The following is a 115,343-nucleotide window of genomic DNA, read 5'->3' as shown; positions in this document are numbered from 1 at the left end:
GCTTATGTTACATTTATCGTTGCTTCGCTCCTGGGTGTGGGGTGTGGGGTGTGGGGAAAGACTTGTAAAGAAATTATTGTAGGACTTACACACGAGTTACGAAAAAACAAGATTGTGAGATTGCTTCCTTACCTCGCAATGACACAACCACGTTTTTCTTGCGTAAGTCCTGTATTTATCACTACATTTGGCACAACGAAAACGATGTCTACAGCGCAAATAACAGATTATTTTAACTTCTTAACTCCTGGTGATATTCGGCTCAAGGGGTCAAGGATTGGTATTGAAACAATTCTTTATGAATACATGGATCTCGGTCGCACTCCAGAGGAAATTGCTCAGATACATCACTAACTTTAGAACAAGTTTATGCAACAATTCTTTATTACTTACAAAACAAAGAAGTTGTGAGTGCTTATATGAAAAACTGGATAGAACACGGTCACACAATGAGGGAAGAACAGCGACTTAATCCCCCACCAGTTTCCGAGAAACTTCGGCAACTCAGAGCAGAAAGAAAAGCCAAGAAACAAGCAAATGGCATTGAAATATCTGATTGATGAAAATGTGAATCCTATCTATCCCAACCAAATTAGATTGCGAGAACCTGATATCATTATCAAGGTAGTGGGAGAGCCAAAAACGCCTCCTTTAAAGCACACTCGATCCAGAAATTCTTTATTGGTGTGAAGATAATAACTTTGTGCTGGTGACAAATAACCGGACTTCCATGCGAGTACATTTGGCTGAACACATCGCAGCTAATCGTCACATACCAGAAATTTTTATCCTGAATCCAAATTTAAGCATTGGCGAAAACCTTGAAGAATTGATTTTAGTGGCTCTTGTTTCTGAGGATGATGAATATCAAGACCGCATTATTTATCTACCGTTACCATAGGGCTTCTTTAGATAGCACCAGGCTCCATAACCGCCTATCTATCCGTGAAGGATGGAAAGCACGTATGGAGCCTGTGGAATCAACTAAATAACTTGATGAAGAAATCTAGCATTAAACGTCACAACTTTTATGCTATCTCTAACAACGCACTTCTGCCTTCTCAAGCTAAGTTAAAAATTCCATTGAGAACAATTTGTTCCGGAGACATATTATAAGACTTGCGGAAAGATAATTGCTTCCATGTTTTAAGTCCAACAACACCATCTGCTGCGATATCAGTAGATTTTTGAAACTTGATAACAGCAGCTTTAGTATTTGGACCAAAAACACCGTCAACTTTAATTGTACCAAACTGACCTTTAGGAAGTTCGCCAGTGCCATTTAGCAACTCCTGAAGATTTTTAACTTCTTGACCTTGTGAACCTTCTTTTAAGGTTGGTTGCTTGGAGATCCAAACTTCACGTAGTATCGCAGCTTGGGTTTCATAACCAACGATACCATCAACTTTGACGGCGTGTGATTGTTGAAACTTGATAACAGCATCTTTTGTTTTGCTGCCAAAGTTACCATCGATACCACCTGTGTAATACTTTAATGTGGTCAAGTTTTTCTGCAATTCGCTAACACTAGCGCCAGTTGAACCTTCTTTGAGAACTGCAAATGTAGTAGCCATTATTTTTTCCTAAAAGTGTGAATTTTGACAATGCTTACTACAAGGGATGTTTCATAAGTTACGGAAAAAGTAAAAAAATTTTCTCAAGCTTATTTATCTAGCTTTGGCATACAGCTTTTTTGAACGCAAATACTTCTGAAACGCTTCAGTATCAACATTATCCATCTTGAGAGCCTAGTAGTTCTTGATAATACATATCCGATTCAGTAGGTAAATATGTCATCTGTTCAAACTCTTGCTCACTCAACTTGTAAGCTTGAGTGATATTAATCCGACTCAAGAAATCCAAATCGTGGGAAATGACCCAAAGCGCACCTTGGTAGTCATTGATACCCTCAATCATTTGGTCAACCGTTTCAAGATCCAGGTTATTCGTTGGCTCATCGAGAATCAGCAGGTCGATTTGTGAAATACTAATGATGGCGATCGCCAACCTTGCCAACTCACCTCCACTTAACACCGATGCGCTTTTGTGTACATCATCCTCTTTAAAAAGGAAGTGTCCCAACTGCTGACGCAAAAGCTGATAGTTGAGATTAGGATTAGCAGCTTGCATATTTTCCAGAATCGTCTGCTTTCGATTCACCAGTTCATAAGTTTGGTCGAGGTACACAGCTTTCATAGCAGGAGCAAGTAAAATCTCACCTGACTCCAAAATCGCTGTTGTATTCTCCATTTTCAAAATCGCTTTTGCCAGACTAGATTTACCTGAACCATTAGCACCAGCAATAACTATTCTGTCACCAGAGGACACATGAAGCTGGATATTTGAAATCAGCAGGTGTTCTCCTACCTTGAGATTTGCACCCTGAATATCAATAAGGTTTCTGCGTTTTTGGCTTCTTTCTTCTAGTTGAAGACTTGTTGCCTTCGTTGTTTTAACCTTAGTTTCTGCAACTCTTTGAGTCGCCTTTGCTACCGCCGCTTCATGTCTGTTTTTTGCAATTCCTGCTGAAACCTCGGCTTTTGTTTTAAGCAGTCCTGCAGCTGCTCTATCTACACTACCGTTGAGAAATTTGGCTCGACCATTTTTGCTAGATTGAGCTGCTCGTTGCTGTTCCTGTAACGCTGAAGCTTTGGTGCGTTTGAGTTCTTTTCTTGCGACTTCGTGCGATCGCACTCTCGCCTCCAATTCTATTTCCTTTTGTTCTCGATACAGCGAAAAATTTCCTCCGTAAACTTTCACACCCTCTGGTGTTAGTTCCCAAGTCATATCAGTCACTTGGTCTAGAAAAAATGGTTTGTGCGAGACAATAACAAATGCTCCATCAAAGTCATTAAGAAAATTTCTCAAACTTTCTAACGCCATCAAGTCCATATGATTCGTTGGCTCATCCAGCAGTAAAACCTTTGGTTCACTTGATAAACCAATAGCCATAAATAGTTTTGTGAGTTCCCCACCACTCAAATTAAAAAGTGGTAAGGATAAATCAAGTGTCGTGCTGAATCTTGCTTCTAAAATCTCTTCAATTTTCCACCATTCCTCAGAAATAGAACTCAGGTAATTGAAGACCGTATCTGCTTTGATGTCCTGTTTTATGGTACTGATTTGAGGCAAATAGTAAATTGTTTCATGACGTGTAACAGAACCTGTCGTGGGGTTGAGTTGACCTGCAAGAATCTTTAACAGGGTAGATTTACCAACACCATTGGAACCGACTAAAGCAATGCGCTCACCTTCTCCAATGCTTATTTGAACACCTTTAAATAAAGTCCTGGTTGAACTGAGTTCGTAAGCTAAATTCTCAGCTAAAACTATTGATTTTTTCTGCATACTCAAACCTCAATATGACTAAATCACGCCTACCTATCGAACGCGCACAATAGGGGCGAGCAAATAGAGCTAGCCATAGACATATCCGGCGGCTCTTTGTAGAGATAAGTTTTTAAAAACTATTTAGCGCATGGCTGTCTTTTACCAAACCTGCTGAGTTTTTGGTGGTTTTTTCTTCTTGACATCCGCTACCTTCGAGTAACGGTTATTGATGACTATTTTTTTCTACGACTACTTCATGTCAGCTATGTGAGGCGTGTTGAGGTTTGATATTAACTACATCATAGCAGTAAACAATTCCGGAATGTCTCGAAGCTTCTAGCTTGAAAAATGGGTGTAAGGGTATGAGGGTTTAGGGGAGCCAGTACTGTTCGCGTAGCGTGGCACTTTGTGCCATAGTCCTTGTTTCCCGACAGAGGATAAGAGCGTGTGTAGGGGGAAAGCTAAATTTTCATGGCAAGGTTTGTGAGATTTTCTTGTGAATGGCTGACTTGTAAAAGCAAATGCTGGAACGAAAGTTTTCGGCTTTGCGCTCTCTTCCAGGAAGCCATAGAAACTAGAGCGTGATGAGTGCGTTTACCCTTTTAACTTAACTTTTCGTTTGAAACTAACATATATAAAATTTTGTAAAGAAAGCTGCGAGAAATTGTATAAAATTCGTCAATAGAAACGTCAAAGCAGACAAACCGGGAGCATCTAATATTTTTTCAACGCAACAATACCAGCACCAATTCTAAGAAAAACAGAAAGAGTAAGCAGTCATGCATAGTAGGGTTGGTGTTGATGGTTGTAGCAAGTGAGTCACTCAAACTTTATTTATGAATAACCAGATACAGAAGCAACCGGAACGAAATCAACTCACTCCACGGCAAAAACAAGCCCTGCTAGCATTATGGACTTTTGAAACACCTTTATTAAATGCAGGACAGACTGTTTTTGCTCGCCGCATGAAACAATTGTTGCTGCGTGCATTTGTGATTCACAAGCGTCGTGATCAGCTATCACCCGACACTTTATACAAACATCATTGTGACATCAAGCGTCGGTTAAAGCAGTGTCTGGCATTACAGCAATACTTCAAGAAGGGTTGGGGGCTGAAAAAATGTTATCCTGAAATCCCTTATTACTTGTTTGTGTTTTTGGAAGATACAAAAAGCTCACCGACTCCTGTTGAGTGTGAGCAAACTTTAGAGGTAAAAAAAGTTTTTCAAAAAGTTCAACGTGTTGGTTTCGAGAAGAGACACAAAGTATTTTTGTTTTACTATTACACCGCTTGGACAGCCTTGGTAAGTTGGTTCATAGATACCTCTGCAAAAAACTCCAAGGTTGTCTGTTTCAAGAAAACACTAGGTTCTATCAGTCTAGTTCCAATCAAGATTGCCAATGAGCCGCTGAAAGTACGAGGTGTTTGCATTAACTATCACGACTTATACCACCTTGAAGTCGCTCAACTACAGAGAATCCAGATGGGAAAAAACTGGGTGAGTGGGATTGATGGGATTAACATCACGGTGTTCCATGATTCTCCGATTGTAGAGGAATATGAAGGTTTTCTAGATGAAGCGCGGATTGCGATTCATGAGGGGTTAACTCGACCTACAGCCTTCAGTCAACTCAAAGCACTTTGCTGGATGATATTGTTAATTTTAAAGGGCATCAATCCTTTGGCAGTTCTCGTTCGTCATATTAAAAGTATGAAGAAAAAACAGCAAGAATTATCGTGTCTATAAACGTTCAGTTGACACTCCCACGGCTGTGTGAATTTCGCGCCACGTGCTTATTTTCACAACTGAGGATAATGTTTCGCCAAAAACTCCTCAGCCTCATCCCTATTGCAAACAACTCCATCCAACGTAGCAGCAAGTAAATCATTAAGCATTTGCCGATACTGGGGTCCTGGTTTGTATCCCAGTTTCCTCAAATCATTTCCATTTAAAATGGGCTGAATGTTACGCCAAACAGTCAAATATTGCCAAATCTTACGCCTGACACCTCTTGAACTTTGCACAGCGATTAAAATCAGCATTGGTACATCGTACTGACGCAATAACTGTTCGATTTGACTGGGACGTACCTCATCCACTCCTCCCTCTGCTTCCAAAGAGGAGATATTTTTATTGACTTTTTGTTGATGTTGTGCAATGCAATATAACCGGTTGATGCTATCTTCGGGCAATTGCAGATTTTTTGCCACATGTCCTCGGTATTCTGCTGCTAAGTGGGCAATGAGAGCTTCCAAGCGCATTTGCCAGTGGATGAGGGTTTGCTGAGAGTCAAAGCGTCGTAAACAACGTTCTAACAAACGCAATTGCCCCAGAAGTTCCTCGTCTATCTTGAGGGTGGGATGAATACACTGCAAAGCTCCCAAGTCTCCCAGTAATTGCAAAGCTGGCTTCCAGTAGGGGGCTTCTAGGATATGTTTCAATTCCGTTTTCAGTCGAGTTTGCAGTGCTGGGGTTTTGCTATTTTCTCGGGTGGTGCGATCGTAAACGCCGCTGTTGATAGCATAGCGGATATATTCTTCTGTTTGAGGCTCTAAGTGAAATCCGAGCCGCATAGCAAAGCGTACACCGCGATAGATGCGGGTGGGATCTTCAATAAAGCTGTTAGCATGCAACACCCGAATTTGCTTTGCCTGTAAATCAAGCAACCCGCCAAAAAAATCGAGTAATGCACCAGCGCGGGGAGGCGTCAGTTGCAGTGCCATTGCGTTGATGGTAAAATCTCGGCGATACAAATCTTGACGAATCGAACTCGCCTCAACTTCAGGATTTGCTGCGGGGTAAGGATAGAATTCTGTTCTAGCAGTGGCAATGTCTACCCATAATGAATCTAATTCTGGATCTTTATGCCACAGCAAAGCTGCAGTTTGAAAAGCCCCATGAATTTCTAAACGTGCTGTTGGGTAAAGTTGCTGTAGTGCTTTTGCCAGTTCCACACCAGCACCCACTTCTGCTGTTTTGTGAAAACCATCAACGACTAAGTCAATATCTTTAATCAATAAAGTGCCAGAAGCTTCTTCAGCAAGTAGCAAGTCGCGTACTGCTCCCCCAACAAGGTAAAGATGCCAACCGCGTTTTTCTGCTTCTTGTGATGCTTTAGTTAACAATTGCCACAACTGCGGTGCAAGCCGTGAATGTAATTCCTCTAGAGTGGGAGATTTAATATTTTTTTGTCCCCCTCCTCCACTCTGTTCCTCTTTCCCTCTCCCCCTCTGTTGTTCCTGATGCAATTGCCGCAAAACATCAGTACGTGTAACAATTCCGACTAACTGCCCGTTTTCCAATACTGGCAAGCGTCCGATATCATATGTCACCATCACTGACTCGATTTCTGGCAGTGTCGTCTCTGGGGTAATTGTCCTCATGTTGACTGTCATGTAACCTTTAACGGGAGCATGACTAAAGCCGTGATGTAGGGCAATATCTAAGTCTCGTCGGGAAATAATACCTAGTAGTTGTCCTTGGGCATCAGCGACACACAAACCAGAGTGTCCGTAGCGTAATAAAGTGCGCTGCGCTTCCGCAATTGTGGTTTCTGGACGAATGGTGCGAACTGGGGAAGACATCAAGTCTCGGGTAATAGGAGGATAGGGAATTGTTGCTTTTATCCCCTCAAGGAGTTGGTTTAAAATTTCTTGTGAGTTTACGCCTCTTAAGTTCAGCGATGCTGCTTGGGAATGTCCACCGCCACCCAGGGGTTGGAATAACTCATTGAGATGAATTCCTTGAATTTGGGAACGCCCAATCACTGTCAAGCGTGATTCACCTTCTGCTAGAGCATACTCGTTGAAAAGCAGTAAGGCATCTATTTCTGTTAACTCTACCAACTGTGAGGCAAGACTTGACAATCCTGGTACGAAATTATCTGTTTTCAAATTGACCCAGGCAATTTTATTTCCCCTAATATATATATGTTGTATTTTTTCCAGCGACACCTTTAAGAGTTGTTGCAATTGGGGAGAAAGACCAGGATCAACATATTGACTCACGACTGATAAACTTGCCCCTTGTTGCATCAACCAAGCCAAGGCTAGGGCATCCCGTGGTGTAGTGTAGTCAAATGTCAGAGAGCCAGTATCCACATGGATACCTAATGCCATCACAGTTGCTTCTGCGGCTGTCAGGGAAATGTGTTGTTTTTGCAATTGCTCGACAATTAGAGTTGTTGTCGCTCCAACAGGGGAAATGTTTATTTCTGTAGCGGGAATATCCCCAAGTTGTTCTTGGTGATGGTCATAAATGATAATTTTCTTAATATGGGGTAGCTCTAACCACTCAGCAGCTTTGCCGATGCGATCGCGCTGTTGCGTATCCACCACAATTAAAGAACGAATTTCGTCGGGATTAACCGAACGTCGTTCCATCAGCTGATACTCATCCCGATGCAGTGCCAAAAAATCTCCTACGCTTGGATGAGAACCGCCACTCAACACAATCTTACTTCCAGGTAACAGGCGTGTCAGTCCTACTGCGGCTCCTAGTGAGTCAAAATCAGCTGTTGTATGGCACAGAATTAAATCCATAGTTATCAGTCATCGGTCATGAGTCATTAATCGTCAGCACAAAGGATCAAGGACAAATGACTAAAATGTGTCAATTTTCTGTTAGCTTAACAAATAAGGAAAAACTGTCGGTGTTCACCTGCACAATATTTTATCTTTTGTAACTCGTTTGCTGTTTCGGGAGAAGGGAAAATGACTTTTATATTCCAACTGGCTTTATTAGCTCTGGTTTCGCTGTCTTTTGTTCTGGTCATTGGCGTTCCTGTTGCCTATGCGACTCCACAGAACTGGAATGAATCTAGAAAACTGCTGTGGATTGGTTCAGGAGCTTGGATCATTTTAGTGCTTGTCGTTGGGGCGTTAAACTTTCTCGTCGTTTAACCAACTACTTTAAGAGTATCGCAGGCAAATCGCATAAAAACTGACAAATATTACAGACGCAGGTACGTTACAGAGAGTGAAGAGTATTTTCCCTCTGTGGTGTGGCTGCGTCTATTTTTGGTTGGATCTATCAAGAGGAATGTATATTGGCAAGAAGTATAGATGAATGAGAGGCGGTTATGGCAGTTTTTGAGGGAACTTTTACTCAGGCAGAACCTTTGCGGTTTGGAATTGTTATTGGTCGATTCAATGACCTTGTAACTAGCAAGCTGGTGGAAGGTTGTCAAGATTGCTTGAAACGCCACGGTATTGATGTCAATCCTAACGGCTCTCAGGTAGACTACATTTACGTACCAGGCAGTTTTGAAGTTCCAGTTGTGGCTCGCCAATTGGCAGTCTCTGGTCGTTATGATGCGGTTATTTGTCTGGGTGCTGTGATCCGAGGACAAACACCTCATTTTGATTACGTTTCTTCTGAGGTCGCTAAAGGAATTGCTGCTGCTGCGTTTCAAACTGGTGTTCCTGTGGTTTTTGGCATTTTAACAGTGGACTCCATGCAGCAAGCTTTAGAACGTGCTGGCATTAAAAGTAATCATGGTTGGGATTACGCCATGAGTGCTTTAGAAATGGCTAGTTTGATGCGGCAATTACGTTCAAACCTCACAGAGCCTTTTTCTGGTCATTCTCTCTCGTCAGCATCGCTGAAAAGTGCCAGCGTAGGACAGCTGTCTGCAGAATAGTCAGTGATTAGTAGTTAGTGGTTAGTGGCTAACTACTAACTACTAAACAAATAAAAGGTGTTGACAAAGAATGCATACTATGAGATAGTAGTAAGAGTGGAGTTTGCGGGTATAGCTCAGTGGTAGAGCGTCACCTTGCCAAGGTGAATGTCGCGCGTTCGAATCGCGTTACCCGCTTTGAAAATAAATATAAAGATAAAACTTTGGCAAATAACTGCAGTAAAATGCCAATATATATGACTTATAATTAAGAAAAAAAATTAAGTGTAGCGAAAAAAATGATGTAAGATGCGCTACTCTATAAAAAGATATGTACAGTGGTTAGTATCATACTATAAAAAATATTGAATTGATACTGATGTTAAGGCGATATTGAAGAATAAAGGTTGAAGTGAAAAGAAAATTCACTTTAGTCTTTATGCTTATTCAGTTATGATAGCTGGCTATTATCAGTGTAGTTCAGTGATATAATTGTACTACCACTGAATTTCAAGAAAATCTGTCCAGAAAAAAGAGTAAGCCAGACTGGCTAATGTTATAAAGAAAGTTCATGGGAAAATAGCTTGCCTGATAACGTAAATCAGGGAATGCTATTTTCACAGCTATTGGCAAACACGCTCAAGTAAAAAGTTCGCTTGTGCAACCTCAAAAAGCAGACAAAATTGACTTCAATAGTGAATACCCGTGTCCCTGTCGTCGGCGGGGGCAGTTGATTCCTATTACGCTGACGGAAGCATTTGGTTGCAATCGCTGTCAGCAGATATTCGTGGTGGAAGATAATGGTTATGTACTGGAGCAACTTTCCACTACCTATCCCTACAAGCGGGCTTGGCGCTGGAAAGGGAATAGTTGGCAAGTTGTCCATCCTCGATTAGGAGAAAGCTATTTGCCTGTAGCGCTTGGGATTATTTTCGTGCTAGTGATTATATGGTTACCATTGGCACTACGATTGGCAAATGGTTACGGCATTATTGCTTGGGCAATGGTGGCGGTGCTGTTGGCTATTTTGCCAGCACTGATGGTATGGCTCACCTACAGGCGATAATGGAATGACAGTGGATGCTTTTGATCTTAGCCCCGAACCAGTTGAGCGCACAAGACGCGCTCATCAAGCTGCTCTAAAGCTAGGAAGCACAAAAGGAGTAGACAGAAGTCGTGCTGTGTTAGCGATGGCACAGGCGATGGCAGCTTCATTTGACGACATTCTAGAAGCAAACACCTTGGATCTAGAAGCGAGTCGAGAAATGGCGGTGCCAGATTTAATTCTCGATTGGCTGAAGCTGACTCCCAAACGGTTGGAAATGGCGGTAGATATATTGCAGCGTTTGGGAGAATTATCAGATCCACTGCGGCGAGTCAGACATGCTGATTATCAACTAGATGACTCTCAGAGTTATACACAGTTAATGCCTTTGGGTGTGATTGCGTTTATTTATGAGGCGTTTCCAGAATTGGGAGCGATCGCAGCAGGATTGTGTATAAAAACAGGCAACAGTCTGATCCTCAGAGGGGGTACTGAAGCTAGTAATTCTAACGCGGCGATCGCCGACGCACTGGTGAGTGCTGTGACTGAAGTTGGTTTACCACTAGGTTGTTTACAGCTGATAACACCAGAAGAAGGAAGTTCCATACGGGATATAGTGACGCAAGACCAATGCTTGAATTTAGTGATTCCCTATGGACGTTCTAACTTGATACAGCAAGTGGTGCGCCACTCCACCGCCCCAGTTCTCAAATCAGCTATGGGCAACTGTTACCTTTACTGGTCGCCGAATGGTAGCTTAGAAATGGTGCGCTGGCTGATTATAGACAGCCATCAAAGTGAACCAGATCCGGTGAACGCAATTGAAAAAGTACTGATTCATCGACAAGCCTTGCCATCTTCTTTACTGACATTGTGGAATAGCTTAAAGGAGAAGGGGTTTGAAATTAAGGGAGATGCCGAATTGGTTGAATCCTTTCCTCAGTTACAGTTAGCTAAAGAACAAGAATGGGGAAACGCTTATTTAACCAAGACAATTGCTTTTAAATTGGTAGATAGTTTAGAGGCTGCGATCGCCTGGATTAATCAGTACAGCAGCGGTCATGCTGACTGTATTGTTACTGAATCTTACCAGGAAAGTCGGCAGTTTGCCTTGGGTGTGAATAGTGCCTCTAGCTACATCAACGCTTCTCCACGTTTTTCTAGAAACCCGTCGCGAGGAGATGCGGTGTTTCTCGGGATGTCCAACCAAAAAGGTCATCGACGCGGATTGATTAGCTTAGAAAGCCTGACGACTGTTAAGCATATTGTTCAGGGGAATGGACGATTTTAATCATACGCACAAGGTTTCGTCCTTATTTGGAAAATTTCTCTTTTTTTCTGGTAGATAGTTGGCATAATCTGCCACAATGAGATGATTTGGCTTGTGTGTTTCTATCTGAGCAACGTCACTTGGATTTTTGCCTGATAGCAAACTTTTTCAAGCCAACTCATAGCTCATTTGAACGATTAGTTTTTATGACACAGACACAAACGAGAGTGACGTTTGCCAAGAACGTTGGTTTTAGAAAGGAACTCAATAAACGAGTTGACGCTTATTTTGAATCACAGAACATTGCGAAGCGCGATAATCTCGCAATGTACCTCAAAAGTGCAATTATCTTGGGATGGGTCATTTCTGCTTGGACATTTACTCTTTTTGGTCCACCGATAATGTGGATGAAGGTATTTGGCTGTGTTCTTCTAGGATTAGGTATTGCTGGCGTTGGTTTTAGTGTAGGGCACGATGCCAATCATGGTGGTTATTCTAGTCGCAAATGGGTAAATTCTATTTTTGGTTTAACTTATGATGTGATTGGTTTATCCAGTTATTTGTGGCGATTTCGTCATAATTATCTGCATCATACATATACCAATATATTAGGACATGATGTAGAAATACATGGAGATGGATTATTGCGTATGTCTCCATATATGGAACAGAGATGGTATCATAAATTCCAACACTTATTCATTTTACTGGTCTATACAATTATTCCGTTTTATTGGTCTGCTGCTGATATCCATCTGGCTTTATTCAAGCGCAAATATCATGAGCATATCATTCCTACGCCCAAGCCTTTGGAAATGCTCATATTGTTAGGGGGTAAAGTCATTTGGCTGGGACTATTTTTAGGAATACCAATTGCCGTGGGATATACTCCCCTACAAGTAATTGTAGGATTTAGCATTGCTTACATGACCTATGGGCTGCTGATTTGCAATGTTTTCATGTTAGCTCATGTTCTCGCTCCAGTAGAGTTTCTTCAACCACATCCTGAGTCAAACGATATTGACGATGAATGGGCAATAGCTCAAGTCAAAACAACAGTTGATTTTGCACCAAAGAATACTTTTTTAAATTGGTATTTGGGTGGTCTTAACTATCAGGTTGTTCATCATTTGTTTCCCCAAATTTGTCATATTCACTATCCGAAAATAGCTCCAATCTTGGCAGAAGTTTGTGTTGATTTTGGCGTTCCATACAGTGTGTATCCAACATTTGGAGAAGCACTTGTTGCGAACTTTCGTTGGTTGAAATTAATGGGTACTTCGCCTCAGGAAAGCACTGCTTTATAAAATACACATCCTGCGTCTAATTAGAAACCCAGTTTCTTTGTAATTGAACGCAAATTTGGATAAGCATTAATAGCAAAGTTATGAAATGAAGAGTGGGGAGTTTTTCATGAACTTCTCACTCTTCAGTTTCTGTTAGCCTTTAGCTAATTTTTTCTTGGATATATAGTAAACTTTTCCTCCAGTCTCCGGAACAAAACCACAGCTACTGGACGAACGGCGTAATGCAGTCCAAATGGGTAGATCAGATTTGCGGAAATAGTCACCCATAATTGGTTTAATAGCCTCAGTTGCCTTTTTCAAATTGTAGTGAGGAATGTTCAGGAAGATGTGGTGAGCAACATGAGTACCGATATCATGATGGATGTGATTGATAAAACCGTAATCACGGTCAATGCTAGAAATAGCACCTTTGAGGAAAGTCCAATCCTCTCCACGATACCAGGGAATATCCGGGTCAGTATGGTGCAAATATGTGACTAAGTCTAGCCAAATGACAAAGACAAGATAAGGTCCAACGTAGTATTTCAACAACCACATCCAACCCCATTGATAGGTGAAGAACAACAGCAAACCTACCATTAAAGTCCAGAGTGTGGTGCTGGTGATGACATCCCATTTTTCTGAGGGTTTGAAAAATCGGCTGCTAGGTAAAAAGTGAGAGCCTCGTTTATCAGGATTACCAGTAAACAAATACACCGGATAAACTAATAAAAACAAGTAATCTCGACCTATATCATGTACCCAATTCAGCACTTTGTACTTTGACTCTGTTGGTGGGTACCAGCTTTCATCATTATCGAGGTTACCAGTATTTTTGTGGTGAGTTCTATGGCTAATTCGCCACCCGTGATATGGAACAAGTATCGGTGTATGGCAAAGATGTCCAATCAAATCATTAAGCCATTTCTTCTTAGAAAAAGATTGGTGTCCGCAGTCATGTCCAACGACAAACAAAGCCCAAAACATCGTTCCTTGCATCACCCAGAAAATTGGCCAGAAGAACCAAGAATTTAGATAATGAGCAACTGCATAAAGTAAACCGATAATCAGGATGTCACGAAAAAAGTAGAAGAGTGATTTCCCGACATTGGGCTGAAAACATTCAGATGGGATTGCAGCTTTCAAATCTTGAAGCGTGAAGGGCAGCTTGGTTGTATCCTCAAGAGATTCAACGTCATGAGGATTATTTAACTTGATAATATTTGATTGCACTTGATTTTTTTACTGGAGTCAAACAAGAAGTTGTTGAAGGAAAGTCATTTAAACTTTGCAATTGCATTACGTTGGGTTTGGGTATCCCGAAGTTTTGGAAGTGTAAAGCAGCTGAGTGATATCTGGCAATTTTCGTAACAAGATTTGTGTTTACAGAATTGCCAGAATCTATTTCTTAAAGCTATGAGGTTATCGTCCTGCAAAATAGTCTTTAAAAGACTGATAGCCACTATCGGCTCTATACAGGTGACACTGATCTGTAATTCGCTTCATTAAAGAAAAGGAAAACCGACACTCATCATGCAAATACGTTTGCCAATTTTCTTTGATACTGCCATAAGCCATCCGCAAATTATAAGAAGGAATAGCAGTTGAAATGTGATGGGGGACGTGGACATTAATATCGTGGCAGAGGATTTCTACCCAGGAGGGGTAATCGCAATGAACTGTGCCATTTAGCTGTGCTATGGCTTGGTTCCACTTAGATTCTGCCACAAAAGGAACGTCCGGGGCAGTATGGTGAACCAATGTAAAGGTACTCATCCAAAAATGGTAAACCAGCCACGGAAGCAGCCAGAATTTCACAAATCCCCAGATCCCGGTTGTGGCGATGAGGATGGGGAATGCGATCGCAGCAAAAAGCACGACGACAGCCACAGAAAACTTCACACTTGCTTGGTCTTTCTTCTGGAATAAAGACCAATTAAAGTGTAAAACTCCGCAGTGAATGATTGAGCCTATCCACCACAATCGATACCGTAGAAACGCCTTGAAACCCCACTGCTTAATTTTTCCACAACTTTCATAAAGTGTTGTGGAAATGGGCTGCCAAGCGTTATCCTCATCCAGCTTGTTAGTGTGAGCGTGATGATAATTGTGCTGAATACGCCAACTGTGGAACGGGTAAATCAACGGCATCATTATCAAATGTCCCACTAAATCGTTGACCCAGCGACGTTTAGCGAATGAACGATGAGCACAATCATGACCGATGACAAAAAAACCGGTTAAAGCAGTACCCGTAAAAATCCACGCTAGAGGTAAGAGAAACCAAGGAGCGATGATCAAGCTGAAATAGCCCAGGCAGACCATCGAAACACTGAGCAGAACTTTTGTCCAGGCTTTGCGGCGATTCTGCTCAAAACATTCTCGTGGCAAGCTTTTGATAATATCTTTTAGCTTAAGGTCGGAATTACCAAGCTCATGAGCTGACTCGTGGCTTTCGATTGTTGATGTAGTCATGAATACCTGAAAAGACAACAAACCTCACTACCAAATCACTAAACAAGTGGCTGTCGCAAAGTTTTCTTATATTTGCGTCTTGGATTATAGCAATCTAATGTACCCCACCGCACCTACAAGAAACCCCCGCTGATGCTTAAGTAGTCTTTGAGAAGCGGGGGAGCATAAGTCGTTCAAAATTCAAAATTCAAAATTCAAAATTGAACATTAAATAAGATAAGAATTGCTGACTATTGACTGCTGACTGCTTTTTGTGGTGCCAGCTTGACATTTGTAGCTAGACCCAGTAATTGTAGCAATTGAACAGTCATCCAGGTTAGGTCAATTTCCCACCATTTCAACCCGTGGCGAGCTGAATATTGATAGGCGTGGTGGTTATTGTGCCAGCCTTCACCATAGGTTAGTAAAGCAACCCACCAGCAGTTTGTGGAGCGATCGCTTGTATCATAAGTACGATAGCCGAATTTATGGGTAGCACTGTTGACAAACCAAGTACAGTGCCACACGAAGATCAAGCGAACAAATACTCCCCAAACGACAAACGACCAACCACCCAGGAGCAACAGGACTATACCCAGCGCGACCTGAATCAAAATCATATTCTTTTGCAGAAACTGATAAAATGGGTCGTCCTTAATATCTTTAGTAAAGCGAGGCACGTCCGCGAAAGCTGGTGAATGATAAAACATCCAAGCCATGTGACTCCACCAGAAGCCCTTATTGGAATCGTGGGGATCTAACTCCTCATCAGAGTGCAAATGGTGCATACGATGCATTCCTACCCAATCGATTGGTCCTCCTTGGCAAGCGAGTGTCCCACAAAAAGCCAAGAAATACTCCAGCCACTTGGGAGTTTGAAAACTACGGTGGGTGATCAAGCGGTGAAATCCTAGGGTAATACCCAAGCCACCAGTCACCCAGTAGAGAAACAAGAATACACCGAATGCTTTCCAGCTAAAGTTACTAGGAAACAGGGCAAACAAAATTCCGACATGCAAACCTGCGAAAAATGTGATATGCAGCCAATTAAGTTGGGATTTTGTGGATGTAGCAATTGTCATGCAGTAACCTGAATAGGAATTGTCAAGCCTAATCCGCGTGATCTAAAAATCCGCAAATTTTTTATGTTTTCTTAAAAGAGGAACTAATGAATAGCTCGGAACAGCTGCGTGAAGCACAAGAAGCACTCTTACAAATTTTTTCTGGAATTGACGCTCAGGTCAAGCAAAATCTTAAAGAAGTGTTAAATGCTTTTCGCCATAATCATGTTGGGGCACACCACTTCGCCGGTGTCTCTGGATACGGACACGATGATCTCGGCAGAGAAACTTTAGATCGAGTTTTTGCGGAGGTGGTGGGCGCTGAGGCGGCTGCTGTACGAGTACAGTTTGTTTCAGGAACCCACGCAATTGCTTGTGCTTTATTTGGTGTTCTCCGTCCTGGTGATGAAATGCTAGCGGTGGTTGGTGCACCCTACGATACTCTAGAAGAAGTCATTGGATTACGAGGTCAAGGTCAAGGTTCACTACTTGAGTTTGGCATTTGCTACCAACAATTAGATCTTACTCTAGAAGGAACTATAAATTGGCAAGCTTTAAGCCATGCGGTAAAGGATAACACTCGTTTAGTGTTGATTCAGCGTTCTTGTGGCTATTCTTGGCGTCCTAGCCTATCTATAGCGGAAATTGAAAAAATTATCCACTTAGTCAAGCAGCAAAATCCTAACACAATTTGCTTTGTCGATAACTGCTATGGCGAATTCATAGAAACTCAAGAACCTACCCATGTTGGTGCTGATTTAATCGCAGGGTCGTTGATTAAAAACCCCGGTGGTACAATTGTTGCTGCTGGTGGTTATGTTGCTGGTCGCGCTGACTTAGTAGAAGCTGCTGCTTGTCGCCTCACAGCACCAGGAATTGGCAGTTACGGAGGTGCCACTTTTGACCAAAATCGCCTGCTGTATCAAGGACTGTTTCTCGCCCCACAAATGGTAGGCGAAGCAATGAAAGGGACTCACCTCACGGGTTATGTATTTGACAAACTCGGTTACCCAGTCAATCCAGCACCGTTTGCCAAGCGTCGGGATGTTATTCAAGCAATTAAACTAGGTTCTGCCCAAAAACTCATTGCTTTTTGTCGAGCCATTCAACAAAATTCACCTATTGGTTCTTATCTTGACCCCATTCCAGATGAAATGCCTGGTTATGAAACTAAGGTGGTTATGGCTGGCGGGACCTTTATTGAGGGAAGCACCTCTGAATTTTCCGCTGATGGTCCATTGCGGGAACCGTATGTGGTGTATTGCCAGGGCGGAACCCATTGGACTCATGTAGCAATAGCTTTAGAAGCAGTCATAGAAGCTGTGGGAAAAGCGAATACGTAGGATTTTCCACCTTATACCTTTTGGGATTTTAGATTTTGGAGTCGCATTCTTTTTTCAAATTGGTATGAGTCTATCTTTAGTTTGTTGGTTCGAAACTCCAACACAAAAAAATCTCCTGCCCGAAAGCAGGAGATTTCTTACCTATCTACAAGTATTTGCTTAGTCTACTACATCAACCAAACTTACCAGCAGTAGAGGCAATCAGGAATGCTCCGTAGGTCAAGATGTAACCCACACTGAAGTGAGCTAAACCAATCAGACGACCTTGAACGATGGACATGGCAACGGGCTTGTCTTTCCAGCGAATCAAGTTCGCCAAAGGAGTACGCTCGTGTGCCCAAACCAAAGTTTCAATCAACTCTTGCCAGTAACCTCTCCAAGAGATTAGGAACATGAATCCTGTCGCCCAAACCAGGTGTCCGAACAGGAACATCCAAGCCCACACTGACAAGTTGTTCATGCCGTAGGGGTTATAACCGTTAATTAACTGAGCCGAGTTCGCCCACAGGTAATCACGGAACCAGCCCATCAGGTAAGTTGAAGATTCGTTGAATTGTGCGACGTTTCCTTGCCAAATACCCAGATGCTTCCAGTGCCAGTAGAACGTCACCCAACCTACAGTGTTGAGTGCCCAGAATGTGGCCATGTAGAAAGCGTCCCAAGCCGAGATGTCGCAAGTACCGCCACGACCGGGACCGTCGCAAGGGAACGAGTAACCGAAGTCCTTTTTATCGGGCATCAGTTTGGAACCACGCGCATCCAAAGCACCTTTTACCAGTACCAGAACTGTGGTGTGGATCGCCAGAGCAAACGCATGGTGAACCAAGAAGTCACCAGGACCAATAGTTAAGAACAGCGAGTTGGTCGTGTTATTGACTGCATCCAGCCAACCTGGTAACCAAACGTTCGCGTAGTTAGGCCAAGCAGTTGCTGCAACGCTATCTGGATTAGACAGCAAGGTGTTCAACCCGTACAGCACTTTTCCGTGAGAAGCCTGAATGAATTGTGCAAACACTGGCTCAATCAGGATCTGCTTTTCGGGTGTACCGAAAGCAACCACTACGTCATTGTGGACGTATAGACCCAAGGTATGGAAGCCCAAGAACAACGACACCCAGCTCAAGTGCGAGATGATTGCTTCTTTGTGCTTGAGTACCCGGTCTAGTACGTTGCCTTTGTTTTGCTCTGGGTCGTAGTCACGTACCCAGAAGATTGCTGCGTGAGCAAATGCACCCAGCATTATGAACACAGCTATGTATTGGTGATGAGTGTACAAAGCTGCTTGCGTTGTGTAGTCCTTACCGATGAATGCGTAAGGAGGCATCGCGTACATATGCTGCGCTACCAAGGACGTGATTGTTCCCAGTGCTGCCAGGTGGATCGACAACTGGAAGTGCAGCGAGTTGTTGTACGTGTCGTACAGTCCTTGGTGAGGCAAATTGAACTGACCTTCGGTTTTGCTGCCAAAGAAGTTTTTGGCGTTGAGCATTTCTTTGATGCTGTGACCAATTCCGAAGTTCGTCCGGTACATATGACCGGCGATGATGAAAATTACCGCGATCGCCAAGTGGTGGTGAGCCATATCCGTCAGCCACAGCGATTCGGTTTGAGGATGGAACCCACCCAAAAATGTCAGAATTGCTGTTCCTGCACCTTCGGACGTGCCAAACACATGGTTTGCTGTGTCAGGGTTGTTCGCGTAAGCTGCCCAATTTCCCGTAAAGAATGGTGCTAAACCCGCGAGATTCGGGTATTGCTACGTGAACTAAGTGACCTGTCCAAGCCAAAGAACTCACACCAAACAGACCTGCTAGGTGGTGGTTCAGACGTGGTTCTGCACTCTTAAACCAAGCCAAGCTCGGACGGTACTTCGGTTGCAAGTGCAACCAACCTGCAAACAGGAACAATGATGCTAACAGCAGCAGGAATACTGAACCTACATACAGTTCATTGTTCGTCCGCATACCAATGGTGTACCACCAGTGGTAAAGGCCTGAGTAGGTGATATTGACTGGATAGCTCGCCCCACCTTGGGTAAAGGCTTCTATTGCTGGTTTCCCGAAGTGCGGATCCCAGATTGCATGAGCGATTGGACGGATATGCAGAGGATCTTTTATCCACTGTTCAAAGTTACCTTGCCAGGCTACATGGAACAGCAGGCTCGATGCCCACAGGAAGATGATTGCCACATGACCGAAGTGAGTTGCGAATATCTTTTGGTAAAGATTTTCTTCTGTCATGCCATCGTGGCTTTCAAAGTCATTTCCTGTTGCGATCGCATACCACAGCCGACGCGTAGTCGGATCTTGTGCTAGATCCTGGCTAAATTTTGGAAATTTTGTTGCCATAGGTTTGATAAGTCCTCTGACCTTCAGCCATCAGGTTCTTAGAGCTTTGAGTTATGAGTAGTGAGTCTTGAGCGAACTCAAAACTCAAAACTCACTACTGTAATAAGAGCTGATTTTTAGCCCAGTGAAAGAATTCGTGCGTGGAAGAACGCCCAGGTAGTAGCAATTCCTCCCAAGAGGTAGTGAGCTACACCAACAGCCCGACCTTGAATGATGCTCAGAGCACGGGGCTGAATTGCTGGTGCTACTTTCAGTTTATTATGTGCCCAGACAATCGACTCAATCAGCTCTTGCCAGTAGCCACGACCGCTGAACAGGAACATTAAGCTGAATGCCCAGATAAAGTGAGCTCCCAAGAAGAGCAGACCATAAGCTGAGAGCGCACTACCGTAAGAGTTTATCACTTGTACAGCTTGTGCCCACAAGAAGTCACGCAGCCAACCATTAATGGTGAGAGCGCTTTGGGCAAAGTTACCACCAGTGATATGAGACACAGTACCGTCTGCGTCTACAACTCCCCAGACATCAGATTGCATCTTCCAGCTAAAGTGGAAAATCACAACCGAGATGCAGTTATACATCCAGAACAAACCAAGGAACACGTGGTCCCAACCAGATACCTGACATGTACCGCCACGACCTGGACCATCGCAGGGGAAGCGGAATCCCAGGTTCATCTTGTCTGGAATTAGACGAGAGCTACGGGCAAACAGGAAGCCCTTGAGCAGAATCAGAACGGTAACGTGAATCGTGAAGGCGTGAATATGGTGAACCAAGAAGTCCGCCGTACCTAGTGTGATGGGCATCATCGCCACTTTGCCGCCTACAGCCAGAACACCACCGCCAAAGGCGTAGCTTACTGGTTCTAGTGCATTGGGTGCTGTTGTACCTGGTGCTACAGTGTGTATGTTTTGTATCCACTGAGCAAACACTGGTTGCAGCTGAATTGCGGTATCAGAGAACATATCTTGGGGACGACCCAAGGCACGCATCGTGTCGTTGTGGATATACAGTCCAAAGCTGTGGAAGCCCAGGAACATAGATACCCAGTTCAGGTGAGAGATGATTGCATCTCTATGGCGAAGCACACGATCCAGCACGTTGTTCCGGTTTACCACTGGATCGTAATCCCGCACCATGAAGATTGTTGCGTGAGCCGCTCCACCAACGATCAGGAAGGCACCAATCCACATATGGTGAGTGAAGATGCAGAGTTGGGTTGCATAATCTGTCGCCAAGTACGGATACGGAGGCATCGCGTACATATGGTGGGCGATGATGATAGTCAAGGAACCCAAGAAAGCAAGGTTAGTTCCTAACTGAGCATGCCAGGAAGTGGTCAAGTTTTCGTAGAGACCTCTGTGACCATCACCAGTGAAGGGACCTTTATGGTTTTCAAGAATCTCTTTGATGCTGTGACCGATACCCCAGTTGGTACGGTACATATGACCAGCCACGATGAACAATACCGCGATCGCCAAGTGGTGATGGGCATTGTCTGTGAGCCACAACCCACCTGTGACTGAGTTCAGACCACCTTTGAAGGTGAGGAAGTCTGAATAAACACCCCAGTTCAAAGTGAAGAAAGGCGCTATACCGTTGGCAAAGCTGGGATACAGCTCAATCAACAAGTCTTTGTTCAAAATGAACTCGTGGGGCAACGGTATATCTTTTACTGCCACTCCCGCATCCAACAACTTATTAGTAGGTGAGGATACGTGGATGATGTGACCTGCCCAGCCCAATGAACCACAACCTAGCAATACTGCTAAGTGGTGATTGAGCATTGACTCGACATTTTGGAACCATTCCAACTTAGGAGCCCGCTTGTGATAGTGGAACCAGCCGGCAAACAAGAATAAGCCTGCTAATACCAAACCACCAATTGCAGTGCAGTACAGTTGGAATGAGTTCGTGATACCCCAACCACGCCATATTTGGAAAAAGCCGGACGTGATTTGAATACCGTGGAAACCGCCACCGACATCTCCATTCAAAATGTCTTGACCAACGATTGGCCAAACAACTTGAGCACTTGGCTTGATATTGAGGGGGTCGCTCAGCCAAGCTTCATAGTTTGAAAAGCGAGCGCCGTGGAATATCATCCCGCTCAGCCAAATGGTCACTACGGCTAAGTGACCGAAGTGTGCTGCGAATATCTTGCGGGATATGTCTTCTAAATCGCTTGTATGTGTATCAAAGTCGTGGGCGAGCGCGTGTAGATTCCAAATCCATGTTGTGGTTTTTGGACCTTTGGCTAGAACTCTGTCGAAATGCCCTGGTTTAGCCCATCGTTCAAATGAAGTGGGTACCGGGTCGTTATCGACTATGACTCTTGCCTTTTTCTCCTCTCGCTCTGGAGGACTAATTGTCATTCGACCTCCTCTCTTTATCTGGATTGAGGAATCATTGAACACCACCTAAGTATCTTTCGGGCTTTAGTTCACCTTAGTCGCCTCTTCCAGAAATAGATGACTGGAGCTGCGACGAAGACCTTTTTGTGGTTATTGGTTTCTCGTTGAATTATAAAGGCTTCTGTTGTACATGGTTACAGATCTTTTAACAATAATTCAAAATCGGGAAATCTATTGCCTCATCTGCTTTTTACCGCAAAAATATTGGACAAAAAGTCAATAGTCTATCCATTTTTTTTACAAATGGTTACAATTCTTGAAATGAATGCTTCTACCACAAAACTTTCTTTTTTAAGTATTTCATCCGAAAATTAATATGATTTAATACAATTAACCAAGAAAACGTCTACTATAAATGATGAAAAGTTCATGAAAAAAAGTTAAAAACTTAATGTAGTAAAAATGACATTTTTATATTTGGACACGATCTACGAAGAAATCTCCATTTGGGCTATAGTGTCCAGTGGACAGTTTGAGCCAAAATTATTCAGTCAGTCGTAATAGGAGTATCACTGGGTGAAACGCATGAACTTGTGGCAAAAGACCGCAACTGCTATGCTCAGATTGCTGATGGCATCAGTGCTGATATTAAGTTTGACCAGTTGTGGAGAGAAAGCCGTTAGCCAGGAACCGTATAACAGCTTGCAAGAAAAAGCCCAGCTTTCAAAGCAAATCTCAGAAGTTTCCCCTCCAGCAACAATCCAAGAACTGCGCTCAGCCTTGGAAATTTATCAGCCACAAGTAACAATAGTGACTCCTAAACAGGATGAAATCCTTCAAGACGACACAGTCACTGTTCGCTTTCAGGTAAAAGACTTACCCATATATAAAGATCCAAAACTAGAGCTTGGTCCTCATTTAGAGGTCATTCTCGATAATGAACCATTAATAGCTGTATATAACCTAAATAATCCCCTGGTTTTGCCAGACTTGCCACCAGGTACTCATACCCTGCGTGTTTTTGCTTCTCGTCCTTGGGACGAAAGCTTTAAAAATGAAGGTGCTTACGCTCAAACAAAATTTCACGTCGTCACCAAAACTGACGACAACAACCCCGAGCCAGCCAAGCCACTGTTAACATACACTCATCCCAAAGGCAGTTACGGCGCAGAACCAATTCTACTGGACTTTTACCTTACAAACGCTCCATTGCATCTAGTTGCCACAGAAAACCCTGATGACGACATAGCAGATTGGCGCATTCGCTGCACAATTAATGATGAAAGCTTTGTTTTAGATCGCTGGCAATCCGTTTACCTCAAAGGCTTTAAGCCAGGTAAAAATTGGGTAAAACTTGAGTTTCTCGATGAACAGGGAAACCCTGTAAAAAATGTCTTCAACAGTACAGTAAGACTGATTACCTATGAACCCAATGGGAAAGACACTTTATCTAAGATTGTCAGAGGAGAACTGTCAGCAGATCAAGTTCGCAGCATTGTAGACCAGAATTATACTACTGAAATTCCAACTGCTGAACCGACACCTACCCCAACCTTAACGCCCAGCGTTAAAGGAACACCTGAAACGCAACCCATCCCTGAACCGACACCTACCCCAACCTTAACGCCCAGCGTTAAAGGAACACCTGAAACGCAACCCATCCCTGAACCGACACCTACCCCAACCTTAACGCCCAGCGTTGAAGAAACACCTCAAACACAACTAAAGGAAGAAAAAACGCCTGTTCCTGAATCTGGATCAGTACCTCAAACACAGGAAAAACCGAAATCAGCAGGCTATTTTAATCGCTTCCAGCGTCGGACAGATAAAATACCTACTCCACAACCAACAGTTGAACCAACTCCCAGCTTGTCTCCTACTTTGCCAGAGGTTATTGAGACTCCACAACCAGAACCTGAGTTAACGCCCGTACCAAAAAAAGTTGTTCCTCACTCAGAAGGACTATCGAGATTCAGTCGCTACTTCAAGCGTCAGCCATACAAAACAGCAACTCCAGAAGCACCAGTTGAAACAACACCTGACTCACCTACAACCTTACCGGAGATTATTGAGTCCCCTGCACCAGAAACAATTGTGCCGCAACTACAAACCACACCCGAACCCAAATCAGAGGTGACGCCTACACCCGAAAAGCAAAGCGAGGAAATTCAGCAGGCACAATAATTTAAAGTTTTGGTTCAAGTTTTGGACTGCTACCCAAATATACTCAACTGTAAACCTTGGGATAAAGCTTGAACAAAGGCGATCGCCCCTACAGAATTACCTGTACTATCCAAAGCAGGACTGTAGCAAGCAACTGCTCCTTCACCTGGTACTATCGCCAACAGTGCGCCACTGATACCTGATTTGATTGGCAAACCAATCTGTAAAGCATACTGGGAAGAAGCTTTATACAACCCACAAGTTAACATCAGCGAGTTGACAATACGGCGATGCTGCGGTTTGATCCATTCGCTGTCACACGCTAAAAGCAAACCCAGACGGGCTAAATCTTTCACTTGACTAGAAAAACAGCATATTTGTTCATAAGTGTCAAGGGCAATGTCTTGATTCTTTACAGAACCTGCTTTTGTAAGATATTGCGTAATGGCTTGATTAGCTTGGGAGTTACTTGAGCGCACAGAAGCGAGCATAACTTCATCCAACTTGAGGTGACAACCAGCAACTTGGTTTAGCCAATGACACAATTCGTGAGTGCGAGCGATCGCATCTTTTCCTGGTAACTTATCGGCAAGGGTAATTGCGCCACTGTTAATCATAGGATTACGAGGTCGTCCATTGTCAGCGATTAGTTGCTCTAAAGAATTGAAGGGAGCATCCGATGGCTCAAATCCAACCCACTGAAAAACTGTTTCTGCTCCTACAACTTCAAGTAGATACAAAAGGGAAAACGGCTTTATCACGCTCATGAGAGGGAAAACACAATCCGTATTGCCTTGGCTGTAAGTTTCTCCCGAACTACAGCAAATGTGAACTGCAAATAAATCGGGATTAGCCAAAGCTAATTGAGGAATACGCTCAGCAACTTGTCCTTGATGTGCTAATAATTTGGCTTGTTGCACCCAAGCTGATAACTGAGTAGTCGTTAGTGTTTTTAATCCAACCATTACTGCTACTGTATTATGCAATTTAGAAATAAGTCGGTAGGCGTAATTAAATATAAGATAAAACCTCACCCTCAATCCCTCTCCTACCCTGCGGGAAGCCGCAAAGCGTCTATAGCAAGGAGAGGGAAGCCGGAGGCAGGGTGAGGTTTTATATTTAATTTCAGCCGTTTACTGTAAAACAGTCAATTTTGAATTTAAAATTTAAAATTTTTAATTGTTTATGATTCCGCGTGTCAGAGCACCAGAATTACCGCAAAATTATCCTTGGCTGAATGTTGACAAACCTTTGTCTCTTCGAGAACTCAGGGGTAGAGTTGTCATTTTAGATTTCTGGACATATTGTTGTATCAACTGCTTGCATATCTTGCCAACTTTGAAATATCTCGAACAAAAGTATAAAGATAGGCTGACAGTTATTGGCGTACACAGTGCCAAATTTGACAATGAAAAGGAAACAGAAAATATCCGCCAAGCTATCCTCCGCTACGACATCGAACATCCAGTTTTAGTAGATAGTGGATTTCGAGTTTGGCAAGAATATGCTGTGCGGGCTTGGCCCACTTTGATGATAATTGATCCACAAGGTTACGTAATTAGTTATGTGTCTGGTGAAGGCGATCGCAAAGTTTTAGACGAACTCATTCAAAAGTTAGTTAGCCAACACCAAGAAAAAGGCACGATTAATTTGCAAGAACTCAACCTGACTTTAGAAAAACAACGAGAACCATTAATCACACCTCTAGCTTTTCCTGGTAAAGTCCTGGCGACACAAGCAGGTTTGTTTATTGCTGACTCTGGACATCACCGCATTGTCATGAGTAGCTTTGATAGGGAAATTATAAATTTAATTGGGACTGGACAATCTGGGTTAACCGATGGTTCTTTTAGTGAAGCTCAGTTTTTCGCACCACAGGGAATGGTATTTGATCAACAAAATCAGATTTTGTATGTTGCGGATACAGAAAATCATGCTCTGCGGCGAGTTGACTTGAAAAACAAAGTGGTAGAAACGATCGCGGGAACAGGTGAACAAAGCCGTAATATTCGTCCTCACTCTGGTAGTGCACGAAAAACAGCACTGAATTCTCCTTGGGATTTACAGCTATGTGAAAATAGCTTGTATATTGCAATGGCTGGTTCTCATCAAATTTGGGAAATGGACTTAGAAACTAGCATGGTTCAAACTTATGCTGGTACTGGTGCAGAAGCTTGTGTAGATGGTGCACTGACTGAATCTACTTTTGCTCAACCTAGTGGTATCACCACTGATGGACAAGAATTATATATCGCCGACAGTGAAGTGAGTTCTATTCGTGGCGTGGGAGTGGTTGAACCACGACAAGTAAGAACCGTTTGCGGTAGTGGTGATTTGTTTGGCTTTGGTGACGTTGATGGACAAGGTTTCGATGTTAGGTTACAGCATTGTTTAGGAGTAGAATACACCCAGAATCAGTTATGGGTTGCTGATACTTACAACCACAAAATTAAACTCGTTAACCCCCACACTGGCGATTGTCAAACACTCTTAGGTGATGGTTCCGTTGGTTTACAAGATGGAGAAGGTAAAAACACTCGTTTTTCGGAACCTTCTGGACTGAGTGTGATGGGTTCTGATTTGTTTATTGCTGATACGAATAACCATGCTATCCGTCGCGTAAATTTGGATACCCTAACGGTGACAACATTAAAGTTTCCTAAGTTGTGCGCCCCAGATGTATGTGTTCCACATGAGTCATAAGTTGGTGGTGAGGACTTTAGTCATTACTACAAAGAAGTTTTTACAAGTAATTTTACTATCATGATCTAACTCAGATCTTGCACCTCCGGCTGAGTACGCCCAGAACTAAAGTTCGTGGCTCATAAACCAAGTCCGTTAAAACGGAACGGCACATGCTTCAAGTCGGGAAACCCGCCCAACGCAGTGCCTCCTGGAAAATTTACTCAGTCCGTTTTAACGGACTTAGACTTTCAGCTAAGAAATTTATTTATTGGCGGACGAAAAGTATGGTGCAAGATCTGAGCTAAGTCATTTTTTGAATAGAAAACCACATAAATACACAGAGAAATTAAAAGCAAGGACTAAAGTTTTGTTGATGTCATAAAATTGGCAGAATCTACTATGAAGTCAGGTTAAATTATGAGGTTAAATGACTGAGTTTACAACTGAAACTTGCGTTAATTATGAATGAAAATTTTACACCACTCGAATGTGAGGACGACGTTGTACTTATAGGAAAAGATTCTTTTAAAGTCTGTAGATTAAAAGAGGTGATTGAGGAAGAAATCAGAAATAAGTTACAGCAGCATATTTATGAATACACAAGTTTATATCCTGGTGTCTCAATGGTGGAAATTTTTAGGAAACTATCTATTGGGCAAAAGAAGATAAATTTAATGGAAATTCAACATAACTATGTTACAGATTGTCAGATTCTTAGAGTTGGTGGATATGGCTGGCAAAAAGGACAACTGAAAATGAAGATATGTATATCAGTTATCAACCATAATCAAAATGAATTAAGTTTAGAATTCTGCCCTGATGAACCGACTGAGCAAGAATCTTTAATGGATGAAATTTGTAAAATCATACAATCGGAAACATAATTAGTAGGATAGATAATGACCACTGTAGGAATTTGCTCTAAAAAGCGTAAGAGCTAGGGAGTGGGTTGAAAGCAAGTTGCGCCATAGTTTACAGGGACAAAGTAGTAGCCCGAACGAGGTGAACAATAAGGTAAAACTTTCACTAAGGCAATATTAGCGTTAGCGCGATCGCTCCCCTCAAACTTAATGTCTCCCGTTGCACCTTGAACTTGGAATTTTTTGCTGGATAATACTTGCTGAACACCCTTTCGGCTAGGCTGTCGCTGTTTTTTTATAGCTTCGATGAGTACATTAGTGGCATCATAGGCTGCAGCGGTACGCCAACTCACATCCTTTGTTTTCCATAAAGATTCCGCCGATTTGAGAACTGTTGAATTAGGGTTAGAGAGTCTGTGCCATGGAATCGCTACCACTAAGTGACGACTGACTGCGTTTTCTCCCGTTTCTATCTTTACTCGCTCTAGATAAAGGCTATCTCCTGCAACCATGATTAAGTCGGGGTATTTGTCAGATTTGATGACCTTTAGAGCGTTGTCAAATGCAGTCTTTTCCCTCCCACCAGGAATGAGAGTAATTGCTGTGGCTTTTTGCTTTTTAGCTTCTTCGAGAGCAGTTGATGGATAGAATTTCTGGCGGCTAGACAAATCAAAGTTCTTAGAGTCGCCCACAACATCTCCAGAATTCTTGAAAACATTCGATAATTCCTCCTTCAGAGATTTACTATACTCACTGTCACCACTCGACAAGATTGCTAGTTTCTTTTTTTTGGCTTTATCTTTCAGATATGTCGCCAACTTTTCGGCAGCTTTTTGATCACTAGGAACAGTACGAAAGAAGAAATCGCTCTTTAACTTTACTGACGTACTGGTAGGAGAAACTAACACCAACTTATTCTCTCCATAAGTTTGCAGAACCGCATTGGTGCTCTCACTGGAAAAGTGACCTACAACCGCCAGGATATCCTTTTCTTTGACCAGTTTTTCGGCGATTTCCTTTGCTTGCTCATCTTTATCTTCATCATTCGCTATCAAAACTTGGAGATAGAACTTGTCCTGATTTGTCGGGATCGGATTTATCGCCTCGTGTTGGGCTTGGGCAACTCCACGCAGTAACTCCCTGCCTTGGTCAGCAGTTTGTGAGTCATTAGAGCTCAGGGGAGCGGCCACAGCAATCGTGTAAATTTTGTTTTTCGGAATTTTTCCTTGATTAAGCTCATTAATCGTGGCGTTGTTGAAGTAAATCAAGGTTTCAGGGTCAGGAGGACCCTGGTTATCCCTCCAGGCATTTTTGAAAAACTCTACTGCTTCAGGGTAGTTACATCTTTTTACTTCCGAAGCGCCATCCCTTTTGTATTGCAGATCCTGCTTATCTAGAATTCTTTCGCCAAAGCTTAAATATTCTTCTGTGAATGAGTTGCAAGCTGTTTTGCTGTTGTAGAAGTTGTAGAAAGCGAACAGCAGTACTATCAACAACAACACCGGAAGCAAACCCTTAATCCGCCGCCATATCTGCAGCCTCCTACGACCATTAAACGAAGGTCTCGGCAGCGGCGGGTGAATGGAATCTAAATCTGTTAAAATCACTGTGGCATTGTTAGGACGACGACTACGCTCAAATGCCATTAGGCGATTAATCAAGTTCACAAGATAATCGGAAACAGGATACCGAGTACTTCTTTCCCAAACTGAGATATCCAGCTGTATGTCGCTGGGCTGGATACCGGTAAGCAAATACACGAAAGTCCGTCCGAGCGCATAGAAATCAGATTGCAGCACTGCTCGCCCGTCTATTTGTTCGGGAGGCGTATAGCCTGGTGAGTAAATCTGTGTGCTACGACCTCCACTGACAACGGTTCCAGTTATCTGCCTGATTGTACCAAAATCAATCAACACCAGCTGTCCATTCGGTCGTCGCATGATATTGGATGGCTTAATATCTCGATGAAACCAGTTTTGTTGATGGATGAAATCCAAAATTGTGGCAAGTTGTTTTAGCCACTCCAGCGCTTGTCTTTCGTTAATAGCTCCATGTTCACCCAACCACTGTTCCAGGTTCTGCCCCTCAATTTTTTCCATAACTAAGCAGTGCAGTTCCTGACCGTTGTTGAGCAATAATGAGAAATAGGCTTCTCCTCTAGGGATACCCGGATGTTCCAAGTGTACGAGAATTGATTGTTCTCGTCGGAAGAGTCTTGTTAAGTCTGTGAAAAATTCTCTACCATCAGTTAATCGTATACCATTGTTGTGTATGGCTTTGAGAATTTTTCGTGTTCCCAGATTCTGACTATCTTCAACTTCAAAAACCTGTGTACAAGTATAATAATTATTACTTAGTTGTTGAATCAAACTGTAGCGATTATTGATAAGTAAAAGATTTCCACAGTATTGGCAGGCATTGACATTATCTGGATTATCACGACTTTGACACTCAGGATTTATACAGTAGGGCATAGTTCGGTAAGATGCTAAAATTGTGTGGATTTTCTGGTTAATAACGCTACTGAAATTAGCCAGAAAATCGTCTGAATTATTACGATCTGAAAATAATACTTTATAAGTAGATCAACATTGAAAAATATAAAATACGATTCTTGCGATTGCTCAGGGCAATCATGCGGACGCTACGCGTATGCTTACAGGACGGTTTGCGCTTATGCAATAACATCTTACATTTAATTTGGTTAAGCTATTTAGCGATTTGCATTTGCATTCAATTTTTGTAAGGTGGGCACTGCTTACCGTTCCCTCAAAACCTTCTTTCTAGATTGTGAGCAGTGCCCACCGTACGGCTACTATGGCTATTAGCTCAAAGTTGCTGGCGACCATTAAAATAGCGCTGAACACACTTACTCACAACAGGCTGGAGGGTGAACAAGACTTTGCCATCTTGTTTGCATTTCTCTATGAACGATCGCTGGCATAAAGAATACAACTGTTGCAGAAATTCTCCAGTTGATATCTCAGATGACATCCGCGATCGCACCGTGTCAGAGTCAAGCCATATCGCTTCACTAGCAAGACAGCATAAAATTTCTTTTTCCCATTCAGGTAGTCTTTCGAGCCGTTGTCTAAGCAGCATTTCAATCGGCGGCGGTACCACAATTGTATTTATTCTTAAAAACTCGGTGACACTACCATCAAATAACTCTTGAATCATTTTAGAGATGTGGATCAACGCCAGAGGATTACCGCGATACATATTGATTAGCCTTGTTGCATCTTCGGCTGCAAACTTTAGATTCTCTGTCCTAAAGATTTCTGTAGCTGCTACCTCGTCTAAACCTTCCAGCTTCCGTAACTTCACCGTTGTTCCTTCACACGAGGTCAGTGTTTCTGGTCTTTCTTGGCTGGTGAGCACCAGACAACTTTTATGGTTTTGTTGTGCAATTCGCTGCAGCAATTCACCGTATTTTTCATATCCAGGTTGATAACGTCCCGCGCCATCACCCCCCAAAACTGTCTCCCAATTATCGAGAATTAATAAAACCCGATGCTGACGCAGAACTTTGAGCAACTTTGAGATCAGATCATCCACGTTGTTAGATGAATCGGTGCTTTGTTCATCAGACAGGAAACTAATGATATTTAGCAGAATTTCTGATAATGGTGGAGGCTTATCGGGTAGCGCTCGCCAAACTAGATACTCAAACTCATCCTGAATTTGCTCTGCAATTCTTACAGCTATCGTGGTTTTACCAATTCCTGCCATCCCTATTATTGCTACCACACGGCAGCGATCGCTCACAATCCATCGATTAAGCGTTTCTAGTTCTGTATTACGTCCATGAAAAACTGAAACTTCAGGCGCTTCACCCCAATCTACTATTTGCTGTGCTGGTGGTTCAGTCGTTTTATATCCTGCTGCTTCCAACCAGTTAGCAATATCTCCCCAGTGTCTGAGTGTCTTTTCTTCTCGATTTGTCAATTTTTCCGTATAGCGGTATAAAGTACGACTCAAGTCAACAACAATTCCACTTCTATCCTTATTGAGCCTGTTAGCAATGTCCTCTGGATGATAACGGCAGAGTAATCCCCGTAGGTGAGTTTTTTCGACTTCTGTCAGCCCTGGTTTTGCCCGTGGGGGTGCGACTTGTCGCTTTGCATCTGCCAGATCTATATACAACCTTTCTAAATCCCAGTTATTTGCCGCTTCGGAAAACGGCTCTTGAGTAGATACCATGACTGGAAATTGTCATTATTCTGTTCGTTAATTTTAACCTAACCAAAATCCCTAATCTTCCTTAGATGAATCCTAACTTTGACTCCACGTACTATCTTTTCAGATTCAATCAAGAGTCTACAAACTAACGAATTAGTTTTCTGTATCTACCATGAACAAAGATTTACAACAAGACAAAGCTATCAGACATCTAGCATGCAACCCATCACACACACAGGCTTGGGACGAAAATCACCAATCGACGACAGTTGCAGAAGAGTCCCAGAAATTACTGCTAAATAAAAAAGATGAGTATCTTAAAGAACTTGCGAAGATAGCTCAGCAGTATCCACCGTTAAGTCGTGAACGACAGCTAGCTCTGACAAGACTAGTAAATGGTATTATGCAATATGGTAAACTTTTCCATCCGCAAAGAAGTCAATTCTCAGCAGCTATTTATCAAGAGATTTATGAGGAAGCACACCAAGAACTCTTGCTGTATATCTGTCAAAATATTAACAAGTATGATCCTGAGCGTGGTTCAGTCATGACATGGGTCAATTTTCTTTTCTCGCGGCGATTTTTTCAGGAAGCTATCCGCAAAATATTCTATCAACAAAGAGTACCACAAATTCTTGTTACAGACTCATATAATTTTGTCGAACCTGAATCAGAACCAGACATCACAGAAAGACTTAAGGAATATATAAACTCTGATCCAGAAAACCTTTTTAAACGAAAACGTATGGCAAAATGTCCTGTCGTTAACTTTCAAGCCTTGGCGCAGCGACGAATTTCCGGAAAAACCTGGAAGAAGATTTCAGCAGAATTTGGTGTCAAGATTCCAACAATTAGTATTTTTTATTATCGATCCATAAAGAAGTTTTCTTCACAGTTAAAGGAGTATTGTATGAAAGATGTGATTTAAGCAAGAAACTCATGACTACGATCCTACACATTACTCAACGAGAACAATGGGAACAAGCCAAACTCGTTGGAACATATCAAGGTGATACCCTTGACTCTGAAGGCTTTATCCACTGTTCAACGCCAACACAAATTATAAAAGTCGCAAACACATTTTTTCCCAATAAAAAAGGATTGGTACTCCTTTTGATCAACTCTGATAAAGTTCACGCTGCAATTCGCTATGAAGGTGTCGAGGAAGAACTGTTTCCTCATATCTATGGTGCTTTGAATGTTGATGCTGTGTTCAAGGTGATCGATTTTGAACCAGGTGAAGATGGCTTGTTTAGATTGCCAAAAAATATTTGAATGGAATAAACCGCCAAGGACCCCAAGGAAGAGAGGAGGAGAGATGGAAGGTAAGGGGTTGAATGTAGGGGAGTATGTGGATTTGATGGCTTTGTTGTTAGATTTGGAATTAAGGGATGAGTATCGAGATGGGGTAATAGCGAATTTTGAGAGAATTATGGCGATCGCTCAAGTTGTAAATGAGTTTCCCTTACCTGAGACAATTGAAGCAGCTTCTATTTTTGAGCCATGAGTTTAGAACAAGCTGATGCTGTTGCGATCGCGGCTGCTGTGCGAGAAGGTAAAGTGAGTGCGGTGGAAGTTACCAAAGCTGCTTTACAAAGAATTGCCGCGCGGGATAATGAACTCAATTGTTTTACAACCATCACTGCTGATACTGCTTCGCGAGATGCAGAACGAATTGATAGAGAAATTGCCCAAGGTAAAAATCCTGGTTGTTTGGCTGGTGTGCCTTTCGCTGTCAAAAATCTTTTTGATATCGCTGGCTTAACGACTCTTGCTGGTGCAAAAATCAACGCGGAAAATCCTCCAGCAACTCAGGATGCAACAGCGATCGCCAGGTTGAAGCAAGCGGGTGCCGTACTTGTAGGCGCTTTGAATATGGATGAGTACGCCTATGGATTTGTGACGGAAAATTTCCATTATGGTACTACACATAATCCGCATGATTTAAAGCGGATAGCTGGTGGTTCATCGGGTGGATCGGCGGCGGCGATCGCAGCTAATTTAGTTCCACTGACATTGGGTTCTGATACGAATGGTTCCATCCGCGTTCCTGGAGCTTTGTGTGGTGTTTATGGTTTGAAGCCGACTTATGGACGGTTGTCACGTGCTGGAGTAGCATTATTTTCCAATAGTTTAGACCACATTGGACCATTTGCGCGTTCGGTGCGGGATATTACAACGGCGTTTGATGTGCTTCAGGGGGAAGATGAGAGAGATCCAGTTTGTACAAAGCGTCTTCAATCGCAGATGTTGGATGCAATGTCAAGACAAAGTATAGAAAATTTAAGAATTGCTATTGCAGGTGATTATTTTGAAAAAGGTGCAAGTCCTGAAGCATTAGAAGCAGTCCAAAATATTGCTGATGCTTTGGGTGTTACCCAGTATGTCACAATTCCTGAAGCGCATCGCGCCCGTGCAGCAGCGTTTGTGATCACAGCTTGTGAGGGGGCAAATTTGCATTTGGAGAAATTGCGATTGCGTCCTCAAGATTTTGATCCAGCAACACGCGATCGCTTTCTCGCAGGTGCTTTGATACCTAGTAGCTGGTACATTCAAGCGCAGCGCTTTCGTCGATGGTACAGAGATAAAGTTAGAGAAATCTTTCAAAAGGTAGATGTCATTCTTGCTCCAACTACACCTATTTCTGCACCGTTCATTGGTCAAGAAACCATGATTTTAGATGGAGAAGAAATTCTTGTCCGTCCTCATTTGGGATTGTTCACTCAACCATTATCTTTCATCGGCTTACCTGTTTTATCAGTTCCAATTGTGCGCCCAAATGCTCTACCTTTGGGTATACAATTGATAGCTGCACCTTATAATGAAGCGCTAATTTTACGAGTAGCATCCGTACTAGAAGCCAAGGGTGTACTATGTGTGTGATTCAATGGCATCATCAAAAGAGTTATTGTTTTCTAACTCTGCCTGTTCCCTTTTTCTGAGATACTCTCTACCTTGCTCTGTAATTTGTAAATAATCTTTCAAGTTCCCATTTTCTGGCATTGAGGAAATTGTTTTGTTGGGTAAATTTTCAATAAAACCTAATGCACGTAAATGCCGCAATTCCTGTACAAAAGGACGCTGCTTTTTATAAGAAAATGGTTCATCACTTCCTAACTTACGGAGATGTTTTAATTCATAGCTACCAAGCAGACTACTAACAAGGAGTTGGTTTTGATTTTTACTCTTAGCCATTTCCTGTTCTACGGAAGTGAGACGTTGGACTATATTTGTAGTTGCTTCAATATTTGCTTTATTGGTTTCAATCTTAACTTGTTGGCTGTCTTGCTCAGCTTTTATTTTGTCAAGATCTAATGTAATTCCATCTTTGGTGATAACTAACTTGACTAATCTTTCCAAAAGTTCTGAATTCACCAATAAGATAATAGCAAATATTACTACATCTGCCGTCTCTAACTTTTGCTTTACCCACCCAAGTGGAATCGCTATAAAATAAAGTAAACTAAGAAAACTAAGAATTTTTAAAAACCAAAAATTAAGTTTATTTTGATTGTTAGGTTTCTGGTTTGTCCCATTCATACACTGCTCACCTTAAATACTGTTCTCGCCAATGTTACTTTCTAATACAAAGGTTTGACTAGGGATTCCAGAATCAAAGGACTGATTGCTAATACGATAACTTTGCCAAGATACAAAAATTTTTAAGGTAAGCAATACAATATTTACTATTTCTGTACGCCTTGTGCTCCTAAAACGGTTTGATGGGTGGACAATACCCACCCTACAACTCATATAAATCTTTCAATTTATAGTTTCTGTTATAGCAGTTGCCAGGTAGATTAGGACATCAACTAATGAGAAAACACGGAAACCACGGGACAATTCCCAGCCTGCTCCCTGCTCCCTGCTATACTATTTGGGTGACAAGCTTAAACCTCCACCCAAATCACTCGAAGCTAGCAAACCAAGAAGTTAAGATAGTTGAGGTTATCAAGATAAAATCGCGGAATGATAGAAACTCAAGCGCCATTAGCTACTCCACCAAACCATGCTTAATCGCAAAACGTACCAGTTCTGCTCGGTTACTAGTGAAAGTTTTTCTTAATAAACTGCTGACGTACTTTTCCACAGTTCTTGAACTCAGATGCAATTCCTGGCCGATTTCAGCATTAGAAAGACCATGAGTCAATAGTTCCAGAACTTGTTGTTCTCTGGGAGTTAACTCAGAGAACATTTCGGGTTTTTGAATACCAGTCAGATCAGAGTTATTGGTGTCCGGCGATTTTGTGGGAGTATGAGTGACTAAATTTTCTTGATGATAAAAACCGTACTCTGATTGAATAATTTGCGATCGCTCTAAAAGATTGCGAATTGCTGCAGCCAACTCTTCTAGCTCAAAAGGTTTAGGCAAGTATAAATCGCATCCCGATTGATAGCCTAGAATTCTTTCCTGAGTCTTGGTTCTGGCTGTTAGTAATATTACAGGTAACAATCGGAAACCTGGTTGTTGACGCACTCGCCTCACTAAGTCATATCCATTCATTCGTGGCATGATGATGTCAGTGACAATCAAGTCAGGATGATGCTCCTCCACGATTGTCAAAGCCTCTTGACCATCATCGGCTGTCATTACTGAGTAGCCAGACAGTTCAAGGTAATCGCTGATAGATAGACGAGTGCCCAAGTCATCATCTACTATGAGGATCGTCAAGGGCATGGACAGTAGATCCCTAAGAATTTTTTGCCTTGAGTTTGTTTTTATAAGCACTATAAGTAAACACAGGTAATAATAGTACTCTTATTTCTCATACTATGACAGGATTACCAATAGATAACTACCATTAAGTTGATTTATAAAGTTAATATTAAATCCATCTTAAGGTTAACAAGTTAAAGTCATCATCTACTAACTACTTGAAATATTACATTTTGCTGTATTATTTGTTACATTTGGATGACAGAGTTGAAAAATTTAGACATGGTAAGGTTAATCAACTATTGAACCCGACAAGAACGTAAGAAAATCTATTTCTAAGTGCTTTGAATGTTGTAGATAAGAGGAAGTTCCATTTTTTGATTTATTCCTTGCGTGTAAACAAAGCAATGACTTATATCTCTCTACAATTTACTCACGACATCTATAATTGAATTTGATTTGTCATTCAAAGCACACTTGGACTAGAGATTATGACAGGAAAAGGACAGGGATTTGGCTTTGGCTTGGGAAAAATGAGAGAATTGGCTGATGCCTTTAAAAAAGCGCAGCAAGTTCAAGAAGGCGCAAAGCGACTCCAAGAAGAATTGGAACAAATGGAAATTCAAGGAGAAGCTGGCGGTGGTTTAGTCAAGGTTGTTGTTAGCGGTAACCAAGAACCGAAGCGAGTGGAAATCTCTCCAAACGCAGTACAGGAAGGAGCAGATGTCCTTTGCGATCTTGTAACAGCAGCAATGAAAGACGCTTACAACAAATCAACTGCAACAATGCGCGAACGTATGGAAGAATTAACTAGTGGGCTAGAACTTCCAGGATTGTAGTCATCAGTGAGCATAAGCTTTGCTGAGAACTTCCGAATAGAGGCGAGTAACCCCAGAGCGCAGCCTCTTGTGGAGGAGATAAGCGAAGGGTCATGAGTTATTTGTCATTAGCATAACACTAATGACAAAAACAAATAACAGTGAATATTTATGCCCTACAAGCTGCTGTTTGTCTGCTTAGGAAACATCTGCCGCTCGCCAGCGGCAGAAAATATAATGAACCATCTGATCGAGCAGGCTGGGTTGAGTGAGCGCATTGTTTGTGACTCTGCTGGAACATCAAGTTATCACACCGGTAGTCCACCTGATTCACGCATGAGTTTTGCTGCACGACAAAAGCTGCAAATTAAACTGCTCGGAAAAGCACGCCAATTTCAAAAGTCTGATTTTGAAAACTTTGATTTGATTTTGGCGATGGATCAAGATAACTATGAGGACATCCTTTCTCTTGACCCAGCTAGAAAATATCGCCACAAAGTACACTTAATATGTGACTTTTGCTCTAGGCACAACCTTAAAGAAGTTCCAGATCCATACTACGGTGGTCCAGAGGGATTTAATCGGGTAATTGACTTACTTGTCGATGCTTGTGAAGGTCTACTGAAGGATCTTCCTAGTCAAGATTCTGGCTTGTAATACAAATGTAGTTAAATAAAGAAGTCAGAATTCTGAATCTATCTCGTTGGGGGTTTGAATCCCGCGATCGTAAGTGATTCTGACCGGAGGCGGAGCTATCCAGCGCTCCGCTCCAGGATTCTTTTTCAATGACCCACTTATTCTCCAATACATACACGGAGGTAGGTGGGCTTACTAGTTATTGTTAAACAATTTTAATTACTTGCCTTTATAGCGTTAACTTTAGTACCTCTGGTCTAGTAAGGTAACTATAAAGGATATATTATACAGGCATGAACACGCAACTACCACTACAAAGTTATGATTTCATGATAAAAACATACAATTAGAAATGTTTAGTATAAATATATTTTTCTAAAAAAACTTATGTTTTAAAAACTAAGCAGAGTCATCGTAAATACTTTTGCTGTTCATATAATCTGTATAGTCATAGCAATAAAGAAAGATCAAGGAAAAAATGCTATGGAAATTTACTGTACTCGTCCACACTGTCCAAAATCGCTCAATTCTTTTCCCGATATAAATGAACCTCTAGACCTGAAAAACGTTCGACAAAAATATTGCATAACTTGCGGAATGCCACTCTTTTTAGATGGTCGATATGTGCCGTTGAACGAGTTAAGAAAGGGTGGGTTTGGAGCGGCATTTCTGGCATACGATCGCCGAACTCCAGCCATGCGAAAATGCGTCGTCAAACAGTTGCAACCATCTGCTAGCCTTAATGAAGAACAGATACAAAAGACGACACAGTTATTTCATCGTGAGGCAGAAGTTTTAGAAACATTAGGCACACATCCGCAAATTCCCGAGCTTTTTGCGTTTATTAATTTACGAGTTCCAAGTCGGGAAGGGCAAAAAACTCAGGAGTTGTTTTACTTAGTGCAGCAATATATCGACGGTGAGGATCTAGAGCAGGAACTCAACCGCAAGGGTATGTTTTCTGAAGCAGAAGTTTTAGAAGTTTTACAAAAAATCCTCCCGGTTTTAGAGTTTGTCCATAGTCATCACTCTATTCACCGGGATATTAAGCCTTCTAACATTATGCGTGCTCGTAATGGATCATTATATCTTATAGATTTCGGTGCAGTTAAGCAGGTAGTCAAAGCAACTCCTGAACAGCAAGGATCAAACTCGACAAACGGTATACATTCTGGCATGTTAACAGGTATTTATACAGCAGGCTTCGCACCATCAGAACAGACGGCTTGTCTTGCTGTGTATCCTTCAACAGATTTATATGCTCTAGGAGCTACCTGTGTGTGTTTGCTAACTGGTCAAAAGCAGGTCAAACATTTTATTGACCCTAACACGAAAACTTGGTTCTGGCGCTCACCTAAAGTTAAAGTTAGCGATCGCCTTGCCAATGTTTTAAATCGAATGCTCAAAGATAAGCCAAAAGAGCGGTATCAATCAGCAACGCAAGTTCTTAATACTTTGCAGCCAACCTCGAATATTACTTCAACATTTCTAAACAATTTGGAGTGGTTGGTAGAACCCTTTTTGATTGGGTTTGAAATTGCACTACTTGCAATAGCTTTTAATAAACTCCCAACATTCATGAATGGTGTTTTAGTAAGTATAACTTTGGCTAGCTTTATCTATGCTCAACATCGCCAAATTTTAACTAGACATCATTTATCAATTATTACTGGAAGTACACTCGTTGTTGTGCTTTTATTACTATCGGACTTGCCTGCTCGATTAGAAATTCCTTTTTTGAGTTTCATTTTGCAAAATACTCCAATATACGTCATATTATTTGCTACATTTTCTGGTATTTTTGCTATCACTTTATTAGGTTTATCTCAACTCATTTACCAGCTACTTGCCCGCAGGATATAAATATTTCAAGCCTGGTCGTTTTTTTATAGGGTGTGTATTCATGTTGGAAAGAAAAGATTCTCTGCGCCGCTTTGTTGCAGTCATTATTACTTTTATCATTTTAAGCTTATAGAGCATCAACCAAAAGATCACAAAGATGATTAATGACGGGTGTATTCACTACATAAGCTAAAATACATTAAGACTCTGTTTTATATGTTTAAATGTTGATTTAGTTAAAGGGGAATTAGCATCTACTCTCTTAATATAAATTAACAAAGCAAATGCAATGAAAAAGTGGAAGAATCAATTATTGCTATCCTTAACAGGAGCTTGTTTGGCAGTTGGATATTCAAGTTTATTAGCGACAGGAAATGATCAGCAGAGTCAACTAATCTTGAAAAAGAACTTGTTAGCACAATCAGAAATCAATCCAAATGTCAATGAGTATCTTGAAAAGAACAAACCGGAAAGTTATAAGACTCTTAAAAAGAAGCTAGATGAAGCGATTCAGGATGCAAAAAGACCAAGCCAGGATAAAGTGGTAAACAATCTTTGGAGATTGTCAATAAGCAATTCTAAAATCAAGACGAGGATAAAGAACGGTAAAACAGAATTTTTAATGGTGAGTTGGAAATATATAAAAAACCCAAACGAGGATTGGAAGCCTGGTTTGAAACAAATAGAAAACCAGACTTGGTTAACAGCATCTACTCAAGTCAAAGATTTTTGTCATACCTGTAAAGGTTTAGGTATGAAGATTTCTGGTGATATTATGCTTTCGCTAAGATTGCAGCAGTATTTGGGTTTAATTTTGAATAAAAACTCCAATAAGACGCATTTTGTAGAAATGTGGGTGAAAGCTGAAGATTTAAGTAGACCATGTCTTAATTCAAAAATTAATAATTCTAGTTGTCAAGTTTTTGCTGTACCTCCTATTAATAATCCTGTGTTGCAAAAAATATACAAAAATTCCTTTGAAGGTGAAGAACATTATCCTTGGACAGGTTTGGGTTACACATATGATTGGGGAAATCCTCAAAAACCTCATGTTGGGGCAAGCGAATTTATTATTAATGCAACTGTTACCAGCCCCATAACTGTAGAAGTTGTTTCTATAACAGCTACAAAAGAGTATTGTAAGAATAAATATTTAACTGCATCTCATTAACAGGACTTACGCAAAAATAATGTAGTTGTGTCATTGCGACGTAAGGAAGCAATCTCAGAGTCTTGTTCTTTCCTAAGTTGTGCCTAGGTGCTAATTAACAGAAAATACAGATTTTTCTAAATCCTTTGTAATACCACTAATCTATTTTGCAAGAGGTAGACAAATGCACACAGACGAATTACGTGTTTTTGTCTGCGTGCATCTGCGGTTCCAAATATCCTCAAATCACATTTTTGCAATAATGCAAGAAATCTGTTCCTTAAGCACCTTCGCGCAGTTTATCCAAAACCCCCCTATCCTCTAAAGTAGACGTATCACCCGAAACTTCTTGCCCAGCAGCCAGATTCCGCAACAAGCGGCGCATAATCTTACCAGAACGAGTTTTGGGCAAAGCATCGGTAAAGCGAATTTCTCCAGGGCGGGCGATCGCCCCAATTTCCTTTACAACGTGTTGCTTGAGTTCTTTACTCAGTTCTTCACTAGGATTGCGATCGCCTTCTAAAGTCACAAAAGCTACTATGTCTTCTCCTTTGAGGTCATCTGGCTTACCGACCACAGCAGCTTCAGCTACTGCTGGATGAGACACAAGGGCTGATTCTACTTCCATTGTACCGAGACGGTGACCTGATATATTAATAACATCATCAACACGCCCCATAACCCAGAAGTAACCGTCTTGATCGCGTCTTGCTCCATCTCCAGCAAAGTAGACATATTGCCCATCTTTCGGGGGGATGTGTTCCCAGTAAGTGCGGCGGAACCGGTCAGGATCACCGTATACTGTTCGCATCATACCAGGCCAAGGATGCCGCACGATAAGGTAACCGCCTTCATTGTCACCTACAGAATTACCTTCTAAATCCGCCACATCGGCTAGGATTCCAGGGAAAGGACGAGTTGCAGAACCGGGTTTTGTGGAAATTGCTCCTGGTAACGGTGTAATCATGATACCGCCAGTTTCCGTTTGCCACCAAGTATCAACAATCGGACAGCGTTCACCACCAATCACTTTGTGATACCACATCCAAGCTTCTGGGTTAATTGGTTCGCCTACGGTTCCTAGCAAACGTAAAGAAGACAGATTTCGCGCTTTCGGCAGGTGTTCGCCCATCTTGATAAAGGCACGAATTGCAGTTGGCGCAGTATAAAATATATTGACGCCGTATTTCTCAATAATGTCCCAGGTACAGCCTGGGTTAGAGGCACGAGCCGCACCTTCATACATCACCGTTGTTGCACCATTAGAAAGAGGACCATAAACAATGTAGCTATGTCCCGTAATCCAACCTACGTCAGCAGTACACCAATATACATCTGTGTCTTGTAGGTCAAAAATCCATTTGGTGGTCATGTGAGCGTATAAGTTATAACCAGCTGTTGTGTGTACAACACCTTTCGGTTTGCCAGTGCTGCCGGAAGTGTAGAGAATGAACAGCATATCTTCACTGTCCATTGGTTCGGCGGGACAATCAGCAGAGACATTCTTTTGCAAATCATGCCACCATTGATCACGTCCTGATTCCATGTGAATTTCTTGACGTGTACGCTGGACTACCACAACGTTTTCGACACTGGGAACAGCGCCATCAGCCAAAGCTTTGTCTACTTGTTCTTTGAGAGGGACGATCGCATCCTTACGCCAACCACCATCAGCAGTGACGACGAGTTTTGCTTGAGCATCTATAAGTCTGTCGCGCAAAGCTTCTGCACTAAAACCACCAAAAACAACACTGTGAGGTGCGCCGATTCTGGCACAGGCTAACATGGCGATCGCCGCTTCCGGAATCATTGGCATATAAATGCCAACCGTATCTCCTTTTTTGACTCCCAGTTGCTTGAGTGTATTCGCAAACTGACAAACTTCCCGATGAAGTTGAGCATAAGTGAGAGTACGCGAGTCACCTGGTTCTCCTTCCCAAATAATCGCAGCTTTATTTTTACGCCATGTGGTGAGGTGTCTGTCAAGACAGTTGTAAGAAATATTAATCTTACCATTGACAAACCACTTAGCAAACGGCGGTTGCCAGTCTAGAATTGTGTCCCACTTTTGGAACCAGTGCAACTCTTGTTCTGCTAACTCCGCCCAGAATTCTTGGGGATTAGCTTTTGCTTTGTCGTAAAGTTGCTGGTATTCTTCCAAGCTTTTGATTTGGGCTTTTTGGGAAAATTCAGGGCTGGGATGAAATAGACGCTTTTCTTGAAGGATTGATTCTATCGTTACTTGGGACATGATTGTTTTTGTAATTGGTGATGTGACTGAATACTACTGAAAACTATTGTGTACGCAGATTTACGAGAAAGTGTTTTGATTTTCGTTAAGATATGGGGCAATTGCAAAATAACTTTATATATAGCCACAAAAAGTGGGCGTTGAGAACCTATTTGACAACACGCTAAACAAAATTCATTACAAGCTTACAATAACCTTATGGAGGCACAACCCAAAGAAATTAAGAACTACATCACAGCAGACGGCAGAGAACCTTTTGCAGTGTGGTTAGATTCTATGCGGGATCTTAGAGCCAAAGTCAAAATAGAAAAGAGGCTTCAGCAGACGGCAGAGAACCTTTTGCAGTGTGGTTAGATTCTATGCGGGATCTTAGAGCCAAAGTCAAAATAGAAAAGAGGCTTCAGCAGACGGCAGAGAACCTTTTGCAGTGTGGTTAGATTCTATGCGGGATCTTAGAGCCAAAGTCAAAATAGAAAAGAGGCTTCAGCAGACGGCAGAGAACCTTTTGCAGTGTGGTTAGATTCTATGCGGGATCTTAGAGCCAAAGTCAAAATAGAAAAGAGGCTTCAGCAGACGGCAGAGAACCTTTTGCAGTGTGGTTAGATTCTATGCGGGATCTTAGAGCCAAAGTCAAAATAGAAAAGAGGCTTCAGCAGACGGCAGAGAACCTTTTGCAGTGTGGTTAGATTCTATGCGGGATCTTAGAGCCAAAGTCAAAATAGAAAAGAGGCTTCAGCAGACGGCAGAGAACCTTTTGCAGTGTGGTTAGATTCTATGCGGGATCTTAGAGCCAAAGTCAAAATAGAAAAGAGGCTTCAGCAGACGGCAGAGAACCTTTTGCAGTGTGGTTAGATTCTATGCGGGATCTTAGAGCCAAAGTCAAAATAGAAAAGAGGCTTCAGCAGACGGCAGAGAACCTTTTGCAGTGTGGTTAGATTCTATGCGGGATCTTAGAGCCAAAGTCAAAATAGAAAAGAGGCAACAGCCAGGTTGCATTAGGTAATTTGGGTAACTATCGCTCAGTGGGACAAGGTGTTTGTGAACTTAAAATTAACTATGGTCCAGGATATCGCGTTTATTTTGGTCAAATAGGTTTAACAATAATACTCCTTTTGTGTGGTGGCGACAAAAGTACTCAAGAACAAGACATTCTTATAGCTACAGAATACTGGAGAGATTATGAAAGAAGTGAAAACACCAACAAGTAGAAATTACAAAGAATATTTAATTTCATCTCTCAAAGACTCAGAACATGCTGCTGCATATATTGCGGTTATGTTGGAATTAGATGAAGAAGGTTATGACTCCGAACTGCTACGTTCAGCACTGAAAGATGTTGTGAATGCGCGTGTGCTATCTGATAATCTCTCCGAAGCAGCCAAACAGCACTATGAAAAATTAGACAAGATACTCGCAGAAACTGGAGGTACTGAAATTCACACTCTAATTGAGTTTCTTGATGCACTAGGTTTTCGGATTGCCATTTCCCTCAAAGATTAATATCCAGTAGCCATGCCAATTACAGTAGAACCCAGCAGCTTATCCCTCAACGATGTTCATCGTCTGCTGAAATTGCAAGAAGAGCCTATCGGCTTATTCACAGACTTCCTAACTTTAGATCCTCTCACGGATTTTGAACCGCAGGATTTATTGAAAATTAGGAATGACTTACGGCGTTATCTCGCCGCAGGCAAAATCTCTGAAGGTTTGGTTAAATTTTTGACGCTAGCACCTTTGATGCGAGCGGCTGGATTCTACGATATTCCAATCCGCTTGACGATGGAAGATGTGATAGCGATCGCCATTGAAGATGAGGATACAAGCATCCGAGGACGGATGGATATTTTAGCAGTCAACAACGCTCAAGCCTTGACTGCGCCACCTTTTTGGATTTTAGTGATTGAGACGAAAAATAGTTCGGTAGATGTATTTGAGGGCTTACCGCAATTACTTACCTATGCTTTCAAGAGTTTAGAGCAACAAACATCAGTGTGGGGGCTAGTAACCAATGGACGTAATTATCTGTTTGTCTATTTGAGACAAGGTAATCCCCCAGTTTATCAGCTGATGCCAGAAGTGAGCCTGATTAATACTGATGAATCAATTCAGTTGTTGCAGGTTATGAAAGCGATTTGTCAGTTAGAGAATTTTCAAGGTGGTAAAAATGAATAGAAATTAACCGAGAACTGCGTCTTACAATTTTGAATTTTATATTCTATATTTTAAATTCTAGATTAGAAAGCTTTATAGAAATGAGCTTATGTCATAAATTATAACGACAAAAGCATCTTTCTGTAGATTTGAAACGACAACAAAATTGTCTGTTTTGGAATTAAATGAGCAATCTATATGTAAGGTAATATTCCTATGAATTGCATACACTTAAATCTAGATATTCTTTATTATCTAGATATTTTTGGATGTTTTGTAAAATTTGGCGTAAATATTCTATAACCTCTTTCTTGATTTCTAAGAGATCGTCTATAGTCTTGTCACGTCCTACTTCCTCAAATGACTTAATCCCATGTGCTAAATCATTTCTGATTTCTCTCACAACTAAAAGATTTTGCCCGTTCTTGGTTTGAGAGCAATCAGTACAATGTGAAAAACCATATTTATCTGCTATGTCTCTAATCACCTTTGCATCCACATTCCCTGAAAAAATTTTTTCCCGTTCAAATGTAGCTGTGATTATGTCGATAGAGATTTGAGTGATTTTTGAATGAAGATTTTTAGCAGAATCATTTTTAAAAAAATTTTGCACACTTTGAAGTATAGTTATTCTGATCTTAGGTTTTATTTTATCAAAACAAACTCCTGTACTACGAAATTCATCGTAGATTGCTTCAATAGCGTTTCGCATAGTAGATTCAACTAAGTTATAAAGCAATAAAAAACCATTTGCTTTGAGAGTTTTTACTAATTCTGAATCAAGGTTTTTTAATTGGTATTCACCATCACTGTCGAAAAAAGCTAACTTAGCTTTTTCTTTAATCAAGCTTTCTAAAAAAATGAAGTAACCGTCCACTTCTTGGACGCGAGTCTTAAAGTCTAAGAGTACAGTATTCACGATTTTACTAGTAGTTGTTCACGTACATATTCTATACGCCGAATTACTTTATTTTTTGAGCTACTAGCATCAGAACTTGTATATTTTTTATACTCTTCGGAATTTATCCATTCTGTTGATTTTGGTATTAAGTCTTTTTTTTCTCTTAATGCTAGAGTACTACCAGCTGCTAAAGATTCAAATTTAATGCGAGTAGTAGTTTTATCCAGTTTTTTTCCCTGTCGAAATCCATTGGGAAAATATTTTTCCACAAAATGTATCATCAATTCAAATTCCGTTCGCATGTCATCTGTATTTAGTTCTTTATCTTTGTTATATCTTTCCAGAAATTCATTGAGAAAGGAATTCACCTCACTTCCATACTTTTGATAGTTATTCAAAAAAGCAAAGAAACGCAAAATATATTCTTGAGGCTCACGGCTGTTAATAGCTTTATTAGAGAATAAGCATAAATGACGGAACTTAGAATTTTTGGATAATTCCTCAATCAGATCCAAGAATGGTCCACGTAAGATTCCTCTGCGCTTTTCCATCTTGTTAAGTTCAACGCTACCTGTGTTAATTCTTTCAAACAAATCCCTTCGCACTTCTTCATCTGCTTCTTCACTGAGTTGGATCATGCGAAGTGTGCTTCGTTTAAAGCGTCTCTGACGGGCGAGTGGTAAATCCTCAAAGGTAAAGCCATTAAGCTTTTTTAATTTCTCTAATTTATCTAAAGTCAGTTGATTGTTCAAAAATCTTGCTAAAGTGCGAATGCGTTGTGAACCATCTATAATTTCTAAACGTGCTTCATCTTGTTCATCACCACGGACATCAGCTACAAAAATGTATGGTATCGGCAAGCCTAGAAGTACAGACTCAATAAACTTTGATTGCCTGTCTTCATCCCAAGCCATTTCTCGTTGGTAGTCTGGTATAAACAGTTCATTGACATCCTCGTCTATTCCATCCATGTACTTCTGAACCAGAATTTCGATAGGATACTCTTTTGTGTCGTAATCAACTGGTTTTTGCTTTTCCCGGAGTTCTACTTCCGCAGCTTCTTGCCTCTGCTGCGTTATTTCTGGCTTTGAGCGCATATTTTATTAACCTTGGGTCATGAGTTTTGCTCTATGCTAGAGGAGTTTAACGCTTGGTGTGACTGATTTAGAGCATGAAAAGCTCACACAAAGCCGCAAATAAAATCCTGGTATGATAGCGCCCTAGTGTAACATCACGCACCCTCTTTTGGAAAGCTGCTGAGTTCCAAAGCGACATGCTGCTTTGTGAGTCCCGAACGCGAGTGCGTGTGCGGAGGATATAGGAACACGCTTTAGATTTATTTAACAAAACCTCATTGACACTTTTGAGCTGATGACAAAGTTTTCAACCCCACCTTTGCCGTTCCATACAGCCGACTAAACTCTTGCTCGTAATGCGCTGCTACGATGGGATTTTGTATAGCTATTAAAGTTTCATCGTTCAAATAGTTCCCGGCATTAGACCAGTTGTGACTACCAGTGATCACCAATGTGTCATCTAAGATTGCCATTTTACTATGAACTGCGCGATCGCCCATTAAACCAGTCGGAAAACCAACAGTAGTAATTGGATGCTTCCAAGGTTTCACTGTAATTAAGCTACGTTTCTTACCTAAACGAGGACAAACACCCATTGCATCGTATGCTTTGGAGTAAGTTTGTCTAAAAAAATCCGGATCTATCAAAACTTTTATATCTTCAACACCTTGATCATGCACACTACCAAGAGTGTCACTAATCTTTTGATCGGAAAAAACAAATACCGCAATATGTACGCTCTTTTTAGCTTGCTCTAAATAAGAGGCAATCATTCCATTACTAGTTCTTGTTATATCATCTTTTTTGCTTCTAGCTGGCGAAAAATTGACGGTGATAGTTCCTAGCCCAACTGGAATTGTTACAGGAGATCTTTGTGGCTTATAGGATTTGAATAATCCCTGCCACATATAGTTAAATTCATCAGTAAAAGTTTTGGCAAGTTGAAAGTTATTAGGAACAACAACCATATTGTTGGGATTACCACGGCTGTCAAGATTTCCAAAATCTCCATGCATATCGGATGTTGTCAGATTACCGCTAGAAATAATAGTTGTCGTTCCATCTACAACGACAAATTTATGATGCATAAGTCCACTGCCTTTTTTGGCATTGTTAGATCTATCATCTTTGATTTCAATTCCAGATGAGTGCAATATAGCCAAAGGATCAGCAGGATATCGCTTTAATTCTTCATACGCTTGCTTATCATGCCGATTCATCCGGGGAATTTCTGCTTGTGTATATTTATCTAAACTTTTATTGTACTTATTATCTATTAATACTCTCACTTTTACTCCGCGTTTGCGAGCAACTGTTAGCGCTTCAGCAACTTTCGGAAGCCGAAACTCCATCACTGCTAAATCCACAGTTGAGTTTGCTTGGTTTATCGCCTCGATAATTTGCTGTTCTAAATTGTCTCCCTTGCGGTTAAAGTGACGGTATGGATCTTCATAGGAAGACGCTAAATTTTGATTGAAATAGACTTTTACAGCAGAGTCTTGAGGTAAAGGTTGAACAAGTTTTGTCTTTGGTGAAAATTTGAGGACGTTAACTAAAACAATCCCGATAAGAAAGATAGGTAATATAAAGCTCGTCCTTCTAACAACTTTAAAATTTTGTTTATCAGAAGTCATCAAATCTAATAGGAGTTTCATTAAATAATAAAAAAGTGTAGCGCGTCGTTTTTACTCAGTTTTAAGATTGAGTGATATCTTTTACCAGTATTCTTTTAAAAAAAAGCCATAACAATACGGCTCTTACGGAAGTTAATTTGTTTTTATCACAAAAATTGCACCAAATTTAAAATGAACTACCTACACCCCGACACCAGGAGTGTAACTTTTGCTGCAAAGGCGTTTGCATTTTGTCTAGTGTTTCATCCCAGATTAAAACCATTAGTCTTAGTAATACTTTCACATTTTTAGTAAAAATACTCAAATCAGACTTTAGTTAGGTTCCGAAAGCATATATACTTAATAAACAATTAATAAGAAAAGTAAAGAAAAGTTAAAGATGAAAAGACACTATGTTTGCGCTTATCGTTGTCACAAATAGAAGCTCTTTACGTCGAGTCGAATTTAACTTTGTTAAGAGAAAAGCAGAGATAATCCACTATTTGTGGTTAAAAAAGTTCTGCCCTCAGGTTGGTATTCATCGCCCCAAATGTCATAACTTAATTTGTTGAATCGGTTATAAGGGCAAAAAATCCAGTTTTTTGCCTGACAGGTAACAGCTAGTTATTCGAGGATTTCTGGGCTAATTGCAGGAGACATGAACGCTTTGGAACTGGTAAAACGTTATATCGCAGGGCAGAGAGATTTTAGTCAAACTTTTCTTAAAGGAGCAAATTTAAGTGAGGTTTGTTTAACTCAAGCAAATCTCCGCGAATCGGATTTTACAGGTGCTGATTTGAGTTGGGCAATTCTCCATCGAACAGACTTAACCTGTGCTGACTTCACAGAAGCTAACCTTAACGCGGCAAACCTGATTGCAGCAATGCTATCAATGGCTGTGTTGATTAGAGCCGACTTGAGTAGAGCCAATCTTAGTAGAGCGATTTTATATCAAAGTAATCTTCAAGACGCAAACTTTACTAGAAGTAATCTGAGTTGGGCTAGCTTGGTTGAAGCTGATTTATCCAGAGCTGTTCTTCTAAAGACAGATTTAACTGGCGCTAATTTAACCAGAGCTAACCTGAAAGAAGCGCTCATGTTCAAAGTCAATTTAACAGGAGCAATCCTAACCGGGGCAATCATGCCCGACGGTACTATTCACGACTAGACTTACAGCTGGAAATTCACATAAGGGAAATTGCAAGTACAATTCTGCTATATAAAACCTAGACAAGTCTAGACATTTACTTCTTTCTTCATAGGGAGCATGGGAGCGGTTATCCCTCAGAAAGCATTCACGCCAAAGCCCTGCGCGATACGCCACACGCTTTAAGCCGGGGGAACTCTAGTCGAGCAGTGGCTCAAGTTGATTGCGGCATTCAAATCCCTGTCCATTACGTGCCCACAATGTTCACATGAATAGACACGTTCACCCAACGATAAGGATTCTTTCTTGCAGCCGCAATTACTACAAGTTTTAGAAGATGGATACCACCTAGACGCCAAAACTAGCTTGCTTCCAAACTTCTTGCACTTGTATTCAAGCTGGCGCTTAAATTCGTAAAATCCACAATCGGCAATGGATTGAGCTAGTTTGTGATTAGACATCATACCGGAAACATTTAGGTCTTCCACCACTACAAGCGCGTGGTTTTTGCATAAGTAGTGGGTGACCTTGTCAAGTGAATCTTTGCGAATGTTTGCTACTCGGTTATGATGTTTCGCTAATTTGATTTTTGACTTATAACGGTTGTTACTGCCTTTCTTTTTCCGAGAATGAGCTTTAGACAATCGTTTGACAAATTCCTTTCTCCTTAATCCATTCCAGTTGAGTTTTTACCTCATTATTAAAGAACTTCTTAAGGAGGAATTTATTTGGCTTGAATCCATGATCATATAAGTTTTTCCAAGTCGCCAAGCCCCAATTAAAGGTAAATCTTGCAATACCTGCATGCTTGGCCATTATGGTTTTTTGGGCAGGCGTTAATTTTAACTTAGTCTTGATGGATAAAAGCACAGTTCGACTCCGCTCACTGTAAATTGTTCACCGGGGGAATGACTGGAGAAATAACGCTTGCTATGGTCTGTTAATTTGTCAGCACCCACGAGTATTCGTTGTAATAAGGCAAGCCTTATTTCTTTGTCCCAATGCGTCACCTCAACACTTGTGCCATATGTCAATATAAGAACATATACAAGGTTCCTATCTGCCATTCCAGAAAAATAATAAACTTGGTGCAAAATCTTTGAACGCCGAACCATTTGACAAGTCTCCGTTGTGTTTCGCGGTAAGAAGAGGTGTTAGAGAAAAGCTAAAAGCCATCCCCAACTGGCAAGAACGGCTTAGAGAACTTGTAGATGAGTTGTTAGAGGAGACGGGGGACAATTGTCAACAAATGACAATGATTGTCTAGTTTATTGACTACTTAGGACAAGCTCACGTGTCGGATTAATTGTTAATCTTTGCGCCTTCCTAAATAATAAACTTATAGGCTGCCCAGAGAATGGACAACCTTTTTTCTAATGGTGTCAACGGTAAACAACAACAAGGAAATTACAACTGGTTTACCTCGCTTCCATTAGGAGCAGCCTGAGGCAGTATGGAACGCTCATCGTCTGGAATCCGTGTAGGTACACCTAAATGCTTACGAGCATGTTCCTCTGCTAAGTTCCGGTCTTGTTCATTGTGAAACTGTTGCTGATCCAGAAGATATTGACTACGTGCCGCTTGATCGCGACTTGGCATAGAGCCATTTTTCCATTTGTACTTAAAGCCCATGAGCAAGCAATCCCTTAACGCTCATCTGCATTTAATCTGAATTACTGAACCGAACGACTCTAGCGCCGGGTAGAGTTAAAAACATAATATCATCCTAAAGATAGAGGAGATACATACATCGAATAGTAAAGTATTGTGTAGAAAGTTAATAATTTCTTAATATTTACAGGATTTTTTTAATGAATAGTTCCCAACCTTTGCCAAACTATACAGTAGGAACTACAGACTTCATTGAAGCTAAGTTCGTTTCGCTTTTCCCTTGCAACCGGATAAGCGAGGTGCAACAATGTTTGTCGAAAAACGAAAAAGTGTCTAGGTACATGGATGAGTTGGAATTCCTAAACGGTTTGCGAGTGCTGGTAGTAGATGACGATGTTGATAATCTGGATTTGATCAAGTTCATTCTTGAAGAATACAAGATAGAAGTAATTCTGGCAACATCAGTTACTGAAGCGCTTCAAGTCATGATGTGGTTCAACCCCGATATTTTGATCAGCGATATCGCTATGCCAAACTGTGACGGTTATTCGCTGATTCGTTCTGTTAGAAACCTCAGTGAACACGTAAGACATATTCCTGCCATAGCTTTGACAGGACAAGCCTCAGATGAAGCACGTAAACTGGCTCTGCAGCAAGGGTTTTCTATACACATCAAAAAGCCATTTGATCCAGATGAATTAATTATCCTTGTTTCAAAGCTTGCTGAAAAGGCTTCCCTCAAGAGCAGTTGCAGTAATAGTAAAGTTGAGCTAGAAAATTATGGAACAAAATTTAGTTTTAATGTTGCCTAGCTGCAATACCTGGCTTTGTTCTATATAATTCCTATTTGATTTTTACTCAGCCAGGTACACTTTTATCAGTTATCAGTTACCAGTTACCAGTTAAGTAGGTAGGCGTGAATAAACCGTACTATGTAACAGAATGTAAATAACGCACTGGCTCCCCTCCCGCAGCGTGCTTACTCACCAGATGCCGTGAGAGCGGAAACCCTCATCAAGCACTGGTCTCACCAAATAAAACCGGATTCCTATACCACTTAAAGCTGTAACCTTTGTCTGTCAAGCCTGAGGCTGTATAGTTGCACTAACTGTAATCTTGAATAATAAGTATAAATACTTGCATTTTGTCAAAATCCATTTTTCTGGTAAAATATAAAGAAATTATTAAAAATAATAGGTATTGATCATGGATAATAAAAAAGGCAAGGGCATTAATGTCTCAACCTTACGTCAGGTATGGTCTGTCGTTGAACAGACTCACACCAATGTTCTGCTCAGATTAAATGATGCGGATTTGGTTAAGCAATTGTTGGGGGAACTTGATAGGTTGATAGTGCTCAGCGGTGAGGAGACTAGCAGCGTAAGCGCCTACCTTTACTCCAGAACTGCGTTAATACGTGATTTAGCTCAAGCACGTTTAGCATAGTGGATGGCTTCTGTTATGGGAAATCAAAGCCTGTACCTAGAAGTAGAGCATTTAAGATTTCCTTAATGCTTAAAAAGATAAAGTATTGTGGGACACGCTACGCCTATCTCCTGCGCAGACGCGATCATCGCAAAGCGACACCCTCTTGCACCGCTAATGCCCTCTTGACGTGCGCTTGCGCTTACGTCAACAACAAGATTCCCGACTTCTCAAAGAAGTCGGGAATCTTAACCTTTTTATTTTCACAAATAAAATAGGATGACTATCATTTAAAAAGTTATAAGAATTTAGCAGACTAACTATTATATAGTCTGAAAATAGAAATAACCCGTTGCAAGAGCGTGTTTTCTCACCTTATAGGTTATGCAAATTTATTTAGATTACAGCGCAACTACTCCCACTCGCCCAGAAGCAATAGCCGCAATGCAAGCAGTCTTAACTCAAGATTGGGGTAACCCCTCTAGCTTGCATGAGTGGGGACAACGGGCAGCAACGGTTGTGGAACAAGCAAGAATGCAGGTGGCTGGTTTAATAAACGCACCTGATCCTGAATCTATTATCTTTACTTCTGGTGGTACTGAAGCAGACAATTTGGCGATTATGGGAGTTGCCCATTTGTATGCCAAGCCCCAACACATGATTATTTCCAATGTTGAACATTCTGCTGTGGCCGAACCAGTACGTTTGTTGGAGTTGTGGGGTTGGCAAGTGACTCGCTTAAGCGTGGATGCCAAAGCAAGAGTAAACCCCCTAGATTTGAAAGCAGCGTTACAAGATAATACCGTGTTGGTCTCGGTTATTTACGGTCAAAGTGAAGTTGGGACATTACAACCAATTGAAGAATTAGGAAATATAGCTCGTCGTGCAGGTGTTTTGTTCCATACAGATGCTGTACAAGTGGCAGGGCGCTTACCTATAGATGTGAAAAATCTGCCCGTAGATTTACTCAGCATTTCTAGTCACAAAATTTATGGTCCACAAGGTGTTGGGGCGTTGTATGTGCATCCTCGTGTAGAGTTGGTTCCTTTACTGGGTGGTGGGGGACAAGAAAGACGACTACGTTCTGGAACGCAAGCAGTACCCATTATCGCGGGGTTTGGGGTTGCAGCAGAATTGGCAGATCAAGAATTGCCAACAGAAACACCTCGGTTAATCAAGTTACGCGATCGCCTGTTTGCCCAGTTAGCTGACATTCCTGGTTTACTCCCCACTGGCGAACGCACGCACCGCTTACCTCACCATGTCAGTTTTTGCTTAGAACACGCTGATGGACAAAAACTCAGTGGCAAAACTTTAGTACGACAAATGAATTTAGCTGGCATTGGTATCAGTGCTGGTGCTGCTTGTCATAGTGGTAAACTCAGCCCTAGTCCCATATTATTAGCAATGGGCTATCCAGAAAACGTGGCATTGGGAGCTATCCGCATGACACTAGGGCGCGAAACAACAGAAGCTGATGTCGATTGGGTAGCAATGGTGTTAAGGCAAGTTTTGCAGCGACTATCACCTGTAGAATTGATTGTTAGTCGTTAGTTAAATCAGTGAACAGTAAACAGTGAACAGTGAACAGTGATAACTGATAACTGATAACTGGTAACTGATAACTGATAACTGATAACTGATAGTTTATCTGCGTCGAGGATGCGCTTAAAATCTAAAAATTCAAAATCAAAAATTATTTAGTATGACTCAACTTCCAAACTCTCTTGAAGATGCAATTGTTCAAGCCGGTGAAGCAACCAAAGCAGCACTTGCAGATGGATATAAGCGCTTACAAGTTGAAATACTGATTCCAGAACTCAAACCTATGCTTGTGGCAGAGCAATTTATGCCACTTTTTGAAGAATACGGTTCTGGCTTGAAAGTTTTCTTTCCAGATGCTGGTGGTGCAGCGCTTGCGAAGCGTGATTGGGCTGATGTGTCGTTTAAGATTTTTGATATTGGTACAGGAAAATTATCTATGGAGGACAAAATTGAACCAGAGGATGAAATTTTCTTTCTTATTGGTCCGACTGTGGTAGAAGTTTTAGAGGTGGAAAAGATCGCTCAATTGGCGGGCGATCGCCCAATAGTGATATTAAATCCTCGTTTAGAAGATTTAGGGGTAGTGGGCATTGGTTATACTGCGCGTCAAGTACGTGAGCGTTTCATCAAAACAATAGAATCTTGCTATTATCTCCGTCCCATTGATGACGAGAGTGCTGTATTTCGCTCTTACCCTGGGGTATGGGAAGTTTGGCTGCAAAAGAGCGATGAGTATCAAAAGATTTCCGAATCTCCGCAAAAGCCATCTGGTGACGAGTTGGATGCAATTTTAGCGAAGGCACAGTCTAAGTCAGCTACAGTAGATGCTTCATCTGCGAAAAAGCCCAATTTGTTTAAAGGTTTGCAACGTTTCTTACGAGCGTTGAGGAATTGATTTGTTCCTTATGCCTGCGGCACGGCTACGCTCCGCAGCGGGGCTAGCACTGCTGCCAAAGGCAGATCGCAATAACCCAAGGTTTTTTGTCCCAGGCAAACAGTGAACTGAAAATCAATAATTAGAACAAATAATAATTATTCTTATTATCATTGTAGCTTATTTAGCTCAAATACTTTATAACTTTAAACTAAATTTAACCTTTTCTTTGACTATTGTTTAAGTCTGAAATGATGAATCTATATTACGCTTAATTTGTATTGATTTATCTGTTTGAATGACATTCAAACAGGTAATGGAATGAGCAACTAGTTAATATAAATTCTCATGTAAAAATATTAAAAAGTATTGATTTTTCTGTGAAATATAAGGACTGATTTTCATCAATTACTTCAATAACTTGCAGACTAAATCAACAAATGTATAACAAGAAGCTCTGGCAATAAAATCTCTAAGCTTGTCATATAAATTTCTCATATTTCGTCTTATTTACTTTAGTACCGGAGTCATTTACATGGCAGATAATACTTTGGATGGGATCTCGAAAGGAGGTAGCGGTTCCCAAGGTAGGAACGCGATCATTAATCTAAAATATAAAATCTAAAATCCAAAATGGTATGAGAAATTTTGCGAGAACTTCTTGGACGAAGAAATATTTTTGGCGATTGTTCGCTGCATCGTTTTTTGTGATGCTGCTGGTATGGGGAAACTGGAACCAACATGGTACTCAAGGTCAGACTGCGAGCAAACCTCAAGTTCCCAAAGTCATTTTGATTTCCCTAGATGGTGCAACACCACAACTGATTAATCAATACCTTGCTGACGGAATACTTAGCTCAAGCCAGGGTTTAGGACTACTGCAAAGCCAAGGAATTGTTGCTCAGCAGAATATCACGATTACCCCATCCCTAACTGCCCCTGGACATATTGCGATCGCAACGGGTTCTTCTGCAGCAAAGAACGATATCAACGCCAACACATTTCATCTGGTTGCTAGTCCTTTCAAAGACAATATTAATGGTTTTAATGCTCCCATCGGCGGCTACTCAGCAGGTATTGATGGACCTGCCCAAAGCACAGAGTTGACAGCAAACCCACTTTGGTTATCCTTGCGAGAAAACGGTAAAAAGGTTGTTGCTGCCACATTTCCGGGAGCAGATGGGGTAGATATCACGGTACCAGGATTGCCCAATAGCCCGATTGTGCAACCAGCGAATAAGAGAACCGTAGACTATACAGTACCTTTTGGAACTTTTGCTGGAGTTGGGGCGCAAGGTTTTAACCTCACAGCAACAGACTTTTCTCCCGCTCCAAAGTCAGTGATTAACCAACTCAAAGCGGCTGAGAAAGTGTCTTATAGTCGGATATTAAAGACAAATAAATCCTTTGATAAGTTCACAGTTAATGGCGTCACTTACGACATCCAAGTCGTTGCGATCGACACAACTAAGGATCGTAAAGTTAATTACGACACGTTAGTCTTCTTTGATGCCAACCAAGGTATTCAGCCGGGTGCCTTCAATTTACCATCCACTGGACCGGCTTATGTGCGAGCAAGTGAGCAAAAGTCTAGCCTATTCTACTTGGAAGGTAGCTCCAGCAAAGCAGGAACGGCTTTTTACGTCAGTACCCTGGCTCCTGACTTATCTACTGTACGCTTTGCTCGTTACTCTGCCAATTACATTCCGCGCAACGCAGCAGTGCTAGCAAATGTGGATGATATCAACAATAATGTTGGTTTCTGGAGAAATCAGGCAGACTACCGCATCACTGAACGACTCAGCCCCGGATTTGAAAATTTTTCTGATGAAGAATTAGAAGCTATCTACGAGGACCAGGTTCGGAATTTTGTTGATTACCAAACCAATGTTGGTTTACGGGCAATCACTCAGAATCCCAATGTTGACCTGGCAATGATCTACATTGAGCAACCAGATGGATCAGAACACCAGTTCCTGCTTACCGACTCACGTCAAGCAACTAACCCTCGCGACCCCAACTCTATTGCAGCAAATCAGGATCAACAGAAGATTGCCCGTTACGACGCTTATGTAAAAGCAGCTTACCAAGCTGCTGACCGCGCAATTCAACGTGTTATTGATACCGTTGGTACTGATAGCCAAGGCAGACCTAATAGCAACATCATCGTCGTTTCAGACCACGGGTTTGCTGCTTTCCATACATCAGTTGATATTAATAACTTTCTCAAAAACAATAACTTCGATTCTAACAAGGTAAGAGCCGTAAGTTCTGGTCCTGCGGTCAATATCTACTTCAACCTACAGGGACGGGAACCTAATGGCATCGTTAGTCATGAAGAATACGTTACCTTGCAACAACAAGTAGCAAATGCACTCAAATCTTTTGTAGATAACAATCCCAACTACAGCTACGGTAACAGCGTCCATATATTTGATAAGGTTTACACCAGACCTATCCCTGAAGATCTGAATGACTCCTCGTTTGGTTTAAGCACGAATGAGTTGATTGGTCAAGATGCAGGTGATGTTTTTGCTCTACTAACACTGGGCTACAACTTCGATGGTATTCAAACGCCAGTTGTGCAGCGCTTGGGAGATGATCCTTCTAATAGTTCGGTGTTGTCTGTGCCCAATTTCTACGGCGCACACGGCTACGACCCCAATCTGCCGAATATGAGTGCGATTTTCTTTGCAGCTGGTCCAGATTTTGGACACAGCATGTTAAAACAGGTTCACAACATCGATATCGCGCCTACAATTGAGCATTTGTTGAATGTTCAACCTGCTTCAACTGTACAAGGTAAATCTATCGTCAATTAATCAAATATAGGACTTACGCAAAAACCTTTTTAAACCCTCTTACCTTCTGCTGGCGGTGTTAGCACTTATCTCAACTACCAACAAGTAGGTAATACTAGCTACTTTTATGCTGCTGGCTTTGGCGATCGCACTGTCGGCTTAACGACTTTTCCAGAGTCAGTCACTTCAGTAATTTAGGATTTTGACCATAGTGAAGAAAGCAAACTCAGCGTAGTGTAGGGTGGGCACTCTTGCCCACCTTCTTATTTGAGACTTTCACAGGACTTACGCACGAACAACGTAACCATAGTCATTAGACTTGGTACTCAAAGATTTAGAAGTTGTTGAGTTCAATTTCCAATTCAAAGCGTTCTAGTTCTAATTTCTCTAGATCGTCTTGGATGTCTTTGAACGTTTGGTAAGCTTGCGTCGTTAGAGTAGTTCCACTGCCAATCAAAATGTCAGCCCCTGGAATAGCATGGAAAAACAGCCAAGTACCTATACCAAAAGCTACAACCCCTAACGAACCGAATCCCCCAGAAAGAAGGAGCAAGTTTCGTTGCTTTTTGGCGATTTGACGGTTGATACCTTTGATACGGGCTTTTATAGCAAAGGTTTTATTCTTAACTTCTTGGGAAGACATAATACACCTGGGTTAAGGTAGTAAATTTTTGTTCAATTACTTATCTATGTGCCCCTAAAATCCTTATGCTATGGTCAGACAAGGATGTTGGACTTGTGTAAGATTTAAATAAAAGCTGCATTGAATCTATGGCAAGGTCACTCCGAGCATCAGAAGCAGGAATTAAAAAAGCTGAGGAGGCATTTAAACTTAAGGGGTGGACGCAGGATCATCTAGCAGGACGCGCTGACTGTACTCGTCAAGTTGTGATTAACTTCTTTGCCAAACGACCTGTTGAAAAGAAGTTGTTCCAAAATATTTGCAGTGAACTCAATTTGGAGTGGGGTGAAATTGCAGAACTGGAGCCAGGGGAAGAAGAAACAGGTAAGACTGTTGATATTAATGATTTAGTGAAGACAGCACGAGAAAATATTCGCGACAGCATTGATAAGCGATGCAGCACCATGCGAGTGCTAGATATGAATCAGCCAATCGGCTTGGATGATATCTACACGAGCGTCAACATTCTTGAAAAAATCACCGGACGCAGACGGCTAGAAATAGCTGAACTTCTCCAAGGTTTATCTATTGAGAATTTTGAGCGATTTAGTTTGGGTGATGTGCGTGAGAAAAGAGTTCCAGATCTAGATGCAGTGAACAAGCACTCAAAGTTAATGATTTTGGGTAAACCAGGTGCAGGTAAGACAACATTTCTCAAATATTTGGCACTCCAATGTATTGAAGGTAGGTTCCAAGCAAATCACATTCCTTTGTTTATTACACTCAAGGAATTTGCTGAACTACCTAATCAACCAAACTTATTAGAATATTTAATTCAACTGTTTGCAAGCTTAGGAATTGCACCCAATACAAAAATCAAAACAGGATTTTTGGCATCTTTTTTAAACAGGACCACTACTGACACAAATCAGTTAGTTGACTTGACCGCTGTGGAACAACTGCTCAATCAAGGCAAGCTGTTGATATTGCTAGATGGACTAGATGAGGTGAGAGAAGCAGATAATAAACGGGTTTTGTCACATATTCGAGATTTTACAATTCAATACCATAAAAACCAGTTTGTCATTAGTTGTCGAATTGCAGCACGGGAATACACTTTTGAGCAGTTTACTGAAGTTGAAGTTGCAGATTTTGATGAACAACAAATTCACAGCTTTGCTCAGAAATGGTTTAAAGCAAAAGACGATGTAATTAAAGCTGAACGATTTACTGAGAAGTTAAAAGATGATAAGCCAATTCAGGAGTTAGCAACAAATCCATTGTTGTTAACACTGTTGTGTTTAGTGTTTGAAGAATCGGGTAACTTTCCATCCAATCGCTCCGAATTGTATAAAGAGAGTTTAGATGTACTGCTCAAAAAGTGGGATGTGAAACGAAATATTGAACGAGACCAAGTGTATAAAGAGTTATCTCTAAAACGCAAAGAAGATTTGCTTAGTCGAATTGCCTTAGAAACTTTTAAGCGTGGTGACTACTTCTTCAAACAAAAAGAAATTGAAAGAGAAATTACTCAATACATCCAGAATTTACCAAATGCTAGTACAAATCCAGAGGCACTGCAACTAGACAGTGAAGCAGTGCTTAAATCAATTGAAGCTCAGCATGGATTATTTGTAGAACGAGCAAGAAGCATTTACTCTTTCTCACACCTGACATTTCACGAGTATTTCACTGCAAGAAAGCTTGTGACTAGTGCTAATCCATATGCAACAAATGATAAAGCATTGCAAGCCTTAACCACCCATCTTACTGAAAAGCGTTGGCGGGAAGTCTTTTTGTTAACAGTAGGGATGCTGGATAGTGCAGATGCTTTGTTGCAGTTAATGAAAAATACTATTGATGCACTCTTAGAAAAAGATGAGAAGCTACAGGAGTTCTTCGCTTGGGTTGAGCAAAAATCCAGTTCTGTAGAAACGTCCTATAAACCAGCAGCTGTTCGCAGCTTTTACGTTTACCTCGCCCGAGGTCGAGGGCGAGCCCAAGACCGAGCCCTCAACCGAGCCCTCAACCTTGCCCTCTACCTCAACCTCGCCCTCGACCTCGACCTCGCCCTCAACCTCGCCCTCAACCGAGCCCGAGCCCTCAATCGAGCCCTCAACCGAGCCCGAGCCCTCAACCTCGTCCGAGACCTCGCCCGAGCCCTCAACCTCGCCCGAGACCTCGCCCAAGCCCTCAACCTCGCCCGAGACCGTAATCTTAAATTGCAGCAGTTGCTTCAACAACTCGAAAACCAACTCCCCAAACACAAGAACGATTTAGAAGCATACGTATCTTGGTGGCAGGCAGAGAGTCAAGCTTGGACTCAACAGTTAAGAACTGTGATGATTGAGTATCGCAATATTGGTCATGACTGGCAGTTTAGCGACTCCCAAAAGAAACTGTTGATACAGTACTTAGACGCGAATAAGCTACTAGTTGATTGCCTCAACAGCGATTGTTACGTGAGCCGCAAAGTGCGGCAGGAGATTGAGGATACATTGCTATTGCCAGTAAAAAAATGACATTTACTAACAGCAGAAAAAGCGTTGTGTGGTGTTGTCGTAGCACAGAAACAAAAATTGCGCCTACAGGTGTAGGGGTAGTAATTGGTGGGGGCTTCGGGGTAGGGGTGTAGCACGCGCGAAAATTCTCCCTTTCCCCCCTACACCCTTACACCCCTATACCCCTACACCCCTTTCTTGGTCAATTAATCAAAAATATTGCTTGAGTATATACATAATCGCCGCAGAGAACGGCATGTATCTTCCATCTGCATCTGGCTTTTCATAACCCTGAGCAAGAAGCTGTACTTCTGTAGCTGTCAACCCGTCAGTAGCTAGCAGTGTAGCATCAATAGCTGCACGCCTCATCTTTCTCAACTTATCAATGCTAAGTGCTAGTTTTTGAATTGTGGTTTTAGCGGCGGCTTGTTTATCGTGATCATCTGTTGGCAAAATTTCTCCAAAACCAGAGTACTTAAAGTAATCTGCACATTTTGGATCTAACGGGGAAATCATCAGTTCCTCATCAAACCAAGCTTGTTTTTTGTGTCCACAATGCACTGGTACACGAGGTCTGTGTTCATCTTCGCCTTGGCATGAAGCTATCAGATTAGTGTACTCAAATGTTAGATCTTTATAAACACTCTTGGGTCTAAAATGTTCAATATGGCATTGCTTTCTGGCTATAGACATACCACAGTAGCAACAAATGAAACCTTGCTCTTGTAGTAGTGAGTGATAGACTTCATTTTTCACTGGTTGTGGGAAGGATTTCCAGTCGGGTGTTCGGCTACCCAGTTTCTGCTTCCATTTGGTTAAGCTATCTGGTTCTTTACTCTTTTGAATATACTTCATCGATTGAGAATTTCCTTGCGTCGAATAAGGACATCTGCTCTCACAAATTCCGGATCGTCTTCTCCAATTTCATCAGCTAAATTTTGGCGCAATTGCTTAGCGCGATCGAGATGTCCCTGGTCAATTAATCTAAACAAATTCTGGAGATTTTCTTTGATTTCTTGAGGTCTTTCTGATACCCCCATGAGATCTTCTAGAATTTGATTGCTATCTCTGCCAAACGAGTTTTCCGGACGTTCAGCAACGATACCATCAGGTGTTGCTTGCAGGAGGTAAATGCTGTTTGGTTTGACGTGACTCACCACTTGTGGTGAATGGGTGGTGATAATAAACTGACAATTGGGGAATGTTCTTATCAAAGCTGTAATCACTTGCCGTTGCCATTTGGGGTGCAGGTGTAGTTCAATTTCATCAATGAGAACAATACCTTCCCCTTCGAGTGGATTATCTAAACTTGGGTTGGCAATTGCCAAGCGCCTTGCCAAATCACCCACCATTGCTAACAAGCATTTTTCGCCATCAGATAATTGATTAACGATGAGTTCTTGACCTTGTTTTTTGATAGTCATTCGTAAGGGCGATCGCTCAACTCGTAAATCTGAGAAATCTGGTTGTAAAGATGATACCGCCCCTCTTATTGCTTCTAACTGCTTATCTCGATGATTCGGATTATCCCGTCGCAATTCATTTTCCAAATCTTCGCGGTTTCTAAACCATTCAAAGAAACTTTTGAAGTCAATCCTTCCACCAGTCAGTGCTTGGTCGTAGGCATTTCTTTGGGTAAATAAATGTTCTTCGGAAATTTCCAAAGGCATATCAAGAACGGCGCGATTGACTGGATAATAAACGGCCAAAGGAATACTAGCGTTATCATTATTTACTAACTGATTGTTTATGTCGTCAACCAGTGTTTGTAAATCTTTTAAAGGGTCTTGACTCACTTCATCAGCTTTTATCTGACTGAGCACTATTGAGGCTGCTTGTAAGGCGTTTGTAACTTCGTCTCCATATCCAAGCTTTTCTATGCGTTGCTGACTAATACCATCTATCAAAGATTTGATAGCCTCTAATCGGACTTCACCCGCACTTTTAACCGATTTGCCCTCTTTACGTTCCTCACTTAAAGACCAGGTAATTTCTTCTTTTGGCTGCGGAGAAATTATTATTGAAATCTCCATTTTTGGGCTTTCATTCGTGATATCTTGTTCACTTAATGAACGTGTGGAATGACCATGTTGAATTTGCCCGGTAAACTGGGATAAAAGAATAGCAATACAGTCCAAAATACTAGATTTTCCAACACCATTGATACCAATAAGTACAGCTGGCTCAGTTTCCGGCAAATCAAGCGTCAAATCACCGATTCCACGGAAAGAATTTATTTTTATACGCTTGACTTTCATAAGTTGTTACTCATTGAGGTTGCATAATATATTTTTTGTAGAAATTAGGGTTGGGACTATTTTGAAGCGCAGAGTTACACAGAGATACACAGATAACTTATTTGTGTATCCCTGTAGTTTTATATTCCCAAAAATTACTCAGACAAGAAATTTAATAATTAAGCTGATTTGAGTTGAATAACACCTTTATCAAAAACGCTATTGTCAGTACCGATTCCACTAATTTCTATTCTATCTGCATAAACCTCATAGGCAGCAAAACTTAACTTTTCTGCTGAATATTGTGTCCATTCAGAACGACCTACAGGACGAGTTCCCGCACCACCGCCGCATATTAAATAAGTAGTTCCATTAATGGAACGAGTGCGTTCATAATGATGTTCGTGACCATTTATATATAGTTGAACACCGTATTTTTGAAAGAGTGGAGTAAAGTTTTTAATAAATGTTGGATTGCTACCATACACACCCGATGCATAAACCGGATGATGACCATACACAATTTTCCAAGGTGCTTTAGAGGTGCTTAATTCTTGCTCCAACCATTTTAGCTGCTTTTGCCAATCAGCGTTGGTGTTCGTATCTAAAACAAAAAATTGCGCATGATCGCGTTGAAATGTGTAATATCGTCCCTTCATATTAAAATTGAGATACTTTAGTTGAAGGTCGCCGTTTGCGGTACGAATATCGTGATTTCCGAGAGCAGCCTGAAATTTAACACCTTGCTTTAATAATGGTGCATAGGGACGCTCAAATACCGCACCAATTTTTTCCATTTCACCATTGGTGTAGATATTATCACCAGCTAAAACCACTAAATCATAGGGATTTTTACTGTGATAGTTAGTCATTGCTTTAGCTACAGCATATTGTCCTTGATCTCCAGTACCTGTATCTGCAACAGAAACAAAACGTAGTAAGGAATTGTTTTTGGCTGGATTAGGGGGTGTAGCCGCTTTTGAGACATCAATTCCAGGAGTTTTGCCAGCTTGACGAGTGACACAACCTATAAATCCTAACCCTATGGTGCTGAGGCTACTGAGAAACAAAAATTGACGACGTTTGAACTTCATAAAATTACTAAATTCAATAAGTAGTAAAGTATAGCCGATGCGATGAAGTGATAAATTAAGGCTGAGGAAGCTGCAGTGCAAGAATAAAGTCTCTTGTCTTTGATTCGCAGCTGTCGGTTAAAGTTCCATGTCTCAAGATAATCAGAATTCACAACCACCATTTTCCCCTGAACCCGAAGCGAATCAGCCGCAACCGAGGGTTGAGTCAGCATCTCAACCTCCCCAAAAACGATACCAGAGAGTCCAGCCAATTTGGAAGGCAATAACTCTGCGAATTCTGAGAGGGACAATTGGGGTTCTAGAAACAACGGTAGACAAATTAGAGACACAACCCTCTATTAGGGATAAGAGAACCCCTGGTTTTTTCCAGAAACTCCAGTTGGCATGGAGTGCTGTTTTAGGCAAAATTCGCTCAATCTTACCAGAAAACTTATCGACAAAGTTGTCAGATACAGCAATAACCGGAATAATTGCTGGAATTGCAGTGATTCTTGTTTGGACAACTTCTACAGTGTTTGGTGGTAAGCCGACTGAAGTCGCAAGTGTTCCACCAGAAGTAGAAACACCTCCATCCGCAACGATAACGACTGCACCAGAGGTAGAAACACTTCCCACACCACCAGCAATCGAAGAAACGCCACCACCAGTAGAGGAAATCACACCGCCACCAACCGCAGAAACTCCACCACCATCAATAGCTGAGGAAACTCCGCCACCAGAACCAGAACTGGAACCAACTCCGACGCCAACCATTATTTTGACACCAGAGCAAACCTTGATTGCAGCTATCGAAAATCAAATAGCAGAGGTGAGCGATCGCTTTGCCTCGGGTTTAATACAGTCAATTAAAGCTAACTTTCGTACCAGTAGTCTTGCTATCACAATTCATGATGAATGGTATAACATAGAACAATCACAGCAAAATAAACTTTTGGCTCAGATGCTAGAACGTTCAAATGAATTGGATTTCATCCATTTAGATATTCTTGACTCACGGGGTAAGCTGGTGGCACGAAATCCTGTTGTTGGTACTGAGATGATTGTTTTTCAACGACGGATTTCACTCATTCCTCAGCGATGAAAACACATAAATCATCAAAATCAAATAACTCAAACTACTTATTTAAAGTAGTTTACAACTATTTTTTGAAACAGCCTCGTTGAAACTGATTTATAAAAAAAACATTAAATTCTGGAGTTGTCGAAACTATTAATTTTCAAATTTCTAACAAACTAATCAGAAATTGATAACACACTATCGTTACAGAGTTAGGTTTCTTTTTACTATTCTACTTGATTATGAAGGTAGAAAAAACAAGATATATGACAGCAAATATATGTAGTAAACATTACTAAAAAACAGTATTAATCTTTACAGAAAATTCACAACAAATGTCAAAGAGTTTACGGATTTTTGCTGATCAAAAATAGATTTATCGAGCTAATATGTATATACAGACACAGAATTATTCTTCTAAATCTTTCTAGTAAAACACTAATGCAAAAATTATAAAATTTTGTTAGATTGCAGTTTTGAGAGTATTGGTACATCTAATATTTTGTCTGTTTCATGTATCACACAATGACGAGATATGTATTGAGTTGTACACAATCTCATTCAATATTAGATCAGTCTTGCCCACAGTTAGAGGGTTAGTTGGAATGATAGACTCGGAGATTTAAAAGTGGACTTTTAAATCACAATTTATATTGAGTCAGCATAATAAAATAGGATTTTCGTGTAGAGGAAGTAGCTGGATTTGTACTACCATCCTAACTATGCAGTATATAAGTGTTACTAACGCAGAGGGTATTTTCACGGTCGCCTACACTTTCACGATATGTTCACTCACTGCAACCTGTTATAGTTTTGCGGACAGCTAAATGCTATTTCTTTCTTGTCTTTGCAAGAAGCAGTTAGTAACATCATGGAGGGAAATTTCTTTCTTACTAAACAGTAAATGATCGAGTATTTCACCGATAAGTACCGAATGCTATGACACAAAAAGTGGATTTATCAGCAAAAGTGCTCAGTCATTACACAGATTTGTGAGTCGTCTCTAAAAATACACAAAACTTTCGTGGTTTAAAAAACCACTTTGTATTTACTTGTGTCTTGTTGAATTTTTCCCAGTCAAAACGGAAGAGTTATACTGTGTTTCTACTTTTGTGGGGATGGTTTCACTGATTCTACCTTTGAAACAGGTTGTTATTCAAGGCGAATTGAGGTATATTATATGGTTTTTGTTAATCAGTAGAAAAAATTAAAAGAAAATTGCAAATTGTGAAAAATTGTTATAATTTTTGATCATACAGGCATGGTTGAATCATTTAATTCATAGTCCAAATCTTTGTGTGCTTAAGTAAAATGACTTAATCCTATACTTTTAATAGAACAAAATGTTACACAATAACCAAAATCTGTCATTATTTGGGAGAACAAATATTTCTGGGTTTAAAACAGATAAATATAGCGGCTCTCATTTAGATGAAGCTGTGCTTCATCTGGATGCATCTCCTAAAGCCTGCGGTTTATTAACTCTTTGATATATTACACCCAGTAAAAAACCGCTATTATTATGCTCATAAATGAGTTAGATAAGAAATTTTCATCAACTGTTTTAAGTGACAATAAAGTCTTTAAAAAGAGAGAATTAACACCCATAGAAAAACTCTCAACCAAAGCCAAAAAAGCATAATGCGCAAGATATTTTGCTGTTAGTATCGTCGAACAGTCTAGATTGACGATTTCAAAGAATATGATTGTTCTAATGAAAATAACAGCAAACACTTAGATATTGGTGCTTTTACAACGAAACCACAGTTTACCAAAAAAATGGAGTTGTTCAGGAAATGCAGTTAAATGACTTGGTATCGAGCAACAGTGTAGAAAAAGACGCGTGGACAGCAATTGAAAACTCAATTCTCTACTATAGAGGTCGTCCTATAGGAACACTAGCTGCTTCTGATGTAACAATAGAGGCGCTGAATTATGACCAATGTTTTGTCCGAGATTTTGTCTCTTCAGCTTTAATTTTTCTGAGCAAGGGTAGAACAGATATTGTCCGTAACTTTTTAGAAGAAACTTTAAGGTTACAGCCAAAAGAAAGACAGCTGAATGCTTATATGCCAGGTCGGGGTTTAATGCCAGCTAGCTTTAAAGTTGTATGTGACGGTGAAGAAGAATATTTAGAACCTGATTTTGGTGAACATGCGATCGCCCGAGTCACACCTGTTGATTCTTGCTTGTGGTGGGTTCTTTTATTACGTGCTTATGTGGTTGCTACGAGAGATTTTTCTCTAGCATATCAACCGGACTTCCAACACGGTCTAAGATTAATTATGGAACTGTGTTTGGCAACTCGGTTTGATATGTACCCGACGCTATTGGTTCCAGATGGTGCTTGTATGATTGACCGTCGTATGGGTATCTTTGGGCATCCATTGGAAATTCAAGCTCTATTTTTTGCTGCATTGCGTGCTGCTAGAGAACTGCTAGTTTGTCAGGGTAATGAAGATATTGTTACAGCTATTGATAATCGCTTACCGCTTTTACAGACTCATATTCGCCAGCATTATTGGATGGATCTTCATCGTTTAAATAAGATTTATCGTTTCAAGAGTGAAGAGTATGGCAAAGCAGCGGCTAATCCCTTCAACGTATATGCAGATTCACTACCTTATTATGAATTAGACAAGTGGCTGCCAAGAAAAGGGGGTTATCTAGTTGGTAATGTAGGACCTTCGCAGCTAGATACTCGCTTCTTTGCTTTAGCAAACATGATGGCTATTGTCTCAGACCTTACTAGTGAAGATCAATCACAAGCAATTATGAATCTCATCGAAGAAAGATGGGAGGATTTGGTGGGAGATATGCCCATGAAAATTTGTTTCCCAGCTTTGGAAAACGAAGAATATAAGATTGTCACTGGATGTGACCCCAAAAACATACCCTGGTCATATCATAATGGTGGAAGTTGGCCTGTTTTACTGTGGTTATTATCCGCAGCTGCTGTGAAAACAAATAGAATAGATCTTGCACACAGGGCTGTTGAAATTGCAGAAACACGCTTACATGAAGATGAATGGCCAGAGTATTACGATGGTAAGAAGGGGCGACTCACTGGCAAACAAGCCAGAAAATATCAAACTTGGACAATTGCTGGATTCTTATTAGCAAAAGAACTATTACGCAACCCTAGATTTTTACCTTTGGTCAGTTTTGGATCATTTAGTGTAGAACCTGCTTCTCGGGCTTGTGAGTTTGAAATCGTTGAGACTAACACTCTATATTTTGGTTAAGTTGTGTAACATAACTTAAAGTTTTTTCTCACACTAGGGTGCGTTATGCTCATGCAGACGCACCTCATGACTTCAACGTATTTCACCAATATCGTCAAAACTGCTAACAGACTTGCTACCATCAGCTTGTCCAATTTTGAATTTTGAATGCGTGAATTTTGAATCGCTCACATCCCCCCGTCAACTAGCTTTTATTGCCTTGCGAGACGTTCACAAGGGGGCTTATACTGACATCGCCCTAGACAGAGTGCTTACAAAAGCAAATCTACCAGATACTGACCGACGTCTCGTCACACAATTAGTTTATGGCTGTACCAGAAGACAGCGTACTCTTGATGCTTTTATCGACCAATTAGGGAAAAAGAAATCCCACCAACAACCAAAAGACCTCCGCACTATTCTACATTTAGGCTTATACCAATTATGCTTTCAAGAACGAATTCCTGAAAGTGCGGCGGTGAATACGACTGTCCAACTCGCCAAAGAGAATGGCTTTTCTGGACTAACGGGTTTTGTGAACGGTTTATTGCGACAATATATCCGTTTAGAAAACAAAGGAGATAAAGTCTGTGTTCAATCTTCTGACCTGACAGAACGCTTAGGTATTTTATACAGCTTTCCCAACTGGATGATTCAAGTTTGGCTGGAACAATTCGGTTTAGAACAAACCGAACAACTCTGCTTATGGATGAATAAAACTCCAGCCATTGACTTGCGAATCAACCTCCTTTGCACTTCCCTAGAAGAAGTGGAAGCGGCGTTGACATCTGCTGGTGTGGCGTCTCAACGGATTCCCCACCTACCCCAAGCTTTACGATTGATGAGTAACGCTGGTCCAATTCAAAATCTACCCGGTTATAACGAGGGTTGGTGGACTGTACAAGATAGTAGCGCTCAATTGGTTAGTCATTTACTCGACCCTCAACCAGGTGAGGTGGTAATTGATGCTTGTGCTGCACCAGGGGGTAAAACAACTCACATTGCAGAGTTGATGAAGGATGAGGGCAAGATTTTTGGTTGCGATCGCACTCCCTCTCGTCTAAAAAAACTTCAACAAAACGCTCAACGACTGAAGTTAAAATCTATTGAAATGTGTACTGGTGACAGTCGTAATATGCCCCAGTTTCAAAACACTGCTCACCGTGTCCTACTGGATGCACCATGTTCTGGGTTAGGAACCTTGCACCGTCATGCTGATGCTCGTTGGCGACAGACACCAGAAACTGTAGAAGAACTCTCGGTGCTTCAAAAGCAACTTGTTTCACATACATCGACTTTTGTCAAGAAAGATGGTGTCCTTGTTTATTCCACCTGTACACTGCATCCCAAAGAAAATGAAGAAGTCGTTTCGTCTTTTCTTGCTGAGAATCCAAATTGGGAAATAGAGCCTCCTAGTGCTGATTCTCCCGCTAGTACATACTCTACTCCACAAGGCTGGATCAAAGTATTGCCTCATCAACAGGACATGGATGGCTTTTTTATGGTGCGCTTAAGGAAAAAGAATTAAAATTATTAGATTTTTGGGTGAAAGGGTATGGATAATAAGGAAAATAAGTAACAAGACATATTCCCAAGTCCTAATACCTTAAGAAAAATCATGGTTAAAAATTCCAGTGTGAAAAACTTGGTGAAAATCCTGATTGGAGCCGCTTGGATTGATGGCAGAATTCAGCCAGAAGAGAGAGAATATCTTCGCAAAATAGCTCAAGAAAAGGGTATGGCTAACGAACCGGAAATTCAGCCTTTGCTAAATGAGCTAGTTGCTGTAAAGCCAGAAGAGTTTGACAAGTGGGTGAAGGAATATTTAGGCGATCGCCCTAGTGCACAAGAGTGCCAAAATCTAATTGAAGCTATCAGTGGCTTAATTTACAGTGATGGTGAGGTGGCGACAGAAGAAGCAAGACTCCTCACCAAATTACAACAATTATCAGGCACAGGTGATTCAACCCAACCTCGGCATAATGCTGTTCTTAAACAAATTCAGAAGCTTTACCGTCGTTGGGTTGAAGTTCAAAAGTAAAACCAAAATCCAAATCAATAACTCACCAACTCAAAACTATCTAGGACTTCGGCTGACTTGATTAGGGAGTTGGCTATTTCTCACCTTTCGGCTCACCCAGTCCTGGAGTTGAGTCTGTATCAACTTTAGGTACAACATCAGGACGCTCTTTGTCTTCCCAACCTACAGGACGTTTAGAGTTGAACCAAGCAATTGAGCCAATGCTGACAGCAGCAATAAAGCCAATCACATACACAGCGGTGAAAGCAAAAGGAAACTGGTATGGCTCTTTGACTGCTTGCGCTGCTGCTTCCATCAAAAAATACATAAATATAACCCCTCTACAGTAGGCAACTTACATTAGACCCTATAGAAAGAACGTATCATTAACATCCACCGCAGGGGAGAACAGCAGTAGGGAAGTTAGGCAGATCGGCGTTTTTCAAGTCACAGAACAATTTTCCTCACCAGTGCGTAAGTCTCACCTTTAGTTTTGGTTCCCGTCGAGTTAATTGATGATTCGATTTTACGACAATCAGCACTTTGTCAGGCGCAGTGCTGATTACGCGACTCTACCCAAGCCTAAACCATAGAATGGACTCAAAACGACTCAAAAATTAATCAACAATACAAGCAGATAATTTCGTCGCGTCTCAAAAAATGGTACAGTCACCATGAAAAACCCTTTAGCAAACTAGAGGCTTGGGCTGGTTTTTGTGCGATCGGGCGTTGATATAAGTCCTGCTTAACAATTTCTTTTTGACAAAGAAACAGGTTTTTGTGCTACTATATAAATAATGGAAAAGCTGTGCGCAGATAGACCCCTCCTCACAATTATGCAATAGCTCGTAAAGGCAACTGGTCGTAAAAAGTATAATGAAAAAGACTAAAGGGAACTCGTCGGAGTTCTGAGAGTTTCACAACAAAGTCATAAATACGAGACTCGGCAATCTCCCAGTGTTTCCGTAATCACGGGCAATGCAATTGAAGCATCTTATATATCTTATATATATAGTTAGATAAAACATTCGCGCCTATCCATGAACGAACAGCGCCAGCAAGCTTATCTCAACCTGATTGAAAAACTACTGAATTGCCCAAGTGAGGAAGAAGCAGAGATTTTAGAGGCGAACCAAGATTTAGTTGATGCTGAATTCTTGGGGATGCTGGAAGCTGTGGCGGAGAATTTCTCACCACAGGGGGTATGAAAATGTGGAGAATAGGAAATTGGTTGAGAAATGTGGCGATTCAGTTGAGGGAAGCGTTGAACCTAACCCCCCAACCCTTTTCCCTAGTAGGGAAGGGGGAGAATTCAAAGCCTCTCAAAAAGCAGGAGGAGGAATGGAAGCGAGGTTTGCAATCTCTGGGTGAAGAGGAGTTACAGGAATATTTCCAATTTTTGGAGGAGGTACTGCGAGTAACAGCAGAAAGCGAAGGTGACGCGCAGGTAGTTTACCCGTTGCTGGTAGAAAACACACAATATCTCAATCTGAATTTAGCGGAAGTCTTGCGGCGTTGGATGACAAATAAGCTGGCGGAAGTTGAGACAGATGAAGCACAATCCTTCGCTGTAGATATTTTCAATTTTAGTAATCGAATTCAGGAATTCCCCTTGGGTGACAAAGCCAGCAACATGGAAATTGCAATCGCTGGTTATGAAGTTGTGTCAACCGTGTTCACCCGCCAAAGCTTTCCCCAAGATTGGGCGACGACGCAAAATAATCTCGCGGCTGCTTACCGTAACAGAATACACGGGGAGAAAGCAGAGAATCTCGAACGTGCGATCGCTTCTTACACTGCAGCTTTGGAAGTAAGAACCCGCGAAAGCTTTCCCCAACAATGGGCGATGACGCAAAATAATCTCGCGACTGCTTACTCTGACAGAATACGCGGGGAGAAAGCAGAGAATCTTGAGAGTGCGATCGCTTCTTACTCTGCTGCTTTGGAAGTAAGAACCCGCGAAAGCTTTCCCCAACAATGGGCGATGACGCAAAATAATCTCGCGACTGCTTACTCTGACAGAATACGCGGGGAGAAAGCAGAGAATCTTGAGAGTGCGATCGCTTCTTACTCTGCTGCTTTGGAAGTAAGAACCCGCGAAAGCTTTCCCCAACAATGGGCGATGACGCAAAATAATCTCGCGACTGCTTACTCTGACAGAATACGCGGGGAGAAAGCAGAGAATCTTGAGAGTGCGATCGCTTCTTACTCTGCTGCTTTGGAAGTAAGAACCCGCGAAAGCTTTCCCCAACAATGGGCGATGACGCAAAATAATCTCGCGACTGCTTACTCTGACAGAATACGCGGGGAGAAAGCAGAGAATCTTGAGAGTGCGATCGCTTCTTACTCTGCTGCTTTGGAAGTAAGAACCCGCGAAAGCTTTCCCCAACAATGGGCGATGACGCAAAATAATCTCGCGACTGCTTACTCTGACAGAATACGCGGGGAGAAAGCAGAGAATCTTGAGAGTGCGATCGCTTCTTACTCTGCTGCTTTGGAAGTAAGAACCCGCGAAAGCTTTCCCCAAAACCATGCTGATACTGCGTTTAATTTCGGTTTAGCTTACATTGATGCTGAACGGTTTGCGGATGCTTACAACATTTTTCAATCTGCCATCGACGCTGTAGAATTTCTGCGGGGTGAAATTGTCTCTGGTGATGAAATCAAACAAAAACACGCGGAAGAATGGAACTCGCTTTATCGCCGCATGGTGGAAGTGTGCCTGGAATTAGGATACGACGATCAGGCAGTGGAATATATTGAGCGTAGCAAAACGCGTAACTTGGTGGAAGTGATAGCAAGTCAAAAGCGTTCTCAGCCATTGCAAGAACTCGATCAAAAAATTGCTGAAGAAAAGCGTCGTCTAGAAACAGTAGAAAACCCAGATACAACACACCTCAACGAACTCCGTCAACAACGAGAAGAGTTGATCGGGCAAGTCATCCCCTTGAAACACATCCGCTTTGCCCAAATTCAAGAACTTGTGGATGAGCGCACTGCTATTTTGCAATGGTATATTTTTGATGATTGCTTTCGCGTTTTTATCATCACCCGCAACAATCAACAGCCGATAATTTGGCAATCTTCACTGCAAGATTTAGAAGATTTACAGAATTGGAAAGATGAGTATTTAAAAACTTACACTACAAAGAAACCACTCTGGCGATATCAACTCGCTACCAAACTGAGCAAGTTAGCTGAGATTCTACATATTAATGATATTCTCAACCTGATACCATCTTCTTGCCAAGCTTTAATTCTTGTACCTCATCGCTACCTGCATTTGTTACCGCTTCATGCTTTACCCATTTCGGGAGAAGGGGAGAGTTATCTTTTGGATAACTTTTCTGGTGGGGTGAGATATGCGCCTAGTTGTCAGTTGTTGAAATTAGCCACATCTGGGAACCCCTCGCTTTTACCTACGCGAAAATCTTTCCCTCTCCTTAATAAGGAGAGGGATGCCCGACAGGGCAGGGTGAGGTTCCCTCTGCTTGGTAACGAGAGGGATGCCCGACAGGGCAGGGTGAGGTTTCCAGGTGAGGAGTCACGTTCTTTATTCGCCATCCAAGATCCCAACGAGAACCTGATTTATACCAATATAGAAGTCAAAACAATTTCGCATGACTTCCAGCCAACCACTGTTATAGAAAAAAGCAACGCTACGAAACAAGCTTTATTGCAAGCAGAGAGTTTCTCTCACGCCCAAGTTGTTCACTTTTCTTGTCATGGCTACTTTGATATCAATTCGCCTGTGGATTCGGCGATAGCTTTAGCAGGTTGCGTCTCTGTCATTCCCGCCGATGCTGATTCTGGTGACTCTACTATTAACTCTAATCAACGCTATCGCAAATTAGCAAATGGTAATGCCATTGATTTAGAAAAATGCTTGACTCTACCTGACATCTTTAATCTCAGTTTACCAGAATGTCGCCTCGTCACTCTGTCTGCTTGTGAAACTGGGCTAACAAGTCCCAACAGCACCAGCGATGAGTATATCGGTTTACCGAGTGGTTTTCTTAAAGCAGGCAGTTCTAGTATAGTCAGCAGTTTGTGGTCGGTGGATGACTTAGCAACTACCTTATTAATGATTCGATTTTACGACAATCAGGACTCCCTGCCAATTGCTCAAGCACTTTGTGAGGCGCAGTGCTGGTTACGCGACTCAACTCAAGCCGAAATCATACAATGGACTCAAAAGCACTCAAAAATCAATGAACAACACAAGCACACAATTTTGCAGTATCTACAAGAATGGTATCAGCCTGAGCGCAAACCCTTTTGCAAACCGGAGTCTTGGGCTGGTTTCTGCGCGATTGGGTGTTAATTCTATCGTCCATATCCGCCTGAGATTAAAATCTCAGGCTCAAAGCAAAAGTCCTCTTTAGAGGACTCAAAGCCTATCAACCAGAGATCTTAGTCCACTTGAGTGGACTTTGGCTATCAGCCCAGAGTTTGAACTCTGGGCGGGCAAGGATTCTAACGCATTCTCTCACAACAATATTGGAGATATCACCTATGGAAGCTAATCAACCAGATTTCATCATTGAAGCTTTTTTGCAAGTCGTAGAACAACAAGAATTTGTCTTTGATGAAAAAAGCCGCGAAGATTTGTTGACAATCAAGCAAACCCTGGCAGAATTAGAAAATCAACCACTCTCAACAGCCGCTGATGCAATTACCGCTTGGTGTAGAGAACATCCAGATGTCGCAGATGCTGTCCGATTTGCTGCCAGAGAAATCACTATCAAAAAGCGGAATCCGGCAAACCAAGAAGGAACTTTAATCAATCAGTTCCCAGATTATCAGAAAATCATTGATGAGCGGCAAAAAAATCCACAGCCAGAACCTCCCAAAAAATGAGTCCTAAAGTTTATGCTCCCAATGTCCATTTATTTGCCTTTGTTCTGCAAAAAGCAGAAGAAAAGGAGAAAGATTGGCTTTGGAAAACTTGTGATGAAATCATCCACAAAATCCTGCATGAAAAATTCAACTTGATGCAATTGCTGGATTTAGAAAAGGAGCCAGATAACCCGACTGTCTCTCTCATCAAAGCCGATGAACAAACAGAAGTTGCCCCTGTTGAAGGCGCGGTGACTTTCGATAATTCATCCAATAATTCATCCAATAATTCATCCAAAATATCTATCCACGGATTTGCCTATCCGCTAAGACTTTATGATAGTTACGGACTGTGGTTAAACCTGCGCCGTCCTCAAGAAGAAAATGGTCAAAGAACTGAGGATGTCGATATTCAGCTTCTGCGTCAACTCAACCCAGAGAATTGTTTGCTCTTAAATGGTAATAAGAACTTTCTTGGTGAAACTCTCATCATTACTGCTTGGTTGTCATCAGAACAAGATCCTCAAAATCACAAAGCTTTGAAAAATCTTGCTGATGAATGTCTCAAAGCTTTATTCCCTCAAAGCTATATCATACCTCCATTTGCTCGTTCCGACACTCTTTTTGGTAGCCCCATTTTTGAATATGGACTTTTTAGTCAATTGAGCAATTACCGTCATATTTTAGTTTGGTTTTTCAGCCATCCAGAAGCGGAAGAGAAATTTGGTTTTTATCAAGAGCAATTATTTGATTTATTTTTCTTTCGCGCCAAAGTCGTAGAAGCTTTTCGACAAAGCCGTCAGGTTTATCAGGACACCAATCAAGAATATAGCAAAATAGAAGAAGAAATTAAAACATTAGAAAAGTTTGGCAATCAGCAATTAACAGAATGCGAATTAGACCAATTAAGCGAGAAATTAAAAACACTTCCCAAAACTGCTTTAGACTATGCCAATCTGCTGCGATATCTCGAAGCATACCAAAATACAATTGCGATAAATTCTCTAGATTATGCTGATAGATTGGAACAAATTCGTGGTATGATTAAAGATGAAGATATTAGTTTTTTAGAAAAATTTAGCCTGGAAAACTGTGCTTATTTTCAGGAACAGATAAAAGCAGACTTGGGATATTTTCATCATGGTTCAAGCTTGCTGGATAAGGCTATAGCTTCAATCCGGGGGCGTGTGGCGATAGATAGGGCGAAGAGCGATCGCATTGCCGAGGAGAAGAAAGAAAAGAGCGATCGCAATCTCGAAATCACGATTCTCGCCGTAGGTAGTGCGATCGGTTCTGCTGGAATTATGGCATCTAGTTACGCCCTCGTCACAAAAGAAGACCCCGTGTTACCTCCCTTTTCCACAGCTCATCCTCATCGCTTCACCTTATCCATTTGTTACAGTCTCCTTTTCGGAGTTGTTGTAGGAATCTTGATTTGGGGAGGAGATAAAATTTGGCAGTCTTATAAAAAGGGAACAGGGAACAGGGAACAGGGAACAGGGAACAAGAAATAGGCAACAAGGAATAGGGAATAGGAAAAAAGCAACAGGAAAGAAGGAGGCATATCATGTTCACTGTTTGCTATCCTAAATCTTGATACTGGCAAATAATAAAGTTCTTCAGGGCGTGCTGCCGTTTTGATGCAAATGACTGAACAACGTGATCCTGATTTACCATCCACCGATTCTCAACAATCAAGTGAACCAACTGATTTGACAACAAAGCCAGTTGATGGTTCATTAACAAACCAGATTTCAGGTGTTTGGAACCAGACAACAGCACGCTTGATGAAACGACTACCCGTAGATAAAATATCACAGACGGTTGTTGGGTGGTTTAGCGTTAGTGAAGCCCAGGTTGCAGAGATTCTGGAGACAATTCGAGCAGAATTGCCAACCACTGAAGCCCTTTTTATTGGTAAGCCGCAAGCAGGAAAAAGTTCGATTGTGCGAGGACTGACGGGAGTTTCAGCGGAGATTGTCGGTCAAGGATTTCGTCCACACACACAACACACCGAGCGTTACGCCTACCCTTCGGCTGACTTGCCACTACTTATTTTTACAGATACCGTCGGGCTGGGAGATGTAAACCAGGATACTGAAGTCATTGTTCAGGAATTGGTTGGAGATTTACAACAAGAGAGTCGTCGCGCCAAAATCTTGATTCTCACGGTTAAGATCAATGATTTTGCAACTGATACGTTGCGACAAATTACTCAACAATTGCGTCACAAGTATCCAGATATTCCCTGTCTACTAGCGGTGACTTGCTTGCATGAGGTTTATCCTCCTGGTACAGATGATCATCCAGCATATCCACCAGATTTTGAAGAGGTTAACCGGGCATTCACTGCAATGCAGCAAGCTTTTGGGAAATTATGCGATCGCGCTGTCCTGATTGACTTCACCCTGGAAGAAGACGGTTACACCCCCGTGTTTTATGGCTTAGAGGCGTTGAGAGATACCTTAGCAGATTTACTACCAGAAGCAGAAGCCCGAACAATACACCAGTTATTAGATGAAGGAACTGGCAAACAACTTGGTAATCTTTACCGCGATGTTGCACGGCGTTACGTTTTAGTATTTGCGATTATATCAGCTACCATCTCAGCGGTGCCGCTACCCTTTGCAACGATGCCAGCACTCACAGCCTTGCAAGTCTCGATGGTGGGGCTGCTAGGAAAATTGTATGGACAGACGCTGACGCCATCGCAAGCTGGGGGAGTTGTGAGTGCGATCGCCAGTGGTTTCTTAGCACGAGCGATCGCACGTGAATTAATCAAATTCGTACCAGGTTTTGGCAGCGTAATAGCTGCTTCTTGGGCAGCTGCTTACACTTGGTCACTTGGAGAAGCAGCTTGCGTTTACTTTGGTGATTTAATGGGTGGGAAGAAACCAGATCCCAAGAAAATTCAATCTGTGATGCAAGATTCGTTCCAGGTTGCAAAAGAACGGTTTAAGGGAATTAAGCGTTGAAAGGATATCTGAAAAACAGTTATCAGTTATCAGGTAGGAAACGGACTCGTCCACCCCTTGTTCACTGTTTACTATTCACTGTTTACTGCTCACTGTTCACTGTTTACTGTTCAAGGCATTGCAACCATCTTCATTCCTGGTGGTGTTGCTACAGTAAGACCGCGACGCACAGGACGCACGGGACGCCTATTGACCAAGGAGACTTGGAAACGCGATAAAATTGTCGCCAATACGAGTTTCATTTCATACTGGGCAAATGCCAGCCCAATACAGCGACGATTTCCACCACCAAAGGGCAAATACTCATAAGGCGAAAATTGCTTTTCCAAAAAGCGTTCTGGTTTAAACTGCCTTGATTGTGGGTAAGTTTCTTCCCTGTGGTGCGCTAAGTAGATACTGGGGATAATGAGTGTTCCTTCTGGGAGCGTGTAACCTTGGATATTGATTGGTAATTGCACAATCCGAGGAAAAGCATTCATCGCAATCGGATATATCCGCAAGGTTTCTTGGCAGACTGCTGTTAGGTAAGGCAATTTGGTCACAGTAGTTGGATCTGGGTTCTCACTGAGGGTGTTGAGTTCCTTTAGCAACTTGTCGCCCACTTCTGGTAAATAGTCAATCCAGTAAAATGCCCAAGTCAATGCTGAAGCAGTCGTTTCATGTCCCGCTACCATCAGACTCATCAACTCATCGCGTAACTCTTCATCAGTCATCGGTTGACCATCTTCATAACGAGCAGACATCATTAAACTGAGGATATCTTGCCGATTTTGATCAGATTGGGCGCGACGTTCCCGAATCAGCGCATAAATTATTTCATCTATTTGTTGTCGCAGGCGTAGGACTCGACCCCAAGGACTCCACGCGCCGAAATCTTTTTGTACAAACGGAAAAGAGAAGCCAGCGGATAAGAGGGGGGAACTTATAGAATCCAACAGTGAACTCAACAATGGTCGAATTTTTTCTAAACGAGATCCTTCATCTAAGCCAAACACCACCCGCAAAATAACTCGCAAGGCGATTTCTTGCATCGACGCACGGATATTAAAGGGCTTGCCCATCTTCCACTCGTTGCTCACCTGGTGCGTGATTTCGCGGATAGTTTCGGCGTAAGCCCGCATTCGGTCACCATGAAAACGAGGGGTCAACAGTTGACGTTGGCGTTGGTGGCGATCGCCGTCCAGTAGAATTAAGGAGTTAGAACCCAGCAAAAATTGTAAACCTCGGTTTCCTCTTCCAGCAGAAAAGTGACTGGAATCCGCATTAAAAATTTGTTGCAGCGCTTGAGGATGACTGAAGTAAATAATAGGAGAATCATTGCCACTCCAAAGAGTGAAGCTATCACCGTATTCCTTAGCAAAATCATCCGCATATTCCAACGGCTGAAAAATAAATTTCATCCGGCGTAGGAAAACCGGCATTTTTGGTCCATCAGGCAGATTGTTAGTTGCTCTCATAAAGACTTGTGGCGTTGAGCATTGATTGCTTTTATTGTGACTCTTTTAAGCAAGATGTGTCTGATTCTGTGAGTGTAAAACTATTCCTTCTATCAGCCGATTCCCCATTTGTCCTTCAAGAGTTATATTTTGTGTAAGAGTGTCGGAAGTAAACAGTGCCAAAAATCATCGCTATCCTCAACGGTAAGGGAGGCGTCGGTAAAACAACCACCGCTGTCAACCTGGCTGCAACCTTTGCACAACAAAAAAAGGTTCTTTTAATCGACGCAGATATTCAAGGTTCTGCCAGTTGGTGGTTTGGACGCGGGGAAAGTAGCATGGGATTTGATTTATCACAATCAACTGACCCGAAACTTTTAGGTTATTTACGAGGAATAACAGGTTACGATTTAGTAATGGTAGATACGCCTCCGGCGCTGCGCTCTGAAGCATTGGCGGCAGTTGTTGCTGCAGCTGATTATTTGGTTTTGCCTACGCCATGTGCACCAATGGATTTAGCTGTCCTAATCGAGACAATCCAACAAGTCGTCACTCCTACTGGGAAAGCCCATCGGGTTTTGCTGACGAAGGTGGATACGCGCTGCTTAGGGGAAGTGCTAGATGCTCAAAACACTCTTAGGGAGATGGGAATTCCTGCTTGTAAAGCTTTTATCCGCGTCTACAAAGCGCACGAACGAGCTGCACTTGAGGGTGTCCCAATAACCAAATGGCGAGGAAATAACGCACGAGAGGCGGAGTCAGACTACCGTCAAGTAGCCGAAGAAATAAAGCGTGATTGGAGGCAATATGACTAAAAAACGTCTTTCTGATTTATTACAAGAAGAAGCACAAAAACTTTCACCATCAGAAGGTGAAACGACTATTGATGTTGATGCTGTTGCAGATGATAATTCCTCCACATCTTCCGATAGTGATACGGAGAATGAAGAGGAGACACAACAAGCTGCTGAAACAACAACGTCTAAGCGTACAACACCAACAAAAGCAGAGTTAGAAGCAACTGTCAAAGAGTTAAAGGAAGCTTTGGAAAAAGCACAAAAAAAAGAAACTTCTCTGGTGAAACAGTTGAAGAACACTTTAGAAAAAACACAGCAAAATCAAGCTTCTGTTGTTAATGAACTCAAAGAAACTATGGAGAAGACACAGAAGAAAGAAGCTTCTGTTGTCAAACAACTCAAAGAAACTTTAGAAAAAGCACAGGAAAAAGAAGCCTCTCTTCAGCAGCAAATCACTGATTTAGAATTAGATGTATCTAAGCACAAAATACTAGCAGCAAGCCTGAAAACAGAGCTTGATGATGCAAAAAAAGCTGCGATACAACTCGCAGAAGCTAATTCACAACTGACAGAAACAATCACTACATTACAACAGCCCAAGCAAAATGCTCTAGTACCAAAAACTTACAAAAAATCATACCCTTTAGCACAAAGATTACCAGAAGGACGACCTATAACCAAGGATAACGATTCTGATGATAATTCTTCTCCGATGTGGTTACTTGATTAAAGTCACTCAATCGGTACAGTTAACATCAATTCTTACAAATCATCTATGGCACTCCTTAGCTTATTTTTCAGTTCAGCAGTGCCATTTTTCTTGTTATGTCTTCTTGAATAAATAGAATTTGCTAGGCAGTATTTCACGCCTGAATATTCTGGTGATAGTTAATATTTACTGACTGTTGAGATTAGCGCAGACTCATTTCTACAAAGGCAACATAAGGACAATAAGAATTATAATTCTCTTTGAGACAACTTGCTTTTATGCCAACGCTGCGAGCATTCTCAACATTAATGTTTAGAACTTGCTTTGCCGTTATTGTCAAATCTTTTGTAGCTATTAATTTGTTGTCAACACTTACGTCAAGTACTATCTTATCATCTTGACGAGCATAAAGGTGTTTGCCATTTATTCCAACAACTAAATTTAATTGTCGAAACTTAGAGTTAAGAACGCATGACACTCCAGCAGCTTTACTCTTGGAAATATAAGGATAAGGCTCACTACTTTCGCTAAACAAATAAGCGATTTCAGGCAAAGCTTCCCCTCCTATAGCAATGTTTTTTGGTTCACGCGGCTTTACTAAAGATTGTTCAACGCCAGGAGTAGAACTAAGACATTCCGTATCAAGAAGAGAAACAGCAGTCCCAGATGGCGAAGCAGTAGGGGATTCGGTAACGGTGGGTGTGGGTGAAGCTGTAGGAGTTTCGGCAACCGTTGGCGTGGGTGAAGCAGTAGGGGATGCGGCAACCGTTGGCGTGGGTGAAGTAGTAGGTAATTCGGCAACGGTGGGCGTAGGTGAGGCGGTAGAGTTGTTTCCACCTGTACTACTCTGTTTAAGAATAACAGCAGTAATTACTGATGCACCTATTGCAGTAGCAATGATTAGCCCGGTAATTAAGGAGATAAAAACCATTGGATTTTTTCTCTGGTTATTGTCATTTTGCCTTTGATTCCTTGAATCTTTCGGACTCATGTATTTGACTCCCTAAACTGATACTTTAACTGTCAAAGTCGTAACTAATCAACTTATGATTGTTAGGATTTACGAGATTGATATTCTACAGATTACAAGTGTGGACCTGGTCGAAGAACTTACTAAAAACTGGCTCTCCTAAACCTTGCGACATTTGAAACTCATTCCACTTCCACTGCATCGTTTTACCAAGCAATACTGCCTCCAAACCCCATTGTGGAAGATGACCGTTGGGAGCACAAAGGTCGAAGGTCATCTGGTTATACCATAACCACCTTCCATGCTTGCGCCATCCAACATGATTTCCAAACTGACAATACAATTGATATTCGGTGTTAGTATTATTTCCAAAACGCTCCCAGATTTGCTTCTGCACGCTGAAGCCAAAGCGTCCTTCAGAAAACTTGATCCAAAGCTGATCAATTGTGCGTAGATCTGAGCATGGCAATTTTTCGATGGATTTAACATTAAGCAAATTCCCCGTTTGACCAGCAAGTTGCAGGATGAGCATTTCCGTTTCTTGATCAGCTTGTTTCCATTTCCGTGCTGCTAAAAACTCACGCAGTCGCGTGTAGTCTACTCGCGGCTCAGAAATGACATTGTCGGTCTTTAATAAGTCATATGGCATTGAGTGCCAAATGTTTTGAATAGCTTCTATGGAGATAGCTACCCCCTTGCCATTATCTATTCGCTGTGAAACTACGCCCAAAACATAGCCACTTTCTAGATCAACTACAGGGGAGCCACTATAACCAGCTTTGAGATCGTGTTCGCTATCGTCATCAATTAGCAAATTCCAGGCTTGAGTGCGATCGCCTTCTATACTATCTATCCTTTGCTTCCCACCTAACTTACCCTTAATTTCTGCAAGCTTTGCTACCTTTGTTGCGTCAGTATAAAAACCAGCTGTTAAGAATTGTCTTCCCTTATTGCCAACTACACCCAGCCTTAGTGGTGGTAGTCCACTCAAGTGTTTTTTGACTGCTAATACAGCTAAGTCGCAACCAAGGGTATTACCCAAAGCTTTTACTGTTGCAGGATGACCACCAACTTTTACCTTTTCTGACCCTCCAATCGCCTCTACCACATGGGCGCAAGTCAACAAATAGGTCGTCTGTTGATCTTGATGAATAACAAACCCTGTGCCACGGTCTCGATCTGCAATCCGTTCTGGATCTGCGCTGGTGATTAAAATCACAGATTCCGAAAAATTTGCATTCATTGAAGTTAAGCCTTGGGTTTAAGTACCAGTTTGACCTTTAAATTAGAACCAGCTTTAGCCTTGGTCACGTATACATTGCCCTCTCCCTCAAAACTAAAGCCGATTTCAATCTCAGCCTGCTCAATCTGCATCTCTTGATTCAGTTCCTGCCAAGCAGCCGCAATGGGACGACACGTCTTTACCAAAATTGGCTTAATTTTGTCAAAAGTTGTACTAACCCGATCTGCAGCACTACCTGCAATCTGTCTGGCTTGGTCTTCTGGCACTTCTACCTCTACCAAAGTGCCATCCTCTAACTTGATTAGTTTGGTAGCCATCACTACTTGCTTTTAAGATGAATTATGCATTAAATAACACGATATAACAGAGCTTTTCCGGAAAGTTTACCAAGACAACTTCACAAAATATACGCGCGCAACTAGAATTCACGGCTACACAAACTCAGTCCGCAAAGGCAGACTTAAAAAATTTCAAACCCACATGGGCGTTGGTTTACATCTGTTTCAACTTATCTGCTGTTAAACCTACTCCTGCAACTGGTCATCCCGGAATTCTAAAATATGCTGAGCAGTCATTTGCGGCTGTTCTAAATGAGGAACATGACCGCAATCTTTAATCCAAATGAGTTTACTATTTGGAATCGCCAATTTAAACCTGTTGGCATCCCTGATACCTAAAATCCTGTCAGAATCACCCCATAAAATCAGCGTTGGTTGCAGAATTTCTGCTAATTTCTTAAATCTAAAAGCACTGTAACCACCGCTTTTGGTAAAAGCAATTAAAGCTTTCTGCCAGTCGGGGCATTCTAGGTGTAGTGCTGCACATAATTGAGCATCAAGTGACGCTAACTCCCTATTTTTGTAAGCAGCGCGAGAGATACTTGCCCGAACTTTCGGATTACGTAAAAATTGAGTTGCCCAATTATCCAAAGGTGGAATCATCAACTTGCTTAATGGTGAACCACCTGCTAAACCAGCACTATCAATTAATACCAGCTTTTGCACGACTTCTGGGTAAGTGAGGGTGAAATCAATTGCTGCTGCACCTCCCATTGAAGCGCCCACTAAAATCACAGGTTTGTTAATTAGGGTTTTCCAGAAATAATAGAGATGGGTTTTAATGCTGAGGGGGCTAAACTTAACTCCAACTGGTCTATCTGTGAACCCAAAACCCAATAAATCCACTGTCCATGTCTGGTTTTGTACCGCAAGTTGAGGGATAAGGCGGCGAAACTCGAACACAGAACCGTCAAAACCGTGAATCAACAGCAAAGGTGTACTTCCACTTCCTTGATGCACATAAGTTGTAGTAATTGGTTGTGTACTCAAGGGAGTCAGCAGAGCAATCTGCTCTATACTCTGAGCAAGAGCAATTGAGGAAGGTTCTGTGAGTTCGCCAACTGTAGTTGGTAAGAAACTTGGAAACATAGGATTTTGTTTACCTGAAGCTTTACATCTTTAAACCAATGCCGTTTTTAGCAAACTCTTCTACTGTTTTGTCTGAAAATTCATGAGTCGCCATATCTTGTAACATTGACAAAGGTAAAGTCAGATGATGAGCACCAGCTTGTAGTGATGCTGCGGCTTCTTGTGGTGATTTAATACTAGCTGCTAAGATTTCAGTGTTGCTGCCAGTTAGTACACTAGCCATATCTCGTACTAAACCAATTCCATCCCCTAATAAACGGGTAGCACGATTGACATAGGCGATCGCCATTTTAGCACCCGCCTCCCGTGCCACTGCTGCCTGTGCTGCACTATAAATCGCTGTCACTGAACAAGTGATTTCTGGCGAGAGACTCGCCACTACAGCAAATCCAACTGGTGTTGCTGGAATCTTCAACACCGTTTGTTTGCCAATAATCTCAAAAGCTTTCCTCCCTTCCGCCAGCATACCTTCAAAATCAGAGGACATGAGTTGGTAAAATACTGGTCCACAAGTCAGCTGCGTCAATTTTTTCAGCGTAGTTTCGGGTGGGTTATCGCTTTTTGCTAAAAGCGTTGGATTTGTGGTGATGCCTTTTACCCAACCCATTCTACTGGCAATTTCAGCTTCAGATACAATTGCTGAGTCCAGATAGATTGCCATGATTGTCTCGCTTTTTGAGGTGTTGCAACAACAGCTATAATCTCACATTCCGAACCTTGAGTGGTAGCAGTTATGAGATTCACCTTTTTGAATTTTGAATTTTGAATTTTGAATTATTATCACCCTCCTCGCCGTCTCATAAGAATATCCCAAGTTCCTCCACCAGCCACACCGTCAGCTTCTACACCATTGCGCTTTTGTAAAGCGATGACTGCAGCCTCGGTTGATTGGCCAAAATCGCCATCAACTTCGTTCTCATTCAATAAACCGAGTCTTTGCAGTCGTCTTTGCAACCTGACAACCTCAGGACCACGCATTCCTATACGTAAAATGGGTAATCCTTCGGAGGTATATTGAATTGAAGCAACTTGTTGAGTACGAGTGGTTGAGCTAGGACGAGTTGAACCAGAGCGATCGCTTTGCTGAGTGCGAATGCTTTGCTCAGAACGAGTCGAACCAGAGCGGGTAGATGTTGATTGTTGTACGTTTGTTGTCTGTGAACCTGCGGTGGTCTTGCGCGTCACAGAGCGTGGTTCTGTTTTGGAATCATCTCCTCTGGTTCTAGTCGTTGCAGTGGTCTTACGCGTCACAGAGCGTGGCTCTGGTTTAGAATTCTCTTGTCTGGTTGTGGTGGTTGCAGTTGTATTGCGTCCTGCAGATGCTGGCTCTGGTTTAGAGGTCGCAGCAGATGGTGTATTAGTCGTTGTAGGTGTTGGATCTGTTGAATTTAAACTAGGAACAACAACTTGATTGGTGTTAGAAGTTCCAGACGCAAGAGGAGGTCTGCTTGTAGAATTAGGTGATGATCCAGATGATGCAACTGTTGTTTCACCAGGAAAAAGTCGTTGCCAAGTTGTTGTATCAACAATGCCATCTGATTTCAAGCCAGCTGCTTCCTGAAACCGGGAAACAGCGACGACGGTACTTTCGTTATATTCCCCATTTACTGTGCCTGTGTAGAAGCCTAAAAGTTTTAAAGCTGCTTGAAGTTCCGTGACACGTTCTCCTTTGCTACCAATTTGGAGAGTAGGACGGTTGATGCCTTCAGAGGAAGTTGTCTGTGCTATTTGTTGTGGTTGAGATGCAATCGAGACTGTAGATAAACCAAGAAGCAGAGATACTCCGCAGGATAGCAGTATCTTGACATTTAGTAGGGCTTGAGACCTCTGCTCTGTTTTCATTCCACCTGAATTTACGGATGGCTTGAAAAACGGTGAGTCATTTAACGGATTTGTTTTTATACTGCTTTTCATGGAAATCCCCCTGGCTCATCTCATGCTATTGATTGGCGTATAATGCAACTATAGAGTAGCAGTATTTTAAATTCGTCTTAGGAATTAAAATCTAAAATTGCACTATGAACCGCTCGTTCTTGACCCACTAGTGACACATAAGGTTCCCGTAAATATCGGTCAGCAGCAGTTCTGACATCTGTAGCACGTAAAGATGCGATCGCCTCCTGAAAATCTGTATCAAAATCAATTCCCAGTCCCAAAATTTCATACCAGCCATACATCTGAGCAATTTGGGCATTTGTTTGTTTGCCCAAGGCGTATTGTCCTAATATTTTGTTTTTTGCTGCTTGGAGTGCGTCTTCGTCTAATTCTCTAGTGAACAGTAAATCAACTTCCTGACGCAAACTAGAAAGAGCAACTTGGGTATTGTCTGGTGCTGTACCCATGTAAACGACAAATGATGCTCTTGAGAGTCGTGTTGGGTAAAAAGCTGATACCTCGTAAGCCAAGCCACGCTTTTCGCGCAGTTCCACAAACAAGCGACTGGAAAGACCATTTCCCAAGTAAGTAGATAGTAACTTCAATGCTGCGTAATCACTTGAGCGCACCGATGATCCCAAATAACCTAGCATAACGATAGATTGCTGGGTTTGTTGAGGTGTAATCTTGATTTGAGGTTCAACGTTGAGTTCTGGTAAATTTAGTTTTGGCAATGGCTGAGTGGGGGATGCTTGCCAATCATCAAAAACTTCTTGCACAAGAGCGATCGCATTTTCTGGTGTGATGCGTCCAGCAATACTAATAACGATATTCTCAGGACGGAAATGTCTCTGATGATACTCCACTAAGTCTTGGCGAGTTAAGCGACTCATAGTGGCTTCATTGCCTAATCCCGAGCTTGCATAAGGATGGTTTTGATACATAACATCCCGGAGTTGATCAAAGGCAATCGTAAACGGCTGTTCTTGTTGTGAGCGAATATCTTGTAAGGCAACACGCCGTTCTAATTCTACCTCTGCTTCTGGAAATGTTGGCGATCGCAAAATTCGTGCCGCCAACCTAAACATTTGTGCAAAATCTGAGGTGACTGTCTTCAACGAAAGCAAAAAATAATCAGATGCAGTGTCTGCACCCAAACTTGCTCCCAGCGACTCCACTTGTTCGGCAATTTCCAAACTCGTAAGTCCATTACAACCTTTTGTAAGCACCGTTGATAGCAAATATGCTAACCCAGCTTGTTCTGGGTTCTCATAACAGCTACCAGCGCGGGCAAAAATTCGTGCTGCAATAATATCTGCAGCCGGATTTTCTACCACCAAGACTACAATGCCATTGTTCAATACTGTGCGGTGGATATGGGATTGTTGCTGCGATGTTGTCATTTGTCCTAAGTCAATTGTCTTTTGTTATTTGTCCTTTGTCTTCCGTCATTTGTCTTTGATGCTAATGACTAATGACTCATGACTAATGACTAAGAGGGTTTAAGTACTGTAACCACGTAATGATTGGGTGAGAGATACTCTTGTGCTAGTTTTTGCAGTTGTTTGGCATCAAAGAATTGAATTTGCGACGGATAAGCCACTGCTAATTCAGCTTGAGCAATCGTGTTGTAGTATCCATAAAGTCCTGCAAGCTGATTTGGTGTTTCGGTAGAAAATGCAAAGTCATTACACAGGAGTCTTTGAGCGCGCTTTATTTCCTGTTCCCTGATTCCGTTGTCAATTAAATCTTGCAAATGTAGACGAATTAAGGATTCGACACGTTCCACATCTTTTGGTTCTAACCAAGCTGTGATTGTAAATAAACTGGAGTCTTGTTGTAAGGAAAAATGACTACAGATGCCCTGTACCAATTGTTGCTCTTCTCTCAAATCACGCACTAGACGAGAGGTGCGTCCTTGCGCCAATAAGACAGAAAGTAAATCCAATCCACAACAAGTATCTAGCTGTTCGACTCCAGGTCCAATCCAAGCCATTAACAACCGCGCCACTTCTAGGCGAGGCAAAGAAAGTTCGTGACGACGAATTCCAGGTATAACCGGCTTCGCCACCTCCTTTTTTTGAGGACAGTCACAGCAATGTTCAGCAGAATTAACAAATGTCTGGTTCGCTAATTTTAAAGCAGATTCTGCAGCTACTGAGCCAACAATCACCACTGTCATGTTTTCTGGTTGGTAGTGAGCACGGTGAAAAGAGCGCATAATCTCTGGTGATTGCTTCATTAATTCTTCCTCACTACCTAATATGGAACGTCCGTAAGGATGATGTTGATAAACACTTGAGAGTAGAGCGTGAAATCCGATCCAATCTGGATCATCATGTGCTTGACGAATCTCCTCTAGCACAACATCTCGTTCACGGGTAAATTCATCCTCTGGTATTGCTGCATTTAGTAGTAACTCTCCCATGTAAGGCAAAGTCTCTTCTAAATGTAGGGAAGCTGTCGTGAGAGAATAATGAGCGTAGTCGTAGCTTGTCGCCGCATTGGTTAGCCCACCCTGATTTTCAATCTTTTGATCAAATACCCCTGGCGGTACCCTTGCAGTACCTTTAAAAATCATGTGTTCCAGAAAGTGAGCCATACCAAACCACGGTTCTGGCTCAAAGTTAGCACCTGCACGTACCCAAATATCTGCCACAACAACAGGGGTTGTGGCAATTTCTTGATGAATTAAGGTTAAACCATTGTCTAGTTTGAAAACAGACGCTGGAAACACGGTCTTTATCAGTTTATTTAACAATTCTTTACAGTTATAACCACAATATAGCCTTGTTCTGCGATTCTAACTCTTATTAGCACCCTTATATTGGATCGTTTTACACAGATTTTTTTACTATATAAGCTTTTAAGTAGGGCTCTTAACCCTCCAGGTGTGCGCAGAGCGCACGCCTTGCGGCGTTCGCGCAGCGTCTCCGGAGGAGATACGCCAGTCGCCTGTTAGAGAACTTTTTAATGAATTATGACGCCTAGAACAAGAGTTTTTGTGTATAGCTCTGCACAAACATATATGAAGTTTGTTTATAAATTATCTTTCGATTTTTTAAGTTTTCATGAATTGTGAATGAAATTCAAAAATCAAAGCTCCCATGTCTTAACTGAGCAAGGGAGCTAGATGTTTTGGTACACCGCGACGCCGTTTTACCTAAGTTTATGACCTGGATAAACCAGGTGGGAACGGATGCTGCTCGTTTAAAGTTTCCGGGTACTTTGCCCGGTATACTGCCACGAGAGTTATTAAGCTCCCTTATTCTTAAGGCATAGATCAAAAAACTTTATGGCAGTCACCAACGTAGCAGTGCAACAAAACCATTATAGCTTTCAAAAAGATTTTGTGTTTTTTTCGTTGAAATTTTCTAGCAGGCTTGATGAGGATACCAGATAGATTCTATACTTCGGGCGATGACAATCGCTTGATCCCGACTTTGAGTATCTAGCAAAACCGTAACGTGTCCCAGTTTGCGCCCAGGACGAGATTCGGTTTTTCCGTACCAGTGGACATGCGCTTGGGGAATCTGCTCTATTTGCTGGCGCTTGGTGATATAGTCACTTTCAGAAATTTCATACCCCAAAAGGTTAACCATCACAGCACCAGGGCAAATCATGGTTGTGTTACCCAACTGCATACCACAAACTGCCCGTAGATGCTGCTCAAATTGAGAAGTTTCGCAAGCATCAATCGAGAAATGTCCGGAATTGTGGGTGCGGGGTGCGACTTCATTAACCAGCACCTTGCCATCAGGCGTCAGAAAGAACTCTATACCAAAAACTCCCACTGCATCTAGACTATTGAGTAAAGTACGGGCAATCTTGTCTATTTCAACAGCCACCTGTGATGAAACACAAGCGGGTGCGATCGCTCGCCGACACACTTGTTCTTCCTGCTGAGTCTCTACGACTGGGAAAGTACAAACCTCACCACTCACATAACGCGCCGCAATCACGGCTAATTCCCGTTCAAACGGAATAAATTCTTCTAATAAGAAACTATTCGGTTGAGTTTCAAGCTCTTTTGTGCTATACACTTCTAATTTTTGCTTTAAACTTTCTATATCCTTAATGATAAAAGTCCCTTGACCATCATAACCATGGCGGCGGGCTTTCAAAACTGTAGGAAAACCAATTTCGGAGGCGAAGATAACTTCTGCAGTTGTATTCCAATCTTGTTCTATGGCGACAAACCGAGGAACAGGTAAACCCAAGTCCCGTAAATAGCAGCGTTGGTGATATTTATCTAACAGGGGAGCCAATGCCTCCAGTCTAGGACGAAAACAAACGCCTTGTTCTGCTAACTTTGATAAAGCTTCAATATCAACAAATTCGTTCTCAAAGGTAATGACATCGCTTTTTTTGGCTAATTCAGCCGTGGCGTTAGCGTCATCAATTGCAGCGAAAACGTTATCCTTAGCTGATATGGATACAGCTGGATCGTTGGGGCTAGGAGTTTGCACAACTAATTCAACTCCTAACTTCTTTGCAGCATCTGCCATCATCCACGCTAATTGTCCGCCACCAATAACACCAACACGCTTCATCGACATCCTAAAAAATTCCTAGCTTCCACGGTTTAGTTTAGCAACACTAGTACCGCTGCGCGGAAGTCAAAAGGAGCCGCTTTCGCCTGGGCGGGTTTCCCGCAAAGTCGAGCCACCGCCTCCGGCGTCTACAAGGCTCAAAGTTCAAGTCCGTTTTAACGGACTTGAACTTTGAGCCAAGAAATTTATTTCTTGGCAGGCGAAAATAATAGTGCAAGATCTGAGTTATGCTTCTGACAGGGCATGGTAGCTTTATTTTTGCCGCGTCGTAGTAGCACTCAAAGACTATTCGGGTTTCTCTATTAATAAATCGTGTTTCAGCAGAGCGTTTGCTGCTTTATTGATAAAGTCAAAACTCATACCTGCTCTATCTGCAATATCCAGTAAGCCATGATCGCCGTCAGACAAATTCAGAACCCACAACATTGCTAGTTCTGTGATTTTTGTATCCGTCTGTCCACCAATTGCGCCATATAAACCCCTTTTACCCAACTGCGGTTCACATTTTGGATTTTGGTTTAAGTATTTTTTGTTGTTTTCTAGAATATGTAGAGTTGACAAGCACTTGGAGAATGAATCAGCGAGGGACTGGGGTTTGACAAAATCCAAATTGTCTGCTGATGTATGATATTCAGGATAACAGCTATGAGGTGTTCTCATGAAACAACCAACAGGTAAGTTAAATGCTGGTGAACAAAACTGTCGTTCGTCATAGCCATAAGGAAAGAAATCTATGATGTCATGTTCTTGACGAGAATGTTTTAAAACATGAGTTACAGCTTTATCGATTTCAGCATCACCTCTACGACTTTTTTTATAAGTAGACTTACCGGAATCACCTACACAAGTTAAAACTAAACCGTGTTTAATATTCTGAACCTGACTTTCATTTAAAGAAAGCCAAGTAATAGAACCGATAGTTCCTGGAATAAAGAGAAATCGATAAGAGTATGAAAGGTTTATTTGACTGAGATATTTTGCCAAGAATGTGGAGAGCGCAATCCCAGACAGATTATCATTACCAAGTGATGGATGACAAGCATGGCATGATATCAGTACTTCGTCTGGTTTGTCTCCTTTGAGGTAATACTCGCCATATGTCAGATAACCATTCTCTAAGGAAGAATCAATGCACACCTCATACTCTTCATCTTCTAGTTCCAGGAGTTGATTGTGACTTAGACAAAAGCCCCAGCTTTCTTTATAATAAGAAGTCCGATAAGGAATCCAATCAGGGTGTTCGGGTAGGGTAAATAGATGTTTATTTAGTTCATCTAAAAGTATTTTTTGGTGAATCGGCACGCTGTAGTTAACAACATGCAAGTTTGATTTCTTAAAGTCTATAATTTTTTCTCCTTTTGAATTCTTAATATAGGCATCTTTAATATTCCACTCTCTGGGTACTGTCCAATCAAAGACTTGAGTACCAGTGGGAACTTCATGCTTAGTTAATTCAATATGTTTTGAAATCCAATGTAGCGTTTCTCGAAAACCATTGCCAGTTATACTACGGCATATAGGATATAATTGCGAGATCAACTGGTACATTTGGTGGCTAACTTCATTTGGGTTAACCTTCTGCTTAAGATCAGTTATATTCATGTTTTTCACCTTTTATAAAAATTGTTAGTTGCTAAATTTCATTCAGCTTGCTTGCAGGTACGCGAAAAATTACTCATCATAAAATGATAATTAATGTAACATTTAACATTATTGTTATTTAGCTTTTGCTACTGGGGAGGTAGAACCTCCCAACATTCGTTACCAGGCTGAGCCTGATAACGAGAATACAGAGGCTCAGCCTCTTGTTGAGAGTTGCGCAAGCTCTCAGTAAGATAACAGTAAGAGTAGAGTAGGCGAGCTAAAAAACGACTTTACGACAATAAAAACCTTCAGCATACTTACTAGGTGCATTAGATTCCATTCCTCGCAGTCTGAGAAGAGATAAAAATGTTTCTTCTGTAAACCATTCTTTGCTATTTTGTGATGGAAAGCTTTCCAGAATATGCTTCACTTTGTTTTGGTAATTCTCTGGATTTAAATGAACAAAGAAATTAGGATTTCCTAAATCACCATCGTACTTGGGTATTTCATATTCTAGAATGAGATGATTTCTAAATGTGTTCCAAGTAAAATCAGAAATTAAGCGATGATCTTGATGCAAATCATGGCGGTAATGAGTAAAAATGATATCTGGGTTATAATCTCGCTTTAATTGCTCGAAAAATTGTTTGACTTCACTTCCCAAGAACGGCAAAAAACCATCTTGAAATTCTTGTATCAATATTTTTTTATTTTGTACTTTTTCTAAGAATTTATTTGCACTGTTATAAGCTTCCTTTTCTCTTTGTACATTTGAACTAAAAACAACCCAATAAAATATCAGATTTGGGTACTTTTCTATTAATCTTAATATTGTGCCTCCACAACCAATTTCGATATCATCGCAATGCGCACCTAAACACAAAACTTTGTAATTTAGATCACTTCTTCTCTCAAAATCAAATTTCAGCATATTGCGAATTCTTTAATATTAGAAAGTACTTCGGGTTAGATACTTACTAAAAACAGTAATGACAGTAGACATCTATTGAGGACATCTACTGTCATGACATGAATATTTACTCTTAAGCTAAACTCACTGGCATTGAATGATTTACAATATGGTGAATCGGGCTATATTCCAAAGATTTTCCCTTTCTTTCAAGATGCTTCCAAACTGCCCAAGGAGCCTTGCTTTGACAATACATGTCATCTAACTGCTGTTGCTCTTTGAAAGTATCCATACAAGCCCAAAAACCGTTGTATTTATAAGCCACTAGCTGTTGTAACTTCATTAATCTTTGAAATGGTTCTAGAACCAATTCTTCTCCAGGCTCCATATATTTAAAAATATCTTTATTAAATACAAAGAAGCCTCCATTGATCCGAATACCAGCATGTTTTACATCTTGGATATCCGTTACCAAACCATTTTCTTGCATTGAAACCAAATGAAAACTTTGAGATGGTTTTACACAGATAAAACTAGCTGTTTTCTGATGCCTATAAAAGTCTTCGATAATGTCAGGTAGATGTAAATCTGTTAAACCGTCACTGTAATTCGCTAAAAAGACCTCTTCTCCTTCTAAATATTCTTCAATCGCTTGCAATCTTTGACCAATATTTGAATTCAATCCTGTATCGACAAAAGTAATATTCCAATCCTCAATATCACTATTGACAAGTTTTATTTTTTTACCTCCTTGCTGCAAAGTAAAATCATTGGAAGCACACTCATCATAATTGAGGAAATAATTCTTGATCACGTCTGCCTTATAACCTAGACACAAAATAAAATCTTTGTGTCCGTAGTGGGCATAGTATTTCATAACATGCCACAAAATTGGTCGGTAGCCAATATGAACCATAGGCTTAGGAATATTGGTAGAATATTCTCTTAGTCTTGTTCCTAAACCACCACAAAATAAAACCACTTTCATGATGTATTCCTTTTTATTATTATTGTTTTTTAACGAAATTGAACTTGATCGATAGCTGGCTCAAGGATACACATTGACTTCCGGAATTGGCACGACAAATTGACAACCCCAATCACGTACAAATGACATCTGCGACATGATCTCATTTTTCAGATTCCAAGGTAGAATCAGCAGATAGTCTGGCTTTGTTTCTTGAATCTTGTCTGGATGAAAGATGGGTATATGAGTTCCTGGTAAGAATTTGCCTTGTTTGTATGGGTTGCGATCTACCGTGTAATCGATGAAATCTTCTCTGATTCCACAATAGTTCAAAAGGGTGTTACCTTTACCAGGAGCACCATAACCAGCAATTGATTTGCCTTTTCGTTTTGCCGAAATTAAAAATTCCAAAAGTTTGAACTTGGTTTCCTTAACTTTCTTGGCGAATGAAAAATAGTGTTCTATGTTGTTAAACCCAGCCGTCTCTTCCCTAGCTCTTAGCTCTATCACCTGCTGACTAATTGATTTAGAATTATCTTCTGCATGACAAGCATAAATTCTCAGAGAACCACCGTGAGTTGACAGTTCTTCCACATCAAAGATAGCTAAACCGTGCTCTGCAAAAATCTTTTCAACTGTCAGTAACGACAAGTAAGAGAAGTGTTCGTGATAGATGGTGTCAAACTGGTTTTCCTCAATCAGTCGCATTAAGTGAGGAAACTCCATAGTTATCACACCTTTCGGCTTGAGTAAAATTTTAGCTCCTGCGACAAAATCGTTTATATCAGGTACGTGAGCCAGTACATTGTTAGCCGCTAATAAATCGGCTTGCTTACCAACAGCAGCCAATTCACTTGCTGTGTTTTTTCCAAAAAACTTTACAACTGTGGAAATGCCTTTTGTTTTAGCTACCTGAGCAATATTAGCCGCTGGTTCTATACCTAGAACAGGTATTCCTCTTGATACAAAGTATTGCAATAAGTAGCCATCGTTACTAGCTATTTCTACCACTTGACTTGAAGTATTCAACCCAAAGCGACCTATAACTTTTTCAGTATAATTCTTGGCGTGTTCTAGCCAGGAGTCAGAGTAAGACGAAAAGTAAGCATACTCGCTGAAGATATCCTGCGGACTGACATATTCCTGAAGTTGAACCAAAAAACAGCGATCGCACACATACACGTGCAGCGGATAGAAACGCTCCATTTGGTTTAGCTGTTCAGGTGTCACATAGCTTTCACAAAGCGGTGACATTCCCAAATCAACAAAGGTATGCTTTAATGTTGACCCACAGGCTCGACAGTAGCAATGATTCACGGTTGTACTCTTCTGTACGTAAGGCTTTAAAGTTGTTTTACTCATTGATTTCAAATCTTATAGGTAAACCTAGGTTATGTAAACTACCTCTGTTGACTGACTACAAAACTTTACCTCGTAACGAGGCACTCTTCCACGAAGAGGTGCTTGCAATATCCCCTGTAGTACTAAGGCAATTGTCTGTGTAATAACAGTGTCGACCTTCTCTGTTTGCGATCGCGTCCTAGAAAATGTATGACTTAACGTATGAGTTCGAGAAACTACACAGTATTTACGCAACTTTACTAAATGCATACTGTATTCAAAATTATAGGTCATTTAAATAGTAACAGTTTATTAGCCATCAATTATCAGTTTTATAACCGTTTTATTATAACTATTGACTGTTTTTATCTCTTGACTCCAACGAGGTTGTGTGTATTTACTTGGTAATAAAATTTTTATATTTCCTTTGAATGAGGTCAAAGTAACTGACTTTTATTAATATATTATTTTTGCATTAAAAAATAAAAGAATGTTGACTGAAGCTACTTTTTGACCTTAGAATTAAAAAAAAAGCAAGTGCTTTTTGCAATTAATTTTTGATTATATTGATAAATTTATTTCCAAGATTTATGCTTTTCTCCCTTTTCTTAGTTTTTGATTAGTTGAAAATCTAAAAGTATTTGAATTTTAGGTTTTTGCTCAAGAATTTAACATATCTTCAACTTTTCCAAAGATTTTTGACATAAATTTGATATAAATTGTTGATTGTACGGAAATTTACTTTTATAGAGGCATTTGCTGTTTGTTTGATTTTCATGTCCACAATTTGTAAGTTGATTGAGGCAATTCTATGTATAAGTAACAGATCAAAAGCCAGAAGTATTCTGGTAGGTAAGCAAGGTAAACCCACAAAGATCGGGTTTTTTCAGGAAGTGTTTTGTTTCTAAGTCCTGGGGGTGTACCTCAAGGGTAGACGTGTTCGTCCATCTCAAAACAAAATTTTTCATTTAGCATAAAAAATGCGTCCGTTATTTTTGCACGCAAAACAAAAGTTTTGTTGAGAAACATCATAAAACATAAATCCCCTCTGCCCTTTGAGTTCTGACGAACGATGAAATGCCTCATTTATAAAGTCAATCTTAAATCCTTAGATATATTTTGTATGTTGCACAGAACAGTCGTTTTAAAGATGTGATTCTACTTCTTTAAAAAACTAGATGCTTCAACAGTATTGATAGTTTTTTGTACAGAGGTACCCCAGGCACAGCCTTCCCAAAGGACAAAGCATTGATGTTTTCTTTAGAAATTAGTTATCAGATTTTCCAAATCAATCAAACTTAATTTTAATAATCAAACTTTTTTCAACATGTAAAGTGTGAAGAGTGGTTGATATTAATGGTACGTGGAGGTTTAACTTTTAGTTTATGGCAAGGCGTTCACTAAAAGCATCTATCTTAGGGATTCAAAAAGCCAAAAAGGCATTTCAAGTTAGGGAATGGACGCAGGAATATTTAGCAAGTGAAGTTGGGCTAGAAACTCGGCAGCCAATTTGGAAGTTTTTTACAGGTAAGCCGATTGAGCGTCAAAACTTCATGGAAATTTGCTTTCAACTTGGTTTAGATTGGCAAGAGATTGCTGAACTACCAACTCAAAATTTACCAACGGAAAACAAACAAACCTTGAACGACTGCTGGGATATTAATACCTTAGTGCAAGTCGTGCGATCGCGTCGGAGCGAGAAAATTCAAGCTCAATGCGCTACTATGCGGTTGTTAGATATTGCCCAACCAGTTGAGCTAAAAGACATTTATGTCAATGTTTCTATTCTCAATAGCATAACAAGTCAAAGATGGTTAGATATCTTTGAATTGCAAGACTTGGTTCAAGAATTCGACTACTTTGGTTTAGGTGAAGTCTGTCAAGAACGTGTTAGCGCGATGCTTTCAGTTGCAACCTATCCCAAACTGATGATACTAGGTAAACCAGGTTCTGGGAAAACTACCTTTTTACAATATATTGCCCAACAATGTAATCAAGGCAAGTTTCTATCAGATAAAGTTCCGATTTTTATCCGGCTGAAAAACTTTGCCGAAGATGCAACAGAAATAGGCGACTTTAGTTTATTGAACTATATCATTCAAGAGCTTGCCTACTTCGACATTTGCGACCAGCAAATCCAAACATTACTCGCTCAGGGTAGACTGTTGATTCTACTGGATGGCTTGGATGAAGTTCCAGAAGATGATAGCGCCCAAATCATCAAAAAAATTCGCAAGTTATCTGAGGAGTATTACAAAAATCAGTTTATTATCACCTGTCGAATTGCTGCCCATCAGTACCGATTTGAAGGATTCACCGAAGTTGAGATTGCCGATTTTGATTTATCCCAAATCGAAGCCTTTGTCCAAAAGTGGTTTGTCAACATCAGCAGGAATGACAGGGAAAAAGGACAAGCCAAGGCTCGTCAGTTCATGCAAAAGTTGCAGTTATCGGAAAATCAGCAAATTCGAGAACTAGCCGTGACGCCGCTTTTGCTGAATCTGGCTTGTTGTGTGTTTCAAGCTCGTTCAGACTTTCCCGCAAGACGAGTCGAACTTTACAAACAAGGATTTCACATTTTACTCAATCGGTGGGATGAAGCCAGAAACATTAAACGCGATAAAATTCGTCGTCATTTGTCTTTACCTCATAAAGTCAAACTGCTGAGTGAAATTGCTGCTATAACCTTTAAGCAAGAACGTTACTTTTTTACAAAAAGCAATGTCCGGCAATATATCGCGGATTACCTCAGTAAGTTACTCACTGATGAAGTGAAGTCGGAAGTACTGCAACTCAGTAGTCAAACAGTACTGAAATCGTTTGAGGCACATGGACTACTAGTACAGCGGGCGCAGGGAGTTTACTCGTTCTCGCATCTAACTTTTCAAGAGTATTTAGTAGCGAGAAATATTGTTACTCATTCTGAACCAGAGATAGTAGAACAGAAATTGCTCTGGCTGCTTAACCATCTGCATGATCCCCGTTGGCATAAAATCTTTTTACTTACGGCTGGTATGTTAAGAGATGCCACGGAATTCCTTGAGTTAATCAAGCAACACGCTGATGGACTTGTGGGTTTTGATGAGCAATTGCAGGAATTTTTTATCTGGCTAAACCAGAAGTCCCTTTCAGTTAAAGCTCCTTACAAATCTGCAGCTATTCGTGCCTTTTACTTGTCACTAGTCCTTGTTGAAGATCTAACACTGAGCGATAATCTAGCTTTCTCCCTTGCCATCGATCCGAGCGTTGCTAATCATCTTGCCCCGGATTTAGCCATAGATCTCGCTCTTAGCCGTGCACTATCCCTAAGCCAGACTTTACCTTGCAATTCGCCTCTGGAAAGAGTTTTCGCCCTCAACTTTGCTCTTCCAGATGAGCAAACTCTTGTCAGTAAGCCTGAATTGCAGCGATCGCTGCAACAACTCAAAGAAGAATTACCTATGCCAGACAAAGGCACGCAGAGGTTAAAAGAATGGTGGAACGCTAATGGTAGTCAGACTTGGGCGAAAAAATTGAGGTTTGTAATGCTGAGAAATTGTAATATTGGTCACCAGTGGCAGTTCAGCGAGCAGCAGAAGAAAGTGCTCAAGCAGTATTATGCTGCCAACCAATTACTAGTAGATTGCCTCAAGAGCAGTTGTGAAGTCACAACCTTCGTGCGAGAGGAAATTTTGGAAACCTTGTTGTTACCTGTCAGCAGAACATCCACTTATGTATTAGAAGATTATAAATGTGCTGATGTTTATCAGTACGGTGCTTGAGCGAACTCGAAACAGAAACAGACCAAAGTTATACGTTAAGTCAAACGTTTTCTTGGACGCGATCGCAAACAAGACAGCTGGAAACTGTTTTCTGGTAAATAAATACAAACAAACTACAGTGTTACCAACACAGGGGTGCCCTGCGGGTGCATCGCAAAGAGCAGTTGGCGGGTTTTCTCACGTCAGCCTGTCCTACTCGAAAAACTGGCAAAACAAAACTGGTTTTGGTTGAGCAAACTAACCTGGCGTTTGGGCAAGAAGGCTACAAAATTTGGACTAACTTGGGAGGTCGTTTGCAAAACTTAACTTTGCCATCTTCTAGCTTCAGTTCTGAACTGGTTGCAAATAGGAAGGCAATTACAGTCAAGGGTAAGTTTTTCTTTCTTGGAGATCAAAAGATTTTCATCAAAGGAGTTAGCTACGGTCCGTTCTCCACCGGCACCCATGGTCACCCCTTTCCAGAAAAACCTGTTGTGGAGATAGACTTTGCCATGATGGCACAGCTAGGGGCTAACTGTCTACGGGTCTATACTGTTCCACCTGATTGGCTTTTGGATCTCGCTGCTGCTCATGGTCTAGTACTGCTCGTCGGCATACCCTGGACTCAGCATGTCGCCTTCCTTGACTCCTCTGCTGTCAAAGCAGAAATCCGTAACTGCATTGCTCAAGGAGTTAAAGCCTGCCGCGATCATCCCGCTACCTTTGCCTATTTGGTGGGCAATGAAATTCCTCCAGATGTTGTGCGATGGCATGGTCAAAAACAGGTTCGTGCTTTTGTCAAAGAGTTAATGGCAGTAGCGAAAGACAACCATTCACAAGGTCTGGTTAGCTATGCAAATTATCCCTGCACTGAGTATTTAAATATTGACTTCACTGACTTTGTATGCTTCAATGTCTACCTACATCAGGAAAAAGATTTTCGTCGTTATCTCTCCCGACTCCATAACTTAGCCGAGGATAAACCTTTGGTTCTAAGTGAATTTGGTGTGGACTCCATGCGTGAGGGAAATCAAGCCCAAGCTGAGATTCTCTCCCAGAAGTTGTCATCAAGTTTTTATATGGGAGCCGCAGGGACGATAGTCTTTTCTTGGACTGATGAGTGGTTTACTGGCGGATATGCAATTCAGGATTGGGCTTTTGGTTTGGTTGACACCGAACGACTCAAGAAGCCTGCGTTCGATACGGTGCAGCAGTATTACACAGCAGCTCTGCCACCAGTGCAACCCGAGTATCCCAAAGTCTCAGTGGTCGTCTGCGCTTACAATGCTGAGCGCACTATGGACAGTTGTTTAGCTTCTCTCAAAGAACTCAACTACCCTAATTATGAAGTGATCGTCGTCAATGATGGCTCGACTGATCAGACCTTAGAGATTACACAGCGCTACGACTACGTCCGCCTGATTAGCCAGGAAAATAAGGGACTAAGCGCCGCACGCAACGTTGGTATCGCCGCTGCAACAGGCGAAATTATTGCCTTTACCGATTCTGACTGTATGGCAGATCCAGATTGGCTCACTTATCTGGTGGCAAAGTTTCTCTCCTCAGGTTTGGCAGCAGTTGGTGGTCCAAACTTATCTCCCCCTGAGGACTCTCTTGTCCCAGCCTGCGTTGCTGTGTCTCCGGGTGTACCCACCCACGTACTTTTGAGCGATGAGATAGCCGAACATATTGCTGGCTGCAACATGGCTTTTCGTCGAGAAGCGCTACAGGACATTTGTGGCTTTGACTCCCAGTTTCGTGCTGCAGGTGACGATGTTGATCTTTGCTGGCGGCTGCAAGACAAAGGTTACGCGATTGGCTTCAGCCCAGCTGCAATAGTATGGCACTTTCGCCGTAACACGGTAGATGCGTATCTTAAGCAGCAGCGAGGCTATGGTAAGGCAGAGGCGCTGGTTTATTTTAAGCATCCCAACCGCTTTAACCTTTTTGGACAGCCTAGCTGGGCAGGGAGAATCTACGGAGATTTATCTGCATTTCTTCGTTTTGGGCAACCAAGTATTTACTCTGGTGTCTTTGGTCGCGGTTTGTTTCAAACACTATATGAGCCTTCCTCGTCCCTCATTTCTTACCTCCCTCTGACACTGGAGTGGAATGTGGTGGCTTTGATCGTGTTTGTGTCTGCACTGTTGTCTGGTGATCGCCCCTGGGTAGGTGCAGCAATGTTCTTGATCTCCTGTGTCTGGTGTATAGCTGGTGCCCTACAGGCACGGATTGACTCGCGTTTTCACGGAGCTAGGGCACGCCTACTTGTTGCTCTGTTAATCTACTTAGGTCCTCTTGTACGTAGTGTAGAGCGCTACCGCTGGCGTATTAAGCAACTCACCAAAGCGGAACCGATAAAGTTTGATAGACCGTAAATATAGCGATTTGGATTTGAATCTAATACATCAGGTAATGCAGTGGTGTTGGATATGGAAGCAGTTTCTAATCAAAAAACTCAAAAGCTCACTCAAAAGGAGTTGGTAAAATTTGTTCAATCAACGCACAGAATACATATTTCTTGGCGCGCTTGTGCCTATGAGTTGTCCTACTGGACAGACGAAGGATTGGAGAAGGAGAACCTTCTTCAAGAGGTCATGGATTTCCTGCTCTCCTACAAGTATTTCATTACTGTCGATCAAGGCTGGAGCAACTGGGATTTGGAGATTTATCGGGGGATCTGGTCAAAAATTCAAGTTAAAGTGTGCACTGAAAACCACGGCGGCAACAAGAGAGTGCTGAGGGTGCGTTGTGCACCAAGGATGTCACAATTTGCCACCATGGCCATAATTGGATATTTTCTTTACACAATCGTGGCAATCGTTCTCGGAATGCCAGAAATAGGTTTAGTTATATTTTTACTTGGTGTATTCAATAGCGCCATTATCTTATATCAGAACTTCCGTTTGGGGCGTATTCTCTACCACGTGCTAGAGATTGTCGCCAAAAAACTTCATCTCCAGCCAATACACGCAAAAAGCACTCACTCTGTCGTGCGAACCCTACAGCCACAATGACTACCGCAAAGTCCACTATTGATTTGAATATCCATCGACGGTTGCTACTCCAGGCAAAACCGTACTGGTCGCAAATTGTAGGTACTTTCCTGCTTGATTTGGTGTCAACTCCTCTGTTCCTGCTGACTCCTCTGCCGTTGCAGATCGCTGTTGACAATGTCCTTGGCTCCCAACCGCTGCCTAAATTCTTTGAAGCGTTGCTGCCAGAGGTCATCAAAAGTTCCAAGACAAATTTGCTTGTATTTGCTGTCAGCCTCGTGGTACTGATTGCCTTGGTACGTCCGCTTTTGGGAATTGGCAGTTCATTACTGCGAGCGTACACAGGCGAAAAAATGATTCTGGATTTTCGCTCTCGCCTGTTTCATCACGCTCAGGGCGTCTCACTTTCTTACCACGATACCAGAGGAACCTCCGACTCTGTATACCGCATTCAATACGATGCCCCTGCCATTGAATGGATCACAGTTGAGGGCATTATACCCTTATTAATCACGGGTTTTACCCTCATCGGCATGGTCTATGTGACTGTGCTGATTGACTGGGAACTAGCAGTGATTGCACTCGCTGTTTCACCTATTCTGTTTTTTGTCACAAAAACTTATAGTGGTCGTCTGCGCAGCAAATGGCTAGAGCATGAACACATGGCAAGCACAGCCATGTCGGTCATGCAGGAAGTGCTGGGAACGCTCCGTGTTGTCAAAGCATTTGGCAGAGAGGAGTACGAAAGGGATCGTTACTTGCGCCACTCCAAAAAAGCAGTTTGGGCACTTATCCGCGTTACCTTGATTCAGAATCTTGTTAGCTCCGTTGTTAACTTGAGTATTGCTATAGGAACAGCTGTCGTTCTTTTCATGGGTGTACGACATGTTCAAACAGGAATTTTGACCTTAGGGCAATTATTGTTAGTAAATTCCTATATTGCACAATTATACGGACCGCTACAAGCTCTCGGCAATCAAGTGACAGGACTGCAACGTTCACTCGCTAGTGCAGAAAGAGCTTTATCACTACTTGATGAACCACTAGATGTCCTTGAACGCAACAATGCCAAACAACTTTCTCGCGCCCGGGGAACTGTGGTCTACCGTAACGTCTGCTTTGGTTTCAATAATAACCAACCAGTTCTAGATAACATCTCCCTTGAGATTCCAGCAGGAACGCGCTTAGGCATTGTTGGCAGAACAGGCGCAGGTAAGACAACTCTGGTCAACTTGTTAATGCGTTTCTTTGACCCCACCAGCGGTGAGATTCTGCTTGATGGCGTAGATTTGCGTGACTACAAGCTAGCTGATTTACGCAACCAGTTTGCGATCGTCCTTCAAGAACCTGTACTCTTCTCGACCACAATTATTGAGAACATCGCCTATGCCCGCCCCGAAGCCAGCAATCAAGAAATTATAGCAGCAGCAAGAGCCGCTAACGCCCATGATTTTATCTCAAAACTACCCCAAGGCTACGAAACTCAAGTCGGAGAAAGGGGTATGTCCCTTTCAGGTGGAGAACGTCAACGCATCTCACTAGCCCGCGCCTTCCTGAAGAATGCCCCCATCCTGATTCTTGATGAACCCACCAGTTCAGTGGACACAAAAACCGAAGCCGCAATCATGGAAGCGATGGAACGCCTTATGCACAAGCGCACCACCTTTATGATTGCTCACCGCTTAACCACACTGGAAAACTGCGACATGCTCTTAGAACTTGAGAATGGACAAATCGTTAGTGTGACTAAAGACGTGTCAAACGCAATTAAAAATCGGCTTGCACTTGGTGAACACAACACTAACATTAACGAGGATTTAGAGGAGCTTATATGAGCGTCAAAGTCTGCCTCTACGCCAAAACCCTCTACTATCCTACAGGTGGCGGTCACCTGTGGGTCTATCTCAACTGGGCTTTAGGACTACGCGCCCTTGGTTGTCAAGTGATTTGGCTGGAAGCAGTTTTCCCTTGGACAAGCGCACCAGAGGTGCAAGCGTTGGTAACTGCTTTAAAACATAACTTAGAGCCATACGGCTTAGCAGAATCGGTAGCGCTTTGCTGTGCTGATGATCAGCCGTTACCTGAAACTGTACAAAGTGATTGCTTAGATCTCGAAGCAGCAACTGAGGCAGATTTACTGCTGAACATGAGATACGGTATGCCCTCCGATGTCGTCAAGCGCTTCCGACGATCCGTCTTACTAGATATCGATCCTGGTCTGTTGCAAACCTGGATCAGCGCCAGAACTCTAGAAGTCGCGCCCCATGACATGTACTTCACTATCGGCGAAACGGTTGGTAAACCAGGCACTCAGATTCCAGACTTAGGACTGGAGTGGCATTATACGCCCCCATGCGTGGCACTAAATTGGTGGACACCGCACCCAACAACTGCAGATGCACCCTTTACCACTGTTTCACACTGGAGTGGTGACGAATGGATGGAAGACAAAGGTGAGGTTTACACCAACGATAAACGAACTGGCTTCCTGCCATATTTTGACTTACCACAACAGACAAACCAGGCGCTAGAATTAGCGCTTTGCCTAGGAGATAACGAACAAAACGAGGTAATAACGCTACAGGAAAAAGGTTGGCGTATCCGTCACTCCCTAGAAATTTCATCCACACCCCAGGACTACCAGCATTACATTCAGAACTCCCGAGGCGAATTTAGCTGTGTCAAACCATCCTGTATTCGGTTGCAAAACGCTTGGATTAGCGATCGCACCATCTGCTATCTAGCCAGTGGTAAGCCCGCCATCGTTCAGAATACAGGTCCAAGCCAGTTTCTTCCAGATTCCGCCGGACTCTTTCGCTTCAACAATTTGGAGCAAGCAACCCGCTGCTTAGAAAAGATAGCCGCTGATTATGAACAACAATGCCATTTAGCTCGTGCACTCGCAGAAGAATACTTTGACGCCCAGAAAGTGACTAAACATTTACTGGAAAAGGTATTTTTATAAAAATTTCATGTGTAATAAAAAGCATTTTAAGTTTGTTCTTTTTTTCTTGGCGTTCTTGGCGTCTTGGCGGTTTTTTATCAATTTATAAGTATTTTTTCACAAAGTTAAGTCTAAAGTTATACAGTATGAGGTGAGCCGTGGAATATTCCGCAAGCACTAACCAAACAAGCGATCGCACCATAGCAATTTTAAGTTTTCACAAGATTGGTGAGCCGCCTCCCAATGGTTGGGAGTCATGGTTCTACATACCAGAAACAACATTTGTTGACCACTTAACCTACCTCCAGAAAAATAACTGGCAAGTTATCGACCTAGCAACCTTCCTGCAAGGTCTGACTACACCAGAAATCTTACCCAAACGCTCTGCGCTACTAACCTTTGATGACGGCTATCAGTCGATGCTAACGACTGTAGTTCCCTTGTTGCTCAAATTTGCATATCCCAGCGTCATCTTCGTACCAACTGACTTCATTGGAAAACATAACTCTTTCGATACCGACTGTGAACCCGAAGAACCAATCTGTACTTGGGATGAACTGCGTCAACTAGAACGTTCTAACGTTTCCGTCCAACCTCATGGAGTCACACATCGGGCATTTTCCTACCTATCCCTTGCCGAACAAGAAGAAGAACTGTCCCGCTCCAAAGCTACCCTAGAAGCTGGGCTGAAAAAGCCCGTCGATATCTTTTGTTACCCCTATGGAGATGATGGACAAGACCCCCAAACCATCAAAAAAGTCCTGCAACGAGTTGGATATCAAGCAGCCTGCCTCTATGGCGGTGATCCTGTTTCTGTAGCCGAGGCGAGCGCCAATCCATATCGTTTACCACGCTTAGCCATGGGACCAGATACTGATTTGCAAGCAATCTTAAACCCAGAAGCAGTTCCCTCTGTTGTTTTCCAATCATAAGTACTAACCCTCACCAACCACATACACTTGTGAGCAGAAAAATATTTCTCCCTCACTCCCTCTCTTCCTCTGCGTCACGCCAGGTGCTTCAAGTCGGGAAACCCGCCCAACGCACTGGCTCCTCTGCGCCTCTGCGGTTTTTTAATTCTTCAGAATAAACCAGAAACAATATCACTCCCATTTTCCAATCAGCCACCAATGTCTTCAAAACTTCGGATCATCGTCACAGGACTCGTCGGCTTATACCCAGTCGGCGGAGTAGCTTGGGATTATCTACAGTACGTCATCGGTCTGGCACAGTTGGGACACGATGTCTATTATCACGAAGACACGTGGAGCTGGCCATACCATCCGCTCAACAAAACTTATACCTCCGAAGGCAACTACTCAGCACAGTACATTAGGGATTTTTTCAACCACTACGCGCCAGAACTGCTTGAACGGTGGCATTACCTCCACCTGCACTCAACCAGCTTTGGAATGAATCAGGCAGAATTCGACGAAGTTGCACGAACCGCTGATGTCTTTTTAAATGTCAGTGGAGCCTGCATAATTCCTGATAACCTCTCGTCGCGCTGTGTAAAAATCTTCCTCGACACAGATCCAGGCTATAACCAGCTTATGCTCAGCGAGCGCTTCGACTGGTCAGAGAACGTAGAGCGGTGGTGTACTCAGGTGGCTGCCCACGATCAACACTTCACCTACGCAGAAAACATCTACAGCACAAAATGCATCATTCCAAAGGTAGATTTTGAGTGGAAGACGACGCGGATGCCAGTTGTCATGGATTTGTGGGAGCAAGTCGCACGAGTGGAACCGCCTCAGATGGAAGCGTGGACAACAGTCATGACTTGGAACGCGTTCAAGGGAAAGCTGGTTTACAAGGGTGTGGAGTATAAGAGCAAAGGAAGTGAGTTTGAGAAAGTGCTTTCATTGCCCCAACACACGAGTGTACCGCTCAAAGTAGCAGTAGGTGGTGTGAATGCTCCACTGGCGCGGTTAGCAAACGCAGGGTGGAATGTGGTGGATGGACCAACCGTCACTTTAACACCGGAAAGTTATCAGAAGTTTATCGCCAACTCACGCGGTGAGCTTTCGTCTGCTAAGCACGTTTACGTCGCAATGTCTAGTGGTTGGTTTAGTTGCCGTTCCGCTTGCTACTTGGCTGGTGCTCGTCCTGTTGTTGTTCAGGATACTGGCTTTACGGAGGTCTTTCCAGTGGGAGAAGGTCTTTTAACCTTCAAAACGCAGGAGGAAGCTGTTGCTGCTATTCATAATGTTGAAGCAAACTATACATTGCATGCAAAAACAGCACGTGATATTGCGTATGAATATTTCGATTCAGAAAAAGTACTGAGAAATTTTATAGAGAAAGTAAATCATTAGGGATTTTAGGTCATGTCTGAAACAAGAGTAACTGTAGCAATTCCTACTTACAATCGAGCCTCCTTACTCAAATTTAGTCTTGAGAGTGTTTTGGCACAGGATTATCCAGATTTTCAGGTTTTAGTCTTGGACAATGCCTCGGATGACGACACAGAAGCAGTTGTGCGCTCGTTCGCCCAGCAGGATGAACGAATCACTTACATCCGCAATCAGACTAATATTGGTGTGCTGGGTAACTGGAACCGCGCGATCGAACTCAACACCAGCCCTTACTTAACAATTTTGAGCGATGATGATTTGATGCTCCCAGGATTGATTAGCGAATCTGTCCAGGCGTTGGATGAGCATGCGCAAGTCGCGTTCTCGTTCGCCTTAGTCCGGTTCATTGATATTGATGGTAATTTATTACACTTTCAAGAGACAAAAAAGATAGCAGATGGTGTGATCAACGGTCTAGATTTTCTGGAACAGACTGTCTCCTGGCAGGGTTGTCCTGTTTATACCTCAAGTATTTTTCTACGGAAGTCAGCGCTGGCAGTTGTTGGATCGTTCGACAGCCCCCACACCAAGCATACATTCGACTTGACGATGGTTTACCGCATGACAGCGCACTTCGATATCCTGTTCTTGCGGAAGGAACTTGTCCACGTCCGTCTGCACCCAGGACAGATTACAGAAACTGACTGGCGCTATGACCGCAATGGACCGGTTGGGGTGATGGCTGAGATAATTGATGCTGTGAGTTACCTGTTGGAGAGCGATCGCGCCGCAGATCCAGAATATCGCAAATGGTTAGCAGAACGCCTCCTCGCCCTTAACGCCCGACAAAGCGAATTTGCACACTTGGCTTTGCCATATATGCAGCATACCTGGGAAGAACGATTGCAGTTTGCAACTCAGGAAGTCGCGAAGCTGATACCACCTGATGAAAGCTTTATCCTGGTTGATGATGGTCAGTGGCAATATGAGGCGATCGCTGGTGGACGTGCTATTCCCTTTGTAGAAAAAGATGGGCTGTATTGGGGACCACCAGAAGATGACACAACCGCTATCGAGGAAGTTGAACGGTGGGAACAAAAGGGAGTGAAGTTTATTGTCTTTGGGTGGCCATCCTTCTGGTGGTTTGATTACTACTCTGGATTCTACCGTCACCTACGCTCTCGCTACCCTCGTGTGTTTAAGAATAGCCGTCTCGTCGTATTCGACCTCCAGTCATGAAACAGACATTACCACACTTGTTACAAAAAAACGTCGATTCAGTCAGCCGTCTGCGGATCGTCGTCCTCGGCTATATTGTGCGCGGACCTTTAGGCGGTATGGCTTGGCATCCTCTCCAATACGTTATGGGTTTAGCTAGCCTGGGTCATGACGTGTACTTTATTGAGGATAGTGATGATTATCCCTCTTGCTACGACCCGGTTCGGGGGCTTACGGATACTGACCCTACCTATGGCTTACAGTTTGCTAACAGCATTTTTGAGCAAGTCGGACTGGGCGATCGCTGGGCTTATTACGACGCCCATACAAACTCCTGGCTAGGATCATGTGCTGACCGAATCGGGGAAATTTGTGCAACAGCCGATTTGCTGTTGAACATCAATGGAGTTAATCCTGTGCGTTCTTGGTGGGAACAGATTCCTGAGCGTGCTTTGATTGAGGGAGATTCGGTTTTTACTCAAATTCGGCACATAACCGATCCAGTCGCCCGCAAGCAAGCTTGTCAACATACAGCTTTCTTCTCTTGTTCAGAAAACATCGGTCTTGCCCAATGTTCTATTCCCGACGATGGGTTTCCCTGGCAACCCACGCGTGTACCAATAGTTCTAGATGCTTGGCCAGTCACACCTTTTGTGTCTGATTCCCAAGGCAAATTTACAACGGTTATGCAATGGGAAAGTTACCCAGCACGAGAATACAATGGTATCTCCTACGGCTTAAAGGCAGACTCATTCGCTTCCTATATCAATTTACCAGAGCGGGTAGGATCTATTTTGGAGTTAGCAGTGAGTGGAGCTAAGACACCCAGCAACTTGCTTGCAAGCAAAGGCTGGGAGTTACGAGAACCACCAACTCAGACTCCTTGGACTTATCAACAATACATTCAGCAATCCAAGGCAGAATTTAGTGTAGCTAAGCACGCCTTTGTGATTAGCAACTGTGGTTTGTTTTATGATCGCAGCGCTTCATATCTTGCCAGCGGTCGTCCTGTGGTGGTTCAAGAGACAGGCTTTTCCGATTGGCTACCAACAGGAGAAGGAGTGATGGCATTTCGTAACTTGGAGGAGGCGATCGCCTCAATTGAAGAGATTAACAGCCGCTACGAGTTCCACTGCAAAGCCGCCCGAGCCATTGCCGAAGAGTATTTTGACGCCCGTAAAACTCTATCTCGTCTGATTGAATGCATAATGAATTCTACAGCAGAAAGCAGGAACCACCCGAGCAGTTAACTTTTAATTCTTAAGGCTTAATAAAAACTGTACTGAGTTCTGTTTAAAAATCAAATAAGAATCCTATATGATGGCATAAAGCATACAAAATCTTATACTGCCAAAAAAACGGCTTCAAGCTGCGGGTGCTTAAGAAGAACACAGAAGACAGAACGATAGTTACAGAATATCCCCAGGATTTTATCCGTGGGGATTTGAACGCGGAAGACTTTCTTTTTTTCCACGAATCAATTCTGGGGCTTGGAACCAGTTCTCACCGAACCAGAACTCTTAATTCAGCAAGGAGAAAACGGGTTTAACATTCTGACTTGTGAGTTCTGACTCCTGAGTTCTTTGTTGGTCAAGAATCTCCCCAAATCAATAGCCATCACCTGTGAGGTTTTTATGATGGGGCACTACCAAAAAAAGAAATTTAAAACTGGAATTCAATGGCTAGCGTGGTCAGGGGTTCTAGCGGCGCTCAGCGCTGGCGGCTATTTAACCTACTTCCTAGTTGTGAATCGACCTCCCGAAGCAGTCGCAGTAAGCTTGGTCACGGTGGAGCGAGGCAATGTTGAAACCGCAATCAATGAGAGCGGTACTGTTGAACTACGCGAACAGAGGGTAGTCAAGTCCCCAACCGATGGTGCAGTGGAACGGGTATTGGTAAAGCCAGGGCAGAAAGTAAGGTCTGGTCAAGTGCTACTCACGTTGCGTTATCCTGAGCGAAAAGTTGCCATTGCCAAGCATGAATTGGAGATTCGGGAACAGGAATTTACCGTGGTACGCAATCGTGAGAAAATTGTCGAAGCCCAGCAGCAACTCACAGCCGAACAACGGGAACTCAGCAAACTTTCATCTCTGGCCAAAGTGGGAGCTGTTGCTCAACAACAAGTTCAAAAGCAGGAAGACACAGTGCGTGCAGACCAGGCAAAAGTGCGAGATGCTCAGGCAGAGGCACGTATCAGCGCTCTCAAGCTTGAGAGTCTGGAACTGGAGCGCCAACGCATTCAGCAGCAACTCAAAGATACCATTGTGAGTGCGCCGTTTGATAGTGCAGTTTTGGGTGTTTATGTCAAGGATGGTGATGGGGTTCAGTTCCGCACTAACTTGCTCACTTTAGGCGACCTTAAGGAAGTACTGGTCAAGCTTCAGCTTTCCACCCTCAACGCAGCCCGAGTCCGGGTGAACCAAGTTGCCCGCGTGAATGCGATCGGACCATCAGCACAGAAGTTCACCGGACGTGTGCAAAGTTTGTATCCTCAAGCACTCACACCTGAAGAAACTCAGAAACAGGAGGGCGGCAGCCAAAACCAATCGACTCAATCGGTGGTGCCTGCTACGGTGCTGCTTGATACCCCTACTAGCAAATTGCTCCCTGGTAGCCGGGTGAATGTTGAGGTTGTTTTAGAACAACGACAAAACGTAGTCGTTTTGAGTACAGAAGCGATTCAACGCTCTGAAGCACAGCCCTTTGTCTGGGTTCGGGATAGTCAAAATAAAGCCCAGAAACGAACCATCAACCTGGGATTGGAGGGGTTAGTAACCGTAGAAGTGACCTCTGGTTTGCGTGCTGGCGAACAGATTATAGTGCCGCCTGCCCAGTCGCAACTCAAGCCAGGAACACCAGTTACCCCTTCTGAGGGAACTCAAGAATGAACTACCCAGACCTACTTCGTTGAGGTCTGGGTTTCTGCACCCAAACCAGTAGATCCAGATTTTTGACGTTTCGTTTGCCCTAGTTGCTTCATGCTTCCAGCCTTTTTGGTGGTGCGTGAAGTAGAGCTAGCCGCATCAGCGTCTGCGAGGTTCGTTCCAAGCCCCGTCAGATTTCCTCTTGCCCAGTAAAGCATGACCTCGGCTGCAGCTATATCCCTGTCTTGCACATATCCACAAGATCTGCACTCGTGCACTCTGACATCGAGCGTTTTCTTGTGTTGATGCCCACATTTGGGACAGGTTTGGCTGGGTTTTACTTTCTTGGTGGGGACTTCGATGAACACGCCACCGACTTGTTCTACTTTGTACTTTATAGTACTACGAAGCATTCCAAACCCTACATCAAGAATGGATTTGTTTAACCCAGCTTTTTGCTTCCTACGTTTAGCCTTTTTTGCTTTACTAGTCATATTTTTGACTTCTAGTTTTTCGGTTGCAACGAAGCTATTACTGCTTACTATTTCTGCTGCAACTTGATGAACCCAATTTTGACGCTGTAAGCCAACTTTTCGAGTAAGTTTGCTGACTTTTGATTGGGCTTTCTTCCATCTTCTAGAAGCTTTGATTTTTTTCTTTCTATTTGGTGCTCGTTTCCGTCTTTTCTCAATAGATGCTTTCTTGATCTGACGTTCCGCGTTCCTCAAGAACTTTGGAGCGTCAATTTGTTGATGGTTTTCTCCGTCAGTGATTGACAGTGCTGATTTACAACCCAAGTCAATACCAACTGCACCAGATGGCAAGGCCTCAAGCTTTAACGCTTGATCTGGAACATCAACAGTGATAGATGCGTACCACTTACGATTGCGGTAAACAATCGTGCAAGTTGTCGGCTTGCCCCAGTACTTGGCTTTGCCGCGCATCTGAACCCGACCGATTTTTGACAGATTCAAATACCCGTCTTCACCATTGGACTCAACTTTGAATCCTGCACCGTCTGGGTAAGTCCAAGCCGAATAGTGCCTGATTGACTTGAATCTTGGGCGATTGCCTAGTACAGCACGGCGTAAGTTAACCAGGTATTACTGTGGGAGAATGAGTAATTAGATTAAAAGTAGTTTTTGCTGAGAAGCGGAGAATTAGGATGTGGCAGGATTAGCTCCAAAACAATTAAACTTAAGCGATGGCGATCGCTCAGAACTGCAAGAGTTGGTAAACCGACACAATACAGGGCAACAAATAGTACTACGTGCAAAAATAATTCTTCTAGCGTCAGAGGGGAAAAATAATGGCGAAATTGCTCGAACATTAAATATAAGTCTGGATATGGCTCGTTTATGGCGAAACCGATGGTTTAAAACTAGCGATAAAAAGTTGCCTACTTTTGAGAGACTACGAGATTCGGAGCGTATTGGGGCACCAGTAAAATTTAGTATGGAGCAAGTAATCAAACTGTTTGCCCTTGCATGTTCAAAACCCGAAGACTACGGACGACCAATAAGTCATTGGACACCAAGAGAACTAGCAGACGAAATTATAAAGCAAGGGATTATTGAAAGCATATCTGTCCGCCATGTTGGAAGATTACTAGAAGAGGCAGAACTTAAACCCCACCAGAGTAGTTACTGGTTAACCCCCCCCTAAGGACGAAGAATTTGACGTAAAAGTTGAAGATATTACTGGTTTATACATAAGTGCGATTGAACGTTATCAAAACGCAGAGCGTACAATATCAATTGATGAAATGACGGGTATTCAAGCTACAGAGCGTCTAGAAAAAGATTTACCGATGCGACCTGGTAAAGTTGAAAGAAGGGAGTTTGAGTATATTCGTCACGGTACACAGAGTTTAATTGCTAATTTTGATGTCGCTACTGGTAAGATTATCGAGCCTACTTGTGGAGATTCTCGAACAGAAGTTGATTTTGTTCTCAATATTCGTCGAATCATTGAAAGTGAACCCAATGCTAAAAAATGGCATCTAATCATGGATTGTCTGAATACGCATCAGTCTGAATCGCTGGTTCGTTTGGTTGCAGAAAAAGAAGGTTTGAATATCGATCTGGGTATTAAAGGAAAAAGGGGAATACTCAAATCCATGAAATCCCGTGCTGCTTTTTTAAGTGACAAAACACATCGAATTGTTTTCCATTACACCCCTAAACACTCTTCTTGGCTCAACCAGATTGAAATTTGGTTCAGTATTTTGGTTCGTAAGTTACTTCAGCGTGCTAGCTTCAAGAGTCAGGATGACCTAAAAACCCGAATTCTTGAATTTATCGACTACTTTAATAAAACAATGGCTAAACCTTTTCAGTGGACATATAAGGGTAAAGTGTTAGCTGTCTAATACTTGGTTTATTTACGCCGTGCTGTACTAG

The 115,343-nt window shown here is 42.0% G+C and carries 94 protein-coding genes, 1 tRNA gene, 1 other RNA gene and 2 pseudogenes; 57 read left to right on the top strand and 41 right to left on the bottom strand.

Translation table 11 applies throughout. The features are described 5' to 3' along the window. Positions 1-204: 204 nt before the first annotated feature. From DP114_RS36150 to DP114_RS35475, 3 genes are all read left to right on the top strand, one after another. On the top strand, positions 205-354 hold the full coding sequence (locus DP114_RS36150; protein ID WP_318284266.1) for a DUF433 domain-containing protein: 150 nt from the start codon (positions 205-207) through the stop codon (positions 352-354). Between the two features lie 65 nt (positions 355-419). Further along, the gene (locus DP114_RS36145) at positions 420-560 is read left to right on the top strand and encodes a hypothetical protein (protein ID WP_318284265.1); all 141 of its coding nucleotides are present in this window, start codon (positions 420-422) and stop codon (positions 558-560) included. A 170-nt stretch (positions 561-730) separates the two neighbouring features. Next, positions 731-901, top strand: coding sequence for a hypothetical protein (locus tag DP114_RS35475; protein ID WP_246162894.1), 171 nt, complete (start codon positions 731-733; stop codon positions 899-901). Between the two features lie 160 nt (positions 902-1,061). Here the strand turns inward: DP114_RS35475 and DP114_RS29990 are convergent, their stop codons facing one another. Beyond that, positions 1,062-1,574, bottom strand: a complete 513-nt coding sequence (locus tag DP114_RS29990; protein WP_171977863.1) for a peptidoglycan-binding domain-containing protein — start codon at positions 1,572-1,574, stop codon at positions 1,062-1,064. Between the two features lie 157 nt (positions 1,575-1,731). Continuing rightward, positions 1,732-3,348, bottom strand: coding sequence for a ribosomal protection-like ABC-F family protein (gene abc-f, locus DP114_RS29985; RefSeq protein ID WP_171977862.1), 1,617 nt, complete (start codon positions 3,346-3,348; stop codon positions 1,732-1,734). 818 nt (positions 3,349-4,166) lie between these two features. Here abc-f and DP114_RS29980 point away from each other — a divergent pair. Then, the gene (locus DP114_RS29980) at positions 4,167-5,078 is read left to right on the top strand and encodes a hypothetical protein (protein ID WP_171977861.1); all 912 of its coding nucleotides are present in this window, start codon (positions 4,167-4,169) and stop codon (positions 5,076-5,078) included. A 53-nt stretch (positions 5,079-5,131) separates the two neighbouring features. On the opposite strand, the gene DP114_RS29975 is transcribed toward DP114_RS29980, so the two are convergent. Next, positions 5,132-7,873 (bottom strand): CBS domain-containing protein, encoded by a 2,742-nt coding sequence (locus DP114_RS29975; RefSeq protein WP_171977860.1) that lies wholly within the window; start codon positions 7,871-7,873, stop codon positions 5,132-5,134. A gap of 171 nt (positions 7,874-8,044) precedes the next feature. On the opposite strand from DP114_RS29975, the gene psbZ reads away from it, so the two are divergent. The 6 genes from psbZ to DP114_RS29945 all read left to right on the top strand — a co-directional run bounded on the left by psbZ (position 8,045) and on the right by DP114_RS29945 (position 12,574). After that, a complete protein-coding gene (psbZ, locus tag DP114_RS29970; RefSeq protein WP_169157030.1) occupies positions 8,045-8,233 on the top strand; it encodes a photosystem II reaction center protein PsbZ in 189 nt (62 codons plus the stop codon). A gap of 179 nt (positions 8,234-8,412) precedes the next feature. Beyond that, positions 8,413-8,973, top strand: a complete 561-nt coding sequence (gene ribH / locus DP114_RS29965; RefSeq protein ID WP_169266918.1) for a 6,7-dimethyl-8-ribityllumazine synthase — start codon at positions 8,413-8,415, stop codon at positions 8,971-8,973. Positions 8,974-9,078: 105 nt separating this feature from the next. Continuing rightward, positions 9,079-9,150, top strand: a tRNA-Gly gene (locus DP114_RS29960). Positions 9,151-9,610: 460 nt separating this feature from the next. Beyond that, positions 9,611-10,018 carry a hypothetical protein gene (locus tag DP114_RS29955; RefSeq protein ID WP_169266917.1) on the top strand — a complete coding sequence of 136 codons (408 nt, stop codon included), beginning with the start codon at positions 9,611-9,613 and terminating at the stop codon, positions 10,016-10,018. A gap of 4 nt (positions 10,019-10,022) precedes the next feature. Beyond that, a complete protein-coding gene (locus tag DP114_RS29950) occupies positions 10,023-11,288 on the top strand; it encodes a glutamate-5-semialdehyde dehydrogenase (RefSeq protein ID WP_171977859.1) in 1,266 nt (421 codons plus the stop codon). 185 nt (positions 11,289-11,473) lie between these two features. Next, on the top strand, positions 11,474-12,574 hold the full coding sequence (locus DP114_RS29945; RefSeq protein ID WP_171977858.1) for a fatty acid desaturase family protein: 1,101 nt from the start codon (positions 11,474-11,476) through the stop codon (positions 12,572-12,574). A gap of 132 nt (positions 12,575-12,706) precedes the next feature. Here the strand turns inward: DP114_RS29945 and DP114_RS29940 are convergent, their stop codons facing one another. From DP114_RS29940 to DP114_RS29930, 3 genes are all read right to left on the bottom strand, one after another. Further along, a complete protein-coding gene (locus tag DP114_RS29940; protein WP_171977857.1) occupies positions 12,707-13,786 on the bottom strand; it encodes a fatty acid desaturase in 1,080 nt (359 codons plus the stop codon). Between the two features lie 189 nt (positions 13,787-13,975). After that, complete coding sequence (locus DP114_RS29935) at positions 13,976-15,028, bottom strand: fatty acid desaturase (RefSeq protein WP_169266913.1); 1,053 nt, start codon at positions 15,026-15,028, stop codon at positions 13,976-13,978. 230 nt (positions 15,029-15,258) lie between these two features. Then, positions 15,259-16,089, bottom strand: coding sequence for an acyl-CoA desaturase (locus DP114_RS29930; RefSeq protein WP_171977856.1), 831 nt, complete (start codon positions 16,087-16,089; stop codon positions 15,259-15,261). Between the two features lie 86 nt (positions 16,090-16,175). On the opposite strand from DP114_RS29930, the gene DP114_RS29925 reads away from it, so the two are divergent. After that, entirely contained in the window at positions 16,176-17,411 is a 1,236-nt protein-coding gene (locus tag DP114_RS29925; protein WP_169266911.1) for a methionine gamma-lyase family protein, read from the top strand. A gap of 172 nt (positions 17,412-17,583) precedes the next feature. Here the strand turns inward: DP114_RS29925 and psaB are convergent. Both psaB and psaA read right to left on the bottom strand, forming a co-directional pair. Further along, positions 17,584-19,759: pseudogene (gene psaB / locus DP114_RS29920) on the bottom strand (photosystem I core protein PsaB). A gap of 116 nt (positions 19,760-19,875) precedes the next feature. After that, a complete protein-coding gene (psaA, locus tag DP114_RS29915; RefSeq protein WP_169267054.1) occupies positions 19,876-22,134 on the bottom strand; it encodes a photosystem I core protein PsaA in 2,259 nt (752 codons plus the stop codon). Positions 22,135-22,698: 564 nt separating this feature from the next. On the opposite strand from psaA, the gene DP114_RS29910 reads away from it, so the two are divergent. After that, positions 22,699-24,297 (top strand): hypothetical protein, encoded by a 1,599-nt coding sequence (locus DP114_RS29910; RefSeq protein WP_172195392.1) that lies wholly within the window; start codon positions 22,699-22,701, stop codon positions 24,295-24,297. A 29-nt stretch (positions 24,298-24,326) separates the two neighbouring features. Here DP114_RS29910 and glsA read toward each other — a convergent pair whose 3' ends face one another. After that, positions 24,327-25,241 carry a glutaminase A gene (glsA, locus tag DP114_RS29905; RefSeq protein WP_171977853.1) on the bottom strand — a complete coding sequence of 305 codons (915 nt, stop codon included), beginning with the start codon at positions 25,239-25,241 and terminating at the stop codon, positions 24,327-24,329. A 220-nt stretch (positions 25,242-25,461) separates the two neighbouring features. Here glsA and DP114_RS29900 point away from each other — a divergent pair, with 220 nt between their 5' ends. Then, positions 25,462-26,979, top strand: coding sequence for a thioredoxin-like domain-containing protein (locus tag DP114_RS29900; protein ID WP_171977852.1), 1,518 nt, complete (start codon positions 25,462-25,464; stop codon positions 26,977-26,979). A 443-nt stretch (positions 26,980-27,422) separates the two neighbouring features. After that, entirely contained in the window at positions 27,423-27,845 is a 423-nt protein-coding gene (locus tag DP114_RS29895; protein ID WP_171977851.1) for a KGK domain-containing protein, read from the top strand. A 53-nt stretch (positions 27,846-27,898) separates the two neighbouring features. Here the strand turns inward: DP114_RS29895 and DP114_RS29890 are convergent, their stop codons facing one another. Both DP114_RS29890 and DP114_RS29885 read right to left on the bottom strand, forming a co-directional pair. Further along, positions 27,899-30,295 carry a bifunctional serine/threonine-protein kinase/ABC transporter substrate-binding protein gene (locus tag DP114_RS29890; protein WP_171977850.1) on the bottom strand — a complete coding sequence of 799 codons (2,397 nt, stop codon included), beginning with the start codon at positions 30,293-30,295 and terminating at the stop codon, positions 27,899-27,901. Between the two features lie 355 nt (positions 30,296-30,650). After that, positions 30,651-32,024: an NB-ARC domain-containing protein gene (locus tag DP114_RS29885; protein ID WP_171977849.1), complete on the bottom strand. Its 1,374-nt coding sequence runs from the start codon at positions 32,022-32,024 to the stop codon at positions 30,651-30,653. Positions 32,025-32,175: 151 nt separating this feature from the next. Between DP114_RS29885 and DP114_RS29880 the strand changes: the two genes are divergently transcribed. Genes DP114_RS29880 through DP114_RS29865 form a run of 4 tightly spaced genes read left to right on the top strand, consistent with a single transcriptional unit; the run spans position 32,176 to position 34,886 of the window. Further along, positions 32,176-32,931 (top strand): sigma-70 RNA polymerase sigma factor region 4 domain-containing protein, encoded by a 756-nt coding sequence (locus DP114_RS29880; RefSeq protein WP_246162892.1) that lies wholly within the window; start codon positions 32,176-32,178, stop codon positions 32,929-32,931. A gap of 11 nt (positions 32,932-32,942) precedes the next feature. Beyond that, positions 32,943-33,278 (top strand): DUF952 domain-containing protein, encoded by a 336-nt coding sequence (locus DP114_RS29875; protein WP_171977848.1) that lies wholly within the window; start codon positions 32,943-32,945, stop codon positions 33,276-33,278. Between the two features lie 43 nt (positions 33,279-33,321). Further along, positions 33,322-33,510 carry a DUF4089 domain-containing protein gene (locus tag DP114_RS29870; protein WP_171977847.1) on the top strand — a complete coding sequence of 63 codons (189 nt, stop codon included), beginning with the start codon at positions 33,322-33,324 and terminating at the stop codon, positions 33,508-33,510. After that, entirely contained in the window at positions 33,507-34,886 is a 1,380-nt protein-coding gene (locus DP114_RS29865) for an AtzE family amidohydrolase (RefSeq protein WP_171977846.1), read from the top strand. Before DP114_RS29870 ends, DP114_RS29865 begins: the two co-directional genes overlap by 4 nt. Here the strand turns inward: DP114_RS29865 and DP114_RS29860 are convergent. Both DP114_RS29860 and DP114_RS29855 read right to left on the bottom strand, forming a co-directional pair. Continuing rightward, entirely contained in the window at positions 34,875-35,543 is a 669-nt protein-coding gene (locus DP114_RS29860) for a hypothetical protein (protein WP_169267064.1), read from the bottom strand. The genes DP114_RS29865 and DP114_RS29860 overlap by 12 nt on opposite strands. A gap of 454 nt (positions 35,544-35,997) precedes the next feature. Continuing rightward, a complete protein-coding gene (locus DP114_RS29855; protein ID WP_169267065.1) occupies positions 35,998-36,681 on the bottom strand; it encodes a response regulator transcription factor in 684 nt (227 codons plus the stop codon). A gap of 470 nt (positions 36,682-37,151) precedes the next feature. Between DP114_RS29855 and DP114_RS29850 the strand changes: the two genes are divergently transcribed. The 4 genes from DP114_RS29850 (at position 37,152) to DP114_RS29835 (ending at position 41,127) form a co-directional block, all read left to right on the top strand. Continuing rightward, positions 37,152-37,499 carry a YbaB/EbfC family nucleoid-associated protein gene (locus tag DP114_RS29850; protein ID WP_171977845.1) on the top strand — a complete coding sequence of 116 codons (348 nt, stop codon included), beginning with the start codon at positions 37,152-37,154 and terminating at the stop codon, positions 37,497-37,499. A 150-nt stretch (positions 37,500-37,649) separates the two neighbouring features. After that, a complete protein-coding gene (locus DP114_RS29845; RefSeq protein WP_171977844.1) occupies positions 37,650-38,135 on the top strand; it encodes a low molecular weight protein-tyrosine-phosphatase in 486 nt (161 codons plus the stop codon). A gap of 462 nt (positions 38,136-38,597) precedes the next feature. After that, complete coding sequence (locus tag DP114_RS29840; protein ID WP_171977843.1) at positions 38,598-39,977, top strand: serine/threonine-protein kinase; 1,380 nt, start codon at positions 38,598-38,600, stop codon at positions 39,975-39,977. 268 nt (positions 39,978-40,245) lie between these two features. Continuing rightward, a complete protein-coding gene (locus DP114_RS29835; RefSeq protein WP_169267069.1) occupies positions 40,246-41,127 on the top strand; it encodes a hypothetical protein in 882 nt (293 codons plus the stop codon). A 259-nt stretch (positions 41,128-41,386) separates the two neighbouring features. Here DP114_RS29835 and acs read toward each other — a convergent pair whose 3' ends face one another. After that, on the bottom strand, positions 41,387-43,357 hold the full coding sequence (acs, locus tag DP114_RS29830) for an acetate--CoA ligase (RefSeq protein WP_171977842.1): 1,971 nt from the start codon (positions 43,355-43,357) through the stop codon (positions 41,387-41,389). A gap of 198 nt (positions 43,358-43,555) precedes the next feature. Between acs and DP114_RS29825 the strand changes: the two genes are divergently transcribed. From DP114_RS29825 to DP114_RS29810, 4 genes and pseudogenes are all read left to right on the top strand, one after another. Further along, on the top strand, positions 43,556-43,711 hold the full coding sequence (locus DP114_RS29825) for a hypothetical protein (RefSeq protein ID WP_172195341.1): 156 nt from the start codon (positions 43,556-43,558) through the stop codon (positions 43,709-43,711). A 550-nt stretch (positions 43,712-44,261) separates the two neighbouring features. Then, positions 44,262-44,565 (top strand): annotated as a pseudogene (locus DP114_RS36455) (type II toxin-antitoxin system RelE/ParE family toxin); the annotation flags it as partial. Beyond that, entirely contained in the window at positions 44,537-44,857 is a 321-nt protein-coding gene (locus DP114_RS29815; RefSeq protein WP_171977841.1) for a helix-turn-helix domain-containing transcriptional regulator, read from the top strand. The pseudogene DP114_RS36455 and the gene DP114_RS29815, both read left to right, overlap by 29 nt. 12 nt (positions 44,858-44,869) lie before the next feature. Beyond that, the gene (locus DP114_RS29810) at positions 44,870-45,529 is read left to right on the top strand and encodes a restriction endonuclease subunit R (RefSeq protein ID WP_171977840.1); all 660 of its coding nucleotides are present in this window, start codon (positions 44,870-44,872) and stop codon (positions 45,527-45,529) included. A gap of 193 nt (positions 45,530-45,722) precedes the next feature. Here DP114_RS29810 and DP114_RS29805 read toward each other — a convergent pair whose 3' ends face one another. From DP114_RS29805 to DP114_RS29795, 3 genes are all read right to left on the bottom strand, one after another. After that, positions 45,723-46,427 carry an MAE_28990/MAE_18760 family HEPN-like nuclease gene (locus DP114_RS29805; RefSeq protein ID WP_246162890.1) on the bottom strand — a complete coding sequence of 235 codons (705 nt, stop codon included), beginning with the start codon at positions 46,425-46,427 and terminating at the stop codon, positions 45,723-45,725. After that, positions 46,424-47,506, bottom strand: a complete 1,083-nt coding sequence (locus DP114_RS29800) for a DUF262 domain-containing protein (RefSeq protein WP_169267073.1) — start codon at positions 47,504-47,506, stop codon at positions 46,424-46,426. The genes DP114_RS29805 and DP114_RS29800 overlap by 4 nt, the downstream gene beginning before the upstream one ends. A gap of 254 nt (positions 47,507-47,760) precedes the next feature. Then, a complete protein-coding gene (locus tag DP114_RS29795; RefSeq protein WP_171977839.1) occupies positions 47,761-49,140 on the bottom strand; it encodes a phospholipase D-like domain-containing protein in 1,380 nt (459 codons plus the stop codon). A gap of 616 nt (positions 49,141-49,756) precedes the next feature. Between DP114_RS29795 and DP114_RS29790 the strand changes: the two genes are divergently transcribed. After that, positions 49,757-50,266, top strand: a complete 510-nt coding sequence (locus tag DP114_RS29790) for a pentapeptide repeat-containing protein (RefSeq protein ID WP_169267075.1) — start codon at positions 49,757-49,759, stop codon at positions 50,264-50,266. A gap of 161 nt (positions 50,267-50,427) precedes the next feature. Here the strand turns inward: DP114_RS29790 and DP114_RS29785 are convergent, their stop codons facing one another. Next, positions 50,428-50,889: an RNA-guided endonuclease InsQ/TnpB family protein gene (locus DP114_RS29785; RefSeq protein ID WP_246162888.1), complete on the bottom strand. Its 462-nt coding sequence runs from the start codon at positions 50,887-50,889 to the stop codon at positions 50,428-50,430. Then, positions 50,882-51,115 carry a helix-turn-helix domain-containing protein gene (locus DP114_RS35470; RefSeq protein WP_246162886.1) on the bottom strand — a complete coding sequence of 78 codons (234 nt, stop codon included), beginning with the start codon at positions 51,113-51,115 and terminating at the stop codon, positions 50,882-50,884. The genes DP114_RS29785 and DP114_RS35470 overlap by 8 nt, the downstream gene beginning before the upstream one ends. 229 nt (positions 51,116-51,344) lie before the next feature. Between DP114_RS35470 and DP114_RS29780 the strand changes: the two genes are divergently transcribed. Next, on the top strand, positions 51,345-51,512 hold the full coding sequence (locus DP114_RS29780; protein ID WP_246162884.1) for a hypothetical protein: 168 nt from the start codon (positions 51,345-51,347) through the stop codon (positions 51,510-51,512). Between the two features lie 140 nt (positions 51,513-51,652). Here DP114_RS29780 and DP114_RS29775 read toward each other — a convergent pair whose 3' ends face one another. Next, a complete protein-coding gene (locus DP114_RS29775; RefSeq protein WP_169267334.1) occupies positions 51,653-51,877 on the bottom strand; it encodes a bromodomain-containing protein in 225 nt (74 codons plus the stop codon). 179 nt (positions 51,878-52,056) lie between these two features. On the opposite strand from DP114_RS29775, the gene DP114_RS29770 reads away from it, so the two are divergent. The 5 genes from DP114_RS29770 (at position 52,057) to DP114_RS29750 (ending at position 58,522) form a co-directional block, all read left to right on the top strand. Then, positions 52,057-52,668, top strand: a complete 612-nt coding sequence (locus DP114_RS29770; protein ID WP_246162881.1) for a response regulator — start codon at positions 52,057-52,059, stop codon at positions 52,666-52,668. Between the two features lie 394 nt (positions 52,669-53,062). Further along, positions 53,063-53,302 (top strand): hypothetical protein, encoded by a 240-nt coding sequence (locus DP114_RS29765; RefSeq protein ID WP_169267335.1) that lies wholly within the window; start codon positions 53,063-53,065, stop codon positions 53,300-53,302. Between the two features lie 363 nt (positions 53,303-53,665). Next, positions 53,666-54,835 carry a cysteine desulfurase family protein gene (locus tag DP114_RS29760; protein WP_169267336.1) on the top strand — a complete coding sequence of 390 codons (1,170 nt, stop codon included), beginning with the start codon at positions 53,666-53,668 and terminating at the stop codon, positions 54,833-54,835. Positions 54,836-54,986: 151 nt separating this feature from the next. Beyond that, a complete protein-coding gene (locus DP114_RS29755) occupies positions 54,987-55,721 on the top strand; it encodes a DUF1995 family protein (protein WP_171977838.1) in 735 nt (244 codons plus the stop codon). 617 nt (positions 55,722-56,338) lie between these two features. Next, entirely contained in the window at positions 56,339-58,522 is a 2,184-nt protein-coding gene (locus tag DP114_RS29750) for an alkaline phosphatase family protein (protein ID WP_171977837.1), read from the top strand. A 313-nt stretch (positions 58,523-58,835) separates the two neighbouring features. On the opposite strand, the gene DP114_RS29745 is transcribed toward DP114_RS29750, so the two are convergent. Continuing rightward, positions 58,836-59,144 (bottom strand): hypothetical protein, encoded by a 309-nt coding sequence (locus DP114_RS29745; protein ID WP_169267338.1) that lies wholly within the window; start codon positions 59,142-59,144, stop codon positions 58,836-58,838. A 128-nt stretch (positions 59,145-59,272) separates the two neighbouring features. Here DP114_RS29745 and DP114_RS29740 point away from each other — a divergent pair, with 128 nt between their 5' ends. Beyond that, positions 59,273-61,645: an NACHT domain-containing protein gene (locus DP114_RS29740; RefSeq protein WP_172195339.1), complete on the top strand. Its 2,373-nt coding sequence runs from the start codon at positions 59,273-59,275 to the stop codon at positions 61,643-61,645. A gap of 189 nt (positions 61,646-61,834) precedes the next feature. On the opposite strand, the gene DP114_RS29735 is transcribed toward DP114_RS29740, so the two are convergent. The 3 genes from DP114_RS29735 to DP114_RS29725 all read right to left on the bottom strand — a co-directional run bounded on the left by DP114_RS29735 (position 61,835) and on the right by DP114_RS29725 (position 64,955). After that, a complete protein-coding gene (locus DP114_RS29735) occupies positions 61,835-62,479 on the bottom strand; it encodes a retron system putative HNH endonuclease (protein WP_171977836.1) in 645 nt (214 codons plus the stop codon). After that, a complete protein-coding gene (locus tag DP114_RS29730) occupies positions 62,476-63,882 on the bottom strand; it encodes an AAA family ATPase (protein WP_171977835.1) in 1,407 nt (468 codons plus the stop codon). The genes DP114_RS29735 and DP114_RS29730 overlap by 4 nt, the downstream gene beginning before the upstream one ends. A 158-nt stretch (positions 63,883-64,040) precedes the next feature. Continuing rightward, positions 64,041-64,955, bottom strand: a complete 915-nt coding sequence (locus DP114_RS29725; protein ID WP_171977834.1) for a metallophosphoesterase family protein — start codon at positions 64,953-64,955, stop codon at positions 64,041-64,043. Between the two features lie 127 nt (positions 64,956-65,082). Between DP114_RS29725 and DP114_RS29720 the strand changes: the two genes are divergently transcribed. The 4 genes from DP114_RS29720 to DP114_RS29705 all read left to right on the top strand — a co-directional run bounded on the left by DP114_RS29720 (position 65,083) and on the right by DP114_RS29705 (position 71,277). Next, entirely contained in the window at positions 65,083-66,036 is a 954-nt protein-coding gene (locus DP114_RS29720; protein ID WP_169267343.1) for a hypothetical protein, read from the top strand. Between the two features lie 1,772 nt (positions 66,037-67,808). After that, the gene (locus DP114_RS29715; RefSeq protein WP_171977833.1) at positions 67,809-69,257 is read left to right on the top strand and encodes a glycoside hydrolase 100 family protein; all 1,449 of its coding nucleotides are present in this window, start codon (positions 67,809-67,811) and stop codon (positions 69,255-69,257) included. 151 nt (positions 69,258-69,408) lie between these two features. After that, a complete protein-coding gene (locus DP114_RS29710; protein WP_171977832.1) occupies positions 69,409-70,764 on the top strand; it encodes a 16S rRNA (cytosine(967)-C(5))-methyltransferase in 1,356 nt (451 codons plus the stop codon). A gap of 90 nt (positions 70,765-70,854) precedes the next feature. After that, positions 70,855-71,277 (top strand): tellurite resistance TerB family protein, encoded by a 423-nt coding sequence (locus DP114_RS29705; RefSeq protein ID WP_169267346.1) that lies wholly within the window; start codon positions 70,855-70,857, stop codon positions 71,275-71,277. A 73-nt stretch (positions 71,278-71,350) separates the two neighbouring features. On the opposite strand, the gene psb35 is transcribed toward DP114_RS29705, so the two are convergent. Then, positions 71,351-71,584: a photosystem II assembly protein Psb35 gene (psb35, locus tag DP114_RS29700; protein ID WP_169267347.1), complete on the bottom strand. Its 234-nt coding sequence runs from the start codon at positions 71,582-71,584 to the stop codon at positions 71,351-71,353. A 712-nt stretch (positions 71,585-72,296) separates the two neighbouring features. Between psb35 and DP114_RS29695 the strand changes: the two genes are divergently transcribed. From DP114_RS29695 to DP114_RS29675, 5 genes are all read left to right on the top strand, one after another. After that, positions 72,297-72,464, top strand: a complete 168-nt coding sequence (locus tag DP114_RS29695; protein ID WP_171977831.1) for a hypothetical protein — start codon at positions 72,297-72,299, stop codon at positions 72,462-72,464. Continuing rightward, positions 72,461-75,580 carry a CHAT domain-containing protein gene (locus tag DP114_RS29690; RefSeq protein WP_172195337.1) on the top strand — a complete coding sequence of 1,040 codons (3,120 nt, stop codon included), beginning with the start codon at positions 72,461-72,463 and terminating at the stop codon, positions 75,578-75,580. Before DP114_RS29695 ends, DP114_RS29690 begins: the two co-directional genes overlap by 4 nt. Positions 75,581-75,771: 191 nt before the next feature. Next, positions 75,772-76,116: a hypothetical protein gene (locus DP114_RS29685; RefSeq protein ID WP_171977830.1), complete on the top strand. Its 345-nt coding sequence runs from the start codon at positions 75,772-75,774 to the stop codon at positions 76,114-76,116. Continuing rightward, positions 76,113-77,609 (top strand): hypothetical protein, encoded by a 1,497-nt coding sequence (locus tag DP114_RS29680; protein ID WP_171977829.1) that lies wholly within the window; start codon positions 76,113-76,115, stop codon positions 77,607-77,609. Before DP114_RS29685 ends, DP114_RS29680 begins: the two co-directional genes overlap by 4 nt. Before the next feature lie 132 nt (positions 77,610-77,741). Further along, complete coding sequence (locus DP114_RS29675) at positions 77,742-79,070, top strand: YcjF family protein (RefSeq protein WP_171977828.1); 1,329 nt, start codon at positions 77,742-77,744, stop codon at positions 79,068-79,070. Positions 79,071-79,180: 110 nt separating this feature from the next. Here the strand turns inward: DP114_RS29675 and DP114_RS29670 are convergent, their stop codons facing one another. Continuing rightward, the gene (locus DP114_RS29670) at positions 79,181-80,527 is read right to left on the bottom strand and encodes a cytochrome P450 (RefSeq protein WP_171977827.1); all 1,347 of its coding nucleotides are present in this window, start codon (positions 80,525-80,527) and stop codon (positions 79,181-79,183) included. 155 nt (positions 80,528-80,682) lie between these two features. Between DP114_RS29670 and DP114_RS29665 the strand changes: the two genes are divergently transcribed. Together DP114_RS29665 and DP114_RS29660 are read left to right on the top strand one after the other, a co-directional pair. Beyond that, positions 80,683-81,321 (top strand): ParA family protein, encoded by a 639-nt coding sequence (locus DP114_RS29665; RefSeq protein WP_169266542.1) that lies wholly within the window; start codon positions 80,683-80,685, stop codon positions 81,319-81,321. Beyond that, positions 81,314-82,033 (top strand): hypothetical protein, encoded by a 720-nt coding sequence (locus tag DP114_RS29660; RefSeq protein ID WP_171977826.1) that lies wholly within the window; start codon positions 81,314-81,316, stop codon positions 82,031-82,033. The genes DP114_RS29665 and DP114_RS29660 overlap by 8 nt, the downstream gene beginning before the upstream one ends. Before the next feature lie 181 nt (positions 82,034-82,214). Here the strand turns inward: DP114_RS29660 and DP114_RS29655 are convergent, their stop codons facing one another. The 14 genes from DP114_RS29655 to DP114_RS29590 all read right to left on the bottom strand — a co-directional run bounded on the left by DP114_RS29655 (position 82,215) and on the right by DP114_RS29590 (position 96,903). Beyond that, complete coding sequence (locus tag DP114_RS29655) at positions 82,215-83,003, bottom strand: hypothetical protein (RefSeq protein ID WP_171977825.1); 789 nt, start codon at positions 83,001-83,003, stop codon at positions 82,215-82,217. Between the two features lie 85 nt (positions 83,004-83,088). Beyond that, positions 83,089-84,225 carry a GUN4 domain-containing protein gene (locus DP114_RS29650; RefSeq protein ID WP_171977824.1) on the bottom strand — a complete coding sequence of 379 codons (1,137 nt, stop codon included), beginning with the start codon at positions 84,223-84,225 and terminating at the stop codon, positions 83,089-83,091. A 5-nt stretch (positions 84,226-84,230) separates the two neighbouring features. After that, on the bottom strand, positions 84,231-84,542 hold the full coding sequence (locus DP114_RS29645) for a CU044_2847 family protein (protein WP_169266538.1): 312 nt from the start codon (positions 84,540-84,542) through the stop codon (positions 84,231-84,233). Positions 84,543-84,749: 207 nt separating this feature from the next. Next, the gene (locus tag DP114_RS29640; RefSeq protein ID WP_169266537.1) at positions 84,750-85,652 is read right to left on the bottom strand and encodes an alpha/beta fold hydrolase; all 903 of its coding nucleotides are present in this window, start codon (positions 85,650-85,652) and stop codon (positions 84,750-84,752) included. Between the two features lie 22 nt (positions 85,653-85,674). Beyond that, on the bottom strand, positions 85,675-86,313 hold the full coding sequence (locus DP114_RS29635) for a transaldolase family protein (protein WP_171977823.1): 639 nt from the start codon (positions 86,311-86,313) through the stop codon (positions 85,675-85,677). A gap of 119 nt (positions 86,314-86,432) precedes the next feature. Then, complete coding sequence (locus DP114_RS29630; protein ID WP_171977822.1) at positions 86,433-87,566, bottom strand: peptidoglycan-binding domain-containing protein; 1,134 nt, start codon at positions 87,564-87,566, stop codon at positions 86,433-86,435. A 77-nt stretch (positions 87,567-87,643) separates the two neighbouring features. Next, entirely contained in the window at positions 87,644-88,930 is a 1,287-nt protein-coding gene (locus tag DP114_RS29625) for a M16 family metallopeptidase (RefSeq protein ID WP_171977821.1), read from the bottom strand. 89 nt (positions 88,931-89,019) lie between these two features. Next, entirely contained in the window at positions 89,020-90,264 is a 1,245-nt protein-coding gene (locus tag DP114_RS29620) for a M16 family metallopeptidase (protein ID WP_169266533.1), read from the bottom strand. 402 nt (positions 90,265-90,666) lie between these two features. Further along, positions 90,667-90,850: non-coding RNA, 6S RNA (gene ssrS / locus DP114_RS29615), on the bottom strand. 51 nt (positions 90,851-90,901) lie between these two features. Beyond that, complete coding sequence (locus DP114_RS29610; RefSeq protein ID WP_171978339.1) at positions 90,902-92,080, bottom strand: 5-(carboxyamino)imidazole ribonucleotide synthase; 1,179 nt, start codon at positions 92,078-92,080, stop codon at positions 90,902-90,904. 285 nt (positions 92,081-92,365) lie between these two features. Then, positions 92,366-93,682 carry a DUF4910 domain-containing protein gene (locus DP114_RS29605; RefSeq protein ID WP_171977820.1) on the bottom strand — a complete coding sequence of 439 codons (1,317 nt, stop codon included), beginning with the start codon at positions 93,680-93,682 and terminating at the stop codon, positions 92,366-92,368. 259 nt (positions 93,683-93,941) lie between these two features. After that, on the bottom strand, positions 93,942-94,595 hold the full coding sequence (locus DP114_RS29600; RefSeq protein WP_171977819.1) for a PIG-L deacetylase family protein: 654 nt from the start codon (positions 94,593-94,595) through the stop codon (positions 93,942-93,944). Between the two features lie 112 nt (positions 94,596-94,707). Next, positions 94,708-95,562 carry a glucose-1-phosphate cytidylyltransferase gene (locus tag DP114_RS29595; RefSeq protein ID WP_171977818.1) on the bottom strand — a complete coding sequence of 285 codons (855 nt, stop codon included), beginning with the start codon at positions 95,560-95,562 and terminating at the stop codon, positions 94,708-94,710. A 60-nt stretch (positions 95,563-95,622) separates the two neighbouring features. Further along, a complete protein-coding gene (locus tag DP114_RS29590) occupies positions 95,623-96,903 on the bottom strand; it encodes a class I SAM-dependent methyltransferase (protein ID WP_169266529.1) in 1,281 nt (426 codons plus the stop codon). 1,364 nt (positions 96,904-98,267) lie between these two features. Here DP114_RS29590 and DP114_RS29585 point away from each other — a divergent pair. The 10 genes from DP114_RS29585 (at position 98,268) to DP114_RS29540 (ending at position 112,965) form a co-directional block, all read left to right on the top strand. Next, entirely contained in the window at positions 98,268-100,643 is a 2,376-nt protein-coding gene (locus DP114_RS29585) for an NACHT domain-containing protein (RefSeq protein WP_171977817.1), read from the top strand. Between the two features lie 146 nt (positions 100,644-100,789). Next, positions 100,790-103,000 (top strand): glycosyltransferase, encoded by a 2,211-nt coding sequence (locus DP114_RS29580; protein ID WP_246162879.1) that lies wholly within the window; start codon positions 100,790-100,792, stop codon positions 102,998-103,000. Between the two features lie 54 nt (positions 103,001-103,054). Further along, complete coding sequence (locus DP114_RS29575) at positions 103,055-103,639, top strand: hypothetical protein (RefSeq protein ID WP_171977816.1); 585 nt, start codon at positions 103,055-103,057, stop codon at positions 103,637-103,639. Continuing rightward, a complete protein-coding gene (locus DP114_RS29570) occupies positions 103,636-105,453 on the top strand; it encodes an ABC transporter ATP-binding protein (protein WP_171977815.1) in 1,818 nt (605 codons plus the stop codon). The genes DP114_RS29575 and DP114_RS29570 overlap by 4 nt, the downstream gene beginning before the upstream one ends. Then, positions 105,450-106,583, top strand: a complete 1,134-nt coding sequence (locus tag DP114_RS29565; protein WP_171977814.1) for a glycosyltransferase — start codon at positions 105,450-105,452, stop codon at positions 106,581-106,583. Before DP114_RS29570 ends, DP114_RS29565 begins: the two co-directional genes overlap by 4 nt. 137 nt (positions 106,584-106,720) lie before the next feature. Continuing rightward, a complete protein-coding gene (locus DP114_RS29560) occupies positions 106,721-107,494 on the top strand; it encodes a polysaccharide deacetylase family protein (RefSeq protein WP_171977813.1) in 774 nt (257 codons plus the stop codon). 198 nt (positions 107,495-107,692) lie between these two features. Next, positions 107,693-108,880, top strand: a complete 1,188-nt coding sequence (locus DP114_RS29555; RefSeq protein WP_171977812.1) for a glycosyltransferase family 1 protein — start codon at positions 107,693-107,695, stop codon at positions 108,878-108,880. A gap of 12 nt (positions 108,881-108,892) precedes the next feature. After that, entirely contained in the window at positions 108,893-110,098 is a 1,206-nt protein-coding gene (locus tag DP114_RS29550; RefSeq protein ID WP_171977811.1) for a glycosyltransferase family 2 protein, read from the top strand. Next, positions 110,095-111,327, top strand: a complete 1,233-nt coding sequence (locus DP114_RS29545; RefSeq protein ID WP_171977810.1) for a hypothetical protein — start codon at positions 110,095-110,097, stop codon at positions 111,325-111,327. Before DP114_RS29550 ends, DP114_RS29545 begins: the two co-directional genes overlap by 4 nt. Positions 111,328-111,711: 384 nt before the next feature. Continuing rightward, a complete protein-coding gene (locus DP114_RS29540) occupies positions 111,712-112,965 on the top strand; it encodes an efflux RND transporter periplasmic adaptor subunit (protein WP_211178563.1) in 1,254 nt (417 codons plus the stop codon). 11 nt (positions 112,966-112,976) lie between these two features. On the opposite strand, the gene DP114_RS29535 is transcribed toward DP114_RS29540, so the two are convergent. Next, on the bottom strand, positions 112,977-114,041 hold the full coding sequence (locus DP114_RS29535; protein ID WP_370460806.1) for an RNA-guided endonuclease InsQ/TnpB family protein: 1,065 nt from the start codon (positions 114,039-114,041) through the stop codon (positions 112,977-112,979). Positions 114,042-114,108: 67 nt separating this feature from the next. Here DP114_RS29535 and DP114_RS29530 point away from each other — a divergent pair, with 67 nt between their 5' ends. Together DP114_RS29530 and DP114_RS29525 are read left to right on the top strand one after the other, a co-directional pair. Next, entirely contained in the window at positions 114,109-114,606 is a 498-nt protein-coding gene (locus DP114_RS29530) for a helix-turn-helix domain-containing protein (RefSeq protein WP_169263472.1), read from the top strand. A gap of 31 nt (positions 114,607-114,637) precedes the next feature. After that, positions 114,638-115,312, top strand: a complete 675-nt coding sequence (locus DP114_RS29525) for a transposase (protein WP_256379389.1) — start codon at positions 114,638-114,640, stop codon at positions 115,310-115,312. Positions 115,313-115,343 lie beyond the last annotated feature (31 nt).

Source organism: Brasilonema sennae CENA114 (assembly GCF_006968745.1).
Taxonomy (GTDB): Bacteria; Cyanobacteriota; Cyanobacteriia; order Cyanobacteriales; family Nostocaceae; genus Brasilonema; species Brasilonema sennae.
Note: the sequence above shows the minus strand (reverse complement) of the source record. Positions and strands in the feature narration are given on the sequence as shown.

Coding starts and splice junctions, on each gene's coding strand:
- DP114_RS36150 (WP_318284266.1), top strand. CDS start 205: ATGTCTACAGCGCAAATAACAGATTATTTTAACTTCTTAACTCCTGGT.
- DP114_RS36145 (WP_318284265.1), top strand. CDS start 420: ATGAAAAACTGGATAGAACACGGTCACACAATGAGGGAAGAACAGCGA.
- DP114_RS35475 (WP_246162894.1), top strand. CDS start 731: ATGCGAGTACATTTGGCTGAACACATCGCAGCTAATCGTCACATACCA.
- DP114_RS29990 (WP_171977863.1), bottom strand. CDS start 1,574: ATGGCTACTACATTTGCAGTTCTCAAAGAAGGTTCAACTGGCGCTAGT.
- abc-f (WP_171977862.1), bottom strand. CDS start 3,348: ATGCAGAAAAAATCAATAGTTTTAGCTGAGAATTTAGCTTACGAACTC.
- DP114_RS29980 (WP_171977861.1), top strand. CDS start 4,167: ATGAATAACCAGATACAGAAGCAACCGGAACGAAATCAACTCACTCCA.
- DP114_RS29975 (WP_171977860.1), bottom strand. CDS start 7,873: ATGGATTTAATTCTGTGCCATACAACAGCTGATTTTGACTCACTAGGA.
- psbZ (WP_169157030.1), top strand. CDS start 8,045: ATGACTTTTATATTCCAACTGGCTTTATTAGCTCTGGTTTCGCTGTCT.
- ribH (WP_169266918.1), top strand. CDS start 8,413: ATGGCAGTTTTTGAGGGAACTTTTACTCAGGCAGAACCTTTGCGGTTT.
- DP114_RS29950 (WP_171977859.1), top strand. CDS start 10,023: ATGACAGTGGATGCTTTTGATCTTAGCCCCGAACCAGTTGAGCGCACA.
- DP114_RS29945 (WP_171977858.1), top strand. CDS start 11,474: ATGACACAGACACAAACGAGAGTGACGTTTGCCAAGAACGTTGGTTTT.
- DP114_RS29935 (WP_169266913.1), bottom strand. CDS start 15,028: ATGACTACATCAACAATCGAAAGCCACGAGTCAGCTCATGAGCTTGGT.
- DP114_RS29930 (WP_171977856.1), bottom strand. CDS start 16,089: ATGACAATTGCTACATCCACAAAATCCCAACTTAATTGGCTGCATATC.
- DP114_RS29925 (WP_169266911.1), top strand. CDS start 16,176: ATGAATAGCTCGGAACAGCTGCGTGAAGCACAAGAAGCACTCTTACAA.
- psaA (WP_169267054.1), bottom strand. CDS start 22,134: ATGACAATTAGTCCTCCAGAGCGAGAGGAGAAAAAGGCAAGAGTCATA.
- DP114_RS29910 (WP_172195392.1), top strand. CDS start 22,699: ATGAACTTGTGGCAAAAGACCGCAACTGCTATGCTCAGATTGCTGATG.
- glsA (WP_171977853.1), bottom strand. CDS start 25,241: ATGGTTGGATTAAAAACACTAACGACTACTCAGTTATCAGCTTGGGTG.
- DP114_RS29900 (WP_171977852.1), top strand. CDS start 25,462: ATGATTCCGCGTGTCAGAGCACCAGAATTACCGCAAAATTATCCTTGG.
- DP114_RS29895 (WP_171977851.1), top strand. CDS start 27,423: ATGAATGAAAATTTTACACCACTCGAATGTGAGGACGACGTTGTACTT.
- DP114_RS29890 (WP_171977850.1), bottom strand. CDS start 30,295: ATGCCCTACTGTATAAATCCTGAGTGTCAAAGTCGTGATAATCCAGAT.
- DP114_RS29885 (WP_171977849.1), bottom strand. CDS start 32,024: ATGGTATCTACTCAAGAGCCGTTTTCCGAAGCGGCAAATAACTGGGAT.
- DP114_RS29880 (WP_246162892.1), top strand. CDS start 32,176: ATGAACAAAGATTTACAACAAGACAAAGCTATCAGACATCTAGCATGC.
- DP114_RS29875 (WP_171977848.1), top strand. CDS start 32,943: ATGACTACGATCCTACACATTACTCAACGAGAACAATGGGAACAAGCC.
- DP114_RS29870 (WP_171977847.1), top strand. CDS start 33,322: ATGGAAGGTAAGGGGTTGAATGTAGGGGAGTATGTGGATTTGATGGCT.
- DP114_RS29865 (WP_171977846.1), top strand. CDS start 33,507: ATGAGTTTAGAACAAGCTGATGCTGTTGCGATCGCGGCTGCTGTGCGA.
- DP114_RS29860 (WP_169267064.1), bottom strand. CDS start 35,543: ATGAATGGGACAAACCAGAAACCTAACAATCAAAATAAACTTAATTTT.
- DP114_RS29855 (WP_169267065.1), bottom strand. CDS start 36,681: ATGCCCTTGACGATCCTCATAGTAGATGATGACTTGGGCACTCGTCTA.
- DP114_RS29850 (WP_171977845.1), top strand. CDS start 37,152: ATGACAGGAAAAGGACAGGGATTTGGCTTTGGCTTGGGAAAAATGAGA.
- DP114_RS29845 (WP_171977844.1), top strand. CDS start 37,650: ATGCCCTACAAGCTGCTGTTTGTCTGCTTAGGAAACATCTGCCGCTCG.
- DP114_RS29840 (WP_171977843.1), top strand. CDS start 38,598: ATGGAAATTTACTGTACTCGTCCACACTGTCCAAAATCGCTCAATTCT.
- DP114_RS29835 (WP_169267069.1), top strand. CDS start 40,246: ATGAAAAAGTGGAAGAATCAATTATTGCTATCCTTAACAGGAGCTTGT.
- acs (WP_171977842.1), bottom strand. CDS start 43,357: ATGTCCCAAGTAACGATAGAATCAATCCTTCAAGAAAAGCGTCTATTT.
- DP114_RS29825 (WP_172195341.1), top strand. CDS start 43,556: ATGGAGGCACAACCCAAAGAAATTAAGAACTACATCACAGCAGACGGC.
- DP114_RS29815 (WP_171977841.1), top strand. CDS start 44,537: ATGAAAGAAGTGAAAACACCAACAAGTAGAAATTACAAAGAATATTTA.
- DP114_RS29810 (WP_171977840.1), top strand. CDS start 44,870: ATGCCAATTACAGTAGAACCCAGCAGCTTATCCCTCAACGATGTTCAT.
- DP114_RS29800 (WP_169267073.1), bottom strand. CDS start 47,506: ATGCGCTCAAAGCCAGAAATAACGCAGCAGAGGCAAGAAGCTGCGGAA.
- DP114_RS29795 (WP_171977839.1), bottom strand. CDS start 49,140: ATGAAACTCCTATTAGATTTGATGACTTCTGATAAACAAAATTTTAAA.
- DP114_RS29790 (WP_169267075.1), top strand. CDS start 49,757: ATGAACGCTTTGGAACTGGTAAAACGTTATATCGCAGGGCAGAGAGAT.
- DP114_RS29775 (WP_169267334.1), bottom strand. CDS start 51,877: ATGGGCTTTAAGTACAAATGGAAAAATGGCTCTATGCCAAGTCGCGAT.
- DP114_RS29770 (WP_246162881.1), top strand. CDS start 52,057: ATGAATAGTTCCCAACCTTTGCCAAACTATACAGTAGGAACTACAGAC.
- DP114_RS29765 (WP_169267335.1), top strand. CDS start 53,063: ATGGATAATAAAAAAGGCAAGGGCATTAATGTCTCAACCTTACGTCAG.
- DP114_RS29760 (WP_169267336.1), top strand. CDS start 53,666: ATGCAAATTTATTTAGATTACAGCGCAACTACTCCCACTCGCCCAGAA.
- DP114_RS29755 (WP_171977838.1), top strand. CDS start 54,987: ATGACTCAACTTCCAAACTCTCTTGAAGATGCAATTGTTCAAGCCGGT.
- DP114_RS29750 (WP_171977837.1), top strand. CDS start 56,339: ATGAGAAATTTTGCGAGAACTTCTTGGACGAAGAAATATTTTTGGCGA.
- DP114_RS29745 (WP_169267338.1), bottom strand. CDS start 59,144: ATGTCTTCCCAAGAAGTTAAGAATAAAACCTTTGCTATAAAAGCCCGT.
- DP114_RS29740 (WP_172195339.1), top strand. CDS start 59,273: ATGGCAAGGTCACTCCGAGCATCAGAAGCAGGAATTAAAAAAGCTGAG.
- DP114_RS29735 (WP_171977836.1), bottom strand. CDS start 62,479: ATGAAGTATATTCAAAAGAGTAAAGAACCAGATAGCTTAACCAAATGG.
- DP114_RS29730 (WP_171977835.1), bottom strand. CDS start 63,882: ATGAAAGTCAAGCGTATAAAAATAAATTCTTTCCGTGGAATCGGTGAT.
- DP114_RS29725 (WP_171977834.1), bottom strand. CDS start 64,955: ATGAAGTTCAAACGTCGTCAATTTTTGTTTCTCAGTAGCCTCAGCACC.
- DP114_RS29720 (WP_169267343.1), top strand. CDS start 65,083: ATGTCTCAAGATAATCAGAATTCACAACCACCATTTTCCCCTGAACCC.
- DP114_RS29715 (WP_171977833.1), top strand. CDS start 67,809: ATGCAGTTAAATGACTTGGTATCGAGCAACAGTGTAGAAAAAGACGCG.
- DP114_RS29705 (WP_169267346.1), top strand. CDS start 70,855: ATGGTTAAAAATTCCAGTGTGAAAAACTTGGTGAAAATCCTGATTGGA.
- psb35 (WP_169267347.1), bottom strand. CDS start 71,584: ATGTATTTTTTGATGGAAGCAGCAGCGCAAGCAGTCAAAGAGCCATAC.
- DP114_RS29695 (WP_171977831.1), top strand. CDS start 72,297: ATGAACGAACAGCGCCAGCAAGCTTATCTCAACCTGATTGAAAAACTA.
- DP114_RS29690 (WP_172195337.1), top strand. CDS start 72,461: ATGAAAATGTGGAGAATAGGAAATTGGTTGAGAAATGTGGCGATTCAG.
- DP114_RS29685 (WP_171977830.1), top strand. CDS start 75,772: ATGGAAGCTAATCAACCAGATTTCATCATTGAAGCTTTTTTGCAAGTC.
- DP114_RS29680 (WP_171977829.1), top strand. CDS start 76,113: ATGAGTCCTAAAGTTTATGCTCCCAATGTCCATTTATTTGCCTTTGTT.
- DP114_RS29675 (WP_171977828.1), top strand. CDS start 77,742: ATGACTGAACAACGTGATCCTGATTTACCATCCACCGATTCTCAACAA.
- DP114_RS29670 (WP_171977827.1), bottom strand. CDS start 80,527: ATGAGAGCAACTAACAATCTGCCTGATGGACCAAAAATGCCGGTTTTC.
- DP114_RS29660 (WP_171977826.1), top strand. CDS start 81,314: ATGACTAAAAAACGTCTTTCTGATTTATTACAAGAAGAAGCACAAAAA.
- DP114_RS29655 (WP_171977825.1), bottom strand. CDS start 83,003: ATGAGTCCGAAAGATTCAAGGAATCAAAGGCAAAATGACAATAACCAG.
- DP114_RS29650 (WP_171977824.1), bottom strand. CDS start 84,225: ATGAATGCAAATTTTTCGGAATCTGTGATTTTAATCACCAGCGCAGAT.
- DP114_RS29645 (WP_169266538.1), bottom strand. CDS start 84,542: ATGGCTACCAAACTAATCAAGTTAGAGGATGGCACTTTGGTAGAGGTA.
- DP114_RS29640 (WP_169266537.1), bottom strand. CDS start 85,652: ATGTTTCCAAGTTTCTTACCAACTACAGTTGGCGAACTCACAGAACCT.
- DP114_RS29635 (WP_171977823.1), bottom strand. CDS start 86,313: ATGGCAATCTATCTGGACTCAGCAATTGTATCTGAAGCTGAAATTGCC.
- DP114_RS29630 (WP_171977822.1), bottom strand. CDS start 87,566: ATGAAAAGCAGTATAAAAACAAATCCGTTAAATGACTCACCGTTTTTC.
- DP114_RS29625 (WP_171977821.1), bottom strand. CDS start 88,930: ATGACAACATCGCAGCAACAATCCCATATCCACCGCACAGTATTGAAC.
- DP114_RS29610 (WP_171978339.1), bottom strand. CDS start 92,080: ATGAAGCGTGTTGGTGTTATTGGTGGCGGACAATTAGCGTGGATGATG.
- DP114_RS29605 (WP_171977820.1), bottom strand. CDS start 93,682: ATGAATATAACTGATCTTAAGCAGAAGGTTAACCCAAATGAAGTTAGC.
- DP114_RS29600 (WP_171977819.1), bottom strand. CDS start 94,595: ATGCTGAAATTTGATTTTGAGAGAAGAAGTGATCTAAATTACAAAGTT.
- DP114_RS29595 (WP_171977818.1), bottom strand. CDS start 95,562: ATGAAAGTGGTTTTATTTTGTGGTGGTTTAGGAACAAGACTAAGAGAA.
- DP114_RS29590 (WP_169266529.1), bottom strand. CDS start 96,903: ATGAGTAAAACAACTTTAAAGCCTTACGTACAGAAGAGTACAACCGTG.
- DP114_RS29585 (WP_171977817.1), top strand. CDS start 98,268: ATGGCAAGGCGTTCACTAAAAGCATCTATCTTAGGGATTCAAAAAGCC.
- DP114_RS29575 (WP_171977816.1), top strand. CDS start 103,055: ATGGAAGCAGTTTCTAATCAAAAAACTCAAAAGCTCACTCAAAAGGAG.
- DP114_RS29570 (WP_171977815.1), top strand. CDS start 103,636: ATGACTACCGCAAAGTCCACTATTGATTTGAATATCCATCGACGGTTG.
- DP114_RS29565 (WP_171977814.1), top strand. CDS start 105,450: ATGAGCGTCAAAGTCTGCCTCTACGCCAAAACCCTCTACTATCCTACA.
- DP114_RS29555 (WP_171977812.1), top strand. CDS start 107,693: ATGTCTTCAAAACTTCGGATCATCGTCACAGGACTCGTCGGCTTATAC.
- DP114_RS29550 (WP_171977811.1), top strand. CDS start 108,893: ATGTCTGAAACAAGAGTAACTGTAGCAATTCCTACTTACAATCGAGCC.
- DP114_RS29545 (WP_171977810.1), top strand. CDS start 110,095: ATGAAACAGACATTACCACACTTGTTACAAAAAAACGTCGATTCAGTC.
- DP114_RS29540 (WP_211178563.1), top strand. CDS start 111,712: ATGATGGGGCACTACCAAAAAAAGAAATTTAAAACTGGAATTCAATGG.